The 95,002-nt window shown below is 32.9% G+C and carries 94 protein-coding genes and 1 tRNA gene; 69 read left to right on the forward strand and 26 right to left on the reverse strand.

The annotated features are described in order from the left end of the window. The first annotated feature begins 411 nt into the window (after positions 1 to 411). The 6 genes from glnA (at position 412) to VW161_RS01515 (ending at position 8,887) form a co-directional block, all read left to right on the forward strand. Entirely contained in the window at positions 412 to 1,749 is a 1,338-nt protein-coding gene (glnA, locus tag VW161_RS01490) for a type I glutamate--ammonia ligase (protein WP_304085990.1), read from the forward strand. 301 nt (positions 1,750 to 2,050) lie between these two features. Further along, positions 2,051 to 2,968: a glutamine amidotransferase gene (locus VW161_RS01495; protein WP_304085988.1), complete on the forward strand. Its 918-nt coding sequence runs from the start codon at positions 2,051 to 2,053 to the stop codon at positions 2,966 to 2,968. A gap of 11 nt (positions 2,969 to 2,979) precedes the next feature. Further along, entirely contained in the window at positions 2,980 to 3,633 is a 654-nt protein-coding gene (locus VW161_RS01500) for a tributyrin esterase (RefSeq protein WP_304085986.1), read from the forward strand. An 11-nt stretch (positions 3,634 to 3,644) separates the two neighbouring features. Next, entirely contained in the window at positions 3,645 to 4,742 is a 1,098-nt protein-coding gene (locus VW161_RS01505) for a Coenzyme F420 hydrogenase/dehydrogenase, beta subunit C-terminal domain (RefSeq protein WP_304085984.1), read from the forward strand. Beyond that, positions 4,742 to 6,223, forward strand: coding sequence for a glutamate synthase-related protein (locus tag VW161_RS01510; RefSeq protein ID WP_295604694.1), 1,482 nt, complete (start codon positions 4,742 to 4,744; stop codon positions 6,221 to 6,223). The genes VW161_RS01505 and VW161_RS01510 overlap by 1 nt, the downstream gene beginning before the upstream one ends. Before the next feature lie 21 nt (positions 6,224 to 6,244). Then, the gene (locus VW161_RS01515; protein ID WP_325192655.1) at positions 6,245 to 8,887 is read left to right on the forward strand and encodes a PEP/pyruvate-binding domain-containing protein; all 2,643 of its coding nucleotides are present in this window, start codon (positions 6,245 to 6,247) and stop codon (positions 8,885 to 8,887) included. A 330-nt stretch (positions 8,888 to 9,217) separates the two neighbouring features. Here the strand turns inward: VW161_RS01515 and VW161_RS01520 are convergent, their stop codons facing one another. Further along, the gene (locus tag VW161_RS01520; protein ID WP_304085979.1) at positions 9,218 to 9,775 is read right to left on the reverse strand and encodes a hypothetical protein; all 558 of its coding nucleotides are present in this window, start codon (positions 9,773 to 9,775) and stop codon (positions 9,218 to 9,220) included. 308 nt (positions 9,776 to 10,083) lie between these two features. Between VW161_RS01520 and VW161_RS01525 the strand changes: the two genes are divergently transcribed. From VW161_RS01525 to VW161_RS01610, 18 genes are all read left to right on the forward strand, one after another. Beyond that, positions 10,084 to 10,596 (forward strand): SHOCT domain-containing protein, encoded by a 513-nt coding sequence (locus VW161_RS01525; RefSeq protein ID WP_304085977.1) that lies wholly within the window; start codon positions 10,084 to 10,086, stop codon positions 10,594 to 10,596. 34 nt (positions 10,597 to 10,630) lie between these two features. Beyond that, complete coding sequence (locus tag VW161_RS01530) at positions 10,631 to 11,476, forward strand: hypothetical protein (protein ID WP_304105155.1); 846 nt, start codon at positions 10,631 to 10,633, stop codon at positions 11,474 to 11,476. A 315-nt stretch (positions 11,477 to 11,791) separates the two neighbouring features. Then, a tRNA-Ser gene (locus VW161_RS01535) sits at positions 11,792 to 11,876 on the forward strand. A gap of 461 nt (positions 11,877 to 12,337) precedes the next feature. After that, complete coding sequence (locus tag VW161_RS01540) at positions 12,338 to 12,787, forward strand: 30S ribosomal protein S13 (RefSeq protein WP_304085973.1); 450 nt, start codon at positions 12,338 to 12,340, stop codon at positions 12,785 to 12,787. 102 nt (positions 12,788 to 12,889) lie between these two features. Then, positions 12,890 to 13,426 carry a 30S ribosomal protein S4 gene (locus VW161_RS01545; protein WP_304085972.1) on the forward strand — a complete coding sequence of 179 codons (537 nt, stop codon included), beginning with the start codon at positions 12,890 to 12,892 and terminating at the stop codon, positions 13,424 to 13,426. A gap of 11 nt (positions 13,427 to 13,437) precedes the next feature. Next, positions 13,438 to 13,830 carry a 30S ribosomal protein S11 gene (locus VW161_RS01550; RefSeq protein ID WP_067145940.1) on the forward strand — a complete coding sequence of 131 codons (393 nt, stop codon included), beginning with the start codon at positions 13,438 to 13,440 and terminating at the stop codon, positions 13,828 to 13,830. Between the two features lie 12 nt (positions 13,831 to 13,842). Beyond that, a complete protein-coding gene (locus tag VW161_RS01555; RefSeq protein ID WP_296855575.1) occupies positions 13,843 to 14,676 on the forward strand; it encodes a DNA-directed RNA polymerase subunit D in 834 nt (277 codons plus the stop codon). 2 nt (positions 14,677 to 14,678) lie between these two features. Next, positions 14,679 to 15,044 (forward strand): 50S ribosomal protein L18e, encoded by a 366-nt coding sequence (locus VW161_RS01560; RefSeq protein ID WP_295604679.1) that lies wholly within the window; start codon positions 14,679 to 14,681, stop codon positions 15,042 to 15,044. Between the two features lie 23 nt (positions 15,045 to 15,067). Then, on the forward strand, positions 15,068 to 15,493 hold the full coding sequence (locus tag VW161_RS01565; RefSeq protein WP_325192671.1) for a 50S ribosomal protein L13: 426 nt from the start codon (positions 15,068 to 15,070) through the stop codon (positions 15,491 to 15,493). 72 nt (positions 15,494 to 15,565) lie between these two features. After that, the gene (locus VW161_RS01570) at positions 15,566 to 15,964 is read left to right on the forward strand and encodes a 30S ribosomal protein S9 (RefSeq protein ID WP_292778341.1); all 399 of its coding nucleotides are present in this window, start codon (positions 15,566 to 15,568) and stop codon (positions 15,962 to 15,964) included. A 218-nt stretch (positions 15,965 to 16,182) separates the two neighbouring features. Beyond that, positions 16,183 to 16,353, forward strand: a complete 171-nt coding sequence (locus tag VW161_RS01575; protein ID WP_067145950.1) for a DNA-directed RNA polymerase subunit N — start codon at positions 16,183 to 16,185, stop codon at positions 16,351 to 16,353. A gap of 118 nt (positions 16,354 to 16,471) precedes the next feature. After that, positions 16,472 to 16,690, forward strand: coding sequence for a DNA-directed RNA polymerase subunit K (locus VW161_RS01580; protein ID WP_304085964.1), 219 nt, complete (start codon positions 16,472 to 16,474; stop codon positions 16,688 to 16,690). A 555-nt stretch (positions 16,691 to 17,245) separates the two neighbouring features. After that, positions 17,246 to 18,493: a phosphopyruvate hydratase gene (gene eno, locus VW161_RS01585; RefSeq protein ID WP_325192656.1), complete on the forward strand. Its 1,248-nt coding sequence runs from the start codon at positions 17,246 to 17,248 to the stop codon at positions 18,491 to 18,493. 126 nt (positions 18,494 to 18,619) lie between these two features. Next, entirely contained in the window at positions 18,620 to 18,811 is a 192-nt protein-coding gene (locus tag VW161_RS01590; RefSeq protein WP_012955717.1) for an indolepyruvate ferredoxin oxidoreductase subunit alpha, read from the forward strand. Positions 18,812 to 18,956: 145 nt separating this feature from the next. Then, the gene (gene rpsB, locus VW161_RS01595) at positions 18,957 to 19,553 is read left to right on the forward strand and encodes a 30S ribosomal protein S2 (RefSeq protein ID WP_304085956.1); all 597 of its coding nucleotides are present in this window, start codon (positions 18,957 to 18,959) and stop codon (positions 19,551 to 19,553) included. 271 nt (positions 19,554 to 19,824) lie between these two features. Beyond that, positions 19,825 to 20,673, forward strand: coding sequence for an AmmeMemoRadiSam system protein B (gene amrB, locus VW161_RS01600; RefSeq protein ID WP_304085954.1), 849 nt, complete (start codon positions 19,825 to 19,827; stop codon positions 20,671 to 20,673). Positions 20,674 to 20,725: 52 nt separating this feature from the next. Then, entirely contained in the window at positions 20,726 to 21,115 is a 390-nt protein-coding gene (gene gloA / locus VW161_RS01605) for a lactoylglutathione lyase (protein WP_304085952.1), read from the forward strand. A 58-nt stretch (positions 21,116 to 21,173) separates the two neighbouring features. Next, positions 21,174 to 21,491, forward strand: coding sequence for a TfoX/Sxy family protein (locus VW161_RS01610; RefSeq protein WP_325192657.1), 318 nt, complete (start codon positions 21,174 to 21,176; stop codon positions 21,489 to 21,491). 7 nt (positions 21,492 to 21,498) lie between these two features. Here the strand turns inward: VW161_RS01610 and VW161_RS01615 are convergent, their stop codons facing one another. Together VW161_RS01615 and VW161_RS01620 are read right to left on the reverse strand one after the other, a co-directional pair. Then, positions 21,499 to 22,026, reverse strand: coding sequence for a site-2 protease family protein (locus VW161_RS01615; RefSeq protein ID WP_304093198.1), 528 nt, complete (start codon positions 22,024 to 22,026; stop codon positions 21,499 to 21,501). A 150-nt stretch (positions 22,027 to 22,176) separates the two neighbouring features. Then, the gene (locus VW161_RS01620) at positions 22,177 to 22,341 is read right to left on the reverse strand and encodes a hypothetical protein (protein WP_304085946.1); all 165 of its coding nucleotides are present in this window, start codon (positions 22,339 to 22,341) and stop codon (positions 22,177 to 22,179) included. A gap of 151 nt (positions 22,342 to 22,492) precedes the next feature. Between VW161_RS01620 and mvk the strand changes: the two genes are divergently transcribed. The 6 genes from mvk (at position 22,493) to VW161_RS01650 (ending at position 29,560) form a co-directional block, all read left to right on the forward strand. Beyond that, positions 22,493 to 23,476: a mevalonate kinase gene (mvk, locus tag VW161_RS01625; protein WP_304085944.1), complete on the forward strand. Its 984-nt coding sequence runs from the start codon at positions 22,493 to 22,495 to the stop codon at positions 23,474 to 23,476. A gap of 107 nt (positions 23,477 to 23,583) precedes the next feature. Continuing rightward, complete coding sequence (locus VW161_RS01630; protein ID WP_304085942.1) at positions 23,584 to 24,399, forward strand: isopentenyl phosphate kinase; 816 nt, start codon at positions 23,584 to 23,586, stop codon at positions 24,397 to 24,399. A 493-nt stretch (positions 24,400 to 24,892) separates the two neighbouring features. Further along, entirely contained in the window at positions 24,893 to 25,942 is a 1,050-nt protein-coding gene (gene fni, locus VW161_RS01635) for a type 2 isopentenyl-diphosphate Delta-isomerase (RefSeq protein WP_325192658.1), read from the forward strand. Between the two features lie 148 nt (positions 25,943 to 26,090). Next, on the forward strand, positions 26,091 to 27,437 hold the full coding sequence (locus VW161_RS01640; protein WP_304085939.1) for an RNase J family beta-CASP ribonuclease: 1,347 nt from the start codon (positions 26,091 to 26,093) through the stop codon (positions 27,435 to 27,437). Positions 27,438 to 27,548: 111 nt separating this feature from the next. Beyond that, a complete protein-coding gene (gene idsA / locus VW161_RS01645; RefSeq protein ID WP_304085937.1) occupies positions 27,549 to 28,544 on the forward strand; it encodes a short chain isoprenyl diphosphate synthase IdsA in 996 nt (331 codons plus the stop codon). A gap of 236 nt (positions 28,545 to 28,780) precedes the next feature. Beyond that, positions 28,781 to 29,560, forward strand: coding sequence for a hypothetical protein (locus VW161_RS01650; RefSeq protein WP_325192659.1), 780 nt, complete (start codon positions 28,781 to 28,783; stop codon positions 29,558 to 29,560). A 625-nt stretch (positions 29,561 to 30,185) separates the two neighbouring features. Here VW161_RS01650 and VW161_RS01655 read toward each other — a convergent pair. Further along, entirely contained in the window at positions 30,186 to 30,338 is a 153-nt protein-coding gene (locus VW161_RS01655) for a hypothetical protein (protein ID WP_304085933.1), read from the reverse strand. A gap of 116 nt (positions 30,339 to 30,454) precedes the next feature. Between VW161_RS01655 and VW161_RS01660 the strand changes: the two genes are divergently transcribed. From VW161_RS01660 to VW161_RS01685, 6 genes are all read left to right on the forward strand, one after another. Beyond that, positions 30,455 to 31,018: a restriction endonuclease subunit S gene (locus VW161_RS01660; protein ID WP_304093192.1), complete on the forward strand. Its 564-nt coding sequence runs from the start codon at positions 30,455 to 30,457 to the stop codon at positions 31,016 to 31,018. Between the two features lie 53 nt (positions 31,019 to 31,071). Further along, a complete protein-coding gene (locus VW161_RS01665; protein WP_325192660.1) occupies positions 31,072 to 32,901 on the forward strand; it encodes a type I restriction-modification system subunit M in 1,830 nt (609 codons plus the stop codon). A 774-nt stretch (positions 32,902 to 33,675) separates the two neighbouring features. Next, the gene (locus VW161_RS01670) at positions 33,676 to 34,593 is read left to right on the forward strand and encodes a manganese-dependent inorganic pyrophosphatase (protein ID WP_304102619.1); all 918 of its coding nucleotides are present in this window, start codon (positions 33,676 to 33,678) and stop codon (positions 34,591 to 34,593) included. A 100-nt stretch (positions 34,594 to 34,693) separates the two neighbouring features. Beyond that, positions 34,694 to 34,957: a zinc ribbon domain-containing protein gene (locus VW161_RS01675; protein ID WP_325192661.1), complete on the forward strand. Its 264-nt coding sequence runs from the start codon at positions 34,694 to 34,696 to the stop codon at positions 34,955 to 34,957. Positions 34,958 to 34,969: 12 nt separating this feature from the next. Beyond that, positions 34,970 to 35,380 carry a hypothetical protein gene (locus VW161_RS01680; protein ID WP_304134950.1) on the forward strand — a complete coding sequence of 137 codons (411 nt, stop codon included), beginning with the start codon at positions 34,970 to 34,972 and terminating at the stop codon, positions 35,378 to 35,380. Positions 35,381 to 35,538: 158 nt separating this feature from the next. After that, on the forward strand, positions 35,539 to 36,708 hold the full coding sequence (locus VW161_RS01685) for an aldo/keto reductase (RefSeq protein ID WP_325192662.1): 1,170 nt from the start codon (positions 35,539 to 35,541) through the stop codon (positions 36,706 to 36,708). A gap of 77 nt (positions 36,709 to 36,785) precedes the next feature. Here VW161_RS01685 and VW161_RS01690 read toward each other — a convergent pair whose 3' ends face one another. The 3 genes from VW161_RS01690 to VW161_RS01700 are packed head-to-tail and all read right to left on the reverse strand — an operon-like array spanning position 36,786 to position 38,994. Further along, positions 36,786 to 37,610 (reverse strand): class I SAM-dependent methyltransferase, encoded by an 825-nt coding sequence (locus tag VW161_RS01690; protein ID WP_325192663.1) that lies wholly within the window; start codon positions 37,608 to 37,610, stop codon positions 36,786 to 36,788. A 20-nt stretch (positions 37,611 to 37,630) separates the two neighbouring features. Beyond that, entirely contained in the window at positions 37,631 to 38,446 is an 816-nt protein-coding gene (locus VW161_RS01695; RefSeq protein WP_304085918.1) for a class I SAM-dependent methyltransferase, read from the reverse strand. Positions 38,447 to 38,493: 47 nt separating this feature from the next. Continuing rightward, complete coding sequence (locus VW161_RS01700; RefSeq protein WP_304085916.1) at positions 38,494 to 38,994, reverse strand: hypothetical protein; 501 nt, start codon at positions 38,992 to 38,994, stop codon at positions 38,494 to 38,496. A 579-nt stretch (positions 38,995 to 39,573) separates the two neighbouring features. Between VW161_RS01700 and VW161_RS01705 the strand changes: the two genes are divergently transcribed. The 4 genes from VW161_RS01705 to VW161_RS01720 all read left to right on the forward strand — a co-directional run bounded on the left by VW161_RS01705 (position 39,574) and on the right by VW161_RS01720 (position 45,010). After that, positions 39,574 to 39,903 carry a TIGR04076 family protein gene (locus VW161_RS01705; protein ID WP_304093614.1) on the forward strand — a complete coding sequence of 110 codons (330 nt, stop codon included), beginning with the start codon at positions 39,574 to 39,576 and terminating at the stop codon, positions 39,901 to 39,903. 581 nt (positions 39,904 to 40,484) lie between these two features. Next, positions 40,485 to 42,053 (forward strand): Cna B-type domain-containing protein, encoded by a 1,569-nt coding sequence (locus tag VW161_RS01710; RefSeq protein ID WP_325192664.1) that lies wholly within the window; start codon positions 40,485 to 40,487, stop codon positions 42,051 to 42,053. An 80-nt stretch (positions 42,054 to 42,133) separates the two neighbouring features. Then, positions 42,134 to 43,015: a Cna B-type domain-containing protein gene (locus tag VW161_RS01715; protein ID WP_325192665.1), complete on the forward strand. Its 882-nt coding sequence runs from the start codon at positions 42,134 to 42,136 to the stop codon at positions 43,013 to 43,015. A gap of 324 nt (positions 43,016 to 43,339) precedes the next feature. Continuing rightward, positions 43,340 to 45,010 carry a glutamate--tRNA ligase gene (locus tag VW161_RS01720; RefSeq protein WP_304085911.1) on the forward strand — a complete coding sequence of 557 codons (1,671 nt, stop codon included), beginning with the start codon at positions 43,340 to 43,342 and terminating at the stop codon, positions 45,008 to 45,010. A 258-nt stretch (positions 45,011 to 45,268) separates the two neighbouring features. On the opposite strand, the gene VW161_RS01725 is transcribed toward VW161_RS01720, so the two are convergent. After that, a complete protein-coding gene (locus VW161_RS01725; RefSeq protein WP_304093622.1) occupies positions 45,269 to 47,140 on the reverse strand; it encodes a hypothetical protein in 1,872 nt (623 codons plus the stop codon). Positions 47,141 to 47,610: 470 nt separating this feature from the next. Between VW161_RS01725 and VW161_RS01730 the strand changes: the two genes are divergently transcribed. The 6 genes from VW161_RS01730 (at position 47,611) to VW161_RS01755 (ending at position 52,796) form a co-directional block, all read left to right on the forward strand. Next, positions 47,611 to 48,843 (forward strand): LL-diaminopimelate aminotransferase, encoded by a 1,233-nt coding sequence (locus VW161_RS01730; protein WP_325192666.1) that lies wholly within the window; start codon positions 47,611 to 47,613, stop codon positions 48,841 to 48,843. 43 nt (positions 48,844 to 48,886) lie between these two features. After that, positions 48,887 to 49,567: a DUF6882 domain-containing protein gene (locus tag VW161_RS01735; RefSeq protein ID WP_325192667.1), complete on the forward strand. Its 681-nt coding sequence runs from the start codon at positions 48,887 to 48,889 to the stop codon at positions 49,565 to 49,567. A gap of 86 nt (positions 49,568 to 49,653) precedes the next feature. Continuing rightward, positions 49,654 to 50,283 (forward strand): DUF6891 domain-containing protein, encoded by a 630-nt coding sequence (locus tag VW161_RS01740; protein ID WP_325192668.1) that lies wholly within the window; start codon positions 49,654 to 49,656, stop codon positions 50,281 to 50,283. After that, complete coding sequence (locus VW161_RS01745) at positions 50,273 to 50,917, forward strand: hypothetical protein (protein WP_304093628.1); 645 nt, start codon at positions 50,273 to 50,275, stop codon at positions 50,915 to 50,917. Before VW161_RS01740 ends, VW161_RS01745 begins: the two co-directional genes overlap by 11 nt. A 37-nt stretch (positions 50,918 to 50,954) precedes the next feature. After that, a complete protein-coding gene (locus tag VW161_RS01750) occupies positions 50,955 to 51,497 on the forward strand; it encodes a hypothetical protein (protein WP_304085900.1) in 543 nt (180 codons plus the stop codon). A 279-nt stretch (positions 51,498 to 51,776) separates the two neighbouring features. Continuing rightward, on the forward strand, positions 51,777 to 52,796 hold the full coding sequence (locus VW161_RS01755) for an adenylosuccinate synthetase (protein WP_304085898.1): 1,020 nt from the start codon (positions 51,777 to 51,779) through the stop codon (positions 52,794 to 52,796). Between the two features lie 75 nt (positions 52,797 to 52,871). Here the strand turns inward: VW161_RS01755 and VW161_RS01760 are convergent, their stop codons facing one another. From VW161_RS01760 to VW161_RS01775, 4 genes are all read right to left on the reverse strand, one after another. Next, positions 52,872 to 53,150: a hypothetical protein gene (locus VW161_RS01760; protein ID WP_304093631.1), complete on the reverse strand. Its 279-nt coding sequence runs from the start codon at positions 53,148 to 53,150 to the stop codon at positions 52,872 to 52,874. A 141-nt stretch (positions 53,151 to 53,291) separates the two neighbouring features. Next, the gene (locus tag VW161_RS01765; protein ID WP_325192669.1) at positions 53,292 to 54,326 is read right to left on the reverse strand and encodes a hypothetical protein; all 1,035 of its coding nucleotides are present in this window, start codon (positions 54,324 to 54,326) and stop codon (positions 53,292 to 53,294) included. After that, positions 54,296 to 54,637 (reverse strand): hypothetical protein, encoded by a 342-nt coding sequence (locus tag VW161_RS01770; RefSeq protein WP_304085892.1) that lies wholly within the window; start codon positions 54,635 to 54,637, stop codon positions 54,296 to 54,298. The genes VW161_RS01765 and VW161_RS01770 overlap by 31 nt, the downstream gene beginning before the upstream one ends. 258 nt (positions 54,638 to 54,895) lie before the next feature. Further along, positions 54,896 to 56,080, reverse strand: a complete 1,185-nt coding sequence (locus VW161_RS01775) for a coenzyme F420-0:L-glutamate ligase (RefSeq protein ID WP_304085891.1) — start codon at positions 56,078 to 56,080, stop codon at positions 54,896 to 54,898. Positions 56,081 to 56,292: 212 nt separating this feature from the next. Between VW161_RS01775 and VW161_RS01780 the strand changes: the two genes are divergently transcribed. From VW161_RS01780 to VW161_RS01795, 4 genes are all read left to right on the forward strand, one after another. Then, complete coding sequence (locus VW161_RS01780; RefSeq protein WP_304085889.1) at positions 56,293 to 56,676, forward strand: transposase; 384 nt, start codon at positions 56,293 to 56,295, stop codon at positions 56,674 to 56,676. A 677-nt stretch (positions 56,677 to 57,353) separates the two neighbouring features. Then, positions 57,354 to 58,301, forward strand: a complete 948-nt coding sequence (locus VW161_RS01785) for an ABC transporter substrate-binding protein (protein ID WP_304089108.1) — start codon at positions 57,354 to 57,356, stop codon at positions 58,299 to 58,301. Positions 58,302 to 58,556: 255 nt separating this feature from the next. Beyond that, on the forward strand, positions 58,557 to 59,300 hold the full coding sequence (locus VW161_RS01790; RefSeq protein ID WP_304089107.1) for an ABC transporter permease: 744 nt from the start codon (positions 58,557 to 58,559) through the stop codon (positions 59,298 to 59,300). Between the two features lie 62 nt (positions 59,301 to 59,362). After that, on the forward strand, positions 59,363 to 60,115 hold the full coding sequence (locus VW161_RS01795; RefSeq protein ID WP_304089106.1) for an ABC transporter ATP-binding protein: 753 nt from the start codon (positions 59,363 to 59,365) through the stop codon (positions 60,113 to 60,115). 110 nt (positions 60,116 to 60,225) lie between these two features. Here VW161_RS01795 and thiD read toward each other — a convergent pair whose 3' ends face one another. The 3 genes from thiD to proS are packed head-to-tail and all read right to left on the reverse strand — an operon-like array spanning position 60,226 to position 63,209. Continuing rightward, entirely contained in the window at positions 60,226 to 61,017 is a 792-nt protein-coding gene (gene thiD / locus VW161_RS01800; protein ID WP_325192670.1) for a bifunctional hydroxymethylpyrimidine kinase/phosphomethylpyrimidine kinase, read from the reverse strand. Positions 61,018 to 61,036: 19 nt separating this feature from the next. After that, on the reverse strand, positions 61,037 to 61,744 hold the full coding sequence (cofC, locus tag VW161_RS01805) for a 2-phospho-L-lactate guanylyltransferase (protein ID WP_304089104.1): 708 nt from the start codon (positions 61,742 to 61,744) through the stop codon (positions 61,037 to 61,039). A gap of 58 nt (positions 61,745 to 61,802) precedes the next feature. Beyond that, complete coding sequence (proS, locus tag VW161_RS01810; RefSeq protein ID WP_304089102.1) at positions 61,803 to 63,209, reverse strand: proline--tRNA ligase; 1,407 nt, start codon at positions 63,207 to 63,209, stop codon at positions 61,803 to 61,805. Between the two features lie 269 nt (positions 63,210 to 63,478). On the opposite strand from proS, the gene VW161_RS01815 reads away from it, so the two are divergent. The 8 genes from VW161_RS01815 (at position 63,479) to VW161_RS01850 (ending at position 73,722) form a co-directional block, all read left to right on the forward strand. Continuing rightward, positions 63,479 to 64,522 (forward strand): NAD(P)-dependent glycerol-1-phosphate dehydrogenase, encoded by a 1,044-nt coding sequence (locus VW161_RS01815; RefSeq protein WP_304093639.1) that lies wholly within the window; start codon positions 63,479 to 63,481, stop codon positions 64,520 to 64,522. A 108-nt stretch (positions 64,523 to 64,630) separates the two neighbouring features. After that, positions 64,631 to 65,071, forward strand: coding sequence for a UPF0179 family protein (locus VW161_RS01820; RefSeq protein WP_304093419.1), 441 nt, complete (start codon positions 64,631 to 64,633; stop codon positions 65,069 to 65,071). Positions 65,072 to 65,144: 73 nt separating this feature from the next. Continuing rightward, on the forward strand, positions 65,145 to 65,813 hold the full coding sequence (gene rpiA / locus VW161_RS01825) for a ribose-5-phosphate isomerase RpiA (RefSeq protein WP_298536137.1): 669 nt from the start codon (positions 65,145 to 65,147) through the stop codon (positions 65,811 to 65,813). Between the two features lie 322 nt (positions 65,814 to 66,135). After that, a complete protein-coding gene (locus VW161_RS01830; RefSeq protein WP_304088063.1) occupies positions 66,136 to 67,476 on the forward strand; it encodes an FAD-dependent oxidoreductase in 1,341 nt (446 codons plus the stop codon). 353 nt (positions 67,477 to 67,829) lie between these two features. Further along, positions 67,830 to 69,863 (forward strand): methionine--tRNA ligase, encoded by a 2,034-nt coding sequence (gene metG, locus VW161_RS01835; RefSeq protein WP_304102632.1) that lies wholly within the window; start codon positions 67,830 to 67,832, stop codon positions 69,861 to 69,863. A 127-nt stretch (positions 69,864 to 69,990) separates the two neighbouring features. Beyond that, entirely contained in the window at positions 69,991 to 71,574 is a 1,584-nt protein-coding gene (locus tag VW161_RS01840; RefSeq protein ID WP_304088067.1) for a DUF530 domain-containing protein, read from the forward strand. A gap of 22 nt (positions 71,575 to 71,596) precedes the next feature. Further along, on the forward strand, positions 71,597 to 72,259 hold the full coding sequence (locus VW161_RS01845; protein ID WP_304088070.1) for a hypothetical protein: 663 nt from the start codon (positions 71,597 to 71,599) through the stop codon (positions 72,257 to 72,259). Between the two features lie 437 nt (positions 72,260 to 72,696). Beyond that, a complete protein-coding gene (locus tag VW161_RS01850) occupies positions 72,697 to 73,722 on the forward strand; it encodes a multidrug transporter (protein ID WP_304088072.1) in 1,026 nt (341 codons plus the stop codon). Between the two features lie 76 nt (positions 73,723 to 73,798). Here the strand turns inward: VW161_RS01850 and VW161_RS01855 are convergent, their stop codons facing one another. Continuing rightward, complete coding sequence (locus tag VW161_RS01855) at positions 73,799 to 74,302, reverse strand: hypothetical protein (protein ID WP_304088074.1); 504 nt, start codon at positions 74,300 to 74,302, stop codon at positions 73,799 to 73,801. An 18-nt stretch (positions 74,303 to 74,320) separates the two neighbouring features. Continuing rightward, positions 74,321 to 74,785: a hypothetical protein gene (locus VW161_RS01860; protein ID WP_304088077.1), complete on the reverse strand. Its 465-nt coding sequence runs from the start codon at positions 74,783 to 74,785 to the stop codon at positions 74,321 to 74,323. 270 nt (positions 74,786 to 75,055) lie between these two features. On the opposite strand from VW161_RS01860, the gene VW161_RS01865 reads away from it, so the two are divergent. Beyond that, a complete protein-coding gene (locus VW161_RS01865; RefSeq protein ID WP_304093424.1) occupies positions 75,056 to 76,417 on the forward strand; it encodes a DNA primase in 1,362 nt (453 codons plus the stop codon). A gap of 9 nt (positions 76,418 to 76,426) precedes the next feature. On the opposite strand, the gene VW161_RS01870 is transcribed toward VW161_RS01865, so the two are convergent. After that, entirely contained in the window at positions 76,427 to 76,945 is a 519-nt protein-coding gene (locus tag VW161_RS01870) for a hypothetical protein (RefSeq protein ID WP_304093425.1), read from the reverse strand. A 162-nt stretch (positions 76,946 to 77,107) separates the two neighbouring features. Here VW161_RS01870 and priS point away from each other — a divergent pair, with 162 nt between their 5' ends. The 8 genes from priS to thpR all read left to right on the forward strand — a co-directional run bounded on the left by priS (position 77,108) and on the right by thpR (position 85,278). Further along, positions 77,108 to 78,094: a DNA primase catalytic subunit PriS gene (gene priS, locus VW161_RS01875; RefSeq protein WP_304088084.1), complete on the forward strand. Its 987-nt coding sequence runs from the start codon at positions 77,108 to 77,110 to the stop codon at positions 78,092 to 78,094. Between the two features lie 150 nt (positions 78,095 to 78,244). After that, positions 78,245 to 78,646, forward strand: a complete 402-nt coding sequence (locus VW161_RS01880; protein ID WP_304088087.1) for a hypothetical protein — start codon at positions 78,245 to 78,247, stop codon at positions 78,644 to 78,646. Positions 78,647 to 79,203: 557 nt separating this feature from the next. Then, positions 79,204 to 79,791 carry a vWA domain-containing protein gene (locus VW161_RS01885; RefSeq protein ID WP_304093429.1) on the forward strand — a complete coding sequence of 196 codons (588 nt, stop codon included), beginning with the start codon at positions 79,204 to 79,206 and terminating at the stop codon, positions 79,789 to 79,791. 201 nt (positions 79,792 to 79,992) lie between these two features. Then, positions 79,993 to 80,502 carry a hypothetical protein gene (locus VW161_RS01890; protein WP_304093431.1) on the forward strand — a complete coding sequence of 170 codons (510 nt, stop codon included), beginning with the start codon at positions 79,993 to 79,995 and terminating at the stop codon, positions 80,500 to 80,502. A gap of 161 nt (positions 80,503 to 80,663) precedes the next feature. Then, positions 80,664 to 81,560: an ARPP-1 family domain-containing protein gene (locus VW161_RS01895; RefSeq protein ID WP_325192672.1), complete on the forward strand. Its 897-nt coding sequence runs from the start codon at positions 80,664 to 80,666 to the stop codon at positions 81,558 to 81,560. Between the two features lie 193 nt (positions 81,561 to 81,753). Beyond that, positions 81,754 to 83,016, forward strand: coding sequence for a serine/threonine transporter SstT (sstT, locus tag VW161_RS01900; protein ID WP_304087449.1), 1,263 nt, complete (start codon positions 81,754 to 81,756; stop codon positions 83,014 to 83,016). Between the two features lie 178 nt (positions 83,017 to 83,194). Further along, positions 83,195 to 84,688, forward strand: a complete 1,494-nt coding sequence (gene cca, locus VW161_RS01905) for a CCA tRNA nucleotidyltransferase (RefSeq protein ID WP_304087451.1) — start codon at positions 83,195 to 83,197, stop codon at positions 84,686 to 84,688. A gap of 14 nt (positions 84,689 to 84,702) precedes the next feature. Further along, positions 84,703 to 85,278 carry an RNA 2',3'-cyclic phosphodiesterase gene (gene thpR, locus VW161_RS01910; protein ID WP_304087453.1) on the forward strand — a complete coding sequence of 192 codons (576 nt, stop codon included), beginning with the start codon at positions 84,703 to 84,705 and terminating at the stop codon, positions 85,276 to 85,278. A gap of 48 nt (positions 85,279 to 85,326) precedes the next feature. Here the strand turns inward: thpR and VW161_RS01915 are convergent, their stop codons facing one another. The 5 genes from VW161_RS01915 to VW161_RS01935 form a co-directional block, all read right to left on the reverse strand. Then, positions 85,327 to 86,232 (reverse strand): hypothetical protein, encoded by a 906-nt coding sequence (locus tag VW161_RS01915; RefSeq protein ID WP_304087455.1) that lies wholly within the window; start codon positions 86,230 to 86,232, stop codon positions 85,327 to 85,329. 153 nt (positions 86,233 to 86,385) lie between these two features. Beyond that, positions 86,386 to 86,688 (reverse strand): putative quinol monooxygenase, encoded by a 303-nt coding sequence (locus VW161_RS01920; RefSeq protein ID WP_304087457.1) that lies wholly within the window; start codon positions 86,686 to 86,688, stop codon positions 86,386 to 86,388. Positions 86,689 to 86,834: 146 nt separating this feature from the next. Beyond that, on the reverse strand, positions 86,835 to 87,518 hold the full coding sequence (npdG, locus tag VW161_RS01925) for an NADPH-dependent F420 reductase (RefSeq protein WP_012955793.1): 684 nt from the start codon (positions 87,516 to 87,518) through the stop codon (positions 86,835 to 86,837). Positions 87,519 to 87,924: 406 nt separating this feature from the next. Continuing rightward, positions 87,925 to 88,860: a 3-hydroxyacyl-CoA dehydrogenase gene (locus VW161_RS01930; protein ID WP_304087461.1), complete on the reverse strand. Its 936-nt coding sequence runs from the start codon at positions 88,858 to 88,860 to the stop codon at positions 87,925 to 87,927. A 220-nt stretch (positions 88,861 to 89,080) separates the two neighbouring features. Beyond that, entirely contained in the window at positions 89,081 to 89,533 is a 453-nt protein-coding gene (locus tag VW161_RS01935; protein WP_304093441.1) for a MarR family winged helix-turn-helix transcriptional regulator, read from the reverse strand. A gap of 223 nt (positions 89,534 to 89,756) precedes the next feature. Here VW161_RS01935 and comD point away from each other — a divergent pair, with 223 nt between their 5' ends. Next, on the forward strand, positions 89,757 to 90,248 hold the full coding sequence (comD, locus tag VW161_RS01940; protein ID WP_304093443.1) for a sulfopyruvate decarboxylase subunit alpha: 492 nt from the start codon (positions 89,757 to 89,759) through the stop codon (positions 90,246 to 90,248). A gap of 4 nt (positions 90,249 to 90,252) precedes the next feature. Then, on the forward strand, positions 90,253 to 90,798 hold the full coding sequence (gene comE / locus VW161_RS01945; RefSeq protein WP_304093445.1) for a sulfopyruvate decarboxylase subunit beta: 546 nt from the start codon (positions 90,253 to 90,255) through the stop codon (positions 90,796 to 90,798). A 246-nt stretch (positions 90,799 to 91,044) separates the two neighbouring features. On the opposite strand, the gene hdrA is transcribed toward comE, so the two are convergent. The 3 genes from hdrA to hdrC are packed head-to-tail and all read right to left on the reverse strand — an operon-like array spanning position 91,045 to position 94,945. Continuing rightward, a complete protein-coding gene (gene hdrA / locus VW161_RS01950; protein ID WP_304087469.1) occupies positions 91,045 to 93,351 on the reverse strand; it encodes a ferredoxin:CoB-CoM heterodisulfide reductase subunit HdrA in 2,307 nt (768 codons plus the stop codon). Next, on the reverse strand, positions 93,348 to 94,289 hold the full coding sequence (hdrB, locus tag VW161_RS01955) for a ferredoxin:CoB-CoM heterodisulfide reductase subunit HdrB (RefSeq protein WP_304087472.1): 942 nt from the start codon (positions 94,287 to 94,289) through the stop codon (positions 93,348 to 93,350). The genes hdrA and hdrB overlap by 4 nt, the downstream gene beginning before the upstream one ends. Beyond that, on the reverse strand, positions 94,286 to 94,945 hold the full coding sequence (gene hdrC, locus VW161_RS01960) for a ferredoxin:CoB-CoM heterodisulfide reductase subunit HdrC (protein ID WP_304087474.1): 660 nt from the start codon (positions 94,943 to 94,945) through the stop codon (positions 94,286 to 94,288). Before hdrC ends, hdrB begins: the two co-directional genes overlap by 4 nt. Between the last annotated feature and the right edge of the window lie 57 nt (positions 94,946 to 95,002).

Consider the following 95,002-nt stretch of genomic DNA (forward strand, 5'->3'; position numbering starts at 1 on the left):
CATTTTTTTTATCATTTTTTTTATTATTATTTAATTTTTGTTTTATTTTTATTTCATTTTCATTCTCACTATTTATTTTTTCTAAAAATTTTTCTATAATTTGCATTGATTTTTAATTTGTTCTCCTTTTTATTTTTATCTCTCTAAATTTTCTGGAATTAAGTTTTCACTGAATAAATATCTATTTTAACTAATATCGGGTAAAAATAACTTGAAAATTCAGAAAACATTTCTTTAGTTTTATTTTTCTTGTTCATTTTTTATTCAAAATGTTTATATATTAATAGTGATAAATTATAGTAGGAAGGAAGTTTCCTTCCGACTATTGAATCAAGAAAATTTTTAGTCGAAGGATTTCCATTTTTCCATTTTTTCAAGAATGGACAATATCTCAAAAAAGGATGTGAAAAGATGTCAGTTAAAGACAATAAATTAGACCAGATAATTAAAACTGTTGAAGAAAACGATATCAAATTTTTGAAATTGCAACTATCAGACATACATGGATTGCCAAAAAGCATGGCAGTGCCTCTTAAAAAAGCTGATGACATTGAAGATATAGTGAATGATGGATTATTGTTTGACGGCTCATCAGTAGCAGGATTAGCTTCAATCAATGATAGTGATTTACTTGCAAAACCAGATATCAACACCTTCTCAACAATCCCATGGAGACCTGAATCAAAAGGAACCAGCAGATTCATATGTGATATTTTCACTACAGAAGGAAAGCCATATGATGGAGATCCGAGAGGAGTGCTTAAAAAAGCATTGGAAAAAGCAGAAAAAAGAGGATATCAATTCAATATGGGTCCTGAACCAGAATTCTTCATAATCAAAGAGGATGAGAATGGAAATTACATCCCTGCAGATGAAGCTGAATATTTTGATGTAGAGCCATTGGATCAAGGTACTGACATCAGAAGAGAAATCGTATTCGGTTTAGAGCAATTAGGTTTTGATGTTGAAGTAAGCCATCACGAAGTGGCAGCAGGACAGCATGAAGTGGACTTTAAATATGCGGATGCTTTAAAAACAGCGGATGCTGTAATAACATTTAAGGAAGCTGTAAAAGCAGTAGTTCACAACTTAGGATTTAAGGCAACATTCATGCCAAAACCATTCTTGGGAATCAATGGTAGTGGAATGCATTGTAACCAAAGCCTATTCAAGGATGGCAAAAATATTTTCTATGATCCAAACACTGAAAACCAAATTTCACAGGAAGCATTATACTTCATTGGAGGATTATTGAAACATGCACAGGCTTTATCAGCAATCCTATCCCCGACAGTTAACTCTTACAAACGTTTAGTTCCAGGTTATGAGGCACCTTGCTACATAGCTTACGGATTTAAAAACAGATCAACTTTACTCAGAATTCCTGCATCCCGTGGATTAGGTACAAGAATTGAGTGCAGATCACCGGATCCATCATGTAACCCATACTTGGCATTTGCAGTATTGCTTGAAGCAGGTTTAGATGGTTTGGACAATAAGATTGACCCAGGGGAACCAACTGAAGAAAACTTGTTTGCATTAACTGAAGATGAAATCCTCCAAAGAGGCATCAATAATTTGCCAACAAGCTTATGGGAAGCATACCATGCTTTAGAAGGGGATGATGTAGTTAAAAATGCCCTTGGAGAAAAAGTGTTTGATCAATTCTACACCATCAAAAGAGCTGAATGGGATGCTTACAGAATACAAGTATTTGATTATGAAAGAAATCAATACTTAGACGTTTAGACTATTCCTTTTTTGAATATTGGTGGTCACTCTAAAGATTTTTCTTCAGATAAAGATTTTCTTTAGTTTGACTACCCATCAATTAAAGTTAAATGGTTTTTGAAATTTAGAATTATTTTTTTAAGGCATATTGTAATTTTAAACAATTAAAAGGCATATTGTAATTTTAAAATTATTTTTAAAGGCATATGTAATTTTAGAATTACTTTTTTTAACAATTATAGATTAACATATTCAGATGATTAGTATATATTAGGCATATGTACGTGTATTCACCGATTATCTTATTGGAGGTAGAAAAATGTGTGGAATAGCAGGTGTAATATACAAAGATAAAAAAACTCACCCTGTAGGAGAAGCATTGACATCAATGCTTGAATCATTACAGCATAGGGGTCCGGATTCCGCAGGTTATGCAATCTACGGCAGTTTGGATTTCCCTGAAAATTATTATCAATTAAACATTGAAGTAAAAAGAAGAAGAGGAGCATTAGACAATTTAAAATCATTATTAAATCAAATAAGTCCAATATTCGAAGAGCAATTGATTGAGTCTGTAGGGGACTCAGATGTATATAAATGCAAAATAGCATTGGACGAATTTTCCCTTTTAAAACCATGCATTAATGAAATAGATGATTTGGAAAATGTAAGGGTTATAAACGGTTCACATTCATTCGAAATGATTAAGGATACAGGAAAAGTAAAGGACATTGCAGAACGTTTCAATGTTCAAAGCAGAATGGGAACACACGGAATAGGACATACCCGTTTTGCAACTGAAAGTGGTGTTGACCGCTATCATGCACACCCATATCAAAGCTACATAATACCTGACATTACTGTGGTGCATAATGGGCAAATCACCAATTACTGGAAAATAAGAGACCCATTGGAAAGGAAAGGACACACTTTCGAATCATTTAATGATACAGAGTGCATTGTTCATTATATGGCAGATAAGCTTGACCAAGGCTACAAATTAGAAGAGGCATTGGATCAAGCGGTAATAGATTTGGATGGTCCATTTTCCATATTGGTTGGAACACCTAACGGTATTGGAATTGCAAAGGACAAGCTTGGTCTTAGACCTGGTGTGATGGTGGAAACCGATGAGATTTTTGCAGTGGCTTCAGAGGAAATGGCATTGCATGATGTCACAGATTCAGATGAAATAGAACAGATAGCTCCTGGGGAAACAAGAGCTTACACCATATAGGAGTTTTTTCTATGAAAGAATATGTAATTGATGCGAATGGTATGGAAGAGAAAGAATTGAATCGAACCATAAAGGAACAAGCTAAATATTATGATAAGCTCATTATTGACAATCCTGATTCCAAACACAATATTTGTGCTGGGTTAACTGAAGATGTGGAAATAGAGATCAATGGTTCTGCAGGATATTTTGTTGGAACAATGGCTCATGGACCAAGGATACACATCACTGGCAATGCCGGCTGGTTTGCTGGAGACAATATGACAGAAGGTGAATTGGTCATTGAAGGTACAGCTGGTGACGGAGCGGGCCAAGGAATCTATGGTGGAACAGTAATTGTTAAAGGAAATGTAGGTTCAAGAACTGGAGAAATCATGAAAGGGGGAACCGTTATCATTGGAGGCAACAGCGGTTTCATGACTGGGCTCCTTATGATGGGAGGAAAGCTCATAATACTTGGTGATGTTACTGAGGATGTTGGAGAATCCATCATGAGAGGAACTATTTTTGTTCTTGGAAATGTGAAAAGTTTAGGAAAAAATGCAGTTATGGAAGAAACCACTCTTGAAGACCAAAATGAACTTCAAGAAATCCTAACAGAATATGGTTTCAATCTGACTGAAAATGATTATTCAAGTTTTAAGAAAATCGTTAACATGCAATAGGAGCTGAAAAAATGAGCGAACATAGAATAGCTATGGTGGGAACACCATGTGAAATTATGGCTGCATCCAAGATTCAACATTATACCGATAGCCCTATTGATGTTAAATTGGGCTTATTCTGTATGGAGAATTTTTCATATAAGTACTTTGTAAATCTCTTGAAAGAGTATGGCTTGAAAATGGATGACATTGAAAAATTCCAAATTGAGAAAGGATTTGTATTTTTACTTTTAAAAACTAAAGAAATAGTGAAAATACCTCTTTCAGTAGCTAAAAGGATTATTAGGAAAAACTGTAACATATGTGTTGAACTGACATCAGAAACCTCTGATATTTCAATTGGTTCAATTGGATCTGAAGATGGTTGGTCAACACTCATAATAAGGACTGAAAAAGGTGAGGAGATAGTTAAGGGGGCAATAGAACAGAAATTCATTGAAGCAAAAGACTTTACAGATTCACAATTTGGATTGTTGAATAGAATTGCGGAATCTAAAATAAGCAAAAATCTTGAAACTATAGAGAGAAGGGAATTTTTGGCAAGACCTGTATTATACCAAAGGGAAAAATCAGATGATTCCATCAATAAGGAGTTCTCAGAAGCATCATTCCTGGATTTAAGGTCAAATGTCATTGATGTTGGTGCATGTGTGCTTTGTGGAGCATGTGAATATGCATGTCCACACAATTTGATAACAATTGATGATACCAAACCAAGGATGAAAGGGGAATGCCCAGAGGATTGTCATGCATGCTTTGCAGTCTGTCCAAGAACATTTATCCCTGCAGATTTAAGAAATGACAATTCAAAACAGATAGGTGACTTTAAAAAAGTCTTGACAGTCAAATCATTAAAGCATACACAAGGTCAGGATGGGTCAATTGTAACAACATTAATCGACTATCTATTGTCAAATGAGATAGTTACTGAAGCTCTTATTGTTGATAAGGAGGATCATTTGGCTTGGAAACCTTATGCAAAGTTAACTAATGCGATTGATGAGGTTGTTAAATCTGGAGGAACAAAATATTCTGTCTGTCCTGTGTTCAAACCATTAGGGGATTTGAAAGAGGAACAAGTCCAAAATATTGATGAGGGGGTAAACTAATGTCATTCACTGTAGAGAGAAAATTGGAAATTTGCAAACAGAGCAATGATAGGCCTGGATGCTGTTGGTATTTATGTGACAATCCCCACAAATCATCATGTAAAAACTGTTATAGCTGCTATTCAAATTGTCCTCATGGAGTATATGAGGTAATCAATGATGAACCATTGCCAATACATCAGGAAAACTGTGTAGGGTGCAAGATTTGTGAAGAGATGTGCCCAACACATGCAATATATGTCAGACCTCTTGTAGATGAGGGAAGAGGTGTATGGTCAAATTCAACAATGGTTGAAATCAAACGTAAAAGTCAAACAGGAGCATATAAGGTAAGAGGCTGTGGATTAACCAGAAGAATCCCAACATTTGATGACTTAAGCATATTGCCTGCACAGGTTTCAAGGCCACCAATAGACTCATATAGGGAAACATGCAAGACTTCAGTGGTTCTTGGAGACAGGTTTGCAGAAAATCCAATTGAAATAGACACTCCTATTATGATTGGGGCAATGTCTTTCGGTGCATTAAGCAAGGAAGCAAAAATAGCATTGGCTATTGGAAGCAGCAAGGTAGGCACAATCACCAATACCGGTGAAGGTGGAATGCTTCCTGAAGAAAGGCATTATGCAGACAAATTGATTGCCCAGTATGCATCAGGCCGTTTTGGAGTTTCAGCAAGCTATTTAAACAATGCAGAAGCTGTTGAAATCAAGATAGGTCAAGGTGCAAAATCAGGTATGGGAGGACATTTGCTTTCCCATAAGGTAACTGCAGAAGTTGCTAGAGTCAGAAATATTCCAGAGGGAACCTCTGCATTAAGTCCTGCAAGACATATGGACATTGTAGGGCCTGAGGATTTAGGTATGAAAATCAACCAATTAAGGGAAATCACTGACTGGAAAGTGCCTATCATTGTGAAATTTGCATCCGGTAGAGTGGAACAGGATGTAAAGATTGCAGCAAAGGCAGGTGCAGATATAATTGTAGTTGATGGTATGCAAGGGGGAACAGGTGCGGGCCCTGAAGTGGTTACAGAACATGCAGGTATTCCTACAATAGAAGCTATTGTAAAGGCGGATGATGCTCTTAAGGACATTAATTTAAGAAGTGAAGTAAGCCTTGTCGCTGCTGGTGGAATAAGATCAGGTGCTGATGTTGCAAAAGCCATTGCTTTAGGGGCAGATGCGGTTTATATAGCTACCTCTGCATTGATCTCCATAGGTTGTAAGGTTTGCCAATCCTGTTCTGAGGGCATTTGCCCTAAAGGAATTGCAACACAGGATAGGGTGCTTAGAAGAAGATTAGATCCTATTAGAAAAGGTCAGCAAGTGGCAAATTATATTGAAGCAATGACTCAGGAAGTAACTTCCTTGACTCAACAGGCAGGAAATACAGATATTGAAAACCTTGAACGTCAGGACTTGGTTGCATTGACTATGGAGGCTTCACAATTAACAGGAGTGCCAATGGTGAGAAATTAAACAAGATTAGGAGAAATTATTATGGCTGCATTCGAAAGAATAAAATCAGGGATTCCAGGGCTTGATGAAGCCTTAGACAATATTCGTTTGGGAGATAATGTAGTTTGGAATGTTACAAATCTAAATGAATTCTCTTATTTTGTTGATCCTTATGTCAAACAGGCGAAAGAGGATAAGAGGAACTTGATATACATTAGGTTTGCCAATCACCATCCATTGATTGAAATGACAGAAGAGGACTTTCGGTTGCTTGAAATGGAAGAGAATAATCCTGAAACCGAGTTTTGCATGATTGAACGTGATGGAATCAAGATATATAAGGTCAATCCATATAACCAATTTGAGACTTTTACCTTAGAGGTTCATAGAATTATTGAAAAGGAAGGATTTGATGCATTCTATGTATTTGACTGCTTAAGTGACCTTCAAGCTGTTTGGTCTACTGATTTGATGATGGGAAATTTCTTTAAGGTTACCTGTCCATTCCTATTCCAATTGGATACTGTAGCATACTTCCCAATCATTCGAGGAAGGCATTCATTTGATGCAATAGCTAAAATCCGTGAAACCACACAGCTGTTCCTGAATGTGCATTCAAATTCTCCTGAAGAGGTTTATGTTTCTCCACTAAAAGTTTGGAACAGATATTCTCAAACAATGTTTTTGGGACATAAGTTTAACCCAAGAACAGGTTTTGTCAAGGTTTTGCAGGATGGTCAGGAAGTTAGCAAATATTATAAGACCATCAATGATTCTGATAAGCATCAAAGCGGGCAAATCTTGGACAGTTGGGAAAGATATATGCTTCAGGTTAGAATGAAGTATGAAGAAGGCAAGAATATCGATGATGAGTGCGATAAGATTTGTGAGCTGATGATGACAAAAGATGAGAAGATGCTTTCCAAAATAAAGGAATACTTTACTTTTGAGGATTATATCACAATCTACGATCGTCGTGTAGGAAGCGGATTGGTAGGTGGTAAGTCCTGCGGTATGCTTCTTGCAAGAAAGATAATCGAAAAGGAGCGTCCAGACATATACAGTAATCTTGAACCGGATGATTCATTTTATATTGGCTCAGATTTATTTTACACATACATAGTTTCAAATGACCTATGGGACCTTAGAGTAAAGCAAAGAAACCCTGAAGGTTATTATAAGTATGGGAAAGAGTTGGAGGAAGCTCTTAAAAAGGGTACTTTCTCAGATGAAATCAAGAAGGGATTCATACAGATATTGGATTATTTTGGACAGAACCCGATTATTGTAAGGTCAAGCAGTTTCCTTGAAGATGGATATGGAAATGCTTTTGCAGGAAAATATGAATCTGTATTCTGTGTAAATAGGGGCAGTCTTGAAGAACGTTTGGCAGCATTTGAAGAAGCGGTAAAGGTGGTATATTCAAGTACCATGAACATTTCCGCTTTGGAATATAGAAAAATAAACGATTTGGATGATGCCGATGAGCAAATGGCTCTTTTGGTTCAGAGAGTTTCAGGTTCCTATCATGGAGACTATTTCTTCCCAACTGCTGCAGGTGTAGGATTTTCATACAGCCCATATTCACCGCTGCCTGATATGGATAACAGCAAAGGAATGCTAAGGTTGGTAATGGGTCTTGGTACAAAAGCTGTTGACAGGACTAAAAAGGATTATCCTAGAATAATCAATCTTGACAAGCCTGAAGTGACTATGGTGAATGACATTAGGGAAAAGCACAGATATTCTCAACATTATCTGGATGTAATTGATTTAAAAGATATCAGCTTGCATGACATTCCTGTTGGTGACGGTTTGGATGTTATCCCAAGATATGCGAAAAGGGTACTTGTTGAACATGACCGTGAAGCTGAGAGAATGTTCCGTGATAGGGGTGAGCGCCGTGAAATAGTCTTTGTCAATTGTGAAGGGCTTGTAAATAATCAGGACTTCATTGATGATATGAAGGAAATCATGAATACATTGGAAATCGCTTATGATTATCCTGTGGACATAGAATATACAGTTAATGTTGGTGAGGATAATTCATTCAATGTAAACCTATTGCAATGCAGGCCTCTGCAGGTTTCAATAAACAATGAAGCAATTGAAATGCCTGAGGATAAGAATGTATTCTTCCATATTAAGGAATCTTCAATGGGTATGTCACGCAAGAATGAGATAGACACAATCTGCTATGTTGATCCACATAGGTATTATGAATATCCATATGCTCAGAAAAGTTCAATATCTCATGTAATCAATGATGTGAATGCCTATTGCAAGGAAAACGGTAAGACTGCAATTCTAATAGTTCCTGGTAGAATCGGTACTTCCTCTCCAGAGTTAGGAATTCCAGTGGTATTTGCTGACATTAGCCATTTCTCTGCAATTCTTGAGGAATCATACAGTGAAGTGGGATATATGCCTGAATTATCCTTTGGAAGCCATATGTTCCAGGACTTGGTGGAAGCGGAAATATACTATGGGGCATTGTTTGAAAATGAGAAAAAGCTGGAATTCAATAATGATATGGTTTATGACCATAAAAACATCTTGAAAGATATAAATCCTAATCTAAGCGAGGAGATTTATGATATGATACATGTCATAGACTTTGGTGATGACAAGGCGGAATTCTATCATGACATGAATAAGGATGAGACCTTGTGTGTTTTCAATTAAATAAATTGGAAATGCAAATAAAATCATATTGGAAAATATTAATTGTTTTCGGGCAGGTGGGAGGGACATATGCCTTTTTTATTTGCAATAGTTCTTTTTTCACAAAAAAAGATTTGTAAAATAAAATCAAAAACATAGGACTAAATGTGATTGTGGCCCTATCTGGATTTTTAGAGTTTATTTTTTCAGGTAGGGTTATTTTTCACATTTTTTTTAGAAAATTAGTTTTAGCTATTTTTTACTATTTTTATCTAGCTATTTTATCTGTATTTTGTAATTAATTATTAAATAGGCCGTTTTTTATTTCAATTAAAAAAATAAGCTAAGGGATTAAATTCTTTCGTAGGAATCCCCATCTACTTTATAAACTGGTTTTAAGATTTTAAATGTTTGAATAACATCAACAAAAGACTTTACAGCTACTTGATCCCTATTGTTTTTGGTGTACAATTCAAGGGAATATAAGTTGTTGTCCTTTAGGATAGCGTATTGCTCTATTTCCAATCCTTCTTTAGTGAGATATATGACATCCCAAATTCCATAATTGTCAAAGTTTTCCATTCCAGATTGCTGGATTTCACATTCCTTTGATTTCAAGTCTGTTTCTACAAGTTCCTTTAACTCTTCAACAGTGTTTGCCAAACAAGGCTGTGTGGATATTTTTACAATTGCATTGTTGGTTTTATCCAATAATACAAGATGAGTGAATTCATCCTCTTCCTCACTTTTCATCTCTTGCCATAAGAAGGGGTATTCCAAATAGAAGTATCCGTTGTTATATCCTTTTTTCATTTGTCTTAAGGTTTCTTCAGCGCTAAGTGTCTTTGGCTCTCCCTTTTCATCATTTCCTAATTCAAGTACAAATCTATCCTTATTTCCTTTTACCATTTAAATCACAATCATTATTTTTAATCTAATATTTTTATTAATAAATTTTTTAATTTTTTAAGTAAATTTATTCTATAATTATATTAATACTTCTTCTAATATAATTTATCAATTTATCATTAATTAATTTATTGTAACTCTTAAACTTTAATGTAACTCTTAAACTTTATTGTAATTCTTAACTTTCTTTAAGATAAATTTATATGTTTTTAAAATGTTATATTGTATTAATAAGATAATCTTTGTAAGATAAGGTATGTAAGATAATTTGATAATGTTTTTTTAAAATATTTTAGGTTTTTGATACTATGGGAAGATTAGGTTTTTTATTCAATCCGGATGGAAACATGCCTAAAGGTGAGATTAAATCAAGAGATGTGGAGTTTGATTTCCTCGGTTTATTAACTGAAAACGTTGATGGAAATGATAATAAATCCAATGGAGCAATCAAGTTGGATGAGGATTCCATTTACATAGAATTGAGAAGCAGATTGAACGGAAAGGTGAAGGATGCATTTGAAATATCTTATGATGATTTGAATGCAGATGATATTGATAGGGTAGCTGACAATAAGGTTCAATTGAATTTAGAGGATAAGACCATTCAGCTTAAGACATTGGACCATGATATGCTGAATAATTTTGAAACCAGATTAAAGAACAAATTGAATACAGGATCATTTGTACCTGAAGAGGAAAAAATAAGGCATGTGATTGCTGATGTTCCTGCAGAGATAAGGAAATATCATGATTTATTGAAAGATGGAATAATCACTGCAGAGGAATTTGAAAAGAAGAAAAAGGAATTATTGAATAACTGATTCCAGTTTTCAGTAAAATCAAACATGTGATATTATGGAAATAAAGTCAATACCTGAAATAATCAAGGAAATGGATTATTTGGTTAAAGAAGAGAAATATGATGAAGCCTATCAGTTTGCAAAGGAAAACATCAATCTGAATAAGGAATATGTTGAAGGTGAATACATATTCAAAAATCTTCTTGAAGAGCTTTTATTCCAAATCACTATCAAAAAAGAGATAAAAAGAAAATATCCTTTAATGCTTGACTATTCCACATTGTACTCCAATTATGGAAATGTATTATTGCATTTTAATGAGTATGAAAATGCCCTAAAATCTTTTAAATTATCTTATAATTACAATCCTGTCAATGTAAAAGCTATTTTTGGATTGTGTGAACTTTATAGAATTGAAAAGAATTGGAATGAGTTTTATAATCTCACTATCCAATCCTTCAGATATGATTACTCTCTCGTTGATCTTTCCAAATCATTTGAAAACTTGTCCATTTATTATCTAAATGAGTATCAGGTATCTAATGATGATGAAAATCTCAAATTAGCCATTTATTTGGAAAGATTAGCTGAATATTATGATGGTTCTAATGATTCCAATGAAAATAGAACCTCTATTGAATTTGATGAAGATTCTTTAAATCAATATGATCAAAGCATTGAAGAGATTAAGGAGTATCTCAAATCAAAAGGGTTGCCATATGGTCCTAGCATTGAAGTCATTACAATATGCAAGAATCTTGGATTCCAATTGGATGAGGATAAAAAAGTGGTTCCTGCATTGTTCTATTTCAATATTGCATACGATTTAACTAAAGATCCTGCAATTAAAGATGTGATTGATGATTTGGATGCAAAAGTTGAAAGAAAAATGAATGAATAATGATTTTGTTAAATATTTGTTTTTCATTAAACCATAAATTTGATAAAGATTGTCTTTTTTTGAAATTTTTTATTTTTCAAATTTTTGAAAATCTCAAATTTAAGTTCTAATATATAAACTTTACTATGAATTTCCAAAAAATCTTTAAATATTATTAAGTTCAATATTAATTTGTGATTATGATTTTGACTTTTTTGCTGTTTTTTGAAAAATTATGGTCAAAAATTCAAAACATTTATATACTATTAATTACTTATATTTTTATATCAGTGAATTATATATTAGACTGTATTATGTCTGATATGTTACTAGATTGCCGAGATAGTCTAGCCTGGTAAGGCGCGGGACTGGAAATCCCGTGAGGGTTCACCTCGCCTGGGTTCAAATCCCAGTCTCGGCGTTTATTAGTGTATAGCAATTTAATATAATTCTATTTAATAGGATTATTATTAATGATAATATCACTTTTATCAAATTATCATTAAGGTAAATCCGATTCAAATAAGCTTTACGAATTGGATTTATTTAGTTTGCTTTTTTTTTAATTAGTTAAATTATAATCTAGCTATGGCTTTAAAAGTTTATTAGTAATTTATTGAGTATTAAGTTACTCTATCTTTTAGTAAGCTGAGCGTAGTTATTATTTAATTAGAATTATTAAATGTGCTTGAAACTGATATGAACTCTTGGTTAGCATTGGTAAAATGGCTTGAATTAATTTAAGTCAATTAGACTATTGCTAGACTAAGTTTTACATTGTTGAAAAAACTGTGCTTTAAAATAAAGCATTCGAATCCGCTAAATTTTTTAAATAACGTCTCGTGGGTTCGCTCCAAAGAAAATTATATGGAGGTTACTTTAATGGAAGACGACTTTAAGCACTTAGTGCGTATATCCAGAAAGGACGTAGATGGTAACAAAACTATCCAACATGCTTTAACTGATATTAAAGGTATTGGATTATCCTTATCTAGATCTATCTGTCTTACCTTAGGTTTAAATACTGATGACCAAATCGGTTACATCTCTGAAGAAGATGTTTCTAAAATTGAAGCACTCTTAGAAAATCCTCAAGAATTCAATATTCCTGATTGGATGTTAAACAGACGTAACGATTACGCTACTGGTGACGATCTTCATTTAATTGAATCTGATCTTGACATGACTTTAAGAGATGATTTAAATAGAATGAAAAAGACCAGAAGCTACAAAGGTAGAAGACACGAAGTTGGTTTACCAGTTAGAGGACAAAGAACTAAATCTACTTTCAGACACAGTTCTACTGTCGGTGTAAGTCGTAGAAGAAGATAGATTCATATCTTTTAATGGACTTGTAATGGTAAATCGAATAAATTTTATATAGATTTTATAGATTTATAATAATTGATTATATTAAGATAAGGAGATGTGATTATGGGACATCCAAGAAAAGCAAGGAAAAAGTATGATACACCACCTCATCCTTGGAATGCAGAAAGAATTAAAACTGAAAATAAATTAATGTCTAAATACGGCTTAAAAAACAAAAAGGAAATTTGGAAAGCTGATACTTTAGTTAGAAAATACAGTAGGGAAGCAAGATACTTACTCGGTTTCTCTCAAGATCAAGTGAAAGTTGAAACTGAAGAATTATTAGGACACTTGAAAAGAACAGGAATCCTTGATGAAAGCGCTCACTTAGAGAACATTCTTGATTTAACTGTTGAAGATATTTTAAGAAGAAGATTACAAACTATAGTTTTCCAAAAAGGTTTAGCTCGTACTGCTAAAGAAGCAAGAATGTTTGTAGTACATGGACACATTGCTTTAAACGGTAAGAAATTAAATTCTCCAAGTTATGTAGTTAAAAGAGGAGAAGAAGAAGCAGTTGGTTTCTACCACTCTTCCCCAGTAGCTAAACAGATTGAAGAATACAATAAAGCAGCAACTCAAGCTGGAGAAAATCAATAAGGTGTGTAATTATGGCAAAAGACGAAAAATGGGGAATAGCTAATATTTATTCATCCTTTAATAATACTATCTTAACTGTAACTGATATTACAGGAGCAGAAACTATCTGTCAATGGTCTGGTGGTAAAGTAGTTCGTGCAGACAGACAACAATCCTCTCCTTTTGCAGCTATGGAAGCAGCAAACAGAGCAGCTGAAGATGCAAAAGAAAAAGGTTTTGTCGGATTACATATTAGAGTAAGAGCTCCTGGTGGAAATGGTCCTAGGAGTCCAGGTCCTGGTGCACAAGCAACTATTCGTGCATTAGCAAGAGCTGGAATCAAAATTGGTAAAATTGAAGATATCACTCCTATACCTCATGATGGTACTGGAAGACCAGGCGGTAAAAGAGGAAGAAGAGTATAAGAAGGGTTTAATATGAAAATTGATGTCAAAGAGCAAGATGAAAATTCAATGACTTTTATAGTCAGAGATGCAGAAGTTCCTTTTGTTAATGCTATTAGAAGAATTGCTATGATGAAAGTACCAAAATTAGCTATTGAAGATGTATTCATAGTTAAAAATGATTCTGCAATGTTTGATGAAGTATTAGCTCACAGATTAGGTTTAACTCCTTTAGTTTCTGATGCAGAATCTATTGAAGGATTAGTACTTCCAGAAGATTGTGATTGTGATAGTGAAAAAGGAGAATACTGTCCAAGATGTAGTGTTTCTTTCTCATTAAGGGAAACAGGACCTAAAACTGTATACTCTAAAGATTTAAAATCTTGTGGTGACTCAAAAATTAAACCAGTATACGATACCATCCCTCTCTTGAAATTAAAAGAGAATCAGGAAGTTGATTTAGAAGCTGTAGCAAAATTAGGAATTGGTAAAGACCATGCAAAATGGGTGCCAACCACTGTTTGTGCTTATAAACAATATCCAGAAATTGAAACTGAAGAAAAAGTTGACAGCACTGTTGCTACTGCAGTTGTTGAAGCATGCCCTAGAGGAGTGCTCGATTTTGACAGCGATGAAGGAAAGATTGAAGTTGTCGATATTGAAAACTGCTCCCTTTGTAAAGCTTGTGTAAGGGCAGCAAAAGCAGCAGAATCTAAATGTATCACTGTTGGGTATCGTGAAAATGATTTTATTTTTAAAATTGAAACTGATGGATCAATGCCTCCTAAAGAGGTTTTATTAAAAGCTTGTGATGTTTTAGATGCTAAAACAGATGAGTTTATCACATTTAGTGAAGGAGGAAGCTAATAATGGCTAGAGAAATTAAGAAAACTAATCCTAACCTTATTGACCTTATTTACAATCTTAGAAAACAGTCTTATGAGGAAGAAGTAGGTATCTGGAAAGAAGTAGCTATCAAGCTCGAAAAACCTTGCAGAAACCAAGCTGAAGTAAGCCTTTCTCATATTAACAAACACACTGTTGAAGGAGAAACTGTGGTTATTCCAGGTAAAGTATTATCTGACGGTAAATTAGATCACAAAGTTACTATAGCAGCATTAGGATTTACTAAAAACGCTGAAGCAAAAATAGAAAAATTTGGCAGTGAAGCTCTTTCTATTGCAGAACTTGCAGAAGCAAATCCTAAAGGTAGCAATGTAAAAATTATGTTATAAGCTAAAGGATTGGTGTAAAAATGATGATTATTAACGGTGAAGGACATATTTTAGGAAGACTTGCTAGTGTAGTCAGCAAGCAACTTCTCGAAGGCGAAGAGATTGTAGTTCTCAACGCTGAAAAAATAATGTTAACTGGTAATAAAGATTGGGCTTACGCTAAGTACAAACAAAGAGTAGACAGAGCATCTATCTCTAACCCTCGTGACTTAGGTCCTAAATACCCAAGAAGACCAGAAGATATATTCAGAAGAACCGTAAGAGGTATGTTACCTATGAAAAAAGCAAAAGGTAAAACTGCTTTCAAAGGATTCAAAGCATTTGTAGGTGTGCCTGAAGAGTATGCTGATGCTGAACTTATAACCATACCTGAAGCTGAATATAACGACATTAAAAAAGGAATGGAATTAGGAGAAATCTCTAAACTTTTAGGTGCTAAATTCGAATAGATTTAGCGGAAGTTTGATTTGTTCTAATTAAGGATTATTATACGAATTATATTAAATGATGGAGTAATTGTTATGAAAGTTGTTCATACAAGCGGTAAGCGTAAAACAGCTATTGCAAGAGGTACTGTAAGAGAAGGTACTGGTAAAGTAAGAATCAATAAAGTTCCTTTAGAACTTTATTCTCCAGAACTTGCACGTTTAAAATTAACCGAACCATTAGAATTAGCTGGAGATGTTGCTAATCAAGTAGACATTTCCATCAGAGTTAATGGTGGAGGAGTTATGGGCCAAGCTGAAGCTGCACGTATGGTAATTGCAAAAGGTTTAGTACAATGGACTCAAGACATGGACTTAAAAGAGATCTACACTCAATATGACAGAACCATGTTAGTAGGTGACCCAAGACGTTCTGAACCTAAGAAATACGGTGGTCCTGGAGCTAGAGCTCGTAAACAAAAAAGTTACAGATAATTTTTATACATTATGTATTTAATATAAATTTTACAATTCCTTTAAAGGAGACATTCTGTCTTTTTTGAAGTTTGTAAAATTTATCAAATTCTCTGTAAGTATTTTCTAATCTTTTTAATTTTTCACTTGAGATTGGGAAAAGCTGTAAAATTTAATTTGATTATTTCATATTCTTTAATTATGAAATATGTTTTATATAAAAAGGAAATGATGGTTATATGATACCTATACGATGTATAAGTTGTGGAAAACCCGTTTCTGCATATTTTGATGAATACAACCGCAGATTAGCTGATGGTGAAGAGTCAAAAGATATTTTGGATGATATGGGTATTACAAGATATTGTTGTAGAAGAATGTTAATTTCCCATGTTGAAACTTGGGAATAATCTTTATCCTTTTTTATTTTTTATTTTAGGCTTAAATGATTATTTTATCAATTTGGGAATTAATTAGCTATTAATAGTTTATACAATTGATTATTGTTTAATAATTAGGAGTTAAATAATGGCTGCAAATAAAGACAATACAAAAAAATTAACAAGATTCGAAAAGGCTAGAGTTTTAGGTGCAAGAGCTATTCAGCTTTCCATGGGCGCTAAGCCTATGAAACACAAGGAAATTGAAAAATTCCTTAAAAATTCCAAATCTCTTGATCCTATTGATATAGCTACTAAGGAACTTGAATTAGGCATTTTGCCTTTAAACGTTAGACACAAAGAATAAATCATTTATTCTTTTATCTATTCTTTTTTATTTTAAAAAAGAATTTAAAAATCAGTATAACTGTTCTTTTTATTTAAAAAGAATTTTATATATTTAATGATTAAGTATTTAAGTGATAAATTACTTAATAATATTATAAATAAATTATTAAAATTATTTAATTTAGATTTTAAATCATATAATTTATTTAAATTTATTTATTTCTTTAAATTAAGAATATCATATGCAATCTATAAATCAACCTTCTAGTTTTTTTATGATTATCAAATCCATTATAGATTTTATGGTAAGACGAATTGGATAATGATTCTTTTGAATCTCATTGGTAAATTGATTATTGATTAATTGTATTGATAATGAATTATTGATTATTTAATGATTATTAGTTAATTAGAACATTATAGTCAATATTAGGCTTATTTAGTCAGTTGTCATAGGAAAACTAGCAAATTGCATACTTAAAATTGCATATTTATTATCTGAAATTTTAAGGAATAGTTAAATTTCATTTATAATATTAATTTAAATATTCTTTATAACCTATGAGGTGTTATTTTGGATAGTGTAATTGAAGATGTTCGTGTTAGAAAGATTTTAGACAGCAGGGGAAATCCTACTGTTGAAGTGGACATAATTACCTGGAACGGATTTGGAAGAGCTGCTGCACCAAGTGGTGCAAGCACTGGTTCTAGAGAAGTCGTTTCTTTCCCAGAAGGCGGAGTGAGTCAAGTAATCACTGATGTTGAAGATTTAATCTCCTCCGAACTTATTGGTATGGCTGCTGAAGACATCGAGGACATTGATGAAATCCTTAAGGAAATTGATGGAACCGATAACTTGTCTGCAATTGGTGGAAATACCACTGTAGCTGTTTCAATGGCTGCAGCTAAAGCAGCTGCAATGAGTTACAATTTGCCTCTTTACAATTTCTTAGGAGGCAATTTCATTAAGGAAATTCCTTATCCATTAGGAAATATGATGAATGGAGGGGCTCATGCAGGTCCTAATGCACCTGACATTCAAGAGTTCCTTGTTGTTCCTGTTGGAGCAAATGACATTACAGAAGCGGTTTTCGCTAATGTTGAAGTTCATAAAAGATTAAAGGAATTAATATCCAAAAAAGATCCTAGCTTCACTGGTGGAAAAGGTGATGAAGGAGGATGGATTCCAAACATTACCAATGATCAAGCTTTGGAAATTCAAGCTCAAGCTTGTGAAGAGGTAGGGGATGAACTCGGTTTTATCATAAAACCTGGTTTGGATATGGCTTCATCTGAATTCTGGAGCGAGGAAGAAGGAAAATATGTCTATGGTCAAGACGGTCTTGAAAGAGACAGCGGTGACCAGGTTGATTATGTAAAAGACTTGATTGAAACTTATCATATGTTCTATGTTGAAGATCCTTTTGATGAGAAAGATTTTGAAGGATTTACAGAGCTCACTGCAAAAGTAGGCAACAAATGCCGCGTTTGCGGAGATGACTTATTCGTAACAAATAGCGAATTGTTGGCTAAAGGAATTGAAATGAATGCTGCAAATGCAATCGTAATCAAGCCAAATCAAATAGGTACTTTAACAGATACTTATGCAACTGTAAGATTAGCTAAAGAGAATGGCGTCATGCCTGTTGTTTCCCACAGATCCGGTGAAACCTGTGATGAAACCATTGCTCACTTGGCAATTGCATTCGGTGCTCCAATGATTAAAACCGGTGCAATTGGTGGTGAAAGAATAGCTAAATTAAATGAACTTATCAGAATTGAAGAGGAAATGTCCAATCCTAGAATGGCTGGTTTATATTAGATTTCTTTTCAATTCAGTTAATCAAATTCAGTTTAAATCATGATTATAGTAAATTTTTGAGCGAGATTTACTTTAATAAGTAGTTAAATTTTAACTAATAAAAAATTAGAAGAAAATGGTGTAAAAATGTCAACTGTTATTATTGATGCAAGCAAATGTGAAAATGCAGATTGTGGTGAATGTGTAGATATGTGTCCTATGGAAATCTTTTCCTTAGACGGAGACAAAATCGTAACTGATCATGAAGACGAATGTACTTTATGTGAAGTATGTGTCGACATGTGTCCTAACGACTGCATTACTATCAAAGATGAATAGATTTGTTGATTTTAGACAAGAGTTCATTTAGATCCTTGAGGGTTTATTGAATTCTTTTCTTATTTTTTAATTATTTTTTAATAATTAAATTAAATTCAATAAAAAATTTCAATAAAAATTATATTTTATATTATATGGTGATAAAGTGTCAGATTTATTAATCCCTTTAGAAAAGTATTTGGCTGCTGGGTTACACATTGGTACCCAACAAAAAACTAGTGACATGGAAAAATACATTTTTCGTGTAAGATCCGATGGTTTATATGTCTTAGACGTTCGTAAAACTGATGAAAGAATCAGAGCTGTTGCTAAATTCTTAGCAAAATACGACCCAGATGACATTTTAGTAGTAGCTACCCGTCAATACGGTCAAGCTCCTGTTAAAAAATTCGGTGCAATCACTGGATGTAAAACCATTCCTGGTAGATTCATCCCAGGTACCTTAACCAACCCACAATACGCTAAATTCATTGAACCTAAAGTTATTGTTGTAACTGACCCAAGATCCGACTCTCAAGCAATTTTAGAATCCAAACAAAACGGTATTCCTGTAGTAGGTTTATGCGATTCTGAAAACTTACTTGCTAACGTAGATATTTGTGTTCCATCTAACAACAAAGGTAGAAAAGCTATTGCTTTAATCTACTGGTTACTTGCAAGACAAATCTTAAGAGAAAGAGGCATTCTTGGCGAAGACGAAGATTTAGACATTGAATCTTCTGACTTTGAATTAAAGTTCTAAACAAGCTTTTCTGGGCCTTCGGCCCGAAAACCTTGACCAAAATTCTTTCCACTTGTTGGGAGGAATTTTCTTTAATTATTTTTACTTTTAACTTTTTTAAAACTTTTAAATTCTATTTTTATCTATTTTTATCTTATTATCCTATTTTTATAATTTAATTTATACTCTAACTATTTTTAAAAAAATAAATAAATTTTTTATATTAAGTAAATTAAATTATTAATTAATTCTTAAACTTTATATTGAAAATAATTTAAAAATGGGTGAAAATATGATTAGAGAACCTGCAGTTGCTGGTGCATTTTATGAAAGTAATGTAAAATACTTAAGAGAATCAATTGAGGACTGTTTTAAACATAGGTTAGGGCCTGGTGAAGTGCCTAAGCTATCAAGGATAAAAAATGAAAAACAGGTTAATGCAATTATGGTTCCACATGCAGGATATGTCTACTCTGGCCCTACTGCCGCTCATGCTTATTCTAAATTAGTTCAGGACGGTTATCCAGAAACCTTTGTAATACTTTGTCCTAATCATACTGGCTATGGGGCAGATGTTTCAGTGTACAATGAGGGATCATGGGTAGTTCCGAATGGAGTCTGTGATGTGGACAATGAACTTGCAGATGAAATTATAAAAAACTCTAATTTCGCTAAGGCTGATTTTAATGCACACTTAAAGGAACACAGCTGTGAAGTTCAGCTTCCATTCTTAAAGTACTTTGACAGCAACTTCAAGATAGTTCCAATCTGCATGATGGATCAATCTGTTGAAACATCTAAAGATTTGGCAAATTCCATCTATGAATCTAGCCAAAACTTAGGAAGAAAAATCACTTTGATTGATAGTTCTGATTTATCTCATTTTAAGTCTCAGGAAAAGACCATCGAACATGACAACCTTGTGTTTAATGAAGTGTTCAATGCAAATACTGAAGGGCTTTATCATGTTGTAAAAAATGAACAAATTAGTATATGCGGATACGGTCCAACTATGGTAAGTATGGAATTTTCTAAAAAATTAGGCCAAAAGAACTTTGAACTTTTACAGCATTCAACAAGTGGTGACATAACTTTGGATTATGCATCTGTAGTTGGATATGGTTCTGGTGTATGGTATTGATTAAACATTGCTGGTCATTATATACTCAAATTAATTATAATAAGGTGATATCATGGTAAATTGTATGATGATACATGAAATGATTAGGGTCTTTGACCTTGAACGTTCATTGAAGTTTTATGATGAAGCATTGGGAATGAAAGAGAACAGGAGAGTGGATAAGCCTGAAGGTAAATTTACATTGGTCTATTTGACAGATGGCCAATCACATTTTGAATTGGAACTCACTTATAATTATGACCCTGAAGTTCCTTATGAAATAGGTTCTGGATATGGACATCTTGCAGTTCTTGTTGAGGACATTGAAGCAGTTAGGCAAGAACATATCAATGCAGGATATGAAGTGGGTCCTTTAAAAAGCTTATATGATGACGGAAGTGAAAAATACTATTTCTTGACAGATCCCGACGGATATAAAATAGAAGTTATGGAAAGGGCTTAAAAAAGCATTTTTTTATTTTTTTTTATTTATTTAGTTATTTATTTTTATGAGGTTGCTTATGTCATCAAGTAATGAATATTTAGAATCCATATTGGAGCAACTTTCTGATTTGGATGAAATATCCTATCGGGCAATGATGGGTGAATACATTATTTACTATCGGGGTAAGATTATTGGTGGAATCTACGATGGTCGTTTTCTTATAAAACCTGTAAAATCAGCTATGGCTATGATGCCTGAAGCAAATATGGAATTTCCTTATGAAGGTGCAAAGGAAATGTTGCTTGTGGATGATGTGGATGACAGAGAATTCTTAAAAGAGCTATTGGAAGCGATGTATGAAGAGCTTCCAGCCCCTAGGAAAAAGCGTAAATGAATCTTTTTTACATTCCAATGATTAATCCAACCATGTTTTCAGCACCTATGGTCATGGATAGCAGTGTCATTACTGCAGCTATTGCAAAAATAACAAACCAAATCAAGACATTCCACTTCATAACTTTAGTTCCATCCAAAGTTGCAAAAGGCAATAGGTTAAATGCTGCTAAATAGCTGTTTACTGAATAACCTACAGCACAAGTTAGATATATTAAATGAATTATTTGGGAATGTAATGAAAACGGATATATGAATGCTGCAATGGCTATGAATATCAATGCAAGTCCCATATTGGTCATTGGTCCTGCAACAGCAATTCTGCCGTTAATCTCATCGCTCATTTGATCTGCATAAGTGTTTACTGCACTGGGTGCTGCAAATACAAACCCAAGAAATGCTGCAACGAATGCGATTACCAATCCTAAAGACCATAACTTGAATTCTGCCCAGTAACCGTATTTCATTGAAACGAACTTATGCCCAATCTCATGCAACAGGAATCCTGCACCAACACCAATCATGACTATTGGCAAGATTTAAGCGATACCAAAAAGATTCAATCCAACATTGGATATTGCAAAACAGATTGAAAGCACTGCAAATGCAATCAGCAAGTCCCTTATCTCATTTTTTGTAAATTCATACATATTCTTAAATCTCTGATTTTAAATATAAAGTTTCTTCTATTGCATTGTTTTTCTTATCTTCATTTTTCTTAGCCAATTTTCACAGCTGTCATCCTGCTTAATCAGCTTTTCATGATATCTGCAAAAGAATTGGGTGCATAAATCTGTATCAAACTCCAAATATTTGCAATTGTAACATTCTTTTTCAACATTATTCTCCATATCTATAGTATACTTTTTATACTATTTAAGATAAATTTATAAATATATTAAATTTTATACAATTTTATACAATTGAAAAGAATTTCAAAATCAAATATTGGATTTTAGAATAGTGAATTTAACTTTAAAAATAAATTAGGGAGAATTGAAGATGAGACATATATCAGTAGCTTCTGCACCGGGAAAGACAATCCTTTTCGGTGAGCATTCAGTAGTGTATGATGAACCGGCTATTGCAGGTGCAGTCAATAAAAGGGCTACAGTAAGCATTCGCAGATCAAATAACAATTACTCCACATTAAAGTCCAATGATTTAGGTTTTGAAGTAAAGATGGATACCCGTAGAGGAACTTATACATTAGTTAGAGGAAAACCAGGAATCATACGCTATATCTTAAATGCTATGGGAAAGTTCCATGATCACAGTAACATTGACATGAGCTTGTCCCTTAATTTGCCTATAGGTTCAGGTTTAGGTTCTTCTGCTGCTGTAACTGTCGCTACAATCGCTGCATTGCATCATTTTCATGGAGTTGAATTCAATAAGGAAACCCTTGCACATGAAGCTCATGGAGTGGAAGAGGAAGTTCAAGGGATTGCCAGCCCATTGGATACTTTGATTAGTACATATGGTGGATTAATCTACTTGTCTCGTGAGAAGAGGATTGTCCGTTTTGACAGTCATTTGGATGCTCCATTTGTTGTGGGATTCACAAATAAATATGGGAACACTGCTAAAATGGTTAAGAACGTAAAGACATTAAAGGAAACCTATCCTGAATTGGTCAATCCAATAATCTCTACAATGGGTAAAATTGCTAATGAGGCAAGAGTTGCAATCATAAAGAATGATGTTGAAAGGATTGCTGAATTGATGAACTTGAATCAGGGATTGCTTGACTCCTTAGGTGTAAACACTTATGAATTGTCTAGAATGATTTATACCGCTCGTGACAATGGAGCGTTAGCATCCAAAATCACCGGTTCTGGTGGTGGTGGAAGCATAATCTCATTATGTAGTGAAGAGACAATAGATAAAGTTGCAGAAGCAATCAATATTGAGGATAAAACAATTAAAGTCAAGTTCTCAAAGGATGGTGTTTTAGTAAATAGGAGAACCCCTCCTTTGCCTTAAGTTTTATCATTATTTGATTGTTTATGGTTTGATTGACTATGATTTATTTACAATTGATTATTATTTAATTATTTTTTTAACTTTTTCTAATTTTATAGTGTGATTTTATGATTATTTTAAAGATTGGCGGAAGCATATTAACTGAAAAGGATTTGGCAGAACCTAAAGTCGATTATGAAAACTTAAATCGTATTGCAGATGAAATCAGAGAGTCATTATATGCTGAGGAAATCAGCAATGACTTGATAGATGGTCTTGTAATCGTTCATGGTGCAGGCTCATTCGGTCATCCTCCTGCTAAAAAGTATCAAATAGGCCAGCCTTTTGAAATGAAGGATTACCTTGAAAAGAAAATAGGATTTGCTGAAGTTCAAAATGAGGTCAAGAAATTGAATTCAATCATCTGTGAGTCCTTGATTGAACATGGTATTCCAGTTATTGCAATACCTCCATCTTCATTTATAACTTCACACAATAAGAGAATCTATGACTTTGACTTGAACTTGATAAAGACATATCTTAGGGAAGGTTTTGTGCCTGTTCTCTTTGGAGATGTCGTTATTGATGATGAAGTGAAGATCGCGGTTATCTCTGGAGATCAAGTCCTCCAATACATTGCTAAATTCTTGAAATCTGATAGGATTGTCCTTGGAACTGATGTTGCAGGAGTTTATACCAAAAACCCTAAAACACATGACGATGCAGTTCATATTGATGAAGTGAACTCCATTGAAGACATTAAGTTCTTGGAATCCACCACCAACGTTGATGTTACCGGCGGTATGGTAGGTAAGGTAAAAGAGCTTTTAGACTTGGCTGATTATGGAATAAGCTCTGAAATCATCAATGCAAATGAGGAAGGGGCAATTGCAAAGGCATTGCAGGGCATGAAAGTGAATGGAACTAAAATCTGCAGAAAATAATTTTAGTTCTTTATTGCTCTTTTTCACCATTATTTTTTCTTTTTTAGTATTATTTAAGTTTTTTTAAACAATTTTTTCTTAAAATACTCTATTTTTACCCAATATTTAAATATAATGAAAATAAAAAATTATAAATAGTTAAAATATATGCAATTTTCATATATTTTGAATTTAAAAAATTAGAATTAATTTAAGTCGGATTTTAATGTTTTTAAATTCATTCGGGACCTAATTAAACACGTAAGAATATTTTATTTAATTTAACTTTTATTTATAAGGGCTTTTTTAAATTTAATTTTTCTATTTATAATAATTTTATATTGATTAGTTTATTTTAGATATTTAAACTACTTTTAAAGGTTTACTATTTAAAAAATAGTTGATTATCTAGAGTTTATAAGATTGCTTTTTTTAGGTTCTAATGATTTAATACGGCTTAATATTAATTTAAACAGATTATACTTACATTTTATTAATAATTAAAGAGGAAACAATGATTTCAGATAGAAAATTAGAACATCTATTGATTTGTAAGAATTATGATGTTAATTATAAGGATAAGACTACAGGCTTTGAGGATATTGAATTGATCCATAGAGCATTGCCTGAAGTTCATAAAGAGGAAATTGATATTTCAACAGAGGTTTTCGGCAAGAAATTGGAATCCCCTTTATTCATTACAGCAATCACTGGAGGACATCCTGCTGCTAAGGACATCAATAAGGAATTGGCTACTGTTGCAGAAGATAAGCAAATAGGTTTAGGTTTAGGTAGTCAAAGGGCAGCTATTGTCCATCCTGAATTAAAAGACACTTATGATGTTGTAAGGGAAAATGCTCCATCCGCACTTGTTTTAGGAAATATTGGGGCGCCTCAATCTGATTTAGCAGAAAAAGCTGTTGAGATATTGGACAGTGATATTTTAGCAATCCATTTAAACCCATTGCAAGAGGCAATTCAACCTGAAGGGGATGTTGATGCAAGAGGATACATAGATTCAATAGCTGAAATTTGCAAATCCGTTAAAGTTCCTGTCATGGCAAAGGAAACAGGTACCGGAATAAGTGCTGAAGATGCAAAGACTCTTGAAAAGGCAGGAGTAAGCTTTATTGATATAGAAGGTGCTGGCGGAACCAGCTGGGCTGCTGTTGAAACCTATCGTGCAGATGACCGTTATATGGGAGAATTGTTCTGGGAGTGGGGAATCCCTACTGCTGTAAGCACTGCAGAAGTAGTGAATTCTGTTGATGTTCCAGTTGTCTCTTCTGGTGGTATCAGATCAGGTCTTGATGCTGCAAAAGCTATTGCACTTGGTGCAGATGCTGTTGGTATGGCACTTCCTGCACTTAAAGGAGCTTATGAAGGACAAGAGGCTTTAGTTCAAATGGTTGAAAGGTTCAATGAATCCTTAAGAATAGCTATGTTTTTAGTTGGGGCTTCAAATATCGAGGAGCTTAAGAATTCAAATCTCATCATTAAAGGTGAGACTAAAAACTGGTTAGAAGCAAGAGGCTTTGATACTAATGATTATGCAAGAAGGTAATTTTATTTTTTAATTTAAGAGTATTTACTCTTATTTTTAATTTATATGATTATTTTATACTCGATGAATTTTTATAAACTTAATTTACTTAATCATACTAATTATTTTACGGAAAAAACCACGGAAAAAAACAAAAAGGAGGCAATAAATGACTGTAGAAGTTATTGCAATTGGTGGATATGAAGAAGTAGGAAAGAACATGACTGCAGTAAAAGTCGGTGAAGATGTAATCATCTTTGATATGGGTATCCACTTAGACAGAATCAGCATTCACGAAGATACAGATATTGATAGAATGCATAGTTTGGATTTAATCGAAAGAGGAGTAATTCCAGACGATACAATCATGAAGGATGTAGACGGAAAAGTTAAGGGTATAGTGTTCTCACACGGTCACTTGGACCACATTGGTGCTGTTGCCAAATTGGCTCACAGATACGATGCGCCAATCATCGGAACCCCTTATACCACTGCATTAATTGAAAAGCAGATTAAAGGAGAACGTAAATTCAAGGTAAACAATCCAATCAGACCATTAAATCCTGGAAGCAAGATCAAGTTGTCCAAGGACATTACCTTAGAGTTTGTACAGTCCACTCACAGTATTCCTCAAGCGGTGTTCCCTGTATTGCACACCAATGAAGGAATAATCGTTTATGCATTGGACTTCAAGTTTGACAATCATCAAAAGGTTTCCCCACCCCCTGATTACAACAGGCTTAGGGAATTAGGTAGAAAAGGAGTATTGGCTCTTATTGTAGAGACTACCAATGCAATTAATTACACTGAAACCAGAACATACTCAGAAAAGGTTGCAAGAATAATTCTTGAAGACTTGATGAGAGAACCTTTAAAAGCAAAAGAAGGTATGATTGTAACCACTTTCTCATCTCATATTGAAAGGATTCAAACCATTGCAGACATTGCAAAGGACAGCGATAGGGAAATTTTCTTTTTAGGACGTTCAATGGAAAGGTTCTGTGGAATAGCACAAAACTTGGGAATCTTGAAATTACCTCCAAACGCTTATGTTTATGGATCTCCTAAAGCGGTCAATAAGGCGCTTATGAAGGCTGAAGAGGATAGGGACAAGTTCTTGCTTGTAACCACTGGTCACCAAGGTGAACCTGATGCATTGCTTCCAAGAATAGCAAGTGGAAGAACTCCATTCAATGTAAAGAAAGGAGATAATGTCATATTTTCAGCACCTATCATTCCAAATCCAACCAATGCTGCAAACAGACATATTCTTGAATCCAAACTAAAAGCAAATGGTGCAAGAATCTATGCAAATGCTCATGTTTCAGGGCACGCTGGTCGTGAAGACCACAGAGATTTCTTGAGAATGCTTAAGCCTAAGCACATCATTCCTGCTCACGGTGAGCTTGAAATGTTAGTTGCTTATGGAGAGCTTGCAGAGGAAGAAGGATACAGAATAGGAAACAATATTCATATTTTAAGAAATGCACAAGCCCAAGTCTTCAATGGCCACTAGTTAATTTAATTAACTTTTTTGGGCTTATTTTTCTAAAAAATCATTATTATCAATAATTTTTAATTAAGTATTTAATTAAGTTTTAATATATATTAGTCTAGAGGGAGAATTATGTCTGATGTTACTGATGTCTTAAAACAATATTCCAAAGATGTTGTAAAAACAATTGAAGAGAATCTTAGTGTTATTGAACCACAGGATTTACAGGATGCTTGTCTTTACTTAACTAAAGCTGGTGGAAAAATGCTTAGGCCAGCTCTCACTTTAATCTCTGCAGAAGCAGTTGGAGGAAAAATGGAAGATGCATTGAAAACTGCTGCTGCTTTAGAGCTTATTCATACTTTTTCACTTATTCATGACGATATCATGGATGATGATGACATGAGAAGAGGAATGCCTTCTGTACATAAGGTATGGGATGAACCTGTTGCTATTTTAGCAGGAGATACCTTATTCTCAAAAGCATTTGAAATGGTAATCGATTCCAAAGAGGAAAATGCAAACCCTGCAAATGTTGCAAATGCATTAGCTACTGTTGCAGATGCTTGTGTAAAAATCTGTGAAGGTCAAGCTTCTGATATGAGTTTCGAAGGAAACTTTGATGTGAAGGAAGCGGAATATTCTGAAATGATCTTTAAGAAAACCGGTGCATTAATTGCTGCAGCTACTAAAGCAGGAGCAATTATGGGTGGAGCAAATGACGAAACTGTAAATGCATTATACGAATATGGTCGTATGATTGGTACCGCTTTCCAAATCCAAGACGATTATTTGGATGTAATCAGTGATGAAAAGGATCTTGGAAAACCTGTAGGCAGTGATATCGCTAAAGGTAAGATGACTCTTATGGTTGTTAAGGCGTTAGCTGAATCTGAAGGCGAAGACCATGAAAGATTGCTTGAAATCTTAAAAGATGACAATTGTTCACAAGATATGGTAGATGAAGCAATTGATTTATTCAACAAATATGGTTCCATTGAATATGCTCACAATCTCGCTTTAGAAAACGTTGATGGTGCTAAGAAAGTACTCGAAATATTGCCTGACTCTGAAGCTAAAGCAATGCTTATCGCTTTAGCAGATTTTGTTATAGACAGGTCTTCTTAATTTAAGTATTTTCTCATTTTTCTTATTTTTTCTATTTTTATCATTATCTTTTTTACTTTTTCAATTTTTTATTCTTTATTTTAATAATTTTACCTATTTTGGCTCTTTTTATCTTTTTTTACTCTTTTTTGCCTAATTTTTTAAGTTAAGTTTATAAATCATTTAATTTAAATTAATAATTATAAAAACAAATTTTATTGCTAGTTTTAAATGAATTAGTTAATGGAGAGGTTTATGTGGATTTAAGACGTTTATTATTGGTATTTTTAGTAATTGCGGTGGTTTTAACTAGCTCTTTCTTTTTATTGAACTATGAGGAAACCATTAAATATAATAGGGTTAGCCTTACAAACTCCTCCAGCATTGACATGCCAATAAGTGATCAATCTACAAATGCAGTTATTAAAAATGGGATTTACCTTATTAATGACACTCAGCATGATTTGACTGTGATGTATTTCAATAGTGCACAAGGAAATCAGGTTGCAGCTGTTGAATTAGAGTATATCCGTAATGATTTTATTGCAAATTCCGTTCAGGAAACATTAGGAGATCAAACCATTTGGCATAATGAGGAAAATGGAACTTTTATGGCTTTCATTGGAAATCATGTTACCCATGACAATATCCTGATTATCTGTAAAGACCCTGAAATGCTTGAGCATATGATTGGTTCTGTTAAGTATCAATATTTCAATGAGGAAACAAACACTACAGAAACCATGACTGGTGAGAATCAAACTTCTGCAAATGCTACATCTAATCAAAGTGCAGTTAACACTGGAATTGACGGTACAAGTTCAGCTTCAAATCAATCCGGTTCATCAAATAATGTCCCTGCAGGTTATTATTGGTCTGGTCAGGATTCAGATTACATAAGGGAGTACACTGATTCTAAAGGTCTTTATCATATTGATCGTCTTCATGGTGACGATGAAGTCATTGATAAAGTGAACAATAAGCATTATACAAATGGTGTGGAAGATACAGAAGCATTTAATCAAGATTATAATTAATTTAATTATTATTATCATCTTTCTTTATTTTTCTTTTTATTTTAGTTTTATTTAATCTATTTACTCTTTTTTTTTTAATTTTTAACTTGTTTTTCTAATTTTCATATTTCCTATTTCATATTTCATATTTTTTCATCAAATATTATATGTCATATGATTTTAGAGTGGTGTCATTAAATTTAAGAACGAAACCTTTATATACTAGTTCGTGTATAATACTTATTGTGATTAGAAAAAACTTAAGTAAATTTTAAGTTGTGCTTATTTTTTTCAATCATTAAAAGTTTCATTAAAATTTAGAAACAAAAATGTTTCAATCAGTGAATTAGTGTAGTTTCAACCTCTCTCTTGTTTGTTTGACTTTAACACCTTTGCTATCTTATTCATGTATGCACTAAATTTTAATGGTTGATTAAAATAAGATCTAATCCAAATCAATTTACGCGAATTAGAAAAATGGTTAATTAAAAAGTAGGCAGAGATCAATCTTATGCATTATTCATAAGCTAAGGAATATGGTCCGGGGGTGAATTGTATTCCTTATGATTTGAATAGGAATTGGGGGTGATTCTTATTCAATCACTTGCTTGTGATGCTTTGTTCATATTTGATTCCTTTGAATGTACTAGAATATAATTTGGGGGTGAATTATATTCTTTAAGTTGGGATAGGAATTGGGGGTGATTCTTATCTTTTTGGAAAAAGGTAATAGGGGTGTTATCTTTTTTCCCATATTCTTTTCCTCTTTCATTATTCTATCATTTTCCATCTTTTCCATATTTTCATTTTTTTAATCTCTTTTTTCCAATTTTTGCCCTTAACTTTAAGAACAAGTAATTACAAAATAATATATGAAATATTATTTTTAGGTTATTTTAATCAATAGGTGAGTATATGATTAAAAATTATAAGTTTGGTGAAATTGCAGACATTTTCACTGGAATCCGAGTCAAACGTTATCAAAAAGGTATTACAGTAGAGAAGAAAATACTTAAGAAAACGTATGAAGACAGTTTAAAGATTGAAACTGAGGATGTAGAGGTTTCTGAGGACATAAATCCTAAGTTCTATTCAAGGAAAGATGACATTGTCATTTTGCTTGCAGGATCCACAGTAAGCAAGCTTGAAGAAGAGGGAATTATCATCCCTATGTATTATGCTGTTGTAAGGGTTAAGGAAGGATTTGATGTTGACTTCGTATATCACCTTCTTAAAAGTGACATTTTTCCAAGGGAATTGCATAAGATTGTGGAAGGAACTACCTTAAAAATCATCAAAACCACTCACCTAAAAGAGATTAACTTGCCTATTCCTGATTATGAAACTCAAGTTGAATATGGAAGATTGTTTAAATTGATGGACAAAAGAATCAATCTAAACCAAGAATTGATTGAATTGGAAAGACAGAATGAGAAATTTATCATGAAGGACTTATTAGAGAGATTAGAGGAAAACTAATTTCCAATGCTTGATTATAATTATTTTTATTATTTTAATTTAGGGGTTATGATATGGAGAACTTTTTAGGACGTCAATTATGGTCCATTTATGAAGATTTGAAAAGAGGAAACAGGATTGGTTTTTTAACTGATGATGAGTTTCAAAAGTATTTCCTAGGATTTATTTCCTATAAGTATCTCTCTGAAAAACTGGAGACTTACATCAATAACGAATTGAAAGCTGAAGGGCTTGACTTTGAAGAGGCATTTGGTCTTAAAGCTTTTAAAAAATCCTTAAGAGAAAAGTCAATTGAAGATATAGGCTACTTTTTAAGCCCTAGCCTTTTATATAGGAACATCGTATCTTCAAAGAATTATGGAAATATCATCATTGAAGAATTGGATAAGGCATTCACTGAAATCAGCGATTCTTCAGTGGGAAGGGAAAGCCAAGAGGATTTCCAGAACCTATTTGAAGGTGTGGACCTATATGCATCTCAATTGGGAAAGACAATAGATGATAAGAATAGGGTTGTTTTCAATATTTTAGATGCATTAGGGCCAGTGAACTTTGATTTGGATAAGGAAAGCCGAAATAACACTCTTTTAAGCAAATCAATTCTTGAAAATAGAAAATTCAATAGAAATGATTATTCAAATTCAAGGAAAAATGAAGGACGCTTGCGTTCAAGAAGAATGAATAGCATTACTGCTGATTTCAAGGATTTGAATTCATTAGTTGATGAAAAAATGGAACATAATCTAAAGTCTAATTATGCTTTAGAAGCAGATATGTTGGATCATGCATTAGATGAATACAGCTTAAGTGAGGATAGCCATCACAAAGATGAAAGCTATGAAAAGTATATTGATGATTTAATTGGAAACAGCTTTGAATATCTATTAAGCGAGTTTTCCTTGAATTCATCATATTCCTCTGATTACTATACTCCTAATGAGGTATCCACTTTAATAGCTAAGTTGATATCTTCCCAGAAATCAAAGCTTGAATCCGTTTATGACCCGTGTTGCGGTTCTGCTTCCTTGCTTTTAGAGATAAACAAGGAATTGGATTGTGATTTTATCTGTGGTCAGGAACTTAATGCATCATTCTATAATATTGCAAGAGAAAACATGATTCTTCATAATATCCACTATAAGGACTTTGACATTAAGCAAGGGGATACATTGGAACAGCCTCAGCATTTGGATTATACTTTTGATGCTGTAGTCTCTCAGATTCCATTCAATTCCAGATGGACTGCGGACAGGAGTTTTCTTGATGATGTTAGGTTTATGCAATACAATATTCTTCCACCACATTCAAAAGCGGATTATGCATTTATTCAGCATATGCTTTATCAATTGAATAATGATGGAATAATGATTGTTGTTGCTCCTCATGGAGTACTGTTCAGAGCTGCTTCTGAAGGAAAAATCAGAAGGATGATTGTTAAGAAATTCAATTATCTTGATGCAGTCATTGGACTTCCTGCAAATATGTTCTACAGCACAAATAATCCTGCATGTATGATGATTTTTAAGAAAAATAGGGATATTTATGATGATGTTCTATTCATTGATGCTTCCAAAGGATTCGATAGGACCAAATTAATCAACTATTTACAGGAAGAGGACATTTCTAAAATCGTAAGCACTTATAAATATAGGGAAGAAATAGAAGGATATTCCCACAGAGCAAGCTTATATGACATAGAAAGGAATGATTTCAATTTAAACATTCCTCGTTATGTTGACACTTATGAGAATGAAGAGGAAGTCATTGACTCTGATGAGTTGGTATCAAGACATAAATATGTTAGTGAAGAGATCAAAAAGGTTACAAAAGAGATTGAAGAGACCTATAAAGAGTTAAATATTTCAAATGACTTATTTAGGTAGCTTATCTTATCACAGATTATATGGTCTTTTTTCTTTCTATTTCTTTTATTTTTTCCTTTCTATTTCTTTTATTTTTTCTTATTTTTTTATTTTTTTATTCATTTATTTTCAAATGCTCTTGGCATATTGGCTTATATTTATTCAAATAATAGTATATTCAAGGAACGTGTATTTTTTGGTGAAACAATTTTAATAATCTTTAAAATAAATTCATTGGAAATTACAGTTTCTTCACGGAAAATACTTAAAACTACGAATTCCATCAAGGATCTATTATTGCATAATAGCTCTTTGATGAAAATTCTTCTGATTATTCTAAATAACACTCTATAAAAACATTACATTCGTCTTATCTCTATTTAGAATAATCAAAATTTTTTTTAAATAAAATAAAATAATATCTTACTTTTTTTAATTATATTTAGTTTTTTCAAAATTCTTTGATATTTTTAAGGTTTATAAGACAGTTTTTTCCACTATTAATAGCAAACTATTTATATAAATAATAAATATACTTATATACATAGAATTATTAACTATACTCTTAGAATATTCTTTTAACATATCACCCCCTTTACATTAGTTTCTAGTTTTCTTTTTTTGGTATAGTTTATAATTCAGGTTTAGAGCTTAGATTTTTTAATCTAAGTTCTAAACATTAATCTTTTTAATTAACTTTTTTTAAATTTTCATAAATATTTAATAATGTGAAAGGTCAAAATTATAATTGTTATTTTGATAAAAATTTATCCAATTTATTATTAGGTGAAAAAGATGAGTAAAACTTATATTTTTGGTCATAAAAGTCCAGATACTGATTCAATTACCTCAAGTCTTGTAATGGCTGATTTAGAAACTAAATTAGGTAATGACGTTGTTGCATGCAGATTAGGTAGTCTTAACAAGGAAACTGAATATGTATTGAATTACTTTGATATTGAAGCTCCTGAATTAATTGAAAAAATTGAGGATGATGCAGAAGTTATTTTAGTGGATCATAACAGTCCAAGCGAATCTGTTGACAATATAGAAAATGCTAAAATCATAAAGGTCGTTGACCATCACAAAATAGCTTTTGAAACTTCTTATCCTTTATTTGTCAGAACAGAACCTGTTGGATGTACTGAAACCGTTTTATTAAAGTTATATAAGGAAAACGGATTCACTCCAGATAAAACCATTGCATCCTTGATGTTATCTGCAATTATTTCTGACACATTGCTTTTAAAATCTCCAACCACCACTGAAGATGATAAAGATGCAGTTAAAGAGCTTGCAGAAATCGCTGAAATTGATTATGAATCTTATGGATTGGAAATGTTAAAGGCAGGAACTGACTTATCCAGTTTCTCTATTCCTGAAATCTTAAGCTTAGATGCAAAGCAAATTGATTTTAAGGATGTCAAATCCATTGTAAATCAAGTGAACACTGCAGATATTGCTGATGTAATGGAAATGAAAGCGGATTTGGAAGCAGGAATGGAAAAAATCATCGAAGAAGAGAATTTAGACTTGTTCATGCTTTTAATCACTGATATTGTAAACAGCAATTCCCAAGCCATTGCACTTGGTAAGGATGCGGCACTTGTAGAAAAAGCTTATGGAGTTAAATTAGAAGATAACACTGTCTTATTGGAAGGAGTTGTCTCCCGTAAGAAACAAGTGGTCCCTATTATGACTGAAAATGCTTAAACGGCATTTTTGGTTTCAATTTTTTAATTTTTTAATTTTTTAGTTTATTTTTATTTTTTGATTTCATTTTTTTAAAAATTTTATTATGAGGGGGTAAAAAATGTCAAAGTTTTGTCCAAATTGCGGTCATGAAAATAAGGATGTTGCTACATTCTGTGGAAATTGTGGAAGTAAATTGGTTTCTCCAGATTTCAGCACAAATTTAAGAGATAATGGATCTTCCACTAATAATTCAACTACCACTACAACCACTACAACCACTGCAAATACCAGCAGCACTTCTGGTTCCAATGATCTTGGTTCTGTATGTTGTGGTGTGCTTATAATCTTATTTATAATAATTCTTATCATGTCAATAGGATAATCTAGGGATAGAATGGATTTCAATCAATTTGGGGACAATTTAGAGGATTCCGCTAATTTTTTAATAGAAAAATTAAAGGAATTGCATCCTTGGGATGAGGAATGGAAATATAATATTGCAGTTATATTAGTTCCTGTATATGATGAGGAAATTGGTAAATTCAAGGAATATTTGGAATCTGTTGGTTTGGATTTCACTGAAGAGAATTTCGAAAATATCCTTAAGTTCTCATCCATTTTAACTAAAGACCAAGTCAAGCTCCTATTTATGGGGGATTTGGCAGATATTCCATTGATTTATGATGGAAAATATTTAAGTGATGATGAAAGGATTGATCTATTGGTTGAATACAAGACACGCTTAAGGAAAGTTGAGCCTAACTTGTATCTGTTCTTTAATCATGTGGAAAATTATTTGGATTAGCTATTTTTTAGCTTTATTTTTTAGCTTTATTTTTTAGATTAAATTTTTTTATCTTTCTTCCTATTTCTTATTTTTTATATTTTTAATACTTTTTTTAGCTATTTTTATATATTCGAAAAACATATTATAATTAATTAAATGTTGTTTTAGGTGACACAATGTTTTATAGAAAATTAGGAAAAACTGATTTAGAAGTATCTAATTTAGGTTTTGGATGTATGCGTTTACCTCATAAGGAGCATTTTTATGAAATTGATGAGGTTGAAGCTGCAAAGATGTTCGATTATGCAATTGAGCATGGAGTAAATTATTTTGATACTGCTTATTCTTTTCATAGTAAAAACAGGAACTTAGGAGGAAACGCTGAGCCGTTTTTAGGCAAGTACCTTGCTGAAAGAGGCATTCGTGATGATGTTATTATACAGACCAAATTACCTGGATGGTTAGTGAACAAAAGGGAAGATATGGACAAGTTCCTTGATTTGCAACTCGAAAGATTGCAGACTGATTATATTGACATTTACATGCTGCATTCACTTAAAATTGACTTCTGGAATAAGTTATATGGTATGGATGTATTGGAATTCTTAGACTCAATCCTTGAAGATGGAAGAGCTAAATATGTAGGTTTCTCATTCCACGATGATCTGGATGTTTTCTTTAACATTATGGATTCCTATGATAAGTGGGATGTTATATTGACTCAAGTGAACTACCTTGATGAGGATTATAAGAGCGGTCTTGGCGGTTTGGAGTTTGTCGGAATGGCAGGGCTTGGAAATGTAATTATGGAACCGTTGAGAGGTGGAAGCCTAATCAATAATATTCCTGATGAGGTTCAAGCACTATGGGATACTGCTGATAAGAAAAGAACTCCTGTTGAATGGGCATTCGAGTATTTATGGGATAAGCCTCTTGTAACTTCTGTATTCAGTGGTATGAGCAATATGGATCAAGTGAAACAGAACATAACCATTGCAGAAAGCTGTGATGTTAATTCCATGAGCGAGCATGATAGGCAAATCCTAAAGGATGTCACTCAAGTATATAAGTCAAGGGAAGAGATTCCATGTACCGGATGCAGATACTGTATGCCTTGTCATAATAGGGTGGACATTCCGCACTGTTTCAAGCAGTATAATATTGCAAAAAGCTTGGATTATATTGATAAGACTGCAGCTCCTTATTTCTGGCTAGTTAATAAGGATGAGCGTGCAGATAGCTGTACTTTCTGTGGTGAGTGTAATATCCAATGTCCACAAGGAATTGATATCCCTGCAGAAATGGAAAAGGTGTTTGATTTTTTCCATGATGAAGACTATGTATAAAATTTCTTTTTCATTTTATTTTCTATTTTTCTATTCTTTTATATTTTCTTATTTTCTTATTTTTTATTTTTTATTAATTATTCATCTTTTTTCCACCAAATCAATACTAAATCTGTTTTGTCTTTAGGATTAACCCAGTTTCCTCTCTCATTTTTAACGAATATGTCTTTAAAATAATTTTCTAAAGCAATTCTGTTTTCCTCTTCTAGTTCTCCAAGTCTCCAAATGGATCTTTCAATTGCTTCCTCTATGCTATGGTATTCCTTAAGTTTTTCGCATTCCAATTGAAGAACATTCGCTTCAATTCCAAGACTTCTTAAGAGCATGACTAAAACCATATGGTCTGTTCCTGCCTTAAATGGTTTTCCAGCAATTTCTGCCTTTTCCTTTTTGTATTTATGAGTTGATGAACCAAAAACAGTTATGTAAACGTATTTGTTAGCTATTTCATTAAGTGTTATGAGTGTATCCTTGATATTATATATTCCATTCAGGCATCTGGATGCAAGTACAATATCGTAATCTCCAATGGATCCATAAGTCAAGTCATTTATATCCTTTTGAATGGTTTTTACATTGCTTAATCCCTCATCTGCTGCTTTCCTATTTAGTTCTTCAAGCATCAATTTGGATTTATCGATTCCAGTGATGGACTTTGCTTTTTTAGCTATTTTTCTGGTTATTGTACCTTCTGCACAACCTATATCAAGAACTGTATCATTAGAAGATAGTTTCATTTCATTGAGCAAAACATCTGGGTAATCATCATTTTCAAGCCATTTGCCGTATTCAGTAGCTATCTTATCCCAATCCTTTTCCTTTTTGAATCCTTTCTTAAGGGATTTCTGCCAAATGCATTCCCAATCAATCTCTGAATATTTGATTTCATCTTCTAATCTCATGATAATCCACTATAATTTGTTTATTTTTTCCACCAGTACAATACCCAGTCTGCCTTGTCATCAGGATTGGAAAGCTTTCCATTTTCACCTCTTTCTAAGATATTTTCAAGGTATTTGTAAAGTTCTTCCTTTTCCTCATCGTTTAGATAATCCAATCTCCATTTTCCGCTTTCCATTGCCTCTTCAATGCTTTCATACTCTCTTTCTTTTCCAATATTCAGGTTTTCAACATTAGGATAGATTCCCATATCCACAAGTATATTGAAGAAGTATCTGTGTGATGGAAATTCAAAGTATTCCTTATTTATTGATTGGTAGAATTCCTTTTCAAGTTTCCAATTGTTTGGTCCAAAAAGGGTTATGTAAACATACTTATCAGCTATTTCGTCAATATTTGCAATGGTTTCCTTTATATTTAGGACACCATTCAATGATCTTGAAGCCACTATAATATCGTGTTTTCCCACATCATCAATTGTGATTTTAGTTAAATCCTCTTCAATTGTCTTGATATTGTTTATTTCCTCTTTTTGAGCTTTTTCATTCAATATTTCAAGCATCTTATATGCAGAATCGACTCCTGTAACTGATTTTGCTAATTTAGCAAGTGGAATTGTTATGCTTCCTTCACCGCATCCCAAGTCAAGAACAGTGTCTTCTTTAGAGATATCCATCTTTTCCAACAATTTGATGGGGTAATCATCCTTTTTAGCGGATTTTCCAAAATTAGGGGCTCTCTTATTCCAGTCCTTTGACCTGTCCTCTTTTGCCTCTAGTTTCTCTCTCCAAAATTGAGCCCAATCGATTTCTTCAGGACCATTGATTTGATAAGTCATTTTTTCACCAAAAATGGGATTTTGCTTTTTTTAACTTAATTAATTATTTAATCCTTGTTTTCAGCTTTCATTTGCTTTTGAACTTCATAAACGTCAGAGACGGCTAATGTTCTTTTAAAGTCAAAACGGAAGTTTTCAATGATGGAGCCTAACTCTCTCATTGTTGATTCGAACTTTTCAGTCTTTACAGGTATGTCGCATAAGCTGTCAATGCTTTGTCCAAGCTCATCAATGTACTTTGGAAATGTCTCATTAGCATGATTGAAGAATACGTCATATTCCTCGGGGTTTTCGATATTGTCGTTTCTTATGTTTTCTTTTATCTTTTCATAAAAGTCATTGTAGTAGGAATAGCTTTCCCTAAATGAGTCAAGCAATTCAGCAATTCTATCAGACATCTTGTCCACACAATTCTCTTTGGTTTCTTGAGTAGCGTCTGTTGCAAGGAGTGGCATATTTGCTCTAAATAGCAATCCTACATCACTTAAATTTTTATTTAAACCATTAATAGCTTTTTCAAAAGAATCTATATCTAATCTTCCATCCATTTTAAATTCCACCCATTATCTTTTAGTATTTGTAAATTACTTTTTTGTTCATAGAGAATTTTCATTTATTTTTCAAGATATACAATAGATAATTTTTAACAATTATTCCTTTATATATTGATGATTTTCATCATTGAATGTCTGTCTTGAAAAAATTGATTTAATCTCTTCATCATATAATTTTATTATTTGCCTAATATTTATAATTAGTTTATTTTTTTACAATTCTTTATAAAGAAAATCCATTATTTGACAAAAATTTTCATATATTGGAGAGAGGTGTGTTTCTACTGTAAAATTTTTGCAATTTTGTTTGGTAAAAACATTTTTCGATTTTGAAATTTCTTAATTGAAAAATCAGCATTTTTTACATAGTTTCATATAGTAAATTTTTCAATAAATTTTTCATTCATTTTAATTAAAAAGATGATTGATTAAATCATATTTATTCATCAATACTTATAAAAATATTAATCATTTATTCATTTATATTAATTTATATCATAAATCTTATTTATTTAGTGTAACTCATCCATCATAACATTAATTATAATTACTAAAAACAACTAATTTGTAATTATGGAGAAAGTTAAGATTACAATTTTAAAAACTACATTTCAAGAAGATCTTGCTAAGGATTATGGTGTTGAAGGATTATCTATCTGTCCCTTGATGAAAGAGGGTGAAGTCTATTATGCAGATTATGCAAAACCTGATGGATTTTGTGATGAAGCGTGGAAGGCCATTTATCAATATGTTTTTGCATTGGCTCATGGTGCAAGCGAAATATGGTATTATGAAGACTGGATTAAAACCCCTGGAGTAGCTATTGTATCTTGCAATGATGGATTAAGACCAGTTATAATGAAGCTTGAAACAACAGACATCGATTCTAATTTAGAAAATTGATTTAATCAGATATATTTAGGTATAACTAAATAATTTTTCTTTATTTTGCTAAAGGGGCAATTATATCAAATAATTTAAATATCAAAATGCTTAAAAATTATATTGTCTGATAAATATTGTTGCTAAACCTATTTATTAGATTTGCCTATCTAATATGTTTGTAATTTTATTACATTCATATTAGATTTATACCTAAATTTAATAAACTTTTTTTTAAAAATTATTCATTTTTACATATCTATTTTTTAAACATTATCTAACTAATGTAATATTAATTAAACAAAAGTTAAATAGTTAGTCTATGGGTTGTTTTTTTCATATAATCCTTATTAAAATAAATGAACATGACTATACCAAGTTAAGTATTTATAATAAAAGCACCATACATTGTATAGGAAAATGGTGATTTTCTAGGGTGATATCTAATTGTTTTTGAATGAATAAAATTCTTATTCATTTAAAGAATTATTTATTTTAAAAAATTTTTTTGAGATCTTTTTTTTTTTAATTCTGGATTTATTGCTATTTTTTGATGCAAAAACAAAATTATTTTATTTTTCTGTTTTTCGGAAGTGAAATTTATGAGATTTAAAAATAATATTTGTTTCATGCTTATTATGGCTTTTATACTGCTATTAACTGTGAGCTTATTTTCAGCATCTGAAGTTGATAGTGATGTTGGAGTCATAAGAAATGACAATGAATTACTTGCATCTAATGTTGGTTATGTGGAAAATGGAGTACCATCTGACTTGAATTTAAAATCAACCGAAAATGTTGAAATGGATGATTCTGTCAAATTAAGCTCAAATCAAGCAGACTCTCTTGGTGAAGATGGAATTGATGATGAACAAATTGATTACCAAGATGTCAATGGCATGGAATTAATTCCATCAGAAAACCCTATTGTTTCTGAAGATACTTATAGTGTAATTTTTGATTGGGTTGAAGGATATGGCACTGATTATGCCCCTGATTCATATTATGAGAATCCTTGGCTAATGAATGATACTACATGGACTTATTGTATTGAACCTGGTCTATCAGGTGCTGATGGGTATTATTATGGGGCACCTGGACCATACAAAAGGATCACTTTAACTGATGAACAGTTAATCCATCCGGAAACTGGTGAGGATGTATTGCCTTATATCAGGACATTTTTATACTATCATTACAATGATACTGAAAACTTCACTACAGTAAGCAGTGGTAAGGTATCATTCCCTAATGTGCTATGGGCTTTTACTGGTAGCCAAGATTATAATAATCCTGAAAGTTATTATAATAGACAACCATATACCGATCCTTCATGGACTTATGTAAAGGAAACTATTGATATGGTCAAATCTGGCAATGGAATCCCTAACAGTGGAAGTTTCCATGATACTGGTTTAACATATCAATTCTATTTGTATTCTTCCGTCAATGGACATTATCAAAACATCATTGGTTTTAATCTATTCACTAATCTTAGTGTGATTAAGGAATGGAATGATTATGATAATATAACTAATTTAAGGCCTGAAAGCATTAATGTTGATTTATATTCTGATGGTGAACCTTTTATAAGGGGAGTTACTATAGACAGTAACAATAATTGGGAATATACTTTTAACAATTTGCCTCTTTATTCAATTTCAAACTTGACTGCTCCAATCAATGCAGATAATTATAAAATAGAAACTGTATTGGAAGATGACTTTGATGTAACTATTAAAAAAGTATGGCCTGATGATTACTCTAGTAGACCATCCAGGATATATGTGAACATATCTGCTGATGGTAAAGATCTTGGACGTGTACGTTTAGATAGGAGTAATGATTATACAACAACCATACCAAATTTCAATAAGTATGATGCTGAAGACGGTCATGAAATTAATTATGAATTCATTGATTTAAATTATCCTGGATCATTTGATATTACCAAATCTGAAATTTATCAGGTAAAACACATTAAAGTAAGTTTAACCAATGATGAATTGAAACAAACAGGAAAATCAATTGAGTTAGTTTCCGATGGATTAATTTATGCTGGGGCAATTTTAGAAGAGGCAAATGATTGGACTTATACCTTCTTAAATCTGGATAAGGATAGCAATGTTGATATACGTGAAAGATTGGATTCAAATGGGTTGTGCATTTAGCAAATTACACCATTAAAGAGTATGATGTTCGTTAGTATCTATCTTCTGTATCTAGTAATTCCACTAGCATTAATCCATTAATGCCATCTGAAACAAAATTCTTTGATGATACTGAAGAAAAAATTATATCAAGTATAAAAATTACAAATAAACTTGAATTGATTAATCTTACTGTCTCAAAGGTTTGGGATGATAAAGAAGATTTCTATGGAAAAAGACCTTCTGATGTAACTATTAATGTTTTCGAAAATGGTGAAATCGTTAAGTCTATTGTTCTCAATAAGGATAATGGATGGAAATTCGAACTAAAGAATTTGCCTAAATATGACAATGGCAAATTAATCAATTATTCTATTGATGAGGTCAATATAACCTATTACCATTACAAGATTGAAGAAAATGGAGATTATTCGTTCACTGTTACAAATACATTGAATAAAGTGCATGTATTGAAATGGTCTTGGAAATTGATTTCTAAGAAAGAACCTAAGAAAGAACCTAAAAAAGGCAACTTTTCAGTTAAAGAGAAATTAGGTAATGGCAAGAAAATTGGCAAATACCAATCAAAGAATGCTGTTTCTAATAAAAACAAGAAATCAATTTCATGGGATAGAAATCAAAGAAAACATTTCAAAAGCTATTCCGAGACTGAACAAAAGCATATATTATTCATTAAGTTATATAATGAATTTTTATTCGGTAATATGACTTTTGAGGATTTTGTTGCTATTCTCAAGGAAAATGGCATTAAATTGGAAGAAAGTAACAATTGGGATTCCAATGGTACTTTAGAATTCGATTATGATAAAATTGAGGATGTGCCTGATTCTATTGAATTATCCGATAATAGCGATCATTTTGAGGATTCAAGTGATAAAATTGACAAGGATAAGCCAGTCAGTGATTCTGGTGAAATAGATTCTGGAGAAGTAGAGGTAGAAGAGGTATATGTGGAGGAATAATTCTCCTTTTTACTTCGATATCTCTCTAAATCCTTGCTTAGAAGCTATAGTCAAAACCAATTATTAGATGTTTGATTCATTATAAAATTTTATTTTATTTTTTTCTTTTTTTCTTTTTTTATTTAATTTATTTTAGCATTGTCATTTTTAATTTTTGATTTTTTTAAATTTTTTTCATTTTTTTCATTTTTTTCATCGTAATATTTTTAATAAATAGATTATATATTTAATAATGTATATTTTTATAACTAATTTAATAATATGCTAAGGCATAGTTTAATCATTATAATTAATTAGTTCTATCACGTTTTAAGATGTGTTTTTATGGATGAATTAGAAGAAATTGTATTTAAACATGCATTATTGAATGCAGCTAAACATAATGGAAATGCGAATCCTGGAGCTGTTATGGGTTCCATTATGAGCAGTGAACCTGAACTTAGGCCAAGAGCTAAGGAAATAGGGCCCTTATCCGGAAAGATTGTGGCTCAAGTGAATGCACTTTCACTAGAGGAACAGAAAGCTAAAATGGAAGAATTTGGAGTTGCTGTTGAAGAGAAAAAACAAAAGAAAGAAGAAGGTCTTCCAAAGCTTCCAGGTAAGAACAAGGATGTTGTAATGCGTTTTGCTCCAAACCCAAGTGGTCCATTGCATATTGGACATGCAAGGGCAGCTATTCCTAATGGGGAATATGTAAAGAAATGTGGCGGTAAATTCATATTGAGAATTGAGGATACAGATCCAAAACGTATTTACGAACCTGCTTATGAATTGATTCAAGAGGATTTGAAATGGTTAGGTATCGAGCCTGATGAAGTCTACTACCAAAGTGACCGTTTTGAAATCTATTACCAATACGCTGAAGAGCTAATCAAGCGCGGAGCAGCATATATGTGTACCTGTGATGGTGGAGAGTTCAAAAAGCTTAAGGATAATTGCCAAGCTTGTCCATGCAGAGACAATACTGTGGAAGAGAATATGGAACTTTGGAAAAAGTTCCCTGAAATGGAAGCAGGTGAAGCTGTTCTTAGAGTAAAAACTGATATAAATCATAAGAATCCTGCTATTCGTGATTGGGTGGCAATGAGAATTGTTGAAGAGGAACACCCAAGAATGGGCACCAAATACAGAGTATATCCTATGATGAACTTCTCAGTGTCTGTAGATGACCATTTGCTTGGAATGACCCATGTATTAAGAGGTAAGGACCACCTTGCAAACAGTGAAAAGCAAAAGTATCTTTATCAGCATATGGGTTGGGAAATTCCTGAGTTTATCCATTACGGAAGACTGAAAATGGAAGACATTGCACTCAGTACTTCCAAAGCTATGGCTGGAATTGAAGACGGCACTTACAGTGGATGGGATGATCCAAGACTTGGAACCTTAAAAGCTATTGCAAGAAGAGGAATCCAACCTGAAACTATCACTCAATTGATGGTTGAAATAGGTATCAAAATGTCTGACTCTGCAATCAGTTGGAAAAAGATTTATGGATTAAACAGAAATATCATTGAGCAAAAGGTAAACAGGTATTTTTTTGTTCCAAATCCTGTAAAAATAGATATTGCTGATGTGCCTGAGGATGATTTAGGATTAGCTATTGAAAGGCCATTGCATCCTGACTTTGAGGAAAGGGGAAACAGAACCCTTGTATTCAACAGGGAAGTCTATATCCCTGAAGCTGATTTGACTGATGGAATCAGCCGTTTGATGGATGCAGTAAATGTTGAAATCAAGGATGGAACTGCATCATTCCACAGCAAATCCTTTGAAGATGCAAGAGAAGCGAAAGCGAGAATCATCCAATGGGTTCCAACTGATGCAATTAAAGCTAAGGTTGTTATGGATGACGCATCTGTTACTGAAGGTCTTTGTGAAATTGACTGCAATGACTTGAAAGTTGGAGACATTGTCCAATTTGAAAGATTCGGATTTGCTAGACTTGATGAGATAAAAGATGATGAATTGATTTTCTATTATGCTCATAAATAGAGCATAAATTTTTTTAGATTTTTATTCTGTTCGTTAAAATTAGAACTAATTTTTATAAAAAAGTAAAAAAATTAGAAATGATTAAAATAGTTAAAATAATAAAAAAGAAAAGAAGAGAATAAATTTATTTAAGATTAATTCGGCTTTTTTTAATTAAATAAATTTATTTTTTTATAAAAATTATAAAATTTAATTTTAATTTTTAAAATAATGAATTAAAATAGTTAAAATAGAATTAAAGCTATTTAAACTATTTAATTATTTTAAAATCTTTTTGACTGTATTGGATTTGACCCAAATCTTTTTAGATCTGTATCTTATTCCAATGTAGCCTGGTTTAAGTCTTAAGATTTGACTTGAATAGCTTTCACCATTAATGTCAAAGATTACAATTTGACCTACTTTTAACTCAAATAAGGTTCCATTGATGTATACTTCTTCAACATCGGTTTTTGCCTTATGCATCATCAATCTCTTTTGACCTTCTTCTACAGGCTCTTCTGCAGGAGCAGCTCTTCTTGTACGTTTGGATTTCGCTTTAGCTTCAGACCTTTTGCGGACCTCTTCTTCGCTAATGCCTTTTGATCCTAAAATCTTTTTAGTGTTTTCTGCTCTGCGTACTTTCTCTTTCTCCTTAGCTTCTATCTTTTTATAGTCCTCTTTAGTGTAGACATTTGCATCTTTTTCAGATGTTTCATCAGTTACATCTTCGAAGGAATCAGACAATTCCTCATCGTCAGTCTTATTGTAGGATTCCTTATTGATTTCCTTATAGATCTTGTCCACATCTTCGTTAGGTTGAGTTTTTGCCAAGTCTCTTTCCTCTTCATGGATAGGAGTGATTGTAATTGTATCTCCAATGTATTCAATTCCATCTCCCAAGTCTTGAGCATAATCATCAGGAACGATATCAACTTTAGTTTCCACTACAGTTGGCTGTTGTGGAGTATTAGCTTTTCTGAAGTTTCTGATGGATTTGATTGCACTGTTAATCAATTCATTTCCTGTAGAGAGTTTTTCTTCATTTCCTGAATTGATAGTAACAAAGTCATTTTCAGGACTTTCATCAACTTCAACCGGCTCTTCCTTATTTAAGAGGATATGTAAATCATCATGATAGGAATCTTCTGCAGTTTGGGAAGTTTCTTCAGCTTTAGGAGCTTCGACAACTTCAGTTTTGACTTCTTCCACTTTAGCTTCGGTTTCTGCTTTTGCTTCTTCCTTAGCTTCAGATGCTTGTTTGATCTTTTCAATAGTGGTTCCAATATCTGGAGTTTCAGCTTCCTCTTCCTCTTTAGCCATTTTCTCTTTAACTGCTCCAATGTCTTCAGCGGAGATATCTGCTAATTTCTCTTCAACATCTTCTTTAGCTTTTTCAATCTTCTTGATTAAATCAGCAGTGTCTGCTTCAGCTTTTTGAACGATTTCATCTTTTGCTTCTGCTTCAGCTTCAACAGCCTCTTCTGCTTGAGCGTCCTCTTCAATCTTTGCAGATTCCTTAATTTCTTCAATGGTTTCAGCAGGTTTAACAGACTTGACTACCTTTACATTTCCTTCTCCTTCTTCAACAACTAACTTATTAGCTTCGCCAGAAATGAATTCCTTTTGCTTTTCAGTCATTGGAACTTGACGAGCTTCAGGCTGTTTATCTCCTTGTCTTGCACTGTTAATGGTTGCAGTATGTTCTGGTTTAATAGGTTCTTGGAAAGATTTAACCTCTTCTTCCTTATTCATTTGGGTTTTTACTCTTTCCGGGGTTCTAGGAACATTTTTAGGAACAGGTTGAGCTCTTCTAAATTTTCTAGCTTGTTTTTGAGGAGCTTCATCCATAGCTTTTGCTCTTTGTCTCAATAAAGCAGTTGTTCCACCTACATCTCCATTTTCAACGTCATCAATAGTGTTTGCATATAATTGAGCTTCACTTAAGTTAGCACGGTTTCTTCTTTGTGCTTTTCTGGTTCTTTTACGTTTTTCATTGTCATAGTCAGATTTTGTGCTATTGATGAATTCCGCTAATCTTTCTTCTTCATTGTCTTTTTCCTTATCCTTATAGTATATCTTAACAATTATTATGGAAATTATTCCAATAAGTGCTATAAGAATAAGCAGTATTGCTGTTATTTCCTTCATTTTTTCACCGAATTAATCTTGTTTTAATATATTTGATTTACCTTATAATCTAAGCATGAAATTGGATAGGACAATATGTAATCATAATATAGGATAATGCATGTTCCTCATGAACAATATTGGTATAACAATATGGGTAAGTCATACATTATCTTATAGTATTATATGTATATCTTTTTTATTTTATTTATACATTAGTTTTATATTTTTTTGAGAGGGCATAACTTTTTAAAAATTTGTATTATTTTTCCAAGTTTTCACCTTTTTAATACACAATTTTAAATAATATATTTAATAAATAATTAAGTGTTAAATAGTTAGAAATCTAGTTAGAAATTATTAATTAAGTTAATTTTAGAGATTTTAGTTATTCGAAGTGGGATTATATTAATTGTAATTTTGGTGTTTTAGACTTTTATTAACTAATGATTTTAATTATTTAAATTTTTAAATTAGTCTGAGGTAAAAACATGGTTAAAATTAATGAAAACTATCTTTTATTGCAAAATAGTTATCTTTTTGTTGAAGTAAATAGGCGTGCAGCTAAATACATGGAAGAAAATCCTGATAAAAACGTTATTAAAATGGGTATTGGAGATGTAACAAAACCTTTAGTTCCTACTGTAATCAAGGCTTTCAAGGATGCTATTGATGAAATGGCAGATGGTGACACCTTTATGGGTTACGGTCCAGAACAAGGTTACGACTTTTTAGCTGAAGCTATCATTAAAAATGACTTTAATAAATGGGGAGTGGACTTAGATCTTGATGAAGTGTTCATTTCCGACGGTGCAAAATGTGATACCGGTAACATCCAGGAAATATTTGCATTGGATAATGTGATTGCAGTAACTGACCCTGTTTATCCTGTATACGTTGACACCAATGTAATGGCAGGAAGATCCGGCAACATTAAAGATGATGGAATGTATGAGAATATCGTTTACCTTCCTTGCACTGAAGAAAATGGCTTTGTTCCAGAACTTCCTACAGAACCAGTGGATTTAATCTACCTCTGTTTCCCAAACAACCCAACTGGAACCACTTTAACAAAAGACCAATTGGCTAAATTTGTAGAGTACGCTAAGGAAAATGATGCTCTTATCCTATTCGATGCAGCGTATGAAGTTTTCATCACCGAAGATGATGTGCCTCACACAATCTATGAAATTGACGGTGCAAAGGAAGTTGCTATTGAATTCAGAAGCTTTTCAAAAACTGCAGGATTCACTGGTACCCGTTGCGCTTACACAGTTGTTCCTAAGGATATCAAGATCAAGGATGCTGAAGGCATTGAGCAATCAGTAAATGAATTATGGAACAGAAGACAAACCACTAAGTTCAATGGTGTTTCCTATCCTGTCCAAAAGGCTGCAGAAGCAGTTTACACTGAAGAAGGGCAAAAGGAAATCATGGCAAACATAGAATATTACTTGGAAAATGCTAAAATCATTCGTGAAAGCTTATCTGATATTGGATTGAATGTTTACGGTGGAGTGAACTCCCCTTACATTTGGGTAAAGACTCCAAATGACATGGAATCCTGGGACTTCTTCGATTTACTCTTGGAAGAGGCTAATATTGTAGGTACTCCGGGTTCCGGATTCGGTCCAAGCGGTGAAGGTTACTTAAGATTAACTGCATTCAACACTTTAGAAAACACTAAAGAAGCTATGTCTAGAATTTCTAAATTATCATTCTAGATTTTTTATTTTTTATTTTTTTTAAATTTTTATTGGTGAAAAAATGGAAGTTAATTCTTTATTAATTGAAGAAAATGATGATTTACAGGATTTATTCTCTAAATATGGTGCTTTAGCATTAGAAAAGCAGGAAATATTATCAAGCATTGTTGGAGATGCTGAACCTGAATTGGACATTGAAAAGGGAATTATTAAGTTTGGCGAAAAAGAATTTCCTATTCAATTGATTGGATTCTTGGACCCTGATGAAGACACCTGGTCATGGGCATGGGATAATGAGGATATAGGTTTTCCAGAAGCTTTAATTGAAGAGGCAAAGGCTATAAAAGAATTTGGTCAAGAACAGAATGTTCCACAATTTTCTGAAAATGTCTTTGCAGCAAACTTGACTGAAGCTCATATATTGACTATGACTGTATCTTCCCTCTTTAGCAATGATGCATATTGTGCTGTTAATTACGGAGGCTTCGTATTCTTTGTAACCATTGAGTCTGATGAGATTGAGATTAGTGATGACATTGACGTATTTGCAAATGTAATTAATGATTTCCATCGTAAGTTTGAAGTAAATCATTTAAAGGCTTTGAGAGGTTATGCAGAAATTAAATGTTATGAATACAAGTACAGGGATGAGTTTTGTATTGTTAAGGTTGGAGATGACAGAATAGTTGTCACTTTGACTGAAAGAAAAAACATTTATGCCATTAAAATCATTAGGGCTTAATGATTTCTATTTTTTTATTTTTTATTTTTCTACTTTTTTTTATAATTTGCTTTTATTTATCTAATTAAAGTCTAATGGGTGTTATTATGGATAAGGAACTGATTGATGAGATCAATTATGAAATTCAGGTATTGATTAAAATTGGATTTTATAGTGATGATGAGATTTTAGAGATAATTGATGATGAGTTTATTGAAGAGGATATTTCTAAAGATCTTATTTCAAATCTTCTTTTGGAAAATAATGAAAATCTAGAGGAATTGAAAGAGGATTCAGATGATTTTATCAAATTAAGCAAGGCCTTTGATGATTTGACAAAGGAAAAGATCATTTCCATTCATAATGCTGGCTATGACATTGAAGAGGGAATTCAGGATTCATTTGAATTGTTTACACATTTGAAAAACAATAAGTATGAGCCTATAGGATTTTGTTTCTATACCTTTGAAGACATTGAAAATGCAATTGAGGAGAATGCATTGAATATTGCATTTGGCGATTTTGAGTATGATGAGAAAAAAGGCTTAAAAATAGCTAAAAAGATTGTTAAAGCCTTGAAAGACTATGGTTTTGAAATCAATTGGGGTGAATCCGTAGATGAAATAATTGAAATAGAGAATTTCAATTGGAAAAAGAAATATGATGGAAAGGATTATTCCATGGATGGAGCCCTTGAAGACTTTATTAGATTAAACAGTGAAGAAAATGAACAATAGATCCAAAGATATTATTGAAGATGCCATTTCACAGGGAAAATGGGTTTGGCTTGAAATAGATGACAATTCAAATTCACTTTATCTTGAATTTGAGAATCTCAAATTGTCTTCAAGACCTATTTTAGACAATACATATAGGGGAGAATTAGCCATTAGATTTGGTCAAAACATTTATTTGGCATTGTTCTTTAATGAAAAAGAAAATCTTGATTTCTTAAGATTCGATGAGGATTATCTGAATCAATTGCTGAATTTCAATGAATATTTATCTTTAAGATATCCCTATTTCTATCAGGAATTTTCAAAAAAAGTCAAGGGATTCAAATTCCAGAATCATGATTATTTAACTGAAATTGAAGCAAAATACAAGTTTAAGAAGGTTTTGGCAGATAAAAGAAATGAGAATGAGAATAATGATTTCATATTGTCCTTTGAATGTGAGGAAATGGCTATTGCTGTAGGTGGAGACTTCATCAATTTTTTCAATGATTTTGAAGCATTGGATGATGATGAGATTAAAAGGGTTTCAAATACCTGGATGATGTATTATTTGGATTATTGGAACAAGAAAGGAACTGATAAGGAGTATGATGAAGATCCTCTTTGCGAAGAGTTTCCTCTAAAGGAAGTATGATTTTGATTCTCTCTAAACTAATCGTTTTGGTGAATTTATGGAACAATTGAAAAAAGGTTATAACTATTTGGAAGACAACAGCCATTTCTTTGGAGAAGTGCCTAATAATCGTGCAGTAGAGATTGCTGACTATAAGTTCTTCTGGGATGCAACTGATGAACTTTCTCCTTTTGGATGTGAAGAGGCGTATATTGCATTTTGTGAAATTTCAAACTGGTTGGCTGAAAATCCAAAAACCTCTATAATCGAATGTTTCATATGGATTTTAGAGTCTTGGGACTTGGAATTGGAAGACTTTAATGATGACATCATTGAAAGTAAAAATATATTGAAAATCATTCAGGATATGGACTTTTACGAGGAATTGATGAGTCTTGACTATACAATAATAGCCACTGGCTTTGGGCAATTGATTCTTCAGGGAAAGATTGATGAGGATGTAAAGAACATTATTCAATTATCCATTTTACGTCAAATGAATTCACATGTCTTGGATGCATTTTTAGCAAACAATGAGCAATTCAAGTATGAGAGATACTTATATCTTCAAAAGCTATTGGAAATATTGGAAGATGCTTAAAAATCTTCACTTTTCCTATTGGATTCCGCTATTTTTCTATAATTTTGTATATTCTTTAAAGCTATTTTTTAATTTTTTCAATTCATGATAATCTTTATTAATGTTGAAAAATATAATATATATGGTTATCGAACTATATTTAACAACTTACTATACTTAAATTATACTTAAAGCTATGCTTAAACATTAAATTCAAATTATAATAATTATGCAATTTTAAACTACACTTAGACTTGTTGTAAAACTAACTAAAATAATATTTTAAAAAGGAGATTTTAAATGACTTGTAGTATACTAGTTGGTGGAGCTTGGGGAGATGAAGGTAAAGGAAAATGCATTACCTATCTCTGTGATAATGATAAGCCAAGTATTATTGCCCGTGCAGGTGTTGGGCCAAATGCAGGGCATTCTGTTGAATTCAATGGAGAAAAATATGGTTTAAGATTAACTCCATCTGGTTTTGTTCATAAAGATGCTCAACTCATGATTGGTGCAGGAGTTTTAGTAAACCCAGATGTATTATTTAAGGAATTCGAAGACTTGAAGAAATACAATGTAAAGGAAAGAATGCTTGTAGACCCAAGATGCGCAATCATTACTGAGGAACATATTTCCAGAGATAAAAATTCCGAGCATTTGGCTAAAAAGATTGGAAGTACAGGATCCGGTTGCGGGCCTGCTAATTCAGACCATGTACTGAGGTCAGTTGGCCTTGCAAAGGATGTTCCTGAACTTGAAGATTATCTTGCTGATGTCTCTCTTGCATGCAATGAAGCTATTGGCAATGGAGAAGACGTATTCATTGAAGGTTCCCAAGGATTTGCACTTTCACTTTATTACGGATCATATCCGTATGTAACCAGCAAGGACACTACTGCATCAACTTTTGCAGCAGATGTCGGTGTAGGGCCAACTAAAGTGGATGAGGTCATAAATGTATTCAAATCCTACATTTCCCGTGTTGGAGAAGGTCCTTTCCCAACAGAAATGACTCAAGAGGAAGCTGAAAGCAAAGGTCTTGAAGAGTATGGTGTTGTAACTGGAAGACGTAGAAGAATCGGTTACTTTGATATGGAACTTGCTAAGGAATCCTGCAGAATAAATGGAGCTACCCAAATAGCTTTAACATGTGTCGATAAGTTATTTGACTGCGCTCGTGTACAGGATTACGGCCAATTATCTGCTGAAACCAAGGCTTTCATTTCAGAAATAGAACAAGAGACTGGTGTGCCAGTAACAATCATTTCAACTGGGCCTGACTTAAAGGACACTATTGACTTAAGAAAAGAATTATTATAATTCTTTTTCACTTTTTACTATTTTTTTATTTTTCTTATTTTTTTAATAATTTTTTATTTAATTAATTTTAATTATCTACTTTTTAAAAACTGATTTTAACTTTCTTAATGGTTTTGTAATTTTCCATGAATTTGAATTTAATAAGCTTTTTATTTCTTTATTCTTTTTCTTTATCGCTCTGTCTTTCCTCTTCATCACTTTATTTTTCTTTTCAATCTCTTTATTTTTCAAAGCGATCTCTTTTTGAACTTTATCATATTTTTCGATATTTTCTAAAGGTATTATTTTTTCTCTTAAATAAGGGGGATGGTCTATTATATAATTTAAGAAATTATTTTCCCATGTTCTGAACAAATCTAAATTTCCGATATCTAAATTGAGATGATTGTATATTTTTTCAATATTCGTAAATTCATTTACAAAATGGTTGAAGATGAGATGGGAATCGATTATTTCCCAAAATAGATATTCAAGGGGTATTGGGAAATTAAAGGTCTATTCATAATCAATAGCAGTAAATTCACCATCAACTAAGAATAGGTTGTTGAAATTCAAATCCCAATTGGATTTTTCGTGGCAATGGAATTTAATGTCGGATTTCACCTTAAAAATCTTCAAGAATTCTTCAGTGGCATATTCATCAGATTCAAATGAATTATAGAACATTGCATCATAAAAAGATTCAATTAACTTAAAGAATTTTTCTTTATCTTTTTTAACAACTGCATCAAGAAGCAAATATTCATAGGATGATTGTTTTAATAAGTCATAATAAAGAGAATTCCCTTTCATTTCTGAATTTAAGCATCTGATTTTACCTATGTCATTTTTTCTTCCTTCAAACATTCTTTTTATATGGTCATTTGCTTTTGATGTTAAAGGGGATTTGGAAACTTTCCCATTAGACCAAATAATTGTATATGTGTTAAATTCCTCTTTTCTATCTGTAGCTATTTTAATGAAATCCATATCATCTGTTGGATAATCATTATCAGAGGATCTAATTTCAATTAAAAAGGAATTGCTGAAATATTGGGATAAATTTTCTTCAGATACGATTAGATCTAATTTCTTTTCTTCAAAGAAGAGAATTCTTTCGTTACGATATCTGTAAATGCCTTTATCAAGGATTGTGTTAATTAATTTGTCAGTATGAAGAATCTGAGGGAATTCGTGATCAGGATATGGGTAATAAAACTTATAATTGGAAAAACCTGCTTTTTCAATGATCTTAGTGATTTCAGTCTTTGAAAATGTTTGGATTGAATCTGTGTTAAAGTATTCCTTGATTCCCGCGAACAGTTGATTTGTAGGTTCCTCTTTGAATCCTGCAAAGTACTTTAAGCCTAAACGATTGCTTAAGGCTAAGAATATCACTCCATCTTCCTTTAGGAATCCTTTTAGATAATTCAAATAGTCAACATAAGGATTTTCAGACTTGACAAAGGATTTTGTATATTCAAAGACATTGCATAAAACGATATAATCAAATTTTTCCTCTAATTCAATATCATCAAAATCAGAAAGCAAAACAGTTGCATCTTCAGCTCTTTTTGAGATGATATTGCATTTGACTGCCTATCCTCAATTGCAACGACACGATTGACTTTTTGTGTGAATAATGAGGTTAATTGGCCATAACCGGCACCTATCTCCAATAGGCTTCCTTCCTTTTTAAATGGATACCATATGAATAAGTCGTGTCTGAATGGAGAAAGGAAATAATGAAAATCATAATGATTATTGTTTCTTAAAGCATCAGCATAATCATTGTTTTCTAAAACAATGTCATATATCTTGTTTTCCAAATCTTCATTTTCGTATAGCCTTTGGCAATTCATATTAAAAACCTTTTGTTGTTTTGCCGTAGTTTTTATTTTAATTTTAATTAAGAAAAAGATTAAAAAATTAATCAGTAAATAGATTTTTGTTCATTATTTAATATTATTTATTATTAATCTAATTAATAAGTTTTTAAAGAATTAGTGTTTAAATCTTAAAAGTTTTAAATTTTAAAAAATAGTACGAATAGTAGAAGGGTTAAGATAGTTGAAATTAAAAAGTAAATTTAAAAGAAAAAAAGAAAAAAGGTTCGATAATTAGTCGTTTGCTAAATTATCGAAGTATCCTTGGATGAATATAACTGGAGTTCCTTTATCTCCAGAACCACTGGTTAAGTCACATAATGAACCGATTAAGTCAGTCAATACTCTTGGTGTGGTTCCTTCGGTAATCATTTGCCCGGTTAAGTCTTCATCTTTTTGTCTGATTTCTTCTTTGATTGCTTCTTTCAATTCGTCTCCTTTCAAGTCAGCGAATTTATTGTCAGAAACGTATTTCAATTTGATTTCATTAGGATATCCTACCAATCCATCGGTATGTGCTGGTGAAACAACAGGATCAGCTAATTCCCAAATCTTTCCGACAGGGTCTTTGAATGCACCGTCACCGTAAACCATAACTTCAATTTGTTTGCCGGTAAGGTCAATCAATCTTTTTTGTACTTCTCTAACGAGAGTGTATCCTGTTTTTGGGAATAATTTTAATCTTTCTTCAGTTGCCTTGTTGGAACCGAGCAATCCGAAATCAGGGTTGCATCCGGAATCTCCGACAGGTTCAGTTAATACTTCGTGAAGTCCGAATACATGAGCTCCTTCTTCTTTAAGCATTTTTGTGGTTTTTTCTCTGGTATGGATATCACATGTTAAGACATCAGTGTTATAGTCAAGGATTGTTTTTACATCATTTGAGAAGACAAATTCAACTTCACAGTTTTCGCTTTCAATCAATTCTCTGTAAAAGTCAATCATATTGATTCCGGTGAATGGGTGTTTCCATGAACCGAAAGTTTCTTTATATTCATCTTCAGTGATGACGCTTCCTAAATTGTATTCGCTTTTGTCTAAAACTTCTTCATCTAAGATACCGTTTCCTACTTCGTCTGAAGGGAATGAAGTTAAAAGAGTGATCTTGTCCATTGCTCTTGCAATACCTTTTAAGATAATGGAGAATCTGTTTCTACTTAAGATAGGGTTTGTCACTCCAATGTTTTTAGATGGGAATTTGTTTTGCAAATCTTCTGCAACATCATCTACAGTTACATAGTTTCCTTCTGAAATACCTACAACTGCTTCGGTAATTGCAACGATATCCTTGTCTTTGAATTCGAATCCTTCACTCTCCTTTGCGGCCATCAATGAATCTACAACTATGGTAGCTAAATCATCGTTTTCTTTAATAATGGGTGTTCTTATTCCACGTACAACAGTACCAACACATCTCATTTTTATTACTCCTAATAAACATAAATTTGTTGGATAATTCCAACAACCTATTTATTTTATTTTTTTAATTATATTTATATGTTTAGATTATTTCATTTTCATAGTATATTTTCTGATGATTTTTATGAATCTTCATGTTATACTTCCTTAATTTTTCAAGTATTACAAACATGTCAAAAATTATATATATTTTAATAATAATAGTTGTTATCATGAAAGATATTATTAATCCGAATGTAGAAATTCCTGATGATCAGGTAGCTATGGCATTCTTTAGGAGTGTCCGTTGGGTTAATGGAGTCTATTGTCCTAAATGCAAATCATATAACGTTAACAGTAGGGGAAACCAAGGAAGGGCAAGAAGATATGTGTGCAAGGATTGTGGCGCTAACTTCAATGACTTTTCAGGAACAATCTTCCATAAGAGCAAAATACCTCTAAATGTAATGTTATATATCCTATTTAATTTGGATAAGAAAACAACCACTCAATTGTCTGAAGAGTTGGATTACAGCAGGCAATGCATTTCAAGAATATCCAAATTGTTTAGGGATAAACTATTGAGCAATCCTGAATTCTTTGATATAGATGAATAATCTTTTATGCTTATTTTATATCCTTATTTTTTATCCTTATTTTTTATCCTTATTTTTTATCCTTATTTTTTATCCTTATTTTCCATCTTTTCCTATTCTAATATTGGCAATTTTTAATACTTAATGTGGTTATCATTGTTAGTTTATTAGTGCATCTTTTCTAGTTTTTGTAACTTTAATAGTGCAAATATGTAAGCATATTAGTATTTAACAATTGTTATATATTTTATAATTAACCAAGTAAAATTCTTTAAATAGTCCTTATTATGATTTTTTTCATATATTTTTAAAAATAATTTATTTTCAGTACTATTTTTTCAATTTAGCCCTTTTTTAATAGTTTAATTAATATCTATTTGTCAGTATTTCAGTTATTTTTTGTACTATTAATCTATCATGCCTTTATTTAATGAAAAACATTATATACTTTGTTTATCAATCATTAATATAAGTAATAAGTTTTTAAATTATATTTTATTAATACATAAAGGCTTATTGATAAATACCTTTTTAATTTCAAATTAAACCTTTATTTTAAATTATTAGTTTTTTCTAAATTATTAAAATGATTTATAAAAAAACAACTTATTATTTTAAATGCTTTTATATGAAATGAAATTTCAAAATGAGATTATATAAGAACCTTTTGTTTAATTTTAAAAATTAAAGTGATTTTTATGGATAAAAAAATTTTAGCAATTATTGCTGTTGTAATTATAGCTCTTGTAGCTGTAGGTGCTTACTTTGCAACCAGCGGTGGCTCTGGTGACAATGTTGTAAGAATCGGTCACTTACCATCCGATCACGACACCGCACTTTTCGTTGCACAAGAAAAGAAAATGTTTGAAGATCAAGGTCTTACTGTTGAATTAACCCAATTTAACAATGGTGGAGACTTAATGACTGCTATGACAAGTGGAGATATCGATATTGGTTATGCAGGTATCACTCCTGTAATGTCTTCCATTTCTCAAGGAGTTCCAGTAAAAGTTGTATCCGGTGCTCAAATTGAAGGAAGTTCTATTGTTGCTAATAAAAACAGTGGAATCAACACTGTTGCTGACTTAAAAGGCAAAACTGTAGCAACCCCTGGTGAAGCAACCATTCAAAACATGCTTTTAACCTCTGCTTTAACCCAAGCTGGCGTTAAAACCAGTGATGTTGAATTCACTACCATGAAAGCTGCTCAAATGACTGATGCTTTAAAAGCGGGTCAAGTTGATGCTATGATCATTTGGGAACCATATGCTTCCATTGCAGTTAAAAACGGTGACGGTAAATTAGTTGAAACTAGTGGAGAAATCATTCCTGGTCACCCATGCTGTTGTGTTGTAGCAAGAGAAGACTTCATCAAAAATCATCCTGAAGAATTGAAAAAAGTCTTAGCTGCTCATGAAAATGCGACTGCATTCACTAATGAAAACCCTGCAGAAGCAGCTGCATGCTTACCTGAAGACATTGTTCCTGATAAAGACTTGCAAGCAAGTGTAATCAAAGACACTACTTTCATTTCCGGTTTAGACAGCACTTACAAACAAAATGTAATGGCATTCATGAACCTTGAAGTAAAATTAGGTCTTTTACAAAAACCTTTAACTCAAGATCAAATCTTCGCAGATTTATAAATTTATAAGACTTGCTCTATTTGAGCAATTCTTATTTTTTCTATTTTTTTAATTTTCTTATTTATTTTTGATTTTTTTATTCTCATCTATACTTGACTTTTTTTAAATGCTAAATTATATATATTAAAGAAAGTTAATTATTAATATATGAATGATGTAATTCATTAATTAATTATTTTTGATTTTCGATTTCTAATCGGTGATATTAATTGTTAGTTAATAAATTATATTAAAACAATTTAAGATAGTGATTTAATGAATATTAAGAAAGAATTATTACCATTTATCTTACCGGCAATACTTCTCATTATTTGGTATTTGCTTACTGATGGTTTGCATTTGATTCCATACTATATTTTACCAAGTCCTTTAAACGTATTCACTGCGGCTTGGACTTTATTAAGCAATGGAAAATTGTTCATGCATACCTCAAGCACTCTTGTAAAGGTATTTTCAGGTATTATACTTGCATCAGCAGTTGCAATTCCTTTAGGAATAATTCTTGGATGGTATGAAACTTTAGATAGATTAAGTTCCTTGATCATTAGTATCTTAAGGCCTATTCCACCTATCTCTTGGATTCCATTTTCCATTTTATGGTTTGGCATAGGATTATCTTCAGCAGTATTCGTTATCTTCATCGGTTGTGTATTCTCTGTACTTGTATACACCATTGACGGTGTAAAGAGAACCGATAAGGTATTGATTGAAGCTGCTCAGACTTTAGGTGCTAACAATTGGAATATATTGACTCAAATCGTGCTTCCTTCTGCATTGCCTTACATTGTATCAGGGCTTAAGGTAGGTGTAAGTATCGCTTTGATGTGTACCGTATCCGCTGAGATGATTGCTTCAAGCAGAGGTTTAGGATATATGATCTTGACTGCAAGTCAATTGTTCCAACCAGGAACTGTTGTAGTTGGTATGATAATTATTGGTTTAATCGGTATTTTATTTGATTATGGATTTAGAAAAGCACAAGATAGAATATTCTGGTAAATTAGGGATGATTAAGAGAAAAAAGATTTATCAGTGTTAGATATTAATAAAAGGTGTTTATATTGGCAATTGATATAAAAAATGTTTCTAAATCATTTATTACTAAAGATAAAGATTTCCTGGCTTTAAAAGATGTCAATTTGCATGTTGATGATGGAGAGCTCATCTGTCTTTTAGGGCCTTCCGGTTGTGGGAAAACAACCCTTCTAAGAATGGTTGCAGGTTTGGAAGAACCTGATGAAGGTGAGATTTACGATAGAGTAGAACTTGTAGAAGGTCCTTCTAAGGAAAGAGGGTTCATTTTCCAACAATATTCTTTATTCCCTTGGTTAAATGTTTTAGATAATGTAATGTTTGGTTTAAATTTATCCGGAGAGCATAGTAAAGAGGAAAATCTTGCTGCTGCTGAAAGATATCTTGAAAGAGTTGGATTGGCTGACTTTAAATACAGTTATCCTCATGAACTTTCAGGTGGTATGAAGCAAAGGGTGGCTATTATCCGTTCCTTATTGAACCACACTCCTGTCTTGCTTATGGATGAGCCGTTTTCAGCAGTTGATATGTTGAATAGGCATACCTTGCAGGAACAATTGATTGGAGTTTGGAAAAGATTTGAAACCACTATTCTTTTCGTCACTCACGATGTTGATGAAGCGGTCTATTTGGCAGACAAGATTGTGATTATGGATAAAAGGCCAGGTAGAATAAAAGACGTAGTAGAGGTTCCTCTTGAAAGACCTCGTCAAAGAGAATCAAGAGAGTTCTTGGATTTCCAAGATGAAGTTGAAAAGCTTTTAGGAGTCTGGGAGCCCTAAAAATAACAAGTTTTAAATTTGTTACAAAAATTTATCACTTTTAAAGTGATAATTCTTTTTTTATTTTTCTTTAATTCTTTAGAAAGAGTTAGCTATTTTTTATTTTTATTTTATAATACTTTAGAATTAAAATTAGGATTTAAAGTACCGTATCTACCGTTTTTAACGGATTCGTAAATGAATTTGGTGGATTTTTCTATAGCTATTTTTAAATTATCTTCATCTTTGCTATTTTTATCATTGTTGTTTAATAAAACAAGATTAGCACAAATTGCAGCAGATAGGCTGCATCCGGTTCCATGCAAATTATCAGTTTTAATTAGATCCTGATGTAAAGTGATTAATTCATCTTTTTCCTTATTGTAAATAATGTTTGTACCATTAAGATGTCCACCAGTAATCATTACATTACAATATTCTCCAATCTTATATGCTGCTTCTTTTGCATCATTCACATCATTAATTTTTAATCCAGATAATTTTTCTGCTTCAGATACATTAGGAGTTGCAAGAAGTGTTTTTTCAAGAAGATATTTTTTCAAAGCATCAGCTATTTCCATCTTCGCAAGTGCATCTCCTGCACTAGCTACCATCACTGGATCAACAACTATGCTTAAATTGTATTCGTCGACCCTTTTACTTACAAGTTGGATGATTTCCTTTGAGTATAATAGGCCTGTCTTTGAGTATTTGATAGTGTACTCATCAAAAATAGAATCTATCTGTTCAGAGATATATGTAGTGCTAACAGGTTCAACAGAAAACACTTTTTTAGGGTTTTGTGCAGTGAGTGCAGTGACTGCTGCACATGCATGAACACCATGTGCTGCCATGGTCTTGATGTCAGTGCTTATTCCTGCTCCTCCTGAAGGATCGAATCCCGCAATTGTTAGTCCTATCATACTATCCCCTAGATATTGATTATTCATCTCTAGTGACCTTAAGTCTTTCATGGCCACGGAATGATTCCACTTTGATTCCAAGTGATTCCAGATATTTCTTGGTTTCTGTTCCATTTCCATGAAGCATGATTTCACCAAGGTCTTCAGTTGTGTTTACATCAAGTGCCATATAGAATGAGTCATGAACCAATGGGACCAGTTTCTTCTTTTCAGCCTCTTCAATGTGCTTTTTGAAACTGAATCCTCCAAATTTCATGTCAATGGATAATGGCTTGATGATTAATGCATTGGTTCCTCCACCTTTAGAGGGAACAATGATGAAATCAAGATTTTTAGCTTGATCAATTAGAAGCTTGATATTGGTCTTTCCAATCAATGGAATGTCAGATGGCAAGATTATGACTTTTCTTGTTTTCTTTCTGCACCATTTCATAGCTTGCTTTAAAGCTTTGTTTAAAGGGCCTTCATCACCATTTTTTGAAGCCTTGGATGGCTTGTGGTCCTCTTCAACAAGTGCAGTAAGTTCCAATTCCTCTGCATATGCCAAAACCTCTTCGTCTTTACTTATTATTATGATATCATCTACAATAGGCTTTAATGTGATTGCAATGTCCTTTAGCATTGCCTTTAAAAGATTTTTTCTCTCTTCAGGTGATAAGAAAGGAGATAATCTTGTTTTAGCATTTGCAAATTGGTTCACTGGAATTATTGCATAAATCTTATCCATTTCTATTCCTCTATGATTCTGATGTCTTGATTTAAATTTATTATAAATATTTTTATAACTAGTATGTTTTAGCCATTAAAGCAAGGTGTTTAGCTGGTTTACCACAATGTGGACAGACCTTATCGGTTTCAATATCCTCTTCGTTTATTCCAAGGATATCTACTCCAGTTTCCTCTTCAATCGCTTTTCCACATTCCTCGTCTCCACACCAGTAGAACTTAACAACCTTTCCTTCATCAACAATGTCAGAAACATTATCAAGACTGTCTAAGGTTACTATTTTCTCTTCCTGTTTAGCCCAGGAATTAGCTTTCATGCTTTCTTCTACTTCAGCCAATAAGTCTGATACCTTTTGAGTAATGTTGTCGTCTAAGCTTACTTCAATCTTTTCACCGGTGTCTCTTCTTCCAATGATTGCTACATTGTTGTTTAAGTCTCTTGGACCTAATTCGAATCTGAGAGGAGTTCCTTTGAGTTCCCAATCGAAGAATTTCTTACCTGGTCTGATGTCACGGGTATCCATTTGGACTCTGATTCCTTTAGATTCCAATGCATCCTTGATTTCATTACATTTAGTCATCACTTCCTCTCCGCCATCCTTGAAGATGATAGGGATGATAGTGATTTGCTTAGGAGAAATCTCTGGAGGCAATTGAAGACCTTTTTCATCTCCATGAGCTGCAATTGCTGCTGCAATCACTCTGTCAGAGATACCGTAACAGGTTTGGTAAGCGTATTCATGGTTTCCTTCCTTGTTTTCAAAGGTTATTTCAAAGGTATGTGCAAAGGTTTGGCCTAAGTTGTGAACAGTACCAATCTGCAATGTCTTTCCATCAGGCATGATTGTATCGAATGCCATGGTGTATTCTGCACCTGGGAACTTGTCCCAAACTGGTCTTTTGCTGATTAAATAAGCGATTCCAAGTCCGTCAAAGAATTTCTTGTAGAGCTCGATACCTGTTTCAACCTGTTCTGCAGCCTCTTCAGCGCTTGAATGTACTGTGTGAGCTTCTGCGAAGGTAGTGATTTCCCTTACTCTAATAAGAGGTCTTGTATGTTTGGTTTCATATCTGAATGTGTTTACAACTTGATATTGTTTGATAGGGAGGTCAATGTGTGATCTTACCCATAATGCAAACATAGGATACATTGCGGTTTCACTGGTTGGTCTGATAGCAAGCTTTTCGTTCAATTCTGTTTGACCACCATGGGTAACCCAATATACCTCATCTTCAAATCCCTTTACATGAATTCCTTCTTTTGCAAGTTCTGCTTCTGGAATAAGTAAAGGAAAGAGGGTTTCGTCATGCTCTTTGTCCATCAAGTCTCTAAATATGTTTAAAGTTGCTCTTCTGATTTGAAATCCATAAGGACGCCATACAGCCATTCCCTTAATAGGATATCTTGAATCGGTTATATCTGCATTTTCTAAAATGTCATGGAACCATTCACTAAAATTTTCCACATTATCACCTAATTTTAATAAAATAATAAGTTTTTAATTGTTAAATCATTAATAAAATTTTTTTATTTTTTATCATTGATTTATTTTATAATAGTATTAGTATGTATTTAATTTATTATATAGTTTATTAGTAGAAGACTTTTAAAGCAAAACTTATTTAATTTATTGAAAACATATATTAAAATAATATTAAATAACATGCTAAAAATTTAAGAATATTATAGATTCTAAAAATTATTTAATGGAAAATTGATTTTTAAGGAGATAATATGGATTCTAAAACAATTCAAATGCCAAGGGAAGTGCATATTGGGCCTAATGTCCTTTATGACATAGGTGAAATATGCAAGAATTTACGCTTGTTTGATGAAGCTCTTGTCGTATCAGGTTTTCATACATTTGATGTGGCAGGTAAGCGTACAGTAGAAGCTTTGGAAAAGTCTGACTTTGGAGTTGAAGTTGTAAAGGTAAAGGATGCTTCAATGGAGTCTGTTGAAAAGGTGCAAGAAAGAATAGCTAACGCTTCTGTAGTGTTAGGTGTAGGTGGAGGAAAGATCATTGATGTAGCAAAGCTTGCTTCCACAAATGCCCATAACTATTTCATTTCCGTTCCAACAACCGCTTCCCACGATGGTATAGCATCACCAATGGCTTCAATAAAAAATGATATGGGTTCAGTTTCCAAAAGCGCTAACTCTCCTATGGCTGTTGTTGCTGACACTGGCATAATTAACGATTCTCCTTTTAGATTAATTGCTTCCGGTTGTGCAGATATTGTCTCCAATTACACTGCAATTAAGGATTGGAAATTGGCATACAGATTAAGAAATGAACCATACAGCGAGTCTGCTGCTGCATTGTCTGAAATGACTGCAAAGCTTATCATAAAGTCTTCCGACAGCATTAAGGAAGGGCTTGAGGAAAGTGCAAGAATTGTTGTTAAGTCATTGTTCAGCAGTGGTATGGCAATAAGCATTGCAGGGTCATCAAGACCTGCAAGCGGTTCTGAACACTTATTCAGTCATGCTTTGGATAGAGTTGCTAAAAAGCATGCATTGCATGGTGAGCAATGTGGTGTAGGAACAATCATGATGATGCATTTGCATGGTGGAGACTGGAGATCCATTCAAAATATATTAAAGACAATTGGTGCTCCAACAACTGCAGCTGAATTGGGTGTAGATGATGATGAGATTATTGAAGCATTGACAATTGCCCATACAATAAGACCAGAAAGATACACCATTTTAGGTGATAACGGTCTTACAAGAGATGCTGCAATTAAATTGGCTAAAAAGACTGAAGTCATTTAGCTTTGATTATTATTATTATTATTATATTCTTGAATCTGTTTAAGATTCATGTTTCCTTTTAAGTTTTTAGTGTGTTTGATAAGTTTAAAATTTATAAGGAATGATTATATGATTACATTGATTGGTAAGGAATTGGCAAAGGAGGGAGTGAGCTTTGTATTTTATGAGTCCGCAGAAGAGTGTTCGGAATGCAGGTTCAAGGCATCATGTGTAGACTCCCTAAAGAAAGGTCATAGGTATACTATTACAGAAGTTAGGGATGTTGAACAGAAATGCCCTGTCCATGAGAATGATAAGGTTCAAGTGGTTGCTGTTGAAAATGCTGAATTCACTATCTTAACTGATTCAAAAGGAGTCTTTGAAGGATCAAGCTTTGACTTCAAGCGTCAAGGATGTTCAAATAAGGACTGTGATTTCAGACATATGTGCTTCCCAGATGGAATCTCTAAAGAGGAGAAGGGAGTTTATGTCAAGGATTTAGGAAAATTCGCGGATTGTCCTAAAGGAAACGCATTGGTTAAATGCATTGTTAAAATTCAAGATAAATAATTTAATTTATATGCATAGTTTAAATTTACGATAATGAGTTTATATTATTAATAATTATTATTTGGTGTTAATTATGAGTCAAATGAAAAAGGATTGCGGTTATGCTGCAGCTGATTTGGTAAAAGACGGTCAGGTTTTAGGTCTTGGTACAGGTTCAACCACCCTTTACTTTATTGAAAAGGTAGGTATGAGAGTAAGGGATGAAGGAATTGAAGTCATTGGAATTCCAACTTCCTTCCAATCAAGATTGCTTGCTCGCCAATGGAACATTCCACTTACAGACCTTAGCGAACATGAAATAGATTTGGCTGTTGATGGTGCTGATGAAATCGATCCAGACTTCAATTTAATCAAGGGTGGAGGAGCAGCACATACTTTGGAAAAGATTGTTGATTATTCTGCAGATGAGCTTGTAATCATTGCAGATGAATCCAAGCTTGTAGATGTCTTAGGTGCATTCCCACTTCCTATTGAAATCATTCCAGAGTCCTTAAATCCAGTTACAAAGGCATTGGAGGATATGGGTGGTAAAGTGGACATAAGAATGGGTCAAGCTAAGGATGGGCCTGTAATAACTGATAACGGCAACTTCATTTTGGATGTTGCATTTGGTCAAATAGATAATCCTATACCTATGGAAAAAGAGTTGAATACCATTCCTGGTGTTGTAGAGAATGGATTGTTCACTGAAATGGTAGATAAGGTTATTATCGGTTCTAAAGATGGTGTAAAATACTTATAGTTTTTTTATGCTGTTTTTCTTTATTTAATTCTTTTTTTATTTATTTTTAATTTATTTTTTCATTTTTCTCCTATCTTTTTTTAATTAATTTTTCTAATCATTTACTTACTTAAAGAATAGTATATATAATAGAATTGAGAAAATTTAATATAATTCTAATATTAATTAATTCTCTTTTAAATTAATTTTTATTCAATAATTTTTCAAATTTATTCATTATGTTTAAAATTGATTAGTCTTTTCTTATTAATTTATTAGAATGTTTATAATTCAAAATTCAACTAACTATAAAGAATAATGTATTTATTTAGGATTTGAGCAAATGAAAGTTGTTATCGTTGGTGGTGGAGCTGGAGGAATATCCACAGCTTCAAACCTTAGAAGATTAGATAAGGAAGTTGAAATTATCGTACTTACAAGAGATAATCATGTCTCTTATTCCCCTTGTGCTATCCCTTACGTATTGTCAGATAGAATCCATTCATTTGATGATATCGTAATGAGATCTGTTGATGATTACAAGGCAAAGAACATTGATGTCATGCTTGAGACTGAAGTGACTGCAGTGGATTCAGCTAAAAAGACAATTACCTACTCCACTAAAGGTGAAGCGGAAAAAACCATGAGCTATGACAAATTGGTATTGGCTACTGGTGGAAGTCCATTTGTACCTCCTATGAAAGGAGTTGATTTAGAGGGAGTATTCAAGATAAGAACCTTGGATGATGGTAAGAGAGTCAAGGAATGGGCTGAAAACTGTGAGAGCGCTTTGGTTACAGGTGCAGGACTGATTGGTATTGAAATAGCATATGCATTCAAGAAAATGGGATTGAAGGTAACCTTATGTGAAATGTTGCCTCAAATCGTTCCACGTTCACTTGACCCGGATATGGCTAAAATCATTACAGACTATTTGATTAGTGAAGGCATTGATGTAGTGCTCGGCCAGCCTATCACTGAACTTAAAGGTGAAGATGGCGGAGTCAAGACTGCTGTCTTTGAAGATGGATCTGAAGCGGATGCAGATATGGTCATCTTGGCTACTGGTGTAAGGGCAGAGCTTACTTTGCCTAAAATGGCTGGATGTGACTGTGGTAGATGGGCGGTGCTTGTAAATGACAGAATGGCAACAAGCGTACCTGATGTTTATGCAGTTGGTGATTGTGTAGAGTCATACAGTGCAATACTTAGATCAAATACTGTTTCCCAATTAGGTACAACTGCTGTAAGGCAAGCTAAGACATTGGCTCAAACCCTTGCAGGAAAACGTTCCAGATTCAACCCTGTCTTGAATTCAATGGTTTCCAAAGTGGGAAAATTGGAATTCGGTGCAGTAGGTCTTACAAGAAGCTTTGCTCAACAGAATAGCATAAAGGCAGTTGTGGCAAAGGTTGAAGCATTGACAAGGGCAAGATACTATCCAAATGCAAAGCCAATGAACGTTAAGGTCATCTGTGATGCAGACGGCACTATCATTGGATGCCAAATCATTGCAGAGGAAAGGGTGGCTGAAAGAATTGATACAATGACTTTAGCTATCACTCAAGAGCTTACATGCTTTGAATTAAGCAATATGGAGTTTGCTTATGCACCTCCAGTGTCTATGGTTATTGATCCATTGGTAATGGCTGTTGAGGAAGTAAGTAAGAAGTTTGATAATTAAATAAACTTTTTATTTATTTATTCTCTTTTTTTTATTATTTTTGCAATATTTAATTTTTATTTTTGTATTAAATTTAGAAACTCTTTTTTTATTATTTTCTATGCTATTTTTTTTAAAAAATCATTATTTTTCTAATTATTTTTTAACTTTATTTGCAAATTTTAATTTTTATTTTTGTATTATTTCCTTTAAAATCATTACTTATTTATATAATAGAGCATATATAATATAATGATAAATGATAATCATATAAATTATATTAATTATAATTTGCTTCATTTATAGAATTTAAGATTATTAGAAATTATAAAATTAACAATATAAAATTATTTACACTTATGGAGAGGATTTAATTGACTAAAATATTTATTTCATGTGCACTTCCATATGCAAATGGACCATGTCATTTAGGACATTTGAGATCCACTTACATTCCAGCTGACATCTATGCAAGATACAATCGTATGGCTGGAAATGATGTATTGATGGTTTGTGCAACTGATGAGCATGGTACTCCAATTGCTGTAAAGGCGGATGCTGAAGGCAAGGAACCTATTGAGGTTGCAAAACGTTACCATGACATGATTGTAGAAGACATTAATAGTTGTGACATTTCCTTTGATAACTTTGCAAGGACAACTGATAAGATTCACTATCAAATCTCACAGGACTTCTTCAAGTACCTTTATGACAAGGGCTTGATCTATGAGGAAACCATCCAACAGCTTTACTGTGAAAACTGTGAAAAGTTCTTGCCTGACAGGTATGTTGAAGGAATCTGTCCTGTCTGTGGTGCAGAAGCAAGAGGAGATCACTGTGAAGTTTGTGGTAGAGCATTGGACCCTATTGAACTCGTTGAACCAAAATGCTTGACTTGCGGTAACACCCCAGTCATTCGTGACAGTACACAGTACTTCTTTAAATTAAGTCATTTCCAAAAGCCTCTTGAAGAATACATAAGCACAAACCCATACTTACCTCCAAATGTAAGGAATTATGCTCAAAACTGGTTGAAGGAAGGTCTTCAAGACTGGATCATGACCCGTGACATGAAATGGGGTATTCCAGTACCTTTAGAAGGTGCAGAAGGAAAAGTTATTTATGTATGGGGAGAAGCATTCATCGGTTACATGTCCTCTGCTGCAGCTTGGTCCAGAAGAACAGGCATTCCATGGGAAGACTATTGGAACGGCCATGTGGTTCATTTCATCGGTAAGGATATCATTTACCACCACTCATTGTTCTGGCCTGCAATGTTGCTTGGACGTGACTGCAAATTGCCTGATGACATCTTTGCAGGAGAGTTCCTTTCCCTTGAAGGAAGAAAAATGTCAACCAGTAAGAACTGGGTTGTTTGGGTAGCAGACTTCGTAAAGGACTTCGATTCAGATTTATTAAGGTATTACCTTACTATCAACGCTCCATTGAATAAGGACACAGACTTCTCTTGGGATGAATTCCAAAGAAGAGTAAACGATGAATTGGCAGATGTAATCGGTAACTTCCTCCACAGAACATTCACTTTCACCAAGAAGTTCTTTGATGGAAAAGTGCCAGAATATAAAAACCCTAGTGAAGCTGACTTGGAATTTGAGCAAGCAATCAAGGAATTGCCTGATAAGGTAGGAGAATTGATTTCTGAGATGAAATTCAGAGAAGGTTTAGTTGAAATCATTTTGACTGCTAAAAAGGGTAACAAGTACTTCAATGACCAAGAGCCATGGAAAGCTGTAAAAGAAGACATGGAAAAGGCTTCAAACTGCTTATACTTATCCAATCAATTATGTAAGGCAATGGCTGTACTCTTAAAGCCTTACATTCCAAACAAGGCAGATGCAATCTGCAATATAATAAACATTCCAGCTGAAAACACTTGGGATGATGCGAAAGTCTTCTTGGAAACCGGTCATGAAATCAACAAGGCAAAACCATTATTCAAGAAGATTGAAGATAAAGTGATAGAAGCACAAAAAGAAAAATTATACAAGAATTTAGAGACTCAAGAAAACGAATCTAAAGATGATAAAAAGAACGACAAGAAGAGTAAAGAGTCTAAAGATGAAGGTGAAAAAATGGATTTAATTAGTATTGACGAATTTGCAAAAGTGGAAATTAAGATAGGTAAGATTTTAGAATGTGAAAAGATTGAAAAATCCAACAAGTTATTAAGAACTCAAATTGATATTGGTGACAAAACCATTCAAGTAATTGCAGGTTTAGGCAAAAGATACGCTCCTGAAGATTTAGTAGGCAAAAAAGTACCTGTTGTAACTAATTTAAAACCTGCTAAACTCATGGGAGAATTATCTGAAGGAATGATCATGGCTACTGAAAGTGCAGCTATCTTAACTCCTGATGATTGTGAAATCGGCGAATTACTTATGTAATTTGTCTTTTTCTTTTATTTTAAGAATAGGTAAGTGAATCTTTATATTAAATGAAATTTAATTTATAATATCCTATTAAACTATAGGGTCTTGGCGGCAAACCTATAAAAGTCCTCACGGTGATATTATGGATGAATCATTGATGATAACAGAGTCTGAAAAATTTCTAAATCAAATAGAGAAGGAAAGATTAGATTTAACTAATCTAAAGAAGGATTTTAAGGATTTAGAGTCCTTTTTAGAAATCTATGAACTTCTCAAATCTAATTTGGATAAGCTTCAGGAAATGAAGGAAAGCATGGATGAAAGCGGGTATACTGCTCCATTCAGATCCTTGAATCGTTATGGTTCACGTGTAAGTGAGGATGTTGATTTTGAGGAATTAGGCGACATCAGTCGCCATAATCAAATTTTCAGAAACAAGGCATCTGCCAAGAAGAACAGTTTTGATAGGGTAAAATATGCTATTTCTGCTCATAGAATCGCATTAGGCAATCTTGAGGAATATGCTAAAATAAGATGCAAGGACTGCAAGAAGTCCTATCGTGTAAGCAGTTTCCTTGATAATGGAAAGGTATGCAAGTGCGGTTCAACTAATCTTGAATTCAAGATTAACCATTCAGGTGTTCACAGACTTGAAATTATCCCTTATCTTCCATTGTCCGGTAATTACATGGTCTTGATGTCAGGTCTTTCAAGCGAGGGTAGAGAATCATTCAAAAGGGTTCTAAACATCTTAAAGCAGCAAAGAAGGGGAGTTGTAAAGACTGTAACTCCTATTGTCAAGTATAAGGAAAACGGCAGAACAATCACCAAAAGGGTTCCTCTTGACAGCGAATTTGCAGACAGCTATGAAGATGAGCTTAGAAGAAGATTCGGTAAGGGAGTTCGTATTGAAAGATTGGAATTCCATAGAACCAAGCCGACAATCATCAATGACAAGCACACCTGCACCAATTTGGCTCTTGCTTATGTAAAGCATGCTGAAGATATTGTAGAGCGTCATGGAGAAGCTATTTTTGAAGACAAGATCAAGGATTTGAACAATCTGAAAATCTATGACGAGATAATATATTCAGTCAATCTTGAAAAGCCTGAATTCATTGATTCAAGCGATTTAGAGGATTGGAGAAAGGATAAAATCAACAAGACCCTTGAAGAGTTAGGATTGATTGATAAGTTCGGTCATCTTGATAGGGGATTGAAGAAAGACCTAAAGGAAAGGGAAAAGATAAAGACAAAGATCTTTGCAGACATTGCCCCTACATTGATTTTGTGGGACATTTCCAAATACTATTTATGCACTTCCCAAGACAGGCGTAAGCGTTACGGTTCACCTTTCCCATACATTCGTGGAGACATTGACCGGCAACAGCGTAAGGTATTCCAGAATCCACACACTCAAGTTGTGGATTTATTAAGGGAAAAGGAAAAAGAGCACATATTGTCTGTTCCGGATATGGATTTGTTGTTGCATAAGAAGTTCAAGTTTGAAGGAAGAATCAAGAACCTCAACATCAAGTTGAATTATGCTGCTGTAGGTCCAGCTATTGTATTCACTAACTCTAATTACAGCATTAAGGAAGTTTCATATGCCTTTAAAGTAGGTGAAAAGAGCATTAAACGTGAAATTAATAATATGAAAAGCATTAGAAAGCCAAACACTAAACGTTCCAGAGACTTTATTGATTTGGTAAAGAACAAATCTTAATTTTCCTTAAGGAGACCTTTTTATGGATGAAGACTTTGATGAATTTGACGATTTTGATGATGATTTCGAGGACATTGATGATTTTGAAGATTATGATGATTTTGAAGACTTCGACGATGAGACACTAGATTTTGACAATCTGGATATCGAGTCAAAGGAAGAGTTGGATATCTTTGATGAAAAGCCTTTGGAATTGGATTCTGATTATGACATCAATGCTGTTGAAGTTCATATCTCAACACAGCTCACTTCTCAAAAGATCATTCAATTGATGGACACTTACCCATCTTTAAAAAGAATAACTTGTCCTCAAAGCATTTACAATAGGATTTCTCCAGATTATATTAAGGCTTTAGATAATTTAGGGGTTTCAATTGAGATAAAGTATAACTGGGGTAAGAAGAAATATTCCATGACTCAAATTAATCAGGTTGTTGACCTATTCAATGAGGGAAAACGTTCTGATGAAATTGCTTCTGAACTTGACATGCCAATAGCTAATGTGAATTACATCAAATCAAAATATTTTGATAAGATCAATGTTAAGCATTATAAAAGAAAGTATGATGATGAGTGCAGGCAAAAGGTAAAGTCCATGAGGGAAAGTGGATTGAAACCTAAAGAAATTTCCAAGGAACTCAATATTCCTGTAAGATCCATTTACTATATTTTGAATAAAAAATAATTTTTTTAATTTCTAATTTTTTATGATATGCTATTTTTCAATTTTTAATTTTTTCATGATTTTTCAATGAAAAATTCTATTTTTCTATGTAAAATTTTAGCAAAAAAATTAATCATAATAATTTTTTAAGACATTATTAATATTTTTAATAGAAATTATTTTGCTATTAATTTAATTAATCGTTTCTCCAATATAATTAAATCATACACCTATAATGTATTTTTAATATCATCTATGGTGTAGATATCCTTATAATAATATGCCATTTTCACCAATTTTTAATAAATTTTCAATAATTTTTACAATTAAAAAAATTTTAAAATTTTATAAAAAGTTTATTTATTATAAATCATATAAACTAAATTAATTACTTAAAACAATTAATTTAAAAAATAATTTTTGCTTATTAAAATGATTAAATAATATTTGGTGTAAAAATGTCAAGTTTAATTTCAATCCCCACATTGCCTTTAGTAGTAATTGCATTGATCTGTGGGATATTATCATTTATCAGTACTCGTTTGGTAATGCCTTGGCTTATCCGTAAGCTTGAGAAGGCAGAAATCATAGGAACGGATATTCATAAATCCTCACGTCCTATTGTAGCTGAAATGGGTGGTATAGGGATATTATTTGGTTTTGTCATAGGTATTTTTACCGGAATCATACTTTTCCCTACTTTGACCTTCCAGTTAGCTATTGTTCTTGTTGTAGTCTTGATTGTTGGAATAATCGGTATGGTGGATGACTTGATTGTTCTATCATCTAAGGAAAAGCTGTTCTTGCTCTTTTTGGCAGGTATTCCATTATTATGGATTGCACCTCCAAATGTAGGTCTTTTGTATATGATCTTGATTCCAATAGCTGTTTCAATCTGTTCCAATTTAACAAATATGCTTGCAGGATTGAATGGTATTGAATCAGGTCTTGGTGTCATTTCCATGACTTCCCTTACAATCAGCTGTATAATTTTAGGAAAATATGATGTGGCTATCATAAGCATGAGCATGTTAGGTACATTAATTGCTTTCCTTTATTACAATAAGTATCCTGCTAAGGTTTTCCCTGGAGATACAGGTACACTTATCATTGGTGCAACCATTGCAGCAATTGCATTTATCGGTAGGGTGAAATTGATTGCTTTCATTGTTCTTTTACCTAATATCATTGATGCTGCACTTAAGTTCTACAGTGCAGGAGTTATGGAAAGACAACAGCATCAGCCTACTCAATTGAATGAGGATGGAAAATTGGTAAGGCCCGAACAAGGATTCAAGTCATTGATTAGGTTTGTCTTAAGAAAGCCGGTTGATGAAAAGACTGCGGTAATGATGATTTGGGGTATTGGCATTATATTCGGTATACTTGGAATAATTGTAGCTATTTTGATGCCTGGAGTTACTCATAATCAAACATTTGCACAATTCATCCATTTGAAAGATTATTTATATTACTTAGGATAATCCTCAATAATATTTTTTAATTTTTTACTTTTTTTTATTCATTTTCTATTTTTTTTTTCTGATTTTTTTAATTTTTTCAAATCCAAACTACATTTGCTGTAGTAAAACTATACTTATTCGAAATTGCAGGATTATACAACTTATTTGTAATGTTTTCGCTCTTGAATGATTGTGTTATTCTTTTTCGAACATTATAATTTATACGGTCTCCAACCGCTTCCTTCTCTTCCTTTGTCCTTACATCTGGAGAAGAAGCATATATCTTCAATTGTATTCTGGTTCTATTGAAATTGTCCTTTCCCTTAATTGTTTGGTTAATCTGTATTATTTTTATCTTCTTTTGCCTAAGAATAGTCTGTTTCTTCAAATCCTTTGAATAGTTGTCATAGGATTCCTTTGGATAAATTGCCAATCCATTTGATGAAATTCCTTCAAAAGCACCGTCTCTTGCTGAAGCCATAGCAATGTTCAATTCGTTTGCATCGATTATTGCATTTGCCAAAAGAATTGCTGTAATAAGTGCAAAACTGATTAATAGCAGTAATTCTACAGTTATTTGGCCTTTTTCATCAGTTTTCATAATATCATTTAATAAAAATTAATTCCCCACTTGTCTAATCAGTATTGAGCTCTGATTGATTGTATCTGTCTTATTGTCATTTACCAAGGTTTTTTCAATCAGATAGGTTCTCCCATTGTATAATTCAATATTCTCTAAAGTTTTATTGCTTGAATCTACAAGTTTTATTGGATTAATAGTTGATTTTCCTTTCTTATCATTGAATTCAACAATCGTTTCCCTTTCATTTACAAGAATCCTGTAAAAGTTTCCATCAATGGATTCAGGCAATTTGATTTTCTTTCCAAATCCATATTCATTTGAATTCACTTCATTTATCGAATCTGCAATATGATTTGCCAAAATCCTTCCTTTGCTATTTTCATGGATTTCAATATTGGAATTCAAGCCATTTTCTATCATAGGCAAATTGGTAATTAAAAGCAGGATCACAATCAATGTGCAAAATAAAAGTTCTATATTGATTATTCCTTTTGAATCCATATGCACTCTTTTTATTTTGCAATTATTTAAATATTTGCTAATATTTCAAGTAAATTTAATAGAATTAGTTTTATTTTTCAATTTAATTATTATTTAACAAGTTTTTTATAATTTCAATGGTTTAAATTAATATTATATTCATTTAAAAAAATTCATTATAAAAAATTATTTAAAGTATTGAATTATAGTATAATATATAAAAGCTGATTTTTTAAAATATCATTAAATTATTCGGCTATTTATGGTCATGAGAACTTTAGGAGTAATTGAATGGTTTTAGTTTCTTATTTGAATCCCCTATCACAGGAAGGGAGGAATATTGTAAGGGGATTAGGCGGTCTTGAGGGGATATATTCCAATAATGATGATTTAATTGATATTGTCATCCACACCAACCGTCAGACCATCTCTAATCAGGAGGTTGTTCCTGAAACTCTCGTAGACTTGGCTATAAATAGAATAAAATGGTATATTGAACGTAAAAATAATAAGGACTTCAATCCTAATGATTATGCCTACTTTTTCAATGAACGAATTGATGAATATGATACAATTGCATTTCACATATTGGCACAAGCAATTGCACACAAGTTTAGGCCAGGTTCCCGTGAGGTTAAGCTGTTTGTGGAATCCCAAGGTTTGATGATTGAGGACAGATTGATCAAGCTTCCATTATCTGAAAGGAAAGAGGTTGTAGAAGAGATTTTAAGTGATTTGCTTATTCAAGATGGCATTGAATGGTCTTTCCTAAAGGATTTGATTGCCACTAAGAAATTATCATTGACAGATCTTGTTCTTCAGAATGGAGAAATAGTTTTGGATAGGGAAGAGTTTGTTTTCTCCTTTGGTGATGAATTCAGTGATAGGTCTCCAGATAGGATTTATGACATATTGATTGGAGACAATCTCAGAGAACTCATTTTAACTAAATTGCTGATGCAAAACACTGAAAATTACATAAAGTCAATTCAAGACCAATTGGCTATTGTTGAGATGCACCCTGCAATTGTGGAATTAGGTGAAATGCTCGATGAGGCAATTACAGAATCATTGGCTAAATACAGCACTTATTATGCAAGCGGTGGAGCTTACGGCAATATGGAAATTGGAAAACTCATTAGGGAAGCTTTCCCTCCATGCATTGAAAACACTGTAAATGGTGTTTCATCCGGTGGAAGAAATGATGCAATCGTATTGCTTTTGACTTCATTTGTATCTTATGCAAGGCTTTATCCAGGTATTTTTGGCTCTGATAGGACAGTAAAGGTTTCAGACATTGATACAAACCTTAACATAACCTTAAATGAGATATTGCCACTTATTTTTGAAGCTGCAGACAATTGTACACCTCCTTTATTTGAAGACCAGCCTCAAGAAAAGATAAACATCATATCAAAATTAGGATTTGGAATGCATGAGGAAGTAAGTCTTGAAAATGAGGGAGAGACCAAATGGTACACCCCAATGAGCTGTGAAAAGATCAAGATGCATTTGCCACATCTTTGTAAGGAAAATAAGGATTGCGCTAAGATTAACAATCCATTGAGCTATTATTCAAGGAAAAAGTGGATAATGAGCAAGAATGGTGAATTGCCTTCTGATGATAACTCTAAAGAGGATTCTAAAGAATAGATTAAATTATTAATATGTATAGTCATCCTCATCGTAGTATCTTAGGATTATGGAATGTTCAAAGTCCTGATAGTTATTGAAATGGTATTCCTCGTAATCTTCAATGAGAATCTTTATTTGTCTTTCCTTTTTATCAATTGATTCTATCCTGCAGAATTCATCCAAGAGTTCTGGGTCATAGTCATCGAAATACTCTTCATTCTTTTCTTTTTTCAATTTGAATTCAAGGAATCTTTCGTATTCATCCTCATCCAGAATCTCCTCTTCATCATACAATTCCTCCTCGGATTCTATTTTATAAAGTTCAATGTGATCGCTGTCATGGCTCATGTCAAGCAATTCGTTTATATTCAATCCAATTCCCTGGACTTTTCCTGTCTTTAGGTTGATGATTGTTTTTCCTGTTGATTCATAGGCTGTCCAGTTATCAAGTGCAGGCTCTATGATTTCCCTTATGCTTAAGCTTTCTATAAGCCTTCTAAGTTCCTCTTCACTTAGCATTTTGATTCTCCATTTTGCTTTTTTCATTTGCTATTTTAATCAGCTATTTTCATTACAATAAGTTTTAAGTATTACCTAAATCATAAATATTTTTACTTATATATAATATTTATTTAAATCAATTAAAAACTTTATTTAAATATTTTTTAAAATTGAATTTATTTTTCGAATTTGACTTTTGGTGATTTTATGTTTGGCACTTCAAGTATTCAGGAAAGAAGGAGATACTACAGGGAGGAATGGTCTGAAAAGGACATCCCTGACTTTATCGCAGAGGGAATCACTAAAAGGGAATTCGGTTTTGACCATTTAGGGCATGGTCCTAATGACAGGTATAAGGTATTTTTCGGCACAAGGCCTTTAAAACGATTTTTAAGAACCAAAGCCCCTTTTGCAGCATACATTTCTGTAGCATTTTATGCAAATCCAATAAATCGTGGAGGATGGGAAAAGGCAGAGTACATTTTTGACATAGATGCAAAGGATTTGCCTATCCGTTCATGCAGTTGCGATGGAGTATGTGAGATTTGCTTAGGTGAAGCTCTTGAGAGAGTAAACATTATGCTAGACACTTTAAAGGGTGATTTAGGCATTAAGAACATTCATTTGATTTATTCTGGAAGAGGATTCCACATAAGGATACTAGACCCTGTAATGATGGAAGCGGACAGTGACTTGAGAGGAGAGGTTTTGAAATATGTTGCTGGCGCTGAAGTTCCAAAATCACAGTATCCGAATCCAAGTGGAAAACCTTATAATTTTGAGCATTTCTCAATCCCAATAGCTTATCCCGCTATTTTCACTGAAAAAGTGAAATACAACATTCTTCACTTGAAGGGAGATGAAAAGCTTGATGGAATCAACAATAGATTGTTGAAGGACATGGTAAAAAATAGGGATTGCCTTTATGAGGATGATTGGGGTTCATTCAAGCAAGCGATTGGTCCAAGAAGGTATAAGGATATGGTAAATGCAATGGCAAGGGTAAACCTTGCGACAATCGATGCAAAGGTAACCATAGACTTAAAGAGGATCTTAAGACTTCCAAGTTCCCTCCACTCTAAAGTGAGCATGAAATGCGTAGAGGTAAAGAATCCTGAAACATTTGATCCATTCAAGTCTGCTGTTCCCAAGTTTGTATATGAAAGAAAGGATGAATCCATTGCAGAAAAATAGATGTTTAAATTTCTATTGAAATTTTACTTTTTTTACTAAAAAATAGATATTTTTTTAATAAAAAAATAGATATTTTTAAATCAATCCTAAACAAATATATTATTAAGAATTAATTTATTTAATTTATTAATTTCATTAAGGAGGTTCAATATGTTGAATAAGAAGCTTATAATAGGTTTTATTATTGCATTGATTGCTCTTATAGTGGTTGGTTTTGTTGCATTGAATTTTGTTCCTCACAATGACATACTTGATTTGAACTTAACAGACAATGCAACTGAAAACATTACTGAAAATCTAACTGAAAACTTAACGGTCAACATTACAGATGATGCAGTTAACGGTTCAGAAATTGCAGCTAATGAATCTGCTGTTGTAGATGCAAACAATACAAATGCACGCTCTGATGTCGATGAAGGGGATCTGTTGAAAAAGCAAACTTTCACTGTTACAGCAAATGAAACTGGTCAGTATAAAGGAATGGAACCTGGAACCTATGTGCTTTACTACACAGAAAACGATGGTCCAATCAAAATCGATAATGTAGGATAATTAAGTTTTTAATTTTTTACTTTTTCTTTTCTTTTTTTTAAATTTTTTTTAATTTTTAATTTTTCATTCTTTAATATTTTCTAAATAATAACTTTAAAACTTTGATATTTAATTTTTTCTTCATTTTTTAAATAAAGTAATTACAAACCTTTATAAGTAACAGAAAATAAAATATTGTTGGTGAAATGTAATTGAAAAGCAAAATCATTACTTATTTTAAAATTCATTCTTTTTTAGTTATTTTTTTTAATATCCTATTTAATGTCTGAACTAACTAATTAATGATAATTTTTATCATGTCATTAGTTTTTATTCATTTGTTCTTAAAAAAAAGGACACATTTATATGCTATGAAGTTCATACTATAATTGTCGAAGAAAAATGACTTCAAAATATGGGGGTTGATATCTAGTTTGCAAATCATTTTTCAACATTCACTGTAATTTATTAATGCACCATTTATCACCTTAGCTGTTAGATAAACTTACAAAGGGGGAGTGGATGTTGATAATATAAAATTCATTTACTTTTATAATCTAAACTAAAGGGGGTATTTTATGGATAATGAAAGTATAAAAATCAAGATTCAGGATCATGACAAAATTTCCGGTACTGAAAAATTAAACAAAAATCAAAACAATGTAAAAGGGGGAAATGATATGGAAAATGAAAACAAAACTGTTGTAAATGACTACAATGATGAAAAACTTGCAAATATTGGAATTGAAGAGGAAATGGATTTATTCTTTATTTTAGACAGAAGCGGATCTATGGGGGGCAGTGAAAGGGACACCATTAATGGATTCAATGCTTTCATTGAAAAGCAAGCAGTGAAAAACCAAAACATTCGTGTAACCACCATTCTCTTTGATGATGAGTATCAGGTCTTGTACTCCAGAAAACCTATCTCTGAAGTGAAACCACTTACTGAAAAGGAGTACAACGTTAGAGGATGTACCGCTTTGCTCGATTCAATTGGAAAAACTGTAAACTCCTATAAAAACAGAGTAGGTTCTGCTATGTGCATCATCACTTCTGATGGATATGAAAACTCTTCCAGAGAGTTCAATAGGGACCAAATCAGGAGAATTATTGAAAAAAGCGGATGGGAATTCGTATTTATCGGTGCGGATATAGATTCATAGGCTGAGGCATCACGTATTGGAATCCGTAAAAGCCGTGTTGCAAATTACAATAAAACTGCTGAAGGACACAAGGAAATGTATGATGCATGCAATATGATTACCGACAGGTATTATAGAAAAAGAGACTTGAAAGATAACAACGAAGATTGGAAAGAAAGATTAGATTAAATCTTTCCATTATTATTTTTTTTAATATTCGAGGTGAGATCTCTGAGTAAAATAACTAACAGAAAGGAAGCCTTAGCCATTAAGGATAAGGTTTTGGAAGTTAAAGAGGAATATCTTAAAGGGGATAAATGCTTTGATGAATTTGCAAAATTGGAAGAGCTTACATTTGAGGATGACTTCTGCCAATATCTAATTTCCAAGTATGCAAAATTATCCAGATTCTACTTGGATGACAGCGAGGAATATGCAAAGGAATATGGTGAGGAAAACCCTTCAATTGTATGCTTTAATGATATTGCTGACTATTTGGATGGAATCGTATCCGGAAACTTTGCAGATGAAGTCAAGAAGGAATGCATCAGGCAAGGGAGCTGTGTAGAAGTGAATGGCATCAATTTCCAGCCGGTTTCCAAAATAGGTTTGGAAGAGTTCAATGGAGAAACCTTGGTTTTCCTATATGATGACAATGATCTTGTTGCAAGGATTCCCTTTTATGATATAACCAGCTATAGGATTAAAGAATTGGAAGAAGATGACTTTTAATCTCAATTCCTTTACTCTTATAATAAAACAGAATCATCAATCTTTTTTCATTTATTTAATTATAAAAACAATCGGGATGATATGTGATGAATATTGTAATTGATGGTATTATGGTATCTTTAGAGCTATTGAATGCTCAAAGGTATAGGAATATGTAGGTAATTCCAGTAAGTTTAAACCGTAATGGTCATAAGGACTATTTGACCTTGAAAAGAGGAATAAGTGCAGGTTTCGTTGAAATAAGTGAATGTGAAGTGTCCACTGTAGGAACTGTTTTACCTAGAAACAAAGCTAATGTGCCATTAGTCTTGATTGATGGAGATGAGATTGTAGGAGCTAAGCAAAAACGTATTATGAACAGGTCCCTCATAGTTCCACCATTAACAACTATGGAGGTCTCTGTAAGCTGTACTGAACAGGGAAGATGGCATTATGATAGAACTGGTTATAGGACTCATTTTGACTATTCTGATATTGCAGCAGACTTTTCTACAAGAAGAAACAAGGCGGAGGATCTATTTGAAAATGATTCTTGCCAATCTACCGTTTGGAACTCCATACATGACCTTGAGAGGAAAACATCTTTTAAATCCAGAACAAGCGCTTTGCATGACAATTTCATAAACCTTAGGTCTAAACTTGATGAGTATTTGAAACATTTCCATGTGGAATATGGCCAACGCGGTGCCATATTCATTATCAATGGAGAAATTAAAGGCTTAGAGTTATTCGCTAACCCTTCAATCTATCATGATTACCATGAAAAGATCTTCAGAAGCTATATCATGGAAGCGATAGTTGACTACAGGTCAAGTTGTGGTTGTGAAAACTTTTATGGATTCCTAAGAGAAATTTCCTGCAGTGAATTCAGACCATCCAGAAGGGAAAGAATTGGAAGGCATCTTCATTTTGCAAATGATTGTGGATTTGGTGCTGCCTTATTTGATGGATGCACTTTGGTTCATTTAAATTATTTCAGTGGTGGCAAATCAAGAACCATTAGAAGAAAGACCGGCAGAAGATACGGAAGCTTTAGGGATTTCGTAGACGATTCCTAAATTAAATTTTTAACTTTCCATCTCTTCTTTTTTCTTTTTTTACCTCATTTTTAATTAAATTTTCTATTTTTCAAAATATTTTTCAATAAGTATTTACATAATAAAATACTATAATTATGTATTAAATTATTAACTAAGTTATGTATTTAAACTTAAATAATTTTAATATCTTATTGATTTTTAGAGGAATTTTATGAATAAATATGTTGAAAAATGGGTTGAATCCAGCCTAATATTAAAAATACTTATTGGATTAATCATTGGGGCAATTTTAGGCCTTGCTGTTCCGCAATATGAAATGATTGGGCTTTTAGGTCAATTGTTTGTAAGCGCTCTTAAAGCTATTGCTCCATTGCTTGTTTTTGTATTGGTTGCTTCTGCTTTAGCTAAAGCTGGAGAAGGTATAAGAAGCAGATTCAAAACTGTAATTGTCTTGTATATATTCTCAACATTCCTATCTGCTATGGTTGCAGTTACCGGCAGTTTCCTATTCCCTGTGTCAATGCATCTTACACAAGCAGGTGAAGTAACTGCTCCTGGAGATTTAGGTGAAGTCATAAGCAATATGCTATTGAATATTTTCACTAACCCCTTGCAGTCACTCTCTCAAGGGGATTATCTTGGAATCTTATTTTGGGCAATTGTATTCGGTATCTGCTTGAAGCAAGTTGGAAGTCCAACTACAAAGAATGTATTTGAAGACTGTGCAAACGCTACAAGCTTGATTGTAAAAGGAATCATTCAGTTTGCTCCTATCGGTATTATGTCACTTGTATTCAGTGCAGTGGCGGAAAGCGGTTTAAGCATTTTCATTCAATACGGACAATTGATCTTACTCCTTGTTGCTTGTATTGCAACAGTTGCATTGATTACAGATCCATTGATTGCAGCATTCGCTTTGAGACGTAATCCTTATCCTCTTGTTATCACTTGCCTTAAGGAAAGTGGTATCACTGCGTTCTTTACAAGAAGTTCAGCAGCGAACATTCCAGTGAATATGAGACTTTGTGAAAGATTAGGGCTTGACAAGGACTTCTATTCAATCAGTATTCCACTTGGAGCTACAATCAACATGGAAGGGGCAGCTATTACAATCACAATCATGACTTTAGCTGTATGTCATACTTTAGGAATTACTGTAGACTTGCCTACAACAATTGTTTTATGTATTATATCCACATTGGCTGCAGCAGGATCTTCTGGTGTTGCTGGAGGTTCCTTATTGCTTATTCCAATGGCTTGTTCATTGTTTGGAATACCTGCAGACATTTCCATGCAAGCTATTGCTGTAGGATTCATCATTGGTGTAATTCAAGACTCTTGTGAAACCGCTCTTAACTCAAGTGGGGATGCATTGTTCTCTGCAACAGCTGAGTATCATGACAGGGCAAAGGCAGGAGAACCTGTTAATTTCCTAGGTGAATTCGCTAAAGATAAGGAAGAGGCAACTGCTTAATCTTCCTTTTTATTTTTTTACTAATTTTTTTAGCTTATTTTTTTCTATTATTTTTTCTTATTTTTGAAATTCTTTTTTTCATGTTCTATAAATTATAAAATTATAAAACTAATAAAGATAATAATATAATTATAAAACAATTTTATCGGATTTTACAATTAACTAAAGGAACTAAACAATGAACTATGAATCAATTTTAAATGAATTAAGACCAACTCCTGAGGAGATTGAAGCAGTTAATGAAACAACTGAAAAGGTAATTGATTTCATTAATGAACTCTGCGAAAAAGAAGATATTGATGCTAAAGCAAATGCTGTAGGTTCTGTTGCTAAAAACACTTGGTTAAGAGGTAAATCTGATATAGACATTTTCATTAGTTTTCCTATAGATACTGATATGGATTATCTTAAGGAAAATGGATTGGATATTGCATACAAAACCAATGATGCATTGAATGGAAATGCATCAGAGCATTATGCTTCCCATCCTTATTTAACATGTGACATAGATGGATTTGAAGTTGATATAGTTCCTTGCTATGCTATTGAAGAAGGCCAATCCATTATTTCTGCTGTTGACAGAACAATTTTACATACAAGATATATCCAAAAGCATTTAAGCAAAGAGCAGGAAGATGAGGTTCTTTTGCTAAAGAAGTTTATGGATGCTGTTGGCACATATGGGTCTGAATTCAAGACAGGTGGTTTTGCAGGTTATTTATGTGAATTGCTTATCTTAAAGTATGGCACTTTTGAAAAAACTTTAAGGGTTGCTCAGAACTGGAAAAAACATACTGAAATTGATTTGGAAGGTTACGGTACCGCAGGAAATGCTATTTTTAAAGATGATCCTCTTGTTTTCATTGACCCAACAGATAAAAACAGAAATGTTGGGGCGGCTTTAAGAATGGAAAGGTATGTTGATTTCATTGTTGCTTCAAGAAACTTTTTAGCCATTGTTGATGATAATGAATTGGATGAAAAGATAAGGGAAGAAAAGATAATTGAATTCTTCAAGCCTCTTGAAAAGGAGCATTTATCAGACAAGTCCAATGAAGAAATAGCTAAAATCATTATGGAATCTTTTAAGGATAGACAAACCAAAACATTGATTTTAAAGTTTAAAATTCCTGAAAACATATCTGCTGATGCCCTTCATCCACAACTACTCAAAACTGTCAGTTCCATATGTGAAAAGATAGAGATGGAAGAATTTTCTGTATTTAAATATGATTATTGGACAGATGAAGAGAGATTCGTTATTTTTACCATAGAGCTCAATGTATTCAAGCAAGGAAAATACTACATACACAAAGGTCCTAAAGTATGGCCTAAGAAAGCTTGTGACAATTTCAAGAAGAAATGGCAGGATGCTTTATATCCTTTAGATGAATTTATGGTTTTAACAAGGGAAAGAGAGTTTAAGACTGCAAAAGAATTTTTAGAAAAGACCCTTGATGATGATCATATCCATATATTCAAGATTGGAAAGAACATAAAAGAAGCTATTTGCGATGATGATTGCCAACCTATGGAAATAGATGAATTCCTAAATGGTTTGGACAATCAATTCAATTATGACACTTCCAATCAAAATAGTGAAGAATTAGCAAGAGATTATTTAAACTCTTTAGATGACTTTTTGAATCCTGGACAGTATATTAAAAGATAATTTAGGGTGTTCATATGAAAACAAGTAAATCTGAAACCATCAGAAGCTTTTTAGCCATTGAACTTGATCAAGAATTGGTGCCTAAGATTCTAGATGTTCAAAAGGAATTTAAGAAGACAAATGCCAATATAAAATATGTTCCATCAAAGAACATGCATTTTACCTTAAAGTTCTTTGGAAACATTGATTTGGATATGGTTGAGGATATAGCTGATGCAGTAAATAAAGTCATAAAAAATTATTCCTCTTTTGATTTGAATATTAAGAAATGTGGCTGTTTCCCAAATAAACATGTAATTAAAGTTCTATGGTTGGGATTGGATGAAGGCTCTCCAATAATTAATCTTCAAAAGGACCTTGATAAGGAATTTAAAAAATTAGGATTCAAGAAGGAAAAGAACTTCATTTCCCATTTGACTATCGGAAGAGTGAAAAGTCCTAAGAATAAAAAAGAGATAAGGCAAACAATTGAAAAATTTGAAGATATTGAAATTGGAAATTTCACTGTTTCTAAAATCTGCTTAAAAAAGAGCACTTTAACCCCTCAAGGACCAATCTATGAGGATATTAAAGTGTTTGAATTGAATTAATTTTTTTAATTATTTTTGCTTTTTTTAATAGGATTCATAAGGAATCCTTTATTTTTCCATTAGGAATTTCAAGTATTTGTATGAAACGAATATTACTAAAATCAATGCTATGGCTGCTTGTATATAGAATAAATAGTTTAAAATACTAAATCCAAAGAATTTATAGGATTCACCAGTAGCTATTGCACTTATTACAAATGGAAATGTAAATGCTGAAAAGCTTGGCATGAATTGCAATTTTTCTAAAACCAATAGTCTGATGGCATGATAAATTGCAAAAATATAAAAAATGCATGCGCCAGAATAGATTAAGCTTAAGAAGTTTCCATTAATGTTCAATGCATTCACGTATCCGACAATAAGGATTGAGAAAAGTGCAGTGTAAATGCAAATGAATGGTTTATTTTTATCCTCTATTGCAGTAAACTTAATGTATCTGTAAGAGACCAAAATGAGTGTTGGCATCATAAGTATGAAACCTATTCCAAAGAAGATAAACCCATATTCTTGCAAGTCATATGCTGGAGCTGTAATTGAAGCCATTGTAATTCCAATGTAAACAATCCACCAGGTAGCGAATACGGTTTCAATATCAAATTTATCAATAACATACTTTTTAGTAAAGATTAGAATTATTGATAAATGGATTATTATTCCTAAAATCCATATTCCAAAAGCAATGCTTTGAGACAATGGCATGAGCAATGGCTTAAGATATGTGCTGAATAGCATTAGAGCCATTGAAAATGTACCGAATGTACTTAGTGTAATCAGTGTATTCAGTTCATTTATGAAAATGTCAAAGTGAAAGACAAGTTTTAACAGAACTAAAAATATGATGATTGATCCGATTATAAAAAATATGCTGCTATAATCGGTAAAAATCTTACCTAATGATAGAATTGCTAAAATTAGACCAGTGATTGCTAAAGGCAGATTTTTTATCATATTCATAATATTAATTTAAAAAAAGAGTTTAATAAAATTTTTCTTAATAATTTTAAGATAATGAAAATATATTTTTTTTAAAAAAGTTTTAGAAAATGTTTTAGGAAAAGTCTTAAAAAAAAGATTTAGATAAGTAATGAACTTATCTATAAATGTTATTTATTCATATAAATTTACTTCTTCAGCGCTAAGCACTTTAATTTCCATATCCTCAGCTAAATCAGCAGATTCCTTTGAGAATAATTTGAAATGAGTTGAATTCAAATGGTCACTTAATGCTTCTACGCTTTCCCACTCTTCAACGAAAGTAAAAGTTCCATCTGTAATTGATCTTAAGCATTTATAACCAATGTTTCCTTCCTCTTTAAGGGTTGCTTCGACCAATGCCTCTGCTAGAGGAATCAATTTCTCTTCTGCTCCTTCTTTTGGTATAAGTTCTGCCATAACTACAATAAAGCTCATAATTAATCTCCTTAAATTCTGTATTAAAAAGTTTGTAAAAAAAGTATTTAAATGTTTTGTTAATGATATTAAGGGTTTAAAAAAAGAAAAAGAGTAATTATCCTATAAAAATAGGGTAATTAATGTTGAGTTTTTATTCAATGGAATTATTCATCTAATTTTGGAATTCCAGTGATTCTGAGTCCACCGTAATGGGATTTGTATTTGATGTTTAATCCGATTAACAATGGGGTAATCTTTTCGATGATTCTGGATTTTTCCAATATTCCAGTATCGATGGTTCTTACACCAGGGATTTTGTTGATGAGTTCTGCTGCAATTTCTTTTGCTTCTTTGTCGTCACCAGCAATTAAACAGTCACAGTCGATGTCTTCTGGAATGTTGGATAAGTGGGAGTTACTGATGTTACAGAATGCACAGATAACTTTTGCACCGGTTCCGTCAAGGATTGATGCAGTTCTTTCTGCTGCGGATCCTTCCATTAAGTCAATGAATCTGAATGGTTTTCCGCCGATTGCAGTTTCTAAAGGTACGGTTGCATCTAAAACAATCTTGTCAGTACAGAATTCCTTGATTCCTTCTACAGTAGGTTTTTGTGCTGCGAGAGGTACAGTGAGGATTAAGATGTCACCTTCTTTTGCTGCATCTTCGTTAGCTAAACCTTTTATGTTTAAGTCATAGTCTGCATATTTTTCTTTAGCTTCTGCAACAACGTCTAATGCTTTTTCCTCTTTACGGGAACCAACAATAACTTCTACACCTTCAATTGCTAATCTGAGAGCAATTCCTAAACCTTGTGGACCAGTTCCACCAATTACACTTACGATCATTTTTTATCTCCTGAATTATTTAATTTTTTTATAAATTTTGTATAAAGTCTTAGGGTAATATATTGTACAATATATCGTTGTTATTATTTATATAATAAAATGTTTATAAATCTTTTTATTTTATTTAATATTTTATCATTTATACTGGTTAATATTTAGTTAAATTTTATTTTATATGAATATTTTTTAATATTTTTTATTTTTATTTTAATTTTGTCAAATTATTAAATTAAAAAAATCAATATTGATATTTAAATTAAGAATTTTAGGACAGTCTAATAATTAGGTTAAGTTCAATTATTATAAAAATATTTTAAAATCATTATAAAAATGTAAAAAAAGAAAAGAAAATAAATGATTTTCATCATTTATTTAAATATTGTTTAAAAATAATAAAATCAGTTATTTAGTATTCGTAGAATCCTTTTCCTGCATTGATACCGGTTTCACCAGCATCTATTTTTTCCTTAAGCTTGAGAGCTATTTTGCCTTGAGTTGTGTTAGGGTCTTGGGACCTAGGGTCCATAATGACAATGTTATATGCAGTTACAAGTCCTACAACGTCTAAGATTTGGAACGGTCCGTTAGGAGCTCCTGTAGCAAGCCTCCATGTCAAGTCGATTGTTTCAGGGTCTGCCACTTCCTCTGCCCATAATGCCTGTCCTGCAGAAAGGAAAGGTACAAGCAGGGAATTGAGCACGTATCCAGGTTGTTCCTTCAATACTTTGATTGGAACCATGTTGATGTCTTCTGCAAATTGAACGATTGCATCGAAGTATTGTGGATCGGTTCCAGGGTGTGGCATTACTTCAGCAGTGTTTTGAGCCCAGATATTGTTTGCAAAGTGGAAAGCGAGATACTTTTCAGGGCGTCCTGTGTGTTCTGCAAACTGGCTTGGAAGCAATGTGGATGAATTGGTTACAACAATTGTCTTTTCAGGCAAGTATTTTGCCAATTCCTCATAGAATGTAATCTTTTGATTAGGGTCTTCTGCAATTGCTTCAATTACAAGGTCTGCATCTTCTGCTGCCTCTTCATAGCTTGTTGTAAGTGTCAAGCTGTCGAATGCCTTTTGAGCTTGCTCTTTCAATGCATCGATTTCTTCATCACTTAGGTCTGGAGTTTTGCTGAATCCTCTGCAGTAAGCGGATTTGTCAGTTTTCATTTGTTCCATTGTTGCCAAATAGATGTTCAGCAATCTTTCAAACTTAGGTTTGGCCCTTTCGATTGAGCCTTCGCTTCTAAGCCATACGGTTACATCAAAACCGCAGAAAGCGGATTGATAAGCGATTTGACTACCGAGTACTCCTCCACCAGCCACTACAACTTTTTTAATTTCCATTTTTATCACCATGTAAATTTATAAACTATATGGAATAAAAAATTAAAAAAACAAATATAGTTTACTTGTATACTATTTTAAAAATTAAAGTATTTAAAATTTTATAAATGATTCTGGATGATTTAAAAAAGGATATTTTCATATGTTTTTTGCATTGATTTTAAAAAAAGGGAGATATTATTAAGATCATCATTAATCTAAGCTCTCCAAAATAGCAAATTTATTCCCATTCATTCAATTCAGCGGATTTGAATGCTAAATCAATGAATGTTTTAAAAAAATCATCATCCAGCTTATCCAGTCCCATTTTCTTTTCCCATTCATTGTTTATTTCCTCTAGGATTGGAATCAGATTCTTGCCTTTTTCGGATAATCGCAGGATGTTGTGTCTTTTGTCTGTTGATGATTGCTCCCTAATGATGATTCCGTTTGATTCTAATTTCTTGATTGCCTTGGTAATGGCTCCTTTTGTAATGTAAAGGCTATCAGACAAGTCCTTTTGATTCAAATTTTCTTCATTGTACACTCTAAGCATACATAATACCTGAATCAAATTCAAGTCATATTGTGCCAAGGCATTGTTCAGATAGGTCTTATGATTTTTATGAAAAATAAAAAGCAGGTCTCCCAAACGATTGTAATCATAAAATTCGGATTTGATTTTCTTTGTCATCACTTTCATTTTTATTGATACGATTATTTAAAAATAACTGAAATGGCCAGATTTCCATTTTTCAAATGAATATAAGTCGTGTTTTTTTTAAATTTAAAAAGATTTATATAATAAAAGTTAAACATAAGTGTAATCAAAAATAAATTAGGAAAATATAATAAAAATTAAAATTATTTGTAACGCAAATATTTAAGAAAAAATATTAAAATAATGATGTGATATTATGGACAGTAGCAAAGCCGTTTATGATGGGCTTAAATGTGTTGGAATCGATTTTATCGTAAGCGTTCCATGTGTAAATCTATCAAAGATATTGGATATGATTGATGAAGATGATGAAATCATACATGTTCCTGTTACACGAGAGGAAGAGGGAATAGGATTATGTGCTGGAGCGTATCTTGGAGGAAAGAAAGTGGCAATATTGATGCAGAATTCAGGACTTGGAAACTCAATAAATGCATTGAAATCACTTACTCAATTGTATGAAATGCCTTTGCTTATGATAATGAGCCATAGGGGAACTGAAGGGGAAGGCATTTGCGGACAGGTTCCTATGGGAGAGTCCACTCCAAGGATTTTAGAGGCAATGGACTTTAAATATTTCAAGCCGGAAAAACCGGAGGAAGCCTATGAAAATATAAAAGAGGCATGGGATTTGTCTCTTCAAGAAGGAAAGCCAGTGAGTGTTTTATTGGAGATTAAATATTGGTGATAATATGGCAAGAAGAGAAGCTATTGAAGATATAATGAAATGCATTGATGATGAGCTTATCATCTGTAATATAGGATTTCCATCAAGGGAATTGTATGATATTGAAGATAGGGAAGAAAACTTTTATATGATTGGATCAATGGGTCTTGCATCATCAATCGGCCTTGGTTTGGCGCTGGCACAACCTGAAAGGGATATAGTTGTAATTGATGGAGACGGTTCACTCTTAATGAATATGGGTTCTCTTGTTACAGTATTTGCAAATAATCCTTCTAACTTTACTTGGATTGTAATAGACAATGGAGCATATGGTTCAACTGGAAATCAGGACACTTATGCTCAAAAGGTCGATTTGGTTGATATTGCTAAAGGGGTTGGATTTAAAAACAGTTATCACTTTGAGGACATCAATTTGAAGGAATTAATTAAAAGTGATGATGCTGGTTTTGTAGTCTATGAAACTGAAGCAGGCAATTCTAAAGCTCCAATAATCGATTTGGACCCAGTTACAATTAGAGATAGATTTATGGCATTATTTAATGAAAATTAGAAAAAATAATTATTGCAGAAAAATTAAGTAATTAGACAAATTAAATAATTTGAAAAATTAATTATTGCAGAAAAATTAAATTATTAGACAAATTAGATAATTTGAAATATGAATAATTGAAAAAATAAGATAAATAAGAAAAAAGAGATTTTTGCACTCCTTTTTCTTTAAAAAAATAATTAAAAGCACAGTTTCAAATAAAAAAATAATATTGGGATTATTTAATCTTTTATAATCAAAAGATTCTTATTTCCCTTCATCCAACTGTGCAATTTTTTTATCAAAATCTATGAATTTACGAGCAAGTCCTGAAAAGTATGGGATATACACTTTTGAAAACATCAATCTTTCAGGATCTTCATCCATTTCAAGGATTCTATCTTTCACTCTTTGGATTTTTCGCTCAACCTCATCATACATCAGGTCTCCAGGGAATTCACCAATGAAGACTCCATCAGCACCATGGTCCAGTGCATATCTGATATGTCTTGGACGAACTCTATTTACTGAAATAACCTTAATGATGTGTATTGATTCGGGATAAGACAGTCTATTTACTCCAATATTGTCTGCAGCAGTGTATCCAATGTTATCCAAGAATACCAAAATCATGCGTTGGCCTTCTTGCTTTTTAGACAATACTCCTTTGATTGTGGATGTGATTTTCTCATCAATGTTACCGTTTACTGTAATTGCCCTTTGATTACATCCGGTAAGACATTTACCACATCCTGTACAGCTCATTGGATCTATATAGATTTCATCCTGCTGTATGCTCATTGATTTGTATTTGCATCTTGAGATGCATTCTCCACAAAGTATGCAGCTTTCGTTATCTATTTCTGCAATGAATGGCTCGATTTCAACCTTTCCATAGTTGTATTCAGCAACTTTTGCAGCTGCTGCTGTTGCCTGCATGATTGAATCGGTGATGTCTTTTGGATCGTGTGCTGTTCCACATACGAATATTCCCTGAACATCAGTAGCCACAGGCTTGATTTTTGGATGTGATTCCTTGATGAAACCGTCTTCTGTTGTTCCTATATTTAAGATTTCAGCGATTTCACGAGTGCCGTCGGATGGCTCCATTGCTGTTGAAAGAACAACCATGTCTGCTTCAATTTCAATGAATTCTCCTTTCAAGGTATCCTCTGTTCTTACTATGAAGTTATCTCCTTTCTTGACTACTTCTCCAGGTCGACCTCTCAGGAAGCGAACTTGATTTTCCTGAGTGTGCTTGTAGTACTTTTCAAACATTCCAGGGGTTCTGACATCAGTATAACATATTAATACATCAGTGTCAGGGTATTTATGCTTGATGATGTTTGCATTCTTAAGGGCTACTGTACAGCAAATCTTTGAGCAGTATTTGTGTCCATCAGGCTTTTCATCCCTTGAACCAACACATTGGATCATCACTACACGTTTAGGAACTTCTCCATTGGCTTTTAGTAGCTTGCCCTTTGTAGGCCCGTTCACTCCAGTGATACGTCCTAATTCAGACTGGGTTATAACATCATCATAACGGTCGTACCCATATTCCGGTCTTTTTGACATGTCAAAGAGCTTATGACCTGTTGCAACGATGATTGAACCCACTTGGAGAAGGCTTCTTTCACTTTTTCCCCTAAGCTTTATTGCCTTCATATTGCATGCCTTGACACATTTTCCACATTTTTCACAGTTGTCCATATCAATTACATAGGCTTCTGGGTAGGATTGTCCGAATGGCCTGTAAATTGCCTTTCTCATGGAGAGGTTATCGTTCCAGTCATTTGGAACTTCAACTTCACAGGCTTCACTGCATTTGCCGCATGCAATGCATTTTTCAATGTCAACGTATCTTGGACATTGTTCAATGATTAAATTATAGGTTCCTGCTCTTCTTTCAGCTTCAATCACTCTTGCATTGGTCATTATTTCAATATTGTCATGCCATACAAGCTCATTCAATATTGGGTTTAAAAGGCACATGCCGCATTCTTCTGCAATCTTGACTGGTGAGAAGACCTTACCGATCTTTGCCATATGGCCTCCGATTGAGGGGGACTGCTCTATTATTGTTACCTTGATTCCTTGCTTTGCAAGGGATAATGCTGCATTCATTCCAGCTATTCCCCCACCGATTATTGCAACTTCATTTGGGGTTTGGCAGTAAATAGGGTCAACAGCTTCTGATTGCTTCAGCTTTTCGATTGATGCGTTGATGAGAGTGAGGGCCTTTTGGGTTGCTTTTTCCTTATCTGAGTGTACCCAAGAGCACTGTTCACGGATGTTTGCCATGTCCATTAAGTAAGGGTTTAGAGGTTTCACATAATCCTGAAATGTTTTTTCATGGCTTATTGGAGAGCATGCTGCAATCACAACACGGTCAAGGTCATGCTCAAATATTGCATCTCTAATCAGTTTTCGTCCATTGAGAGAACATAAGTTCTCAAACTGGCCAATGAATTCAACATCAAGCTCGCTTCGAACCTTATCCAAATCTACAATATCCGCTATATTTCCTCCGCATTCACATAAGAATACGCCAACTTTCAATTCTTCCATCATTTAGAAACCTCCTTCAACTCTGTAATAATTGAATCAATTGGAACTGTATGGGCTTTTGCTCCTATTACCTTATCGAAATCCCCTCCCATTGCAAGTGCAATGAACTGGGCTATATTCAAATGAATCGCCTTGAACTTTCTGCCTTCACGCTTGGATATCAAGTCCTGATATCTGTCAAATTGAATATGGCAATTTGGACATAAATGGACTAGAATGTCCACATCCTCATCTTCAATTGCATTCATCTTATCTGCAGTGGCTGTAAATGACAATTCTGGATTGGAATATCTTTGTCTAAATCCTGTACCACAGGTTGCACGCTTGTGGTCATACCATCCGATTGTTTTGCATCCGCACTCTTCTATTATTTCATCCATGATGTTAGGATCCCTTACACCGCCGATTGTATCCTCATAGTGGACCTTGCAGTAATGGCATCCATGATGGGTTGCTATTGTATAATCACTTAAATCATATTTGATATGGTTTTTCATCTCATCTTTCTTGCCATATAAAATGTCTATAACATGGAAGATGTTTTCTGTTGGCTTCAAATCATCCTTTTCATATTTTAAGTGAGATAAGCCGTTTTCATCAAATAATCTGTTTATATGTTCTCTCAAATCATCCTTTTTATTGAGCAATTTAACTGATTTCTTATTTATTGCATAGCATGTTGCACACATCATCACAAGGTTTGGGCAATCAAGTTCCTTGGCTATCTTGAAATTCCGCGCTCCAATTGCTGTTGTGTCGATTTGGTCAAAGACATCTGAATAATATCCAAGACCAGTGCAGCAGGTTTGCTTTTCGGATATCTTATAGTCTATGCCTAATTTATCAAATACAAACTTTGTTGAAGCTTCAACGCCAGGATATTCAACGCTAACAAGACAGCTTCTAAAGAGCAGAATGTTTTTATCTGGAATGGATTTCATTCTTCTTCCTCCTGCATGATTCTGGATACTTGAATGTTCTTTTCATGAATGAATGATATTTCTTCCTCTTGGCTTTCCCTTATCTTTTCAATCTTATCCTTAAAACCGGTTATTGTCAAAATCATGCTTACTTCATCAATAACCTCTTTTGGAGGAATCAATGGAGGATCAAGCTCCAGTTCATTTCTGATTTCATCCAAGTGCTGTCTAAAATCCCACCATCCTGGAACATCACGATCTATGTCTTCAAAGAATATTTCTGGAATTGCTCCGATTGCTGCTGTAAAATAGGAATCTGCAAATCCCATATATTCGTAAAGCTTGTCATAAGCCATTTCATTCTTTATTGCAAATTGCTTTAATATTTGATTTACTTCACATACGCTGTTTCCAACAGGGCATACGCTATGGCATGTATAGCAGTAGAAACAGTTCCATATCCAATCCTCTTCCAGGATTGTCAAGTCTCCTTCCAAGACTCTTTCCATAATGTCTCGAGGATTATATTCGCTATGGCGTGCTGCAGGACAGGTTGAAGTGCACATTCCACATTGCACACATTTCAAAACCCCATCTTCCTTTGAATTTTTTACATCATCAATGACTTGTTCTGCAAAGTCTATGGGTGAATCAGTAATCTTTTGATGATTGGACAAATTTACACCTACTATAAATAACTATTATTTTCTATCATTTTCTTTATTTTTGATAGT

The organism is Methanobrevibacter ruminantium (assembly GCF_016294135.1).
Taxonomy (GTDB): domain Archaea; phylum Methanobacteriota; class Methanobacteria; order Methanobacteriales; family Methanobacteriaceae; genus Methanobrevibacter; species Methanobrevibacter ruminantium_A.

What these genes read in the sequence shown, in the direction of transcription:
- glnA (WP_304085990.1), top strand. Translation starts at nt 412, where the DNA reads ATGTCAGTTAAAGACAATAAATTAGACCAGATAATTAAAACTGTTGAA.
- VW161_RS01495 (WP_304085988.1), top strand. Translation starts at nt 2,051, where the DNA reads ATGTGTGGAATAGCAGGTGTAATATACAAAGATAAAAAAACTCACCCT.
- VW161_RS01500 (WP_304085986.1), top strand. Translation starts at nt 2,980, where the DNA reads ATGAAAGAATATGTAATTGATGCGAATGGTATGGAAGAGAAAGAATTG.
- VW161_RS01505 (WP_304085984.1), top strand. Translation starts at nt 3,645, where the DNA reads ATGAGCGAACATAGAATAGCTATGGTGGGAACACCATGTGAAATTATG.
- VW161_RS01510 (WP_295604694.1), top strand. Translation starts at nt 4,742, where the DNA reads ATGTCATTCACTGTAGAGAGAAAATTGGAAATTTGCAAACAGAGCAAT.
- VW161_RS01515 (WP_325192655.1), top strand. Translation starts at nt 6,245, where the DNA reads ATGGCTGCATTCGAAAGAATAAAATCAGGGATTCCAGGGCTTGATGAA.
- VW161_RS01520 (WP_304085979.1), bottom strand. Translation starts at nt 9,775, where the DNA reads ATGGTAAAAGGAAATAAGGATAGATTTGTACTTGAATTAGGAAATGAT.
- VW161_RS01525 (WP_304085977.1), top strand. Translation starts at nt 10,084, where the DNA reads ATGGGAAGATTAGGTTTTTTATTCAATCCGGATGGAAACATGCCTAAA.
- VW161_RS01530 (WP_304105155.1), top strand. Translation starts at nt 10,631, where the DNA reads ATGGAAATAAAGTCAATACCTGAAATAATCAAGGAAATGGATTATTTG.
- VW161_RS01540 (WP_304085973.1), top strand. Translation starts at nt 12,338, where the DNA reads ATGGAAGACGACTTTAAGCACTTAGTGCGTATATCCAGAAAGGACGTA.
- VW161_RS01545 (WP_304085972.1), top strand. Translation starts at nt 12,890, where the DNA reads ATGGGACATCCAAGAAAAGCAAGGAAAAAGTATGATACACCACCTCAT.
- VW161_RS01550 (WP_067145940.1), top strand. Translation starts at nt 13,438, where the DNA reads ATGGCAAAAGACGAAAAATGGGGAATAGCTAATATTTATTCATCCTTT.
- VW161_RS01555 (WP_296855575.1), top strand. Translation starts at nt 13,843, where the DNA reads ATGAAAATTGATGTCAAAGAGCAAGATGAAAATTCAATGACTTTTATA.
- VW161_RS01560 (WP_295604679.1), top strand. Translation starts at nt 14,679, where the DNA reads ATGGCTAGAGAAATTAAGAAAACTAATCCTAACCTTATTGACCTTATT.
- VW161_RS01565 (WP_325192671.1), top strand. Translation starts at nt 15,068, where the DNA reads ATGATTATTAACGGTGAAGGACATATTTTAGGAAGACTTGCTAGTGTA.
- VW161_RS01570 (WP_292778341.1), top strand. Translation starts at nt 15,566, where the DNA reads ATGAAAGTTGTTCATACAAGCGGTAAGCGTAAAACAGCTATTGCAAGA.
- VW161_RS01575 (WP_067145950.1), top strand. Translation starts at nt 16,183, where the DNA reads ATGATACCTATACGATGTATAAGTTGTGGAAAACCCGTTTCTGCATAT.
- VW161_RS01580 (WP_304085964.1), top strand. Translation starts at nt 16,472, where the DNA reads ATGGCTGCAAATAAAGACAATACAAAAAAATTAACAAGATTCGAAAAG.
- VW161_RS01590 (WP_012955717.1), top strand. Translation starts at nt 18,620, where the DNA reads ATGTCAACTGTTATTATTGATGCAAGCAAATGTGAAAATGCAGATTGT.
- amrB (WP_304085954.1), top strand. Translation starts at nt 19,825, where the DNA reads ATGATTAGAGAACCTGCAGTTGCTGGTGCATTTTATGAAAGTAATGTA.
- gloA (WP_304085952.1), top strand. Translation starts at nt 20,726, where the DNA reads ATGGTAAATTGTATGATGATACATGAAATGATTAGGGTCTTTGACCTT.
- VW161_RS01610 (WP_325192657.1), top strand. Translation starts at nt 21,174, where the DNA reads ATGTCATCAAGTAATGAATATTTAGAATCCATATTGGAGCAACTTTCT.
- VW161_RS01620 (WP_304085946.1), bottom strand. Translation starts at nt 22,341, where the DNA reads ATGGAGAATAATGTTGAAAAAGAATGTTACAATTGCAAATATTTGGAG.
- mvk (WP_304085944.1), top strand. Translation starts at nt 22,493, where the DNA reads ATGAGACATATATCAGTAGCTTCTGCACCGGGAAAGACAATCCTTTTC.
- VW161_RS01630 (WP_304085942.1), top strand. Translation starts at nt 23,584, where the DNA reads ATGATTATTTTAAAGATTGGCGGAAGCATATTAACTGAAAAGGATTTG.
- fni (WP_325192658.1), top strand. Translation starts at nt 24,893, where the DNA reads ATGATTTCAGATAGAAAATTAGAACATCTATTGATTTGTAAGAATTAT.
- VW161_RS01640 (WP_304085939.1), top strand. Translation starts at nt 26,091, where the DNA reads ATGACTGTAGAAGTTATTGCAATTGGTGGATATGAAGAAGTAGGAAAG.
- idsA (WP_304085937.1), top strand. Translation starts at nt 27,549, where the DNA reads ATGTCTGATGTTACTGATGTCTTAAAACAATATTCCAAAGATGTTGTA.
- VW161_RS01655 (WP_304085933.1), bottom strand. Translation starts at nt 30,338, where the DNA reads ATGGAAAAGATGGAAAATGATAGAATAATGAAAGAGGAAAAGAATATG.
- VW161_RS01660 (WP_304093192.1), top strand. Translation starts at nt 30,455, where the DNA reads ATGATTAAAAATTATAAGTTTGGTGAAATTGCAGACATTTTCACTGGA.
- VW161_RS01665 (WP_325192660.1), top strand. Translation starts at nt 31,072, where the DNA reads ATGGAGAACTTTTTAGGACGTCAATTATGGTCCATTTATGAAGATTTG.
- VW161_RS01670 (WP_304102619.1), top strand. Translation starts at nt 33,676, where the DNA reads ATGAGTAAAACTTATATTTTTGGTCATAAAAGTCCAGATACTGATTCA.
- VW161_RS01675 (WP_325192661.1), top strand. Translation starts at nt 34,694, where the DNA reads ATGTCAAAGTTTTGTCCAAATTGCGGTCATGAAAATAAGGATGTTGCT.
- VW161_RS01680 (WP_304134950.1), top strand. Translation starts at nt 34,970, where the DNA reads ATGGATTTCAATCAATTTGGGGACAATTTAGAGGATTCCGCTAATTTT.
- VW161_RS01685 (WP_325192662.1), top strand. Translation starts at nt 35,539, where the DNA reads ATGTTTTATAGAAAATTAGGAAAAACTGATTTAGAAGTATCTAATTTA.
- VW161_RS01690 (WP_325192663.1), bottom strand. Translation starts at nt 37,610, where the DNA reads ATGAGATTAGAAGATGAAATCAAATATTCAGAGATTGATTGGGAATGC.
- VW161_RS01695 (WP_304085918.1), bottom strand. Translation starts at nt 38,446, where the DNA reads ATGACTTATCAAATCAATGGTCCTGAAGAAATCGATTGGGCTCAATTT.
- VW161_RS01700 (WP_304085916.1), bottom strand. Translation starts at nt 38,994, where the DNA reads ATGGATGGAAGATTAGATATAGATTCTTTTGAAAAAGCTATTAATGGT.
- VW161_RS01705 (WP_304093614.1), top strand. Translation starts at nt 39,574, where the DNA reads ATGGAGAAAGTTAAGATTACAATTTTAAAAACTACATTTCAAGAAGAT.
- VW161_RS01710 (WP_325192664.1), top strand. Translation starts at nt 40,485, where the DNA reads ATGAGATTTAAAAATAATATTTGTTTCATGCTTATTATGGCTTTTATA.
- VW161_RS01715 (WP_325192665.1), top strand. Translation starts at nt 42,134, where the DNA reads ATGCCATCTGAAACAAAATTCTTTGATGATACTGAAGAAAAAATTATA.
- VW161_RS01720 (WP_304085911.1), top strand. Translation starts at nt 43,340, where the DNA reads ATGGATGAATTAGAAGAAATTGTATTTAAACATGCATTATTGAATGCA.
- VW161_RS01725 (WP_304093622.1), bottom strand. Translation starts at nt 47,140, where the DNA reads ATGAAGGAAATAACAGCAATACTGCTTATTCTTATAGCACTTATTGGA.
- VW161_RS01730 (WP_325192666.1), top strand. Translation starts at nt 47,611, where the DNA reads ATGGTTAAAATTAATGAAAACTATCTTTTATTGCAAAATAGTTATCTT.
- VW161_RS01735 (WP_325192667.1), top strand. Translation starts at nt 48,887, where the DNA reads ATGGAAGTTAATTCTTTATTAATTGAAGAAAATGATGATTTACAGGAT.
- VW161_RS01740 (WP_325192668.1), top strand. Translation starts at nt 49,654, where the DNA reads ATGGATAAGGAACTGATTGATGAGATCAATTATGAAATTCAGGTATTG.
- VW161_RS01745 (WP_304093628.1), top strand. Translation starts at nt 50,273, where the DNA reads ATGAACAATAGATCCAAAGATATTATTGAAGATGCCATTTCACAGGGA.
- VW161_RS01750 (WP_304085900.1), top strand. Translation starts at nt 50,955, where the DNA reads ATGGAACAATTGAAAAAAGGTTATAACTATTTGGAAGACAACAGCCAT.
- VW161_RS01755 (WP_304085898.1), top strand. Translation starts at nt 51,777, where the DNA reads ATGACTTGTAGTATACTAGTTGGTGGAGCTTGGGGAGATGAAGGTAAA.
- VW161_RS01770 (WP_304085892.1), bottom strand. Translation starts at nt 54,637, where the DNA reads ATGAATTGCCAAAGGCTATACGAAAATGAAGATTTGGAAAACAAGATA.
- VW161_RS01775 (WP_304085891.1), bottom strand. Translation starts at nt 56,080, where the DNA reads ATGAGATGTGTTGGTACTGTTGTACGTGGAATAAGAACACCCATTATT.
- VW161_RS01780 (WP_304085889.1), top strand. Translation starts at nt 56,293, where the DNA reads ATGAAAGATATTATTAATCCGAATGTAGAAATTCCTGATGATCAGGTA.
- VW161_RS01785 (WP_304089108.1), top strand. Translation starts at nt 57,354, where the DNA reads ATGGATAAAAAAATTTTAGCAATTATTGCTGTTGTAATTATAGCTCTT.
- VW161_RS01790 (WP_304089107.1), top strand. Translation starts at nt 58,557, where the DNA reads ATGAATATTAAGAAAGAATTATTACCATTTATCTTACCGGCAATACTT.
- thiD (WP_325192670.1), bottom strand. Translation starts at nt 61,017, where the DNA reads ATGATAGGACTAACAATTGCGGGATTCGATCCTTCAGGAGGAGCAGGA.
- cofC (WP_304089104.1), bottom strand. Translation starts at nt 61,744, where the DNA reads ATGGATAAGATTTATGCAATAATTCCAGTGAACCAATTTGCAAATGCT.
- VW161_RS01815 (WP_304093639.1), top strand. Translation starts at nt 63,479, where the DNA reads ATGGATTCTAAAACAATTCAAATGCCAAGGGAAGTGCATATTGGGCCT.
- VW161_RS01820 (WP_304093419.1), top strand. Translation starts at nt 64,631, where the DNA reads ATGATTACATTGATTGGTAAGGAATTGGCAAAGGAGGGAGTGAGCTTT.
- rpiA (WP_298536137.1), top strand. Translation starts at nt 65,145, where the DNA reads ATGAGTCAAATGAAAAAGGATTGCGGTTATGCTGCAGCTGATTTGGTA.
- VW161_RS01830 (WP_304088063.1), top strand. Translation starts at nt 66,136, where the DNA reads ATGAAAGTTGTTATCGTTGGTGGTGGAGCTGGAGGAATATCCACAGCT.
- VW161_RS01840 (WP_304088067.1), top strand. Translation starts at nt 69,991, where the DNA reads ATGGATGAATCATTGATGATAACAGAGTCTGAAAAATTTCTAAATCAA.
- VW161_RS01845 (WP_304088070.1), top strand. Translation starts at nt 71,597, where the DNA reads ATGGATGAAGACTTTGATGAATTTGACGATTTTGATGATGATTTCGAG.
- VW161_RS01850 (WP_304088072.1), top strand. Translation starts at nt 72,697, where the DNA reads ATGTCAAGTTTAATTTCAATCCCCACATTGCCTTTAGTAGTAATTGCA.
- VW161_RS01855 (WP_304088074.1), bottom strand. Translation starts at nt 74,302, where the DNA reads ATGAAAACTGATGAAAAAGGCCAAATAACTGTAGAATTACTGCTATTA.
- VW161_RS01860 (WP_304088077.1), bottom strand. Translation starts at nt 74,785, where the DNA reads ATGGATTCAAAAGGAATAATCAATATAGAACTTTTATTTTGCACATTG.
- VW161_RS01865 (WP_304093424.1), top strand. Translation starts at nt 75,056, where the DNA reads ATGGTTTTAGTTTCTTATTTGAATCCCCTATCACAGGAAGGGAGGAAT.
- VW161_RS01870 (WP_304093425.1), bottom strand. Translation starts at nt 76,945, where the DNA reads ATGAAAAAAGCAAAATGGAGAATCAAAATGCTAAGTGAAGAGGAACTT.
- priS (WP_304088084.1), top strand. Translation starts at nt 77,108, where the DNA reads ATGTTTGGCACTTCAAGTATTCAGGAAAGAAGGAGATACTACAGGGAG.
- VW161_RS01880 (WP_304088087.1), top strand. Translation starts at nt 78,245, where the DNA reads ATGTTGAATAAGAAGCTTATAATAGGTTTTATTATTGCATTGATTGCT.
- VW161_RS01885 (WP_304093429.1), top strand. Translation starts at nt 79,204, where the DNA reads ATGGATAATGAAAGTATAAAAATCAAGATTCAGGATCATGACAAAATT.
- sstT (WP_304087449.1), top strand. Translation starts at nt 81,754, where the DNA reads ATGAATAAATATGTTGAAAAATGGGTTGAATCCAGCCTAATATTAAAA.
- cca (WP_304087451.1), top strand. Translation starts at nt 83,195, where the DNA reads ATGAACTATGAATCAATTTTAAATGAATTAAGACCAACTCCTGAGGAG.
- thpR (WP_304087453.1), top strand. Translation starts at nt 84,703, where the DNA reads ATGAAAACAAGTAAATCTGAAACCATCAGAAGCTTTTTAGCCATTGAA.
- VW161_RS01915 (WP_304087455.1), bottom strand. Translation starts at nt 86,232, where the DNA reads ATGAATATGATAAAAAATCTGCCTTTAGCAATCACTGGTCTAATTTTA.
- VW161_RS01920 (WP_304087457.1), bottom strand. Translation starts at nt 86,688, where the DNA reads ATGAGCTTTATTGTAGTTATGGCAGAACTTATACCAAAAGAAGGAGCA.
- npdG (WP_012955793.1), bottom strand. Translation starts at nt 87,518, where the DNA reads ATGATCGTAAGTGTAATTGGTGGAACTGGTCCACAAGGTTTAGGAATT.
- VW161_RS01930 (WP_304087461.1), bottom strand. Translation starts at nt 88,860, where the DNA reads ATGGAAATTAAAAAAGTTGTAGTGGCTGGTGGAGGAGTACTCGGTAGT.
- VW161_RS01935 (WP_304093441.1), bottom strand. Translation starts at nt 89,533, where the DNA reads ATGACAAAGAAAATCAAATCCGAATTTTATGATTACAATCGTTTGGGA.
- comD (WP_304093443.1), top strand. Translation starts at nt 89,757, where the DNA reads ATGGACAGTAGCAAAGCCGTTTATGATGGGCTTAAATGTGTTGGAATC.
- comE (WP_304093445.1), top strand. Translation starts at nt 90,253, where the DNA reads ATGGCAAGAAGAGAAGCTATTGAAGATATAATGAAATGCATTGATGAT.
- hdrA (WP_304087469.1), bottom strand. Translation starts at nt 93,351, where the DNA reads ATGATGGAAGAATTGAAAGTTGGCGTATTCTTATGTGAATGCGGAGGA.
- hdrB (WP_304087472.1), bottom strand. Translation starts at nt 94,289, where the DNA reads ATGAAATCCATTCCAGATAAAAACATTCTGCTCTTTAGAAGCTGTCTT.